Origin of the sequence: Sphingomonas aerolata, assembly GCF_003046295.1 — a bacterium.
GTDB lineage: Bacteria > Pseudomonadota > Alphaproteobacteria > Sphingomonadales > Sphingomonadaceae > Sphingomonas > Sphingomonas aerolata.
The window spans coordinates 927,397-1,037,973 of record NZ_PZZN01000001.1 but is presented as its reverse complement, the minus strand read 5'-3'; the positions used below and the strand labels follow the sequence as shown (position 1 = coordinate 1,037,973).

Below are 110,577 nucleotides of genomic sequence, written 5' to 3'. Positions count from 1 at the left end.
CGCGGCGAACGCGCTGATCGCGCTGCTCCACCTGGCGCTGATCGCCGGCGTGCTGGTCGCGCTCGGGCGGCTGAGGGCGGCGGCACAGCCCGATCCCGAGAAGCCCGCCCGCAACAGCCTGCTCGCGATCGTCGCGCTGGTCGTGTGGCTGGCGGTGCTGGTCGCGTTCGTCGCGACGCTGACCGGATACGTCAATTTCGCGCTGAAGACCGCGCAGTGGATGGTGTGGGGGGCGATCGTCGGCGCGACTTTGTACCTGATGATGACCTTCACCGACGACGCCTGCCGCGCCGCGCTCTCGAGCAGCAACCGGATCGGCCGCAGCGCGAACAGCGGGTTCGGCGTCGGCAACCGGACGGTCGACCAGATCGGCGTGCTGCTGTCGGCGGTGCTGCGGCTGATGCTGATCATGCTGGCGTTCGGCGCGGTGATGGCGCCGTTCGGGGCGGGCGTGACGTCGGTGTTCGAGCTGTTCGGGACGCTTGCGGGCGGGATCACGGTCGGCGAGATCACGATATCGCCGGGCGCGGTGCTGCGCTCGATCGCGGTGCTGTTCGTCGCGCTGGCGATCATGCGCGGGCTGCAGCACTGGCTGGTCAACAGCTATCTGCCGACGACCGCGATGGATGCGGGCGCGCAAAATTCGGTGACGATGGTCGCGCGCTATGCGGGGATCATCGCCGCGGTGCTGTGGGCGCTCGCCGCGCTCGGGATCGGCATGGAGAAGCTGGCGGTGGTGCTCGGTGCGCTGTCGGTGGGCATCGGCTTCGGCCTGCAGGCGATCACGCAGAATTTCGTGTCGGGGCTGATCCTGCTCGCCGAGCGGCCGGTCAAGATCGGCGACTGGGTGCGGATCGGCAATCAGGAGGGCGATGTGAAACGGATCAACGTGCGGTCGACCGAGATCCAGGTCGCCGACCGATCGACGCTGATCGTCCCCAATTCGGAGCTGATCACCAAGACGATCCAGAACATGACGCTGGCCGCGCCGATCGGGCGGATCCAGCTGCAATTCTCGGTGCCGATCGAGAGCGATCTCGACGCGGTGCGGACGATGCTGTTCACCGCCTTTGCCGACCAGAGCGAGGTGCTCGACGATCCCGAGGTGAAGGTGTTCATCGATTCGGTTGATGGCGGCCGCGCGAAGCTCAACTGCTTTGCCTATGTCGCGAGCCCGCGCGATGCCTATCCGGTGCGCAGCGCGCTGCTGTTCACGCTGTTGCGCCAGTTCCGCGAGGCGGGGATCGACCTAGGCGCGACGACGACGCGGATGGAGCTGATCGGGACGCCGCCCGCCGTCGGGGCCGCCGGAATCATGGCCGGACCGACCGACGCGGCGCGGTGAAGCGGCATAATCCTGCGACAATTGGCCCCTAGGTGCCGGGGTCAGGTCGATGGGATGTCAGGGTTATGCGTACACTGGGTTTGATGCTGGCGGTGAGCCTGCCGGCGATGGCGGCGGCGCAACAGGCGCCTGCGCCGGTACCGGCGACAGAGGGCGCGCAGACGGACGGTGCCGCAGCCGAGCCGGAGGATAGCGTCGAGGGCGAGGAGATCGTCGTCACCGGATCGCGCAAGCTGCCCGGATCGGTGGTCGGCGACATTCCGCCCGACCAGACGCTCGGCCAGGCGGACATCCGTTCCTACGGCGTCAGTTCGGTGTCCGACCTGCTCGCCGAACTCAGCCCGCAGACGACGAGCGGGCGCGGCAGCGGGGGCGCGCCGGTGGTACTGCTCAACGGGCGGCGCATCTCGAGCTTTTCGGAAATCCGCGACATCCCGACCGAGGCGATCCAGCGCGTCGAGATCCTGCCCGAGGAGGTCGCGCTGAAATATGGCTATCGCGCGGACCAGAAGGTCGTGAACTTCGTGCTGCGCCGCCGCTTTCGCGCGGTGACCGCGGAGGCGATCGACCGGATGCCGACCGAGGGGGGGACGAACACGCCGCAGGCCAAGCTCGATCTGCTGACGATCGCGCGCGACCGGCGGGTCAACCTGCATGCCGAATATACGACGAGTTCGGCGCTGACCGAGGCGGAGCGGGACATCGTGCCGATTGCGGGGGGCAACGGCAGCGGGGCGGTGGGAGCGGGCGGCACGGTCGTCGATCCGACGCCGTTCCGCACGCTGCAGGGCCAGACGAGCACCTTCACCGCGAACAGCGTCTATGCGCGCAACATCTTCGGCAATGTCGGCGCGACGATCAACGGACGGCTCGAATCGACCGACAGCCGCAGCCTGAACGGCCTGCCCGTCGCGGCGCTGACGCTGGCGGACGGCAGCGTGATCAACCGTGCGCTCGACGATCCGGGCTTCCTGCCGCTGGCGCAGCGCGCGTCGTCGATCGCGGCGCATCTGGGCACGACGCTGAACGGCGATGCCGGCACGTGGCGCTGGACGGTGACGGGCAATTACGATCGCAGCGATACGCAGACCTTCACCGATACGGGCGTCGATGCGGGCGCGTTCAATGCGCGGCTGGCGGCGGGCGATCCGACCGCGGTGCCGCTGGGCGCGCTGACCGCGGCGGATATCGGCGCGGCGGCGGGCAATCGCGCCTATGCGACGCAGAGCATCGGCGGGATCGACGCGGTCGCCAATGGCCGGCTGTTCGCGCTGCCCGCGGGCGACGTGTCGACGACGCTCAAGCTGGGGGCGGAGACCGCCGATTTCGACAGCCGGTCGGATCGCGGCGGGTTCGCGCAGCGCGGGCAGGTGGCGCGCGACACGGTCAACGGCCAGGTCAATGTCGACCTGCCGATCGCGAGCCGGTCGAAGGACGTGCTGCCGTTCCTTGGCACGCTGTCGGCGAACTTCAACCTGGCGCAGGATCATTTGTCGGATTTCGGCACGCTGACCACGCTCGGCTATGGCGCGAACTGGGCGCCGATCCCGGCGGTGCGGCTGATCGCGTCGGTGACCGACACCGATCAGGCGCCGACCGCGCAGCAGCTGGGCAATCCGTCGATCACGACGCCCAATGTCCGCGTGTTCGATTATGTCCAGGGCACGACCGCGACCGTCACCACGATCAGCGGCGGCAATCCCGGGCTGAGCGCGGACAATAACCGCGTGACCAAGCTGGGGCTGACGGTGAAGCCCTGGGCGGGGCGCGAGGTGACGCTGACCGCCAATTATGTCGACAGCCGGACCGACAATCCGATCGCCGCCTTCCCGGCCGCGACCGCGGCGATCGAGGCGGCGTTTCCCGACCGGTTCGTCCGCGATGCGACGGGCGCACTGTTGCAGGTCGACCGGCGGCCGATCAATTTCGCGCGCAGCGAACGCTCCGAACTGCGCTGGGGGATCAATTTCTCCGCGCCGCTGAAGTCGAAGATCCAGCGCGAGCTCGAGGCGTTTCGCGCGGGGACGGGGCCCAATCCGTTTGCCGGGATGCAGCCGCCGGGCGGTGGGCGGCCGCGGGGTGAAGGGGCAGGCGGGCGCGGCGAGGGTGCCGGGCCTGGTGAGGGACGTGGCGGCGGTGGTCCGGGCGGCGGGGGCGGCGGCTTCGGGCGTGGCGGGCGCGGGCAGGGCGGCGGGCGTGTCCAGTTCGCGCTGTATCACACCTGGCGCTTTACCGACCGCGTGCTGGTCGCGGAGGGCGGGCCGAGCCTGAACCTGCTCGACGGCGATGCGATCGGCAATAATGGCGGGTCGGCGCGGCACAGCCTCGAGGCGCAGGCGGGCTATAGCAACAATGGCCTCGGCGCGCGGCTGTCGGCGAATTACGCGGCGGGCACCCGGGTCGATGGCGGGACCGCGGCGGCGCCCGAGACGCTCAATTTCGGCGGGCTGGCGACCGCAAACGTGCGGCTGTTCGCGGATCTGGGGCAGCGGCTCGAATGGGTGAAGGCGCGGCCGTGGCTGCGCGGGATGCGCGTCACGCTGTCGGTCGACAATGTGTTCAACACGCGTCAGCGGGTGACGGATGCGAGCGGGGCGGTGCCGAATACCTATCAGCCGGATTATCTGGATCCGCTGGGGCGGACGGTGCGGCTGAGCGTGCGGAAGCTGTTTTTCTGAGGCTCGCGTCATCCTGACGGAAGTCAGGATCCAGGGTAACGGAGCGCTGTTCTGCTTGGCTCTGGATCCTGACTTTCGTCAGGATGACGGAAGGCCGATCTTGCTGGCGAGCCAGCGGGCGGCGGCTTCGGGGGTCTGTTTGTCGGTGTCGCGGTCGACCTGGTAGTTGGCGGTGCGCATCGCCTCGACCGGGACGCGGCCGACGAGCGGGCGGAGCGCTGCGGTGAAGCGGGCGTCGTTCGCGCGCGCGGGGGCGACCATCAGGATCGCGTCATAGCCGGGGATCGCGTGGCGCGGGTCGGTGAGCACGGTCAGCTTGTCTGCGGCGATCCGGCCGTCCGAGGAAAAGGCCGAGATGACGTCCGCCTTCCCGCTCTGCAACGCGCGGTACATGAAGGTCGGGCTGTACGGCGTGGTGCGCGCGAAGCGGAGCGGATAGGCGCGTTTCACCGCCGCCCATTCGGGGCGTTCGAGGAATTCGAGGTCGCTGCCGAGCGTCAGGCCGGGCGCGGCCTTCACCAGATCGTCGAGGCTCGCGATACGCTGGCGGCGCGCCACGTCCGCCTTCATCGCAAAGGCATAGGCGTTCTCGAACCCGAGCGTGCCGACCAGGCCGACGCCGTGCGTGCTCTTTGCCCAAGCGCCGATATCGGCGACCATCTTCGTGCGCTCGGGCACGTCGCTGCGCTTCATCTCGTTGGCCCAGATCGTGCCGGCATAATCGACATAGACGTCGATATCGCCGCCTGAGAGCGCACCGAAGACGAGAGCCGAGCCGAGCCCGTCGCGATAGGTGACGGTGTAGCCGGCGCGCGTCAGCCGGTCGCCGATCAGCCGCGCGAGGATATATTGCTCGGAGAAATTCTTCGCGCCGACGACGACCGTCCGGTCGCCGCCGCCGCCGCGGGGCCAGAGCGGCGCGGTGGCGAGCGCGGTCCCTGTGACCAGCATCGCGGCGCTCGCGATCCAGAGCCAGCGACGGCGTGCGCGGATGCCCTGTTCGATCCCGCCGATCAGCGCGTCGACGATAAGCGCGAGCGCCGCCGCGCTGACGCAGCCGGCGAGGACCAGCGCCCAGTTCTGCGTCTGGAGCCCGGCGAAGATCAGGTCGCCCAGACTCGGCTGGCCGACCGTGGTCGACAGCGTCGCCGCGCCGATCGTCCAGACTGCGGCGGTGCGGATGCCGGCGACGACGACGGGCGCGGCGAGCGGGGCCTCGACGAGGCGGAGCTTCTGCGCGGGGGTCATGCCGACCGCGTCGGCGGCCTGCGACACCGCGGGATCGAGCCCCTGCAGCCCCGCGACCGCGTTGCGCAGGATCGGCAGCAGCGCATAGAGCGTGAGCGCGATCAGCGAGGGGAGGAAGCCCAAGGCCGGGATCCCGCCGCCGACGAGCGCGGACAGGCTGAGCAGCAGCGGATAGAAGAGTGCGAGCAGCGCGAGGCTGGGGACCGTCTGGACGAGGCTGGCGAAACCCAATGCGACGCGCGCGACCGCGGCGTTGCGCGCGGACCAGATGGCGAGCGGCAGGCTGATCGCGATGCCGAGCAGCAGCGCCGCCGCGGAGAGCAGCACGTGGCTGGCGAGCAGCGGTGGCACGCGGGTCAGCGCGTCGAGGAACGCACTCATGCGACGAGCGCCCGGAGGCGGTCGGCCTGCGCGCGGGGGACCTGGACCAGAGCCTGCGCGTCGTCGCCGCCCTCACCCGCGACGAGCGCGGCAGGGGTCGCATCGGCGACGATCCGCCCGGCCTTCATGACGAGCACGCGGTCGGCGAGCAGCAACGCCTCCGCCATGTCGTGCGTGACGAGGATGGTGGTGAGGCCCAGCCGGTCGTGCAGCTCGCGGATGCGCGTGCCGAGCGCGTCGCGGGTGACGGGATCGAGCGCGCCGAACGCCTCGTCGAGGAGCAGGAGCTTTGCCCCGGGTGCGAGCGCCCGGGCGATGCCGACGCGCTGGCGCTGGCCGCCCGACAGCGCGTCGGGCAGGCGCCCGGCGATGCCGCGCGGCAGGTCGACGAGATCGAGCAGCGCACCGACATCGGCCTCGTCGCCGCGGCCGGCGATGCGCAGCCCGATCGCGATATTCTCGGCGATCGTCATGTGCGGGAACAGACCGATATTCTGGAAGACATAGCCGACCCGGCGACGCAGTGCGGGCGCGGGACCGTGCGTGACGTCGGTGCCGTCGAGCAGGACGCGGCCATCGCTGGGCTCGACGAGGCGGTTGATCGTCTTGAGGAGGGTCGACTTGCCCGATCCAGACGTGCCGACGAGCGCGACGAAGCTGCCGCCCGCGATCTCGAGCGAGACCGCATCGACCGCGATCGTAGCGCCGTAAGCCTTGGTGACGCGTTCGAAAGCGAGCGCTGGAGATTGATCTGGCATCTGGGCGCAGGATGCGGGAAACATACCGCAAAATCAAACGGAGAGGATCGGCCATGAGCCAGCAGAGCATATTCATCACCGGCGGCGGATCGGGGATCGGCCGCGCGACCGCTTTGCTGTTCGCGCGCAAGGGCTGGCGGATCGGGCTGGCGGACGTCAGCGCCGCGGGGCTGGCCGAGACCGCGGCGCTGCTGCCCGAGGGGGCGTCGACCTATGTCATGGACGTACGCGACCGCGACGCGTGGGTGGCGTCGCTCGATGCGTTCACGGCCGTGACGGGCGGGCGGCTCGACGTGCTGTTCAACAATGCCGGGATCGGGTCTGGCGGACCGCTCGCGACGACCGACTTCGCCGAGATCGACCGGGTGGTCGGGGTCAATCTGGTCGGCGTGCTGAACGGCGCGAAGATCGGTCATGGCTATCTGAAGCGGACGCCGGGATCGTGCCTGCTCAACACCGCATCGGCGTCGGCGATCTATGGCTCGTCGGGGCTGGCGCCCTATTCGGCGACCAAGTTCGGGGTGCGCGCGATCACCGAGGCGCTCGACGGCGAATGGGCGGGCGACGGGATCAAGGTGCGCGCGATCGTGCCGAGCTTCATCGACACGCCGCTGCTGAACACGACCGCGGGGGGATCGAACCGGTCGATCCGCGAGACGGTGACGGGCGCGGGGCTCGAGCTGACCGGGGTCGAGGCGGTCGCCGACGCGGCCTGGGCGGCGGTGCACGGCAACGCGGTTCACACCTATGTCGGCAAGACCGCGCACCGTATGGCGTTCGCCGCGCGCTGGATGCCGGGGTCGCTGCGCAAGCGGATGCGGCGGAGCGTGAAGCGGTAGGGGGGCTTCCGTCATCCCGGGTTTGATCCGGGACCCAGAGTCACGGGCGTTGCCGTTTGTGGCTCTGGGTCCTGACTTTCGTCAGGATGACGGGAGGGGCGTCAGGATGACGGGAGGATCGTCAGGAGTCGCCGACGATGGCGTCGATGGCTTCGGCCATTTCGATGTCGCGGGGGGAGAGGCCGCCGGCGTCATGGGTGGTCAGCAGGATCTCGACGCGGTTCCAGACATTCTTCCATTCGGGATGATGGTTGGCGCGCTCGGCGATCAGTGCGACCTGGGTCATGAAGCCGAATGCCTCGACGAAATCGGCGAACACGATCGTCCGCGTGATCGCGTCGCGACCATCGTCATAATCCCACTCGTCGAGCCCATCGAGCGCCTCGGCCCGCTCGGTCTCGTTCAGTGCCTCGATCATTCGCGTACCCTTGCAGCTATGGATCGCCAACGCGTATGGCTGGAGCCATGAGCGGGCAAGCGACAATCCATGGTGATACGCAGGGGCTCGCGCCCGATGCGGCTGCGATCGAGGCGATCGGGCGCGCGACGATCGCGCGGCTGCCCGCCGAATTCCGCGTGCATCTGGGCGACGTCGTCTTCGCTATCGAGGAATTCGCGGACGAGGAGACGCTGGCAGAGCTCGGCATCGAGCATCCGCTCGACCTGTCGGGGGTGTATCAGGGGCGGCCGCTGGGCGAGAAATCGTCGATGGATAGTGGCGCGATGCCCGACCGCATCACGCTGTACAGGCGTGCGATCCTCGAGGAATGGATCGAGACGGGGGTGCGGCTCGACGATCTGGTCGCGCATGTCACGATCCACGAGATCGGGCATCATTTCGGGCTGAGCGACGACGACATGCATGCGCTGGAAGACGCCGCGGCGTGAGCCTGGCGTTTCGCCGTGTCGCCTGCGACCGCGGCGGACGGCGGCTGTTCGACGACGTGTCGTTCGCGCTGGCGGCGGGTGAGGCGGCGGTCGTCGCGGGGCCGAACGGCGTCGGCAAATCGAGTCTGATCCGGATTGCCGCGGGGTTGCTGCCGCCCGCCGAGGGCGAGGTGACCGCGACCGAGCGCATCGCGCTGCTCGCCGAGGCGGCGGCGCTGGATGCGGAGCGCACGGTGCGCGAGGGGCTGGCGTTCTGGGCGGCGCTCGACGGGGCGGACGGGGTGACGGTCGCGCAGGCGCTCGACGCTGTCGGGCTCGCGGCGCTGGCGGGGGTGCCGGTGCGGATGCTGTCGACCGGGCAGCGGCGGCGGGTGGCGATGGCGCGCGTGGTCGCGTCGGGCGCGCCGATCTGGCTGCTCGACGAGCCGGGCAACGGGCTCGATTCAGCGTCGGTCGGGCGGCTCGAGGCGCTGATCGCGCGGCACCGGGATGGGGGCGGGATCGTGCTGGCCGCGACGCATCTGCCGCTCGCGATTCCGGGGGCGCAGACGATCGTCCTGTCGGGTGAGGAGGCGGCGTGATGCTGGCGCTGACCTTGCGCGACGTGCGGCGCGGCTATGCGGGGGGCGGGGCGGCGCTGGTCGTCGCGTTCTTCCTGCTGGTCGCGGTGCTGTTTCCGTTCGCGATCGGGCCCGATGCGGCGGTGCTCGCGCGGGTCGGGGGCGGGGTGATCTGGGCGGCGGCGCTGCTCGCGGCTTTGCTGCCGGTCGAGCGGCTGGTGGGGCCCGACCTGGAGAGCGGGGTGCTCGACCAGTTGCGCGTGCGCGGGGTGTCGCTGGCGCTGGTCGCGGCCTGCAAGGTCGTTGCGCACTGGGTGGCGTTCGCGCCGCCGCTGATGCTGGCGGCGGTGATCGCGGCGGGGTTGCTCGACCTGTCGGGGGCGACGTTGCTGCGGGTCGAGATCGGGCTGGCGATCGGGACGCCGGGGCTCGCGGCGCTCGCGGTCGCGACGGGCGCGCTGGTCGCGGGGTTGCGCGGCGGGAGCGCGGTGGCGGGGCTGGTGATGCTGCCGCTCGCGGTGCCGTTGCTGATCTTTGGCGCGGGCGCGCTCGACCCGGTCGGCGGGGCGGGGGCGTTCAAGCTGCTCGGCGCGGTGAGCCTGGTGCTGGTGGCGGGGGCGCCGTTCGTGGCGGGGGCGGCGATGCGGGCGGGGATGGAGTAGGCGGGGGCTGTCGCAGGTGCTTCGACTTCGCTCAGCACGAACGGTTTGGGGGTGGTCCCGCTTCAGTCGCGGGACCAGCGGGCCCAGATGGCGGTGGGGAGGGTGAGGCCGCGGGTTTCCTCGCGGACGCCGAGTTCGCCGGCCTCGACCGTGCCCGGCAGGTCGGCGAAGACCTGGTTGAGCAGTTCGCCGATCGCGAGCGCGGACATGCGGACTGCGTAGACGGTGAGAAACAGGAAGCGCGAATTCTCGTCGAGCAGCTTGCGGCAATCGGCGATGAGGCGGGGGAGATCCTCCTCGAGCCGCCAGACCTCGCCCTCGGGACCGCGGCCATATTTGGGGGGATCGAGCAGGATGCCGTCATAGCGACGGCCGCGGCGCACTTCGCGCGCGACGAACTTGGCGGCGTCGTCGGTCATCCAGCGGATCGGCGCATCGGCCATGCCCGACAGCCGCGCATTGGCCTTGGCCGCCTCGACCGATTTCTTCGACGCATCGACATGGACCATGCGGACGCCCTTGGTCGCCATGGCGAGCGTGCCGACGCCGGTATAGCCGAACAGGTTCATGCATTCCGGACTGTCGAGCCCGGCGACGCGCTCACGCATCCAGCTCCACACCGGCGCCATGTCGGGGAAGAAGCCGAGATGGCGGAAGGGGGTGGTCTGCGCGGTGTAGGACACCTCGTTCCATTTGAGCGTCCAGCCTTCGCGGGGCACGGGTTCCGAGAATTCCCAGCGGCCGCCGCCATCCTCGTCCGAGCCGGGGACGAACTCGCCCTGCGCTTTCCAGTCGGTCGAGGCGGGGGCCCACATCGCCTGCGGTTCGGGGCGGATGAAGCGGAAGCGGCCATAGCGTTCGAGCTTCTTGCCGTGCCCCGAATCGATCAGGCCGTAATCCGCCCAGGGTTCGCCGATGAGGGTGTCGAGCGTCTTCATGCCGACGGCTTTGCGCGGTCGGCGATATACGCGGTGATCGCGTCGAAGGTCGCAGGGAGCGTGACGTAACGCTCCTCGCGCTGGAACAGGTCGCCGACACGCGCGGGGAGCGACGGCCGGACGCCGGTCGCGCGCTCGACCGCGTCGCGGAACTTGGCGGGATGCGCGGTAGCGAGCGTGACGACGGGCGTGCCGGGCGGCACCTCGGTACGCAGCGCGGCGGCGAGGCCGATCGCGGTGTGCGGGTCGATCACCTGCCCGGCATGCTCGTGCGCCCAGCGCATCGCGAGCGTCATGTCGTCGAGATCGACGCGGTCGCTCTGGAACAAGGCCGCCGCCCCTTGCGACTGCGCGTTGGTCAGCCGCATCGCGCCCGAGGATTCGAAGCCTGCCATCTGCGCGGCGAGCGCCGTGCCGTCGCGGCTCCCGAGGTCGAACAACAGGCGTTCGAAGTTCGAGCTGACCTGGATGTCCATCGACGGGGTCGGGGTCTGTTCGACGCCGGTCTTCGAATAGTCGCCGCTGCTGAGCGCGCGGTGGAGGATGTCGTTGACGTTGGTCGCGACGATCAGCCGCGCAACGGGAAGGCCCATGCGGGCGGCGACATAGCCCGCGAAGACGTCGCCGAAATTGCCCGTGGGCACGGAGAAGGCGACCTCGCGATCGGGCGCGCCGAGGCGGACCGCGGCGTAGAAGAAGTACACGACCTGCGCCATCAGCCGGGCCCAGTTGATCGAGTTCACCGCGGACAGCGCGAACCGGTCGGAGAAGCCGGGGTCGTTGAACATCGCCTTCACGAGCGCCTGCGCGTCGTCGAAGCTGCCTTCGATGGCGATGTTGTAGACATTGGGGCTGAGCACCGTCGTCATCTGGCGGCGCTGCACGTCCGAGATGCGGCCCGCGGGGTGGAGCATGAAGATGTCGATGCCCTCGCGCCCCGCCACCGCGTCGATCGCGGCCGAGCCGGTGTCGCCGCTGGTCGCGCCGACGATCGTCAGGCGCTTGGTGGTGCCGGCGAGGAAGCGTTCGAAGAAGAGGCCGAGCAGCTGGAGCGCGACGTCCTTGAAGGCGAGCGTCGGGCCGTGGAAGAGTTCGAGCAGCCACTGGTCATGGTCGAGCTGGACCAGCGGGACGACGGCGGCGTGCGAGAAGCGGCCATAGGCCTGATCGCAGAGCGCCTTCAGCTCGTCGCGGGTCATCGCGTCGCCGACGAACGGCGCCATGACGGCGACCGCGGTGTCGACATAGGAGAGGCCGGCGAGCGCGGCGATCTCGTCGCGGGTCATCGTCGGCCATGTCTCGGGAAGATAGAGGCCGCCATCGGATGCGAGACCGGCGAGCGTCGCCGCTTCGAAATCGAGGACGGGGGCCGAGCCGCGGGTGCTGATGTAACGCATGGCCAAGCCGGTTAGCGGGACGCAGCTTTCGACACAACCTTGCCGCGCCTGCCCAGTGCCAGGACATAAATGATCGCGGCGATGGCGGCGAAGAAGAACCACTGGCCGGCATAAGCGAGATGGTTGTTCGGGACCGAGGCGATGTCGGGCTTGCCGTTGGGGGCGAGGCCGGCGGGCGGCGTGTCGGCGACGAGCATCAATCGCGCCGGGGTCGGGTCGAACAGCGAACCGATCAGCGAGCGGCCGTCGGGGGCGTGGGTGATATAGCCCGAGACCGCGCCGCCCGGCCATTGGGACTCGAGCTTCGGATCGCGCGTGGTGCCGAGCTGGACGATCATGCCGGGGCCCTCGGCGCCCGTCCGGCAGTCGGCGATGACGCGAAAGCCCGCCTTGCCCGCGCCGGCGAGGCGGATCGCGGTCGGCTCGAGGCAGACGCCCGTCGCGCGGCGGAAGAGCAGTGTCTCGTCGGGGAGGCTCGGGAACGCCATGGGCGGGCGCGCGGGATTGGCGGCGAGCTGCGCGAGGAACGCCTCCTTTTTGGGGAGGCGGTCGAGCAGCTGCCACAGACCGAGCGCGATCATCGCCGCGACCGCGAGCGCGACGAGCAGCGTCGGGAGAACGGGGAAACGTCGGGTGGTCGTCACGGCTGGCTGCGACCCTCACGCGCGGCGTTGCGATATTCGGCGGACATGAGCGCACCCTTGGCGGCGCGGAGCGACAGGATGACGCCCGCGGCGGTGAACGGGATCCAGACCAGCATGTGCACCCAGAGCGGCGGGTGCAGCGTCAGCTCGAGCGTGATCGCGAGCGCGACGACGATCGCGCCGAGGATCAGCGTCAGGAACGCGGCGGGGCCGTCACCGACGTTGAACTTGCTGAAATCGAGGCCGCAGTTCGTGCAACGGTCGGCGAATTCGGCCCATCTGGCGAAGAGGGTGGGCTTGCCGCAGCGCGGGCACAGGCCCTTGAGCGCGACCTGGGCGATCGGGGGGGCTGAGGCTAGGGGGTCGGGGTCGGGGGTCATGCGGTCAGCGGGTCCGTCCGTGTTTCCCCGCAAAGGCGGGGATCCAGACTGGGCTCCCGCCTTCGCGGGAGAACAGATTGGGGAGGGCGGGCGGTTCGCCGATCGTTACCACCCCGGCGGAGGCCGGGGCCCAGTTGGGGGGCGTTGCTGACTGAGGGCAGCACTTCGTTACTGCGGCCTTGCCAACTGGGCCCCGGCCTTCGCCGGGGTGGAGGGCAGGGATGGAGCGGGCGGTGCTCAACCGCCGTGGACGGGGGCGCCCCAGCCGCCCCAGACATAGACGGTGACGAACAGGAACAGCCAGACGACGTCGACGAAGTGCCAGTACCAGGCGGCGGCTTCGAAGCCGAAATGCTGGCGCGGGGTGAAGTCGCCCTTATAGGCGCGGACGAGGCAGACGATCAGGAAGATCGTGCCGATGAGGACGTGGAAGCCGTGGAACCCGGTCGCCATGAAGAACGCGGCGCCATAGTTGATCCCCTTGAACGGGAACGGCGCGTGCATGTACTCATAGGCCTGGATCGCGCTGAACAGCGCGCCGAGGATGACGGTCAGCCACAGGCCCTTGAGCACGCCGTCGCGGTTGCCGACGCCGATCATGCCCCACAGCCCGGTCTTCTCGCCACCGCGCTGGTTGTGGATCAGCGCATGGTGCGCCCAGGTGACGGTGGTGCCCGACGTCAGCAGGATCAGCGTGTTGAGCAGCGGAAGCTCGAACGGGTTGATGACGGTGAGGCCCTTGGGCGGCCACTGCGCGGCGACCGCGGCCGCACCTTCGGCGGCGCGTTCGACCTGGCCGTCGACGATGCTCATCGCGGTCGGGAAAAGCGAGAAGTCGAAGAACGCCCAGAACCAGCCGACGAAGAACATGACTTCGGAGGCGATGAACAGGATCATGCCATAGCGGAAATGGAGCTGGACGACGGGGGTGTGATCACCCGCGCGTGCCTCGGCGATGACCTGGGCCCACCAGCTGTAGAAGGTGAAAAGCAGCCCGGCGAGGCCGATGAAGAAGATCCAGCCGCCGCCATTGGGCTTGTCGACATGGCCGCCATGCATCCACATGACGCCGCCAACCGCCATCACGAGTGCGGACATCGACCCGACCAGCGGCCAGACGCTGGGCGGCAGGATGTGATAATCGTGGTTCTTGGCGCCGGCCATGGTACTCCCCTATGTTCTTTACGACTGTCCTAGCTTGCGTTTTTCGCGGAATCCACCGGGTAAAACGTGTAGCTGAGCGTGATCGTCTGGATATCTGCCGCGTCGGGATCCTTCAGGATCTTCGGATCGACGAAGAAGATCACCGGCATCCGCGCGGTCTCGCCGGGCTTGAGCGTCTGCTCGGTGAAGCAGAAGCACTGGATCTTGGTGAAATATTTGCCGGCCTGCGCGGGCGTTACGTTGAACGTCGCGGTGCCGGTGATCGGCCGGTCCGAGGTGTTGGTCGCGGTGAAGAACGCCATGTCGCGCGCGCCGACCGCGATCGTGTCCGACGGGTTTTCGGGCGCGAACTTCCACGGCAGCTTCGGGTTTACATTGGCATCGAAATCGACGCGGATCTGGCGATCGGTCCCGCCCGGGGCGACGAGCCCGCGCTGCGTCGTGCCGTTGAGGCCGGTGACCTGGCAGAACAGGCGGTAGAGCGGCACGCTGGCAAAGGCGAGCCCGGTCATGAAGCAGATGCCGAGCACCGCGAGCAGGGCGGTTCGCGTGGTGCGCTCGACCCGCATCAGTGCGGCATCCCCGCCTGGATCTTGGCGATCGAGATGGCGAAGACGAGGATGACGAACGCGCCGAGCAGCAGCGCCATCACCTTGGCCCGGCCCATCTGGCGGCGGCGGATCAGGTCTTCGCGGGTCTTGTCGTCGTTCATGCCAGCCACCTATCGACGACGAGCGCGCCGAACATCGCAAAGAGATACAGGATCGAATATTTGAACAAGCGCCGCTCGGGCTTCATCGTGTCGTCGACACCGGTCGTGCGCGTCGCGACGACGACCACGAGCCAGGCGAAGATCCCGGTCAGGACGGTCGCGACGACGCCGTAGAACGTCCCGACCAGACCGAGCGGCCAGGGGAGCACCGCGGCGAGCGCCATCGGGATGGTGTAGAGCCCGATCTGGGTCCGGGTAACGCGCTCGCCCGCGACGACGGGGAGCATCGGCACGCCCGCATTGGCGTAATCGGTCTTCACGAACAGCGCGAGGGCCCAGAAATGCGGCGGCGTCCACAGGAAGACGAGCCCGAACAGCAAGAGCGGGAGCAGCGCGACATCGCCGGTCGCCGCCGCCCAGCCGATCAGCGGCGGGAAGGCGCCCGCCGCACCGCCGATGACGATGTTCTGCGGCGTGCGGCGCTTGAGCCAGACGGTGTAGACGAGGACGTAGAACAGGATCGAGACGGTCAGGATCGCGGCCGCGGCGAGGTTGACCGCGAGCCCCATCAGTAGGACCGAGAAGCTGGCGAGCCCGACGCCGAAATGCAGCGCAGCCTGACGGTCCATCCGGCCAGCGGGAAGCGGGCGCTTCTGCGTGCGGCGCATGACCGCGTCGATATCGGATTCATACCATTGGTTGAGCGCCCCCGCCGCACCCGCGCCGAGCGCGATGCACAGGATCGCGGTGAAGCCGATCACGGGATGGATGCCGACGGGCGCGGCAAGCATGCCGCACAGCCCGGTGAACACGACGAGCGTCATCACCCGGGGTTTGGTCAGCGCCAGAAAGTCGCGCCATTCGGCGGGGGGAAGCAGGGGCGTCGCAGTGGTCATGGTTGCGCAGGCCTATACGCGACCCGGCGGTTCGGGGAAAGCCATGGTTCTGCTGGGCTTCTGCTGGAAAAATCGAAATCCGGGTATGCCGATCAGGCGGCGGTGATCGGCTGGCCGAGGTCGAGTCGCTCGCCATCGGTGACGATCACCCGGTCGCCGAGCTTCACCGCGTCGAAGATCCGCTTCGCGAACGCCCTGGGCACGCCGATACAGCCATGCGTGGCATAGCCGTCGCCGACATCGCTGCCATGGATCGAGATGCCGTCATTGGTCAGCCGCAGCATGTACGGCATCGGCGCATTGTAGAGGTTGGAGACGTGATCCGCGTCCTTCTGCGTGATCGGGAAGACGCCGAGCGGGGTCGGCTTCTCGTCCGCGCCGTAGATGATGACCGCGGTGCCGATCTCATAGCCGGCGCGGAAGACCGAGACGGTCTGCGCGGCGAGGTCGACGGTGACGACGACGGGCCCCTGGGGGGCGCCGGTCTCGTCCCAGTAATGGTCGCCCTGACGCATCGGGCCGGGGATCTGGAGGATGCGCTTGACGGTGTAGGCGGCGGGATCCGGGGCGGCCGGTTTCGGCGCGGGGGCCGCTGGGCGGGCCTTCGGCGCGGTGCGGGCTGCGGCGGGGTCCTGGGTGGCGGTCACGGGGCGGGCGCCGGTGAGTGCAATCGCGGTGCCGCCGGCGAGGGTCAGGCCGAGAATCGAGACGGCGAGGTGCTGGAGCGTCGGCATGCGCCGTGTTTGGGGACCCGCGCGGGGTTTGGCTAGCGGGGGATTTCGGGGCGTGCCGGGGTGGGACGGATTTTGGGCTGGCGTCGAGCTGTTGGGCTCTGGGTCCTGACGTTCGTCAGGATGACGGATTAGGGGCGGCGGATATGAAAAACGCCCCGGGTTGCCCCGAGGCGTCTTCTGGCTGGCCCCGACACGGGAGCAAGTCCCGTGTCGTCAGACGCGGCGTTGCCGCGCCGGCCGGGCGGGGGCCTGATGGCCCTTGTCCGCCTTAGTCGATTTTCGGCAGGGTCTCGAACTGGTGATAGGGCGGGGGCGAGGAGATCGTCCATTCGAGCGTCGTGGCGCCTTCGCCCCAGGGATTGTCCGCCGCCTTCTTGCCCGCGATCAGCGACCAGATCAGGTTGACGAAGAAGATCGCCATACCCGCGGCCATGATCATGTAGCCGACCGTCGCGACATAGTTCCAGTGCGCGTAGGCGTCGGGATAGTCCGGGTAACGGCGCGGCATGCCCTGGAGGCCGAGGAAGTGCATCGGGAAGAACATGACGTTCACGCCGATGAAGAACACCCAGAAGTGGAGCTGGCCGAGGAACTCGTTGTACATCTTGCCCGACATTTTCGGGAACCAGTAATAGAAGCCCGCGAACAGCGAGAACACCGCGCCGAGGCTGAGCACGTAGTGGAAATGCGCCACCACGTAATAGGTGTCCTGCATGTAGTCGTCGATGCCGCCATTGGCGAGCACGACGCCGGTCACGCCGCCGACGGTGAACATGAAGATGAAGCCGATCGACCAGACCATCGGCGTCTTGAAGCTCATCGAGCCGCCCCACATCGTCGCGATCCACGAGAAGATCTTGATGCCGGTGGGGACCGCGATGACCATCGTCGCGGCGGTGAAGTACATCTTGGTGTTCACCGACAGGCCGGTGGTGAACATGTGGTGCGCCCAGACGACGAAGCCGACCACGCCAATCGCGACCATGGCATAGGCCATGCCGAGATAGCCGAAGACGGGCTTGCGGCTGAACGTCGAGATGATCTGGCTGACGATGCCGAAGCCCGGCAGGATCATGATGTAGACTTCGGGATGGCCGAAGAACCAGAACAGATGCTGGTAGAGGACGGGATCGCCGCCGCCGGCCGGATCGAAGAAGGTCGTGCCGAAGTTGCGATCGGTCAGCAGCATCGTGATCGCGGCCGCGAGGACCGGGAGCGCGAGCAGCAGCAGAAACGCGGTGACGAGCATCGACCAGACGAACAGCGGCATCTTGTGCAGCGTCATGCCCGGCGCACGCATGTTGAAGATGGTGGTGATGAAGTTGATCGCGCCGAGGATCGACGACGCACCTGCGAGATGGAGCGCGAGGATCGCCATGTCGGTCGACGGCCCGGGCTCGCCGTAGGTCGAGAGCGGGGCGTAGAGCGTCCAGCCGTTACCTGCGCCGCCGAAGAAGGGCGAGGCGAGCAGCAGCGTGAAGGCGGGGATCAGCAGCCAGAACGACACGTTGTTCATGCGCGGGAACGCCATGTCGGGCGCGCCGATCATGATCGGCACGAACCAGTTGCCGAAACCACCGACCATCGCCGGCATGACCATGAAGAACACCATGATCAGGCCGTGCGCGGTGATCAGCACGTTCCAGAGGTGGAGCGATTCGTCGAGGCTGGCGCTGCCGCCATGGAGCATGCCGGCCCAGCCCTGCAGATACTGGATACCGGGCTCGGCGAGCTCGGCGCGCATGAGGCCCGAGACCGAGCCGCCGATGATCCCCGCGACGATCGCGAAGATCAGGTAGAGCGTGCCGATGTCCTTGTGGTTGGTCGACATGAACCAACGCGCGAAGAAACCGGGCTTGTGATCGGCATCGTGATGATGCGCATGCGCATCATGGGCGACGAACGCCGACGGGTTGAGAGCGGTGTCGGTCATCTTACAGTCCCGCGTTGCCGGCGCCGGCCGGGTTGGAGGTGGCGCCCTGCGTCGTCGCGGGCGCTGCGGTGGTCACGTTTTCGACCGGGCCGGTGGCGTTGGCGGTTTCCGCCGCCTCCTCGACCTTGGCCGCGGAGCCGTCGGCGCCGGGCTGCGGAATGACCTTGTCGGACGCCTGGCCCGGGGTCGGCATCGAGCCGCCCTTGGCCCGGACCCACGCCGCGAACTGCGCGGGCGAGACGGCCTGGACCGCGATCGGCATGAACGCGTGACGCGCACCGCATAGCTCGGAGCACTGGCCGAAATAGAGGCCGGGCTTGTCGATCGTGAAGCTCGTCTCGTTCAGGCGGCCGGGGATCGCGTCGAGCTTGATCCAGAAGGCGGGGACCGCCCAACTGTGGATCACGTCGTTCGCGGTCGTGATGAGGCGGATCGGCACGCCGACCGGCAGGACGATGCGGTTGTCGGTCGCGAGCAGGCGCGGGCCGTCGGCATCGGTGCGCGCGCGTTCGCCCGCGCCGACGTCCTTGGCCTCCTTCAGCATGTTCGCGGTGACTTCGAAGCCGCCGTTATCCGGATACTGGTAGGTCCAGTACCACTGGTTGCCGATCGCCTTGATCGTCACCGCGCCCGCGGGCGCCGGCTTGAACTGGGCGGAGAGCAGGCCGATCGACGGGACCGCGATCAGCACGAGGATGATCACCGGGGCGAGCGTCCAGATGATCTCGATCACGGTGTTGTGGCTGGTCTTCGACGGCACCGGATTGGCGGCGCGGCGATAGCGGAACACCACCCAGAAGAGCAAAGCGAGCACCAGCAGCGAGACCGCTGTGATCGTCGGCATCAGGATCGCATTGTGCATCCAGTGCGCGAAGACGCCGTTCTTGGTGACCTGTGGCTGGAGGCCGACGGTGCCGGGGGTGGGCTGACCCACGCCGGGGGTCGGGGCCATCGCATAGCCGCCATCCTCGGCGAGCGCCGGGCTGGACGGATTCGCGGTCGCCGGGGCGGCAGCGCTGGTGGGTGCGGTGTTCGACACGCCGGCCGGGCCGGCCGCGGCCTGTGGTGCAGCGCCCGCGGCGCCGGTGTCAGGCGCGGTCGCGGCGGCCTGCGAAGCCGGTGCAGCCTGCCCGGCGACGCCGCCAAGACTCGCCAGTGCGAGCCCCGCTGCGATCGCCAATCCTCTCATCCCCAGTATGCGCATCGTTTTTCTTGACCCCGGTTTGGTGCGAACCCGTATCACGGACGCGCGGATGTCTGCTTATCATTTTGACATTCGGCTATAGGCGGCGGCGGGGCGAGCCTCAACCCCGGTGCGGGCTTTGTTGAATTTGTTGCACGGGCCGGCAAATTTTTCGGGGCGTATGACGTCCGGCGCGGGGGCGGTGGCGGTTGTCATTGCGTGGACTTTGCCGCGATCGTACAGCGCGACAGATTTCATTGGAGCGATGACCCGCGATGACCGAAGACGACGTGCTCGCCGAATTCCGCGCTGCCGAAGCGCTGCTCGAGGGGCATTTCATCCTGTCCTCGGGCCTGCGCAGCTCGCGCTATCTGCAATGCGCGCGCGTGCTGATGGACCCCAGACGTGGCGCGCGGCTGGCGGAGGCGCTGGTCGCGCGGATCCCGGAGAACCTGCGCGCGTCGATCAGCGCGGTGGTGTCGCCGGCGATGGGCGGGGTGATCTGCGGTCATGAGATGGCGCGCGCGCTGGGCGTCGAGGCGATGTTCCTCGAGCGGCCCGACGGCGTGTTCGAGCTGCGTCGCGGGTTCCGGCTGGCGCCGGGGCAGCGCGTGCTGATGATGGAGGACGTGGTGACCACCGGCTTGTCGTCGAAGGAGGCGATCGCGGCGATCGGGCGCGCGGGCGGCGAGACGGTCGCGGCGGCGGCGCTGGTCGACCGGTCGAACGGCGCGGCGGATCTGGGCGTGCCGTTCTTCCCGCTGATCCGGCTCGACGTGCCGACCTATGCGGCGGATGCGCTGCCCCCCGAACTCGCGGCGATCCCGGCGATCAAGCCCGGCAGCAGGGCGGCGGCATGAGCCCCCCCCCCGGCACCGCGCATCTGCGCCTGGGCGTCAACATCGATCACGTCGCGACGGTGCGCAATGCGCGCGGGGCGGGCTATCCCGATCCGGTCCGCGCGGCGCTGGTCGCGGCGGCGGCGGGGGCGGACGGGATCACGGCGCATCTGCGTGAGGATCGCCGGCACATCACCGACGACGACATCGCGCGGCTGTCGACCGAGCTTGCGATCCCGCTCAACCTGGAGATGGCGGCGACCGACGAGATGCTCGGCATCGCGCTGCGCCACCGGCCGCATGCGGCGTGCATCGTGCCCGAAAAGCGCGAGGAGCTGACCACCGAGGGCGGGCTCGACGTGGCGGGGCATTATGACCGGATGGCACGGCTGGTCGACGCGCTGGCGGGGGCGGGGATCCGCGTGTCGCTGTTCATCGAGCCCGACGCGCGGCAGATCGAGGCGGCGGTGCGGCTGAAGGTGCCGGTCGTCGAGCTGCACACGGGTCGCTATGCCGAGCTGTCGGGCGATGCGCGCAGCGTCGAGCTGCGGCGGCTTGAGGATGCGGCGGCGCTGGCGGCGAAGAACGGCATCGAGGTGCATGCCGGGCACGGACTCACCTATGACAATGTCGCGCCGATCGCGGCGATCCGGCAGGTGCGCGAGCTGAACATCGGGCATTTCCTGGTGGGCGAGGCGTTGTTTGTCGGGCTTGGCGAGGCGGTGCGGCGGATGCGCGAGGCTATGGATGCGGCGCGGTAGTTTTAAGAAGGTTTTGTTCGCGCGGAGGCGCGGAGGCGCGGAGCAGAAGAGGGGTGTCGGGCACGGTCCCGGGTGCTTTTCCATCCTGCCGCACTTGCGGCCTTCAAATTCTCCGCGCCTCCGCGCCTCCGCGCGAACAGACTCTTCAGTCTTCCGACTCCAAGCGTCGCGATGATCATCGGGCTGGGGTCGGACCTGTGCAATATCGAGCGGATTCAGGCGTCGGTCGAGCGGTTCGGCGAGCGGTTCGAGCAGCGGGTGTTTACCGAGGTGGAGCTGGCGAAGGCGGCGCGGCGGCCGTTCACCAAGGCGGGGACGCTCGCCAAGCGGTTCGCGGCGAAGGAGGCGTTTTCGAAGGCGGTCGGCACCGGGTTTCGCGCGGGCGTGTTCATGAAGGACATCGGCGTGATCAACGCCGCGAGCGGTGCGCCGACGCTTGCCCTGACCGGCGGGGCCAAGGCGAGGCTTGACGCGTTGACCCCCGAAGGCCACGCCGCGCGCGTACACCTGACCATGACGGACGATCATCCCTGGGCGCAGGCCTTTGTGATAATCGAAGCGATACCCCTGTTATCCGCGGATAAAGATCGATGAAGGAAGCGGCGTTGGACGGCAAAGAGTCGCTCGAGAATCCGGCAGCATCGCGGGTCGGCGCCACACCCGTCCCGCCTCCGGGCAACGACGGTTCCCCTCCCACCACGACGACGGCACCCGTGCGCCGCGGGACCGACTGGTGGGGCGAGGTGAAGGGCATATTCTGGCTGGTTCTGGTGGTGCTCGGCTTCCACAGCTTCATCGCCAAGCCCTTCTACATCCCGAGCGAATCGATGCTGCCGGGGCTGCGGATCGGCGACCGGCTGGTCGTCACGAAGTTCGCCTATGGCTGGTCGTTCGTGTCGCCGACGATCCCGAACCCGGTCGCGATCTTCAAGAGCGTCGTGCTCCGCCAGCAGGAAGACAGCTGGAGCGTGCAGATCCCCTTCATCAAGGGGCGGCTGTTCGGATCGCTGCCGACGCGCGGCGACGTGGTGATCGTGACGCCGCCGGGAACACAGAACGATTATATCAAGCGCGTGATCGGCCTGCCGGGCGACCGGCTGGAAGTGCGCGGCGGGACGGTGATCCTGAACGGCGTGCCGGTGAAGCGCGGCCCCGTCCACGACACGCTGATCCCGGTCGACACCAACAGCCCGTGCAGCGAGGACGAATATCCCGGCGCGCGCGAGACGCGGGCCGACGGCGCGATGATCTGTCGCCTGCCGACGATCACCGAGACGCTGCCCAATGGCCGGCGGTTCGACACGATCGAGATGGGCTGGAGCCCGGGCGACGATTACGGGCCGATCACGATCCCGGCGGCTCATGTCTTCCTGATGGGCGACAATCGCGACCGGTCCGCCGACAGCCGCTTTGCGCTGACGCAGCTCGGCCTTGGCGGGCCGGTGCCGTACGAGAATCTGGGCGGGCGCGCGGAGTTCATCACCTTCAGCCTCGACGGCGATGCGACCTACAACCCGCTGACCTGGTGGGGATCGCTCCGGTCGGATCGCGCGGGTACGTCGCTCCACCCTGCAACGGCGAACTGAGATGGCCGACGATAGCGGCGCGACCAAGCGCGTCGACGAGGCCAGCCCGGTCGAGATGCGCGACCCGGCCCTGCGTAAGGAAATCCGGCGCGCGACGATCTGGCTGGGGCTCGCCTGCCTGATCGCGCTGGCGATCGTGCTGGTCCAGCCGTTGCTGCTGATCTTCGCCGCGGTGGTGTTCGCGTCGCTGCTCGACGGCGGCGTCCGGTTGCTCGGGCGCGTGCTGCCGATCAGCCGCGGATGGCGGCTGCTGATCGTCGTGGTGCTGGTGCTGGTGTTCATGATCGGCACGTTCGTGCTGACCGGGGTGCAGGTGACCGAACAGGTGACGCAGCTGCGCTCGACGCTCGAGCTGCAGGCGAACCGGTTTACGGGCTATTTGGCGTCGCAGGGGCTGATGCCGGGCGTGTCGGACGTGAGCGGGATCGCCAAGCAGGCGCTGGGGTCGGTCGGGCGTGTGACATCCTGGGTCGGCACCGCGATCGGCGCGCTGACCAGCCTGTTCATGATCCTCGTGCTCGGGCTGTTCATCGCGATGGACCCGGGCACCTATGCGCGCGGCGTCCAGTGGATGGTGCCGACCGACCTGCGCGACGAATTCGCCCGGACGATGGTAACGATGGGCGAGACGATGCGGCGGCTGCTCGCCGGGCGGTTGCTCGGCATGGCGGTCGAGGGGGTCGCGACGGGGATCGCGCTGGCGATCGGCGGCGTGCCGATGGCGATGCTGCTCGGGATCATCGCAGGCATCCTCGCCTTCATCCCCAATATCGGTGCGATCGTCACCGGCGTGCTGATGGTCGCGGTCGGCTTCAGCGCGGGCGTCGACACCGGATATTGGGCGATCGGCACCTATTTCGTGGTGCAGACGATCGACGGCTATGTGATCGTGCCGATGGTCGCCAAGCGCACCGTCGACCTGCCGCCCGCGCTGACGCTGGGCGCGCAGATCCTCGCGAGCGCGCTGTTCGGGATCCTCGGTCTCGCGCTTGCCGATCCGATGACCGCGATGCTCAAGACCGCGCTCGAGCGTCGGTCGGACCGCGAGGACGAGAAGGCCGCGGACTGACGAGCGTGTCGAACAGCGCGAGATAGCGCTGCGCCGAGTCGCTGCCGGGTTGCGGGACAGGTGCGGGCCGCGAAATGCCGGGTGTGAGCCAGGCGTCGAGTGCGGCGACGAGTGCGGGGCCGTCGTCGCGCGCGACGATCGTGCCGCGTGCGGGGGTGTCGATGATCTCGACAATCGCGCGGCTCGAATCGGTCGCGACGACGGGCGTGCCGACCGACAGCGCCTCGCGCAGAACCCCCGGCACGCCTTCGAAATCGGAGGTCAGCGCGACGACCTGTGCGCGGGCCATTGCCGGGAGCGGATCGGCGACATGGCCGGGCAGATGGACGCGGGCGGCGAGGCCTAGTGCGGTCGCCTGCGCCGCGAGTGTGCCGCGGCAATTGCCCTCGCCGAGGATGACGAGCGCGATGTCACGATCGCCGAGTGCTGCGACCGCGGCGAGCAGCCGGTCCCAGCGCTTCTGCGGTTCGAGCCGGCCGACGCCGAGGATGAACCGCGACGGCAGCACGGGGAGCGTCGCGCCCGGCGCGGCGAGTGCCGGCGGGTTGGGGATGACGCTGACCCGGCCCGGCATGCGCGTCGCGGCGGCGGCCTGGACCGCGGTGGCGGGGGTCATCGCGACGAGATGATCGAGGAACCGGCCGTGACGCGCGAGCCAGACGCGGTGCGCGGCGTGGAGCAGGCGGCCATGGTCGCCGCGGTCGGGCGCGTTCGACATCTTGGCGACGATCGGCGGACAGGCGCGGCCGAGCCTAAGCCGGATCCAGGCGGCGATCCCGGTATAATGATTGCCGGGGCAGAAGACGATGTCGGGGGCCATGCGGCGGACGAGGCCGGGCAGCGTGCGCGCGGAGCCGGGGACGACCTCGAGCCCATCGGGCAGCTCGGCGGCGAGCGGGCCGGTCGGGTCGCCGATCACCAGCGTGACGCGCCGCCCCGCGGCGAGCCAGCCGCGCGCGAGCCGCAACTGCGCGCGCTCGACGCCGCCGCCCGACAGGTCGTCTGCATAGGTGAGGATTTGGTCAGCGCCGGGCATCGCGCACAGATGGCGCGGTCGGGGCGCGATGGCGAGAGGGTAACCGGCGGCGAACCGCGCGGGTTCGGGGACGGATGACTCGATCTTCACGTGCAAGCCGGCGGCGGGGCGGCTATTGGCGCGGCGTGATGGCATGCCCGGAAAGGCCGGGTGCGCGGTACAGGACGAGGATCGTTCGATGCGTACGCGTATGACGGGCTCCGCGCTGACGGCCGGGAACCCGCCGGGTCGTTCCGCGGCCGGGGTGGTGCAGGCGGGGGTGGTGCAGGCGGGAGCCGATATCGTCGGGCTCGAACCGCTCAAGACCTTCCGCAGCCGGTGGCCGGCGATCATCGGCGCGGTGCTGACGCTGGCGATGATCGCGGGGCTCGCGCGCGAACTGTTCGCGCACGGGCTGGCCGGACTCTCGCGGTCGGTGCCGTCCGATCCGCGATTCTATCTGTGTTTCGCGCTGCTCTACATGTCGCCGCCGACGGGGGATTACGTGATCTTCCGCCGGTTGTGGGGGATCCCGGTCGCGGGGCTGGTCGCCCTGATCAAGAAGCGGATCGCGAACGAAGTGGTGTTCGGCTATTCGGGCGACGCCTATTTCTATGCCTGGGCGCGGGCGCGGGCGCGGATGGTGGCGTCGCCGTTCGGTGCGGTGAAGGACGTGACGATCCTGTCGGCGATCGCGGGCAACGCGATCACGCTGGCGATGGTCGCGATCGCGCTGCCGCTGAGCCGCGACCTGTTGCCGCCCGACCTGTTCAAGACGGTGCTGGGGTCGGCGGCGATCACCTTTGCGATCTCGCTGCCGTTCCTGATCTTCTCGCGGAGGGTCTTTTCGCTGCCACGCGCGACCTTGTGGTGGGTGTTCATGATCCACTGCATCCGGCTGATGTGCGGATCGCTGCTGATCGCGCTCGCCTGGCATTTCGCGCTGCCCGGCGTGTCGATCGCGATGTGGCTGTTTCTGGCGGCGGGGCGGCTGCTCGTGTCGCGGCTGCCGCTGGTGCCGAACAAGGACCTGCTGTTCGCCAATTTCGCGATCCTGCTGATCGGCCAGGACCAGGCGCTGTCCGAGCTCGTCGCGTTCACCGCGGCGCTGACGTTGCTCGTCCACGTCATTCTGATTGTCATATTCAGCGGGCATGCGATCGCGATGAGGACGCGTGCGTGAACCGATATCTTGGGGCGGTACTGATGCTGGCGGGGCTGGTCGCGGGCGCCGCCCCGGCATGGGCCGGCGGCCGGGCGGCGATCCAGGAGCCAATGCTCGGCAGCGACGCGCAGGCGTGCGAGCGCGACGAGGGGCCGGCGATCGCGGCGACGATCGTCGGACTGAAGGATCGCAAGGGCAATCTGAAGCTCGAACTCTATCCGCCCGACGAGGCCGATTTCCTGCGCGGCGACCGCGAGCTGATCGCGGCGGGCAAGACGTTTCGCCGCATCAGCGTGTCAGCCCCCGCGACCGGTCCGACCGCCTTGTGCATCCGCGTGCCGCATCCGGGCCGCTACGCGCTGCTGTTCACGCATGACCGTGACGGCCGGGCCAAGTTCAGTGTCTGGTCGGATGGCGCGGGGTTCGTGAAGGGCGACCGGCTCGGCCGATCGCGACCCAAGGTCGACCAGGCGATCATCGAAGTCGGGCCCGGACTCACGCATGTCACGATCCGCGCGCAATATCTGCGCGGGCTGGGCGGGTTCGGCCCATTGGACGGCAAGTGAGGGGGCGGGCGGGCTGAGATGCGGATCGTCGACGTCAACGAATTCTACTCGCCGACCGGCGGTGGCGTGCGCACCTATATCGACCGGAAGATGGGGATCCTTGCCGATCTGGGGCACGAGCTGATCGTCGTCGCGCCGGGCCGCGAGGACCGTGTCGAGGAGCGGCCGGGTGGCGGGCGGGTGATCTACCTCAAGTCGCCGGGTATGCCGTTCGATCGCAATTACGGGCTGTTCTGGGACCGTGCGGCGATTCACCGGGTGTTGGACGAGCTCGATCCGGATGTCGTCGAATGCTGTTCGCCGTGGCGGCCGGCCTGGTTCGTCGGCGAATGGACGGGGCCCGACGGGCAGCAGCGCGCGCTGAAATCCTTCTTCATGCACAACGACAATATCGCCGCCTATGCGCAGCGCTGGTTCGCAGGGTTTGCGAGCCACGACCGGATCGAGCGCGCGTTCGGCTGGTACAGCCGGTACATGAACCGGTTCCTGACGCGGTTCGACACGGTGGTCACCAACGGACCCGCGCTGGAGAAACGGTTGCGCGCGCGCGGGGTGCGGATCGATGCGGCGATGCCGCTGGGGATCGAGCGCGGCCATTTCTCGCCGCGGCTGCGCGACGAGGCGCTGCGGGGGCGGCTGTTGCAGCAATGCGGGTTGCCGGCGGACGCGATGCTGCTGATCGGGCTGGGCCGGCATCACGGCGAGAAGCGCTGGCCGCTGGTCGTCGACGCGGTCGCGCGCGCGGGCACCGACCTGCCGATCGGGCTGATCCTGTTCGGCACGGGCAGCCAGAGCAAGGCGATCGCACGGCGGATCGGCGGATCGCCGCATATCCGGATGTTCGCGCCGGTCTATGACCGCGAGCGGCTGGCCGCGATCATGGCGAGCTGCGACGCGCTGATCCACGGGTCGGAGGCCGAGCCGTTCGGGCTGGTCGCGTCGGAGGCGATGGCGTCGGGGCTGCCGCTGATCGTGCCCGATACGGGCGGGTGCGCCGAGATTGCGGACCGGCATGCCAGCGAGCTCTATACGGCGCGCGATGCGACCGCGGCGGCGGCGGCGATCGCGCGGCTGTTCGCGCGCGACCGCGGGATGCTCAGGCGCGCGGCGGTCGTGGCGTCGGCGCAGGTCCGCTCGGATCATGCGCATGCGGTGGAACTGGTGGACTATTATGCCGGGCTGATCGCGGCGCGACGGGGGCGGCTGGCGGCGTGACCGACAGCCGGAAGCGGGTGCCGGGGACGGCGACCGCTCCGGATGCCGCCTTTTCGAGCGCGGCGTCGAGTTGCGAATCGCCCGCGGTCGCGGCGGATTCGCCACCAGTGAGGATGACGGTGCCGGGGGCGAGGCGCAGGCGATCGCGCGCGACGAGGTGGAGGCGGGCCTCTGCCGCAGGGTCGAGCAGGGTGCAGCTGCGGAAGTAGAAGGGGCCGGCGGCGAAGCGGGGATCGGGCAGGCGGCCGGTGGCGGGCAGGATCTGCGGCGACAGCGTGACGATCGGGCCGGCGATCCCTCGCGCGTCGAGCGTCCGTCTCAGCGTGGCGGCTTCGCGCATGGCGGTGACGAGCGGGAGGCGGCCGGGCTCGGCGAGTGCTGTGAGTGTCGGCGCGAGGCCGAGCAGCGCGAAGACGGCCATGATCCGGGTGGTTGCGCGGGTCGGCGGCTGTGCGGTCCAGACGGCGGCGAGCGCGACGAACAGCGGGGGGAGCATCGGCAGCAGATATTGCCGCCAGGTCGGCACCGGGAGCAGCGCGGCGACCAGCCCGGCGAGGACGAGCAGGTCGGGCAGGGTGACGCGACGACGACGGATCGCGGCGCGCGCGACGAGGACGAGGGCGGGCAGCGCGGCACCGAGCGCGAGGAACTTCAGCGTATCGAGCGCCTTGGCGGCAAGCGACAGCTTCCAGGGCCGTGCCGCGTAATATTCCGCGGGCGCCTGGGCGGGAAAGTGCAGCGTGCCGAACAGGAAGCCTTCGGGCGACAGCGCGAAGGTCCAGCCGACGAACGCGACGACCGGGAGCGCGCCGAGCGCGACCAGCCAGACGCGGTGGCGGGGATGGACCAGCGCGTAGAGGCCGTAGGCGGCGGCGGGGAAGGCATAGGAGATTTTTGCGGCGACCGCGGCGGCGAGCAGAAGGCCGATTGTTAGCGCGCCGGCGCGGGTCCGGTCTTCGCGGACGATCAGCCAGAGCGCGGCGGCGAGGCAGGCGGCGGGGAGCGCGTCGTTGCGCGCGGTGCCGATGCTGAAGAGCAGGATGTCGGTGGTCGCGAACAAGGCGGCGCAGAGGCGCGCGGTGGCGGGGCTGGCACCGGTGCGGCGCGCGGCGGCGTGGACGAACGCTACGCTCGCGAGGCCGAGCAGCGCGTTGGCGAGGCGGAGGGCGGGCCAGGTCCAGGCGCCGGTCAGGACGGCGATGGGTGCGAGGAGGAAGGGCTGGAGCGGGGTCTGGAGATAGGCGAAGTCGCGATAGGGGAGCAGGCCGTGCGCGGTGAGGACGGCCGCAGCGACATACTGGCTTTCGTCGTGGTCGACGGGGCGGAGGAGGGCGAGCGCGATGTAGAGCGCGGCTAAACCCCCTAGAAGAAGGATGTTCACCCGCGAAGGCGGGTGGCCAGTCTGGGCACCCGCCTTCGCGGGTGAACAAGGGTGGGGCGGGCTATGCTCCATTATTTGGTCCCACCCCGGCAGTCTTCGGTTCCACCCCGGCAGTCTTTGGTTCCACCCCGGCGGAGGCCGGGGCCCAGTTGGGGGACGGTCATGGCTGAGGGTCGCGTTCCGTTACTCAGGCTTTCCCAACTGGGCCCCGGCGTTCGCCGGGGTGGTAGCGCCTGCTGAGATGGTAGCGCCCGCCGGGGTGGTTTTGCCGACTGGGTTGGTGGTGCCCGCCGGGGTGGTGCCGGGCGGGGCAAGGGTCAGGCTTTTACCGCGGTCAGGAAATAGTCGAGGCTGGTCGAATCGCTGAGCGCGAAGCCGGTCGCCGGCGAGAAGCCGAGGCCTTGCGTGTGGACGACGTGGAGACCGGCGTCGCGCAGCAGCGCGGTCAGTTCTTCGGGGGTGAGGAACTTGTTCCAGTCGTGCGTGCCGCGCGGGATGCGGCCGGTGCCTTCGGCGATCGTGATCATCGCAAGCCGCGACAGCGGCGTGCGGTTGGGGGTCGACAGGATCAGCAGGCCATTGTCGGCCAGCACGCGCGCGAGGCCGCGGACGAAGCCTGCAGGGTCGCTGACATGCTCGATCACCTCGAGGCTGGTGACGAGGTCGAACTGGCCGTCGAGCCCCTCGACGCCGCCAGCGCGATAGTCGATTGCGAGCCCGCTCTGCGCCGCATGTATTTCTGCCGCGGCGATATTTTCGGGCGCGGCGTCGATCCCGGTTACGCTGGCGCCGAGCCGCGCGAGCGGTTCGCAGAGCAGCCCCGCGCCGCAGCCCACGTCGAGCGCGGTCCGGCCGGCGAGCGGGGTGAAGCCCGTGCCGTCGCCGTGCCAGTGCGTGTCGACCCGGTCGCGGATGTAGCGCAGGCGAGGCGGATTGAGCTGGTGGAGCGGCGCGGACGAGCCCTTGGGGTTCCACCAGTCGGCCGCCATCGTGCCGAAATGCGCGGCCTCCCGGGGATCGATTGTTGCGCTTTCGTTGCGGTCACTTGCCAGTATCATGCGCGCTACCTATCAGGGCCGCCGCTTCGACCCAAAGGGATTTACGCTGCCCATGGCCCGTATCGTGATGAAATTCGGCGGGACGTCGATGGCCGGGATCGAACGTATCCGCAACGTCGCGGCGCGCGTGAAGCGCGAGGTCGATGCGGGCAACGAGGTCGCGGTCGTCGTCTCCGCAATGGCGGGCGAGACCGACCGGCTGGTCGGCTTCTGCCGCGAGGCGTCGTCGCTGTACGATGCGAAGGAATATGACGTCGTCGTCTCGGCGGGCGAGCAGATCACGAGCGGGCTGCTCGCGATCGCGCTGCAGGCCGCGGGCTGCAAGGCGCGCAGCTGGCTCGGGTGGCAGCTGCCGATCAACACGTCGGACGCGCATGGCTCGGCCCGGATCGGCGAGATCGACACGGTCGCGCTCGATGCGAGCCTGGCGGACGGTGTCGTCGCGGTGATCCCGGGGTTCCAGGGCGTGGCAGACGGCCAGCGCGTCACCACGCTGGGGCGCGGCGGATCGGACACGTCGGCGGTCGCGATGGCGGCGGCGATGAAGGCCGATCGCTGTGACATCTATACCGATGTCGACGGCGTCTACACGACCGATCCGAGGATCGTGCCGCGGGCGCGCAAGCTCGGCAAGGTGACGTATGAGGAGATGCTGGAACTCGCCAGCGTCGGCGCCAAGGTGTTGCAGACACGGTCTGTCGGCCTGGCGATGAAAGAGAATGTGCGCGTGCGCGTGCTGTCCTCGTTCGAGGATGGCGATACCAGTGACGGACACCGCGGCACGCTGATCGTGGGCGAAGAGGAAATCGACGATATGGAACGCCAGCTCATCACCGGCATCGCGCATGACAAGAACGAGGCGAAGATAACGCTGACGCAGGTCAGCGATCGCCCGGGATCGGTCGCGGCGATCTTCGCGCCGCTCGCCGATGCGGGGATCAACGTCGACATGATCGTCCAGAACGTCGCGCATTCGACCGGGTCGACCGACGTGACGTTCACCGTGCCCTCGGCGGATCTGGCGCGGACGCTCGACGTGCTCGACAAGGCAAAGGACGCGATCGGCTTTGCGAGCCTGGTCCACGACACGCGCGTCGCCAAGGTTTCGGTGGTCGGCGTCGGGATGCGCAGCCATGCGGGCGTCGCCTCGACGATGTTCACGACGCTCGGCGAGCGCGGGATCAACATCCAGGCGATCGCGACGTCGGAGATCAAGGTCAGCGTGCTGATCGAAGAGGATTATACCGAGCTGGCGGTGCGCGTGCTGCATACCGCTTACGGGCTCGATGCCGAGGATGCGGCTTGACGGACACCGTCCGTTCGTTTCGAGCATTGTCGGGAAATATGTCACGGATACTGCGCGGGGTTTCTCGACTTCGCTCGACACGAACGGGAGTTTTGTAATGACCATCGGCAGCGACCGGCTTCAGCGCCGCATGGCGCGCGGCGCCGCATTCCTCGGGTCCGAGGTCGCGATCCTTGGCGGGGCGATGTCGTGGGTGAGCGAGCGCAATCTCGTTTCCGCGATTTCGAATGCGGGCGGGTTCGGGGTGATCGCGTGCGGGGCGATGACGCCCGCGTTGCTCGACGCCGAGATCGCCGCGACCCAGGCGATGACCGACAAGCCGTTCGGCGTGAACCTGATCACCATGCATCCCGACCTGGTCGAGCTGATCGCGGTGTGCACGCGGCACAAGGTCGGCCATGTCGTGCTGGCGGGCGGATTGCCGCCCAAGGGCAGCCTCGAGGCGATCAAGGCGGGGGGCGCCAAGGTCATCTGCTTCGCGCCGACGCTGGCGCTGGCCAAGAAGCTGATCCGCAGCGGCGTCGACGCGCTGGTGATCGAGGGCATGGAGGCCGGCGGGCATATCGGGCCGGTGTCGACGAGCGTGCTGGCGCAGGAGATGCTGCCCGAGATCGCCGAGCTGGTGCCGGTGTTCGTGGCGGGCGGGATCGGCCGCGGCGAGGCGATCGCGGGCTATCTCGACATGGGCGCGGCGGGCGTCCAGCTCGGCACGCGGTTCGTCTGCGGGACCGAATCGATCGCGCATGCCAATTTCAAGAAGGCGTTCATCCGCGCGTCGGCGCGCGATGCGATCGCCAGCGTCCAGCTCGACGCGCGGCTGCCGGTTATCCCGGTGCGCGCGCTGAAGAATGCGGCGGGCGAGCTGTTCTCGGCCAAGCAGCGCGAGGTTGCGGGGCATCTCGACGAGGGGCGCGTGGCGATGGGCGAGGCGCAGTTGCAGATCGAGCATTACTGGGCGGGTGCGCTGCGCCGCGCGGTGGTCGACGGCGATGTCGAGCATGGGTCGGTGATGGCGGGCCAGTCGGTCGGCATGGTCACGAAGGAAGAGCCGGTCGCGGACATCATCGCCGAGCTGATGGCACAGGCCGCGGCGGCGCTCGAGGCACGCGCGGCCTGATCCTTCGCCGGCCTAACACGCTGCGATCGTGCCGTTCGTCGCATTAGGGTTGCAGTCGCGTACGCGTTTTATACCCTGTTAACCTTATCGCGGCAGGTCTGTCTCGGTCGGGGGACAGCGAGGACTTGAGTCGATGAAGCGTCAGTTTGCGATGATTGCGGTGACCGCAGCCCTGCTCGCCGGGTGCGCGCGGAAGCCGGTCGAGGTCGCGGCGCCCGCACCGGCGCCGGTCGCGCCGGTGCCGGTCGCGGCCCCGCTGCCCAAGGGCGCGTTTCCGGGGATGAAGATCCCCGCGGTGCTGGCCGACGGCACCTATCCGACGCCGAACCGCAACCTGACCGAATCCGCGAAGATCTGGCACCTGCGCGCTGCGCTGAACGTCGCGGCGCTGGCGTGCCGCGGACCGGACGAGGCGGTGATCGTCGCGGGGTATAACGCGATGCTCGCCGCGCAGAAGCCGGTGCTGGCCAAGGCCGAGGCGACCTATTCGGCGGAATATCGCGCGGGCGGCGGCGACTGGCAGGATCGCTACGACGATTCGATGACGCGGCTGTACAATTTCTTCTCGCAGTCGCAGTCGCGCGATGCGTTCTGCGAAGCGGCAGGGCGTGTGCTGGCGGAGGGCACAAGCGTGCCGGGGCCGATGCTGGCGAGTTTTGCCGCGACGCGGCTGCCGATGCTGGAGCAGCCCTTTACCGATTTCTACCGTGCGTTCGACGCCTGGCGCGGCACCGCGGTGCAGCCGCTCCCGGCACAGCGCGTGATCTTTGCAAGCAACGGTGCGGTTCCGGTCGGCGGTTCCGGCGTGGCACCGCTGCCGTCCGCCGCGCCCGCCGCGCCGGGGTTGCAGGCGCAGCTCCGGCCCGTCACGCAGCCGCCGCTTCCCGCCGCGCCGCGTCCCCAGCTGCAGGTTGATCCGGGCGCCCTGCAATAAGACGAGTCGTATCCGCCTGCGCGGGTGCGAAACCGCAGGCAGGGCGACGCGAATGCTTTCTTCGCGGCGATGCTTGGGTTAACAGCCCCCGGAATGGCTGACGCAGAGCAGGATCAACCGGCGGGAGGGCGCTTTGCGGGGCGCGAGCATCGGTTCGCGCTGCGCGTGTATTTCGAGGACACCGACCTGTCGGGCGTCGTCTATCATGCCAATTACCTGCGCTACATGGAGCGCGCGCGGTCGGACATGCTGCGCGTCGGCGGAATCGACCAGCGCGTCGCGTTCGAGGCGGGCGAGGGCTCCTATGCGATCGCAAGCCTCGCCATCCGCTATGCCGCGCCCGCGCGGCTCGACGATGCGCTGGTGATCGTCTCACGGATCACGCAGGTCCGCGCGGCCAGCGTCGCCATTCATCAACGAGTCATGTGCGGCGGGCTTGTCTTGGCCGAGGCGGACGTGGTGGCGGCGCTGATCGCCCCCAACGGCCGGCCGCGTCGCCAGCCGCGCGCATGGACTGACATCTACGAACGCCTTGTCTGGCAGGGGGAAGCATGAATCCGGTTCTGACTATGGATAGCGCGACGTTGTCGCCGATCCACTTGTTCCTACAGGCCGATCTGGTCGTGAAGGGCGTGATGATCGGGCTGCTGCTCGCCAGCGTCTGGACCTGGGCGCTGATCGTCGCGTTCTGGCGGCGGCTGGGCAAGACGCGCAAGGGTCTGGCGCGGTTCGAGCGCGACTTCTGGAAGGCCGAGGACATCGACGTGTTCTACAAGGCCGAGAGCGAGACCGACCTGCCATCGGCGCGCGTGTTCGCGGCCGGGGTGACCGAGTGGCGGCGATCGACCGCGGGCGGCACGATCGACAAGGCCGGGACGCGCGAGCGGCTCGCCACGACGATGGGCGCGGCGGTCGCGCACGAAATCGACACGCTGTCGGACCGGCTGAACGTGCTGGCGACGGTCGGATCGGTGGCGCCGTTCGTCGGGCTGTTCGGCACCGTCTGGGGCATCATGCGCAGCTTCACGAGCATCGCGGCGGCGCAGAACACCTCGCTCGCCGTCGTCGCGCCGGGGATCGCGGAAGCGCTGTTCGCGACCGCGATCGGCCTGTTCGCGGCCATCCCGGCGGTGATCGCGTACAACCGCTTCAGCCACGGCATCAACCGGATCGAGGCAAGCCTCAACCGCTTCGCCGACGGCTTCCACGCGACGCTGTCGCGGCAGCTGGACGGCGCGCGATGAGCGGCCGGCCGGTGCTGTGCACGGGAGGCGCGTAGATGGCGATGAACCTTCCTTCGGGTCGCGGTCGCGGACGGCGCGCGCCGATGGCGGACATCAACGTCACGCCGATGGTCGACGTGATGCTGGTGCTGCTGATCATCTTCATGGTGACTGCGCCGCTGATGACCGCGGGCGTGCCGGTGAACCTGCCCGATGCACGCGCCAAGGCGCTGGACCAAGAGCAGAAACCCGTCGAGATCTCGATGGATGCGACGGGCGCGGTGTTTATCGACCAGGACCAGATCGGCGAGGACGCGCTGCCGGTGCGGCTCGCGTCGATCGCGGCGAGCCGGGCAGTCGGCAACGAGCCGCAGGTGCTGCTGCGCGCGGACCGCAAGCTCGACTACGGCCGGGTGATGCGCGTGATGGGCGAGCTCAACCGCGCCGGGCTGAACCGCGTCGCGCTGGTGACGGTCGAGGGCACACCCAACTGATGTCGCGGCGGTGATGGGCCCTTGGTGATGGATCGCTCCGAAAAGATCGGGTTCGGCGTCGCGCTGGTCGGGCATGTCGTGCTGTTCGCGCTGTTGTCGGTCGGGTTTCTCGACACGCCCGAGCCGCCCAAGATTGTCCAGCAGCCGATCGACATCAGCCTGGTGCCCGACGTGGCGCTCGAGGCGATCGCGCCGCAATCGGCGGAGACGCCCGCCGAATCGGTCGCGCCCGACGAGGGCACGCCCGAGGATGCGGCACCGCCCGCGCCGCAGGAGGCCGAGCCCGAGCCGCAGCCGGATCCGGTGCCGCCTGCGCCGCAGCCGGCGCCCCCCAAGCCTGCGCCCAAACCTGCGCCGCCCAAACCGGCGCCCAAGCCCGAGCCGAAGCCCGAGCCCAAGCCGGTGGCCAAGCCCAGGCCCGCGCCGCCGAAGCCGGTGGCGAAGCCTGCGCCCGTTCCCAAGCCGGTGGCCAAGCCTGCGCCGGCCAAGCCGAGCCCGGCGAAATCCAAGCCTGCGCCCGCGAAACCGGCGGCCAAGCCATCGCCCGCCAAGGCGGCACCGGCGAAGAGCGCGGCCAAGTCGAACGCGGCACCCGCCAAGAGTGCGGCGTCTTCGGCAAAGCCCGCCAAGCCTTCGGCGACCAAGGGCAGCGGATCGACCGCGGACGCGAAGGCGGCGCGGCCGCGCGGGTCACGGCTGGGCGACAACTTCCTGAAGGGCCTGTCGGCGGATCCGTCGCCTAGCAAGTCGGAAGCGCCCAAGGCGGCCAAGCTCGGCGCGCAGGCGGCGGCCAATATCGGCTCGGCGATCCTGCGGCAGGTGCAGCCCTGCGCGAACCGGCAGGTGACGCCGGGGCCGGGCGCGGAGCGGATCCGCGTGACGATCAACCTGAAGCTCAACCGCGACGGGACGCTGAAGTCGCGGCCGACGATCACCGGGCATGCCGGCGTCGACGACGAGAACAGGCGCTATGTCGACCGCGTCGACGATCTCGCGATCGCGACCTTCACGGGCTGTTCGCCGCTGCGCGGTTTGCCCGACGACCTGTATGACGTGCAGAATGGCTGGAGCAATTTCAGCCTGCGTTACAAGCTTCCCGGATGAGGATGTCCGTTATGTTCCGATCGCTATCCCCCCGCCGGCCTGCCATGATCTCCAGCCTCCTCCCCGGCGAAGGCCGGGGCCCAGGTGGAGAGGTCTTCGTGACGGCGCGCACCGTGCTTGCAGCAGCGTCCCCCAACTGGGCCCCGGCCTTCGCCGGGGTGGGGTCTGGGGTGAGGGCGGTGCTCGCTTCGGTGGGCGTGTTGGCGCTCGTTGCCGGCGGTGCGGCCAGTGCGCAGACCGCACCTACGCCGGTTCCGCAGGCCGGGGCGCCCGCCGCAGCGGACGATCAGTCCGGCGGGCTGGTGGTCGACGTGACGGGCGGGATCTCCGCGCCGATGCCGATCGCGGTGCCGGTGATGCCGACGTCCGCGGTCGTGTCGACGCCGGCGGGGTCGACCGACGTGCTCGGCCGGCAGCTGGCCGATATCGTCACCAACGACCTGCGCAATTCGGGGCTGTTCACGCCGCTCGCCCCCGGCCAGCTGCGCGCGATCGGCTTTCCCGAGGTTACCGCACCAGGGTTCGATTACTGGGGCAGCACGGGTGCGCAGGCGCTGGTGCAGGGCTTCATCCGCGCGAATGGCGACGGGAACCTGACGGTCGGCTGCTATCTGTACGACGTGTCGTCGCGCGCCGAGCTGACCCGACAGGGGTTCGTCGTGCCGCCGTCGGACTGGCGGCGTGCCGGGCATAAATGCGCGGACATGGTCTATACGCGACTGACCGGCGAGGGCGCCTATTTCGACAGTCGCGTCGTCTATGTCTCGGAAACCGGACCCAAAAACCGCCGCATCAAACGGCTGGCGATCATGGACCAGGACGGCGCCAACCACCGCTTCCTGACGAACGGCCAGTCGATCGTGCTGACGCCGCGCTTTGCGCCGAACCAGCAGTCGATCGTGTATATGAGCTATGTGAACAACCGGCCGGCGATCTATGTCTATGACATCGGCACCGGGCGGCAGCGGCTGGTGGTGCAGAATGCCAGCCTGACCTTCGCGCCGCGCTTCTCGCCCGATGGCCGCAACATCCTGTTCTCGATGGCGCAGGGCGGCAATACCGACGTGTACCGCGTGTCGAGCCAGGGCGGCGCGCCGCAGCGGCTGACCAATTCGCCGGGGATCGACACGGGCGGGAGCTATTCGCCCGACGGCTCCAGAATCGTGTTCGAGAGCGACCGGTCGGGCGGGCAGCAGATCTATGTCATGAACGCCGACGGATCGAACCAGCAGCGGATCAGCTTTGGCGGCGGGCGCTATGCGACGCCGGTGTGGAGCCCGCGCGGCGACCTGATCGCGTTCACCAAGCTCGGCGGGGGGTTCCGGATCGGGATCATGAGCCCGAGCGGCGGGGGCGAGAAGCTGCTGACCAACGATTGGCAGGACGAGGGGCCGAGCTGGTCGCCGAACGGCCGCGTGATCAACTTCTTCCGCTCGGGACGCGGCGGCGGCGGCAAGGCGGACCTGTGGTCCGTCGACCTGACGGGCGTCAACGAGCGCAAGATTCCGACTCCGCTCGACGGGTCGGATCCAGCCTGGGGCCCGCTGCGGCCCTAGACCGATTATGTAATCTATGTTGGAATATGTTCCGACCACGGGAGAAGATGTGATGGCCAAGTTTACGACAACGCTGCTGTGCGCGACCGCGCTGATCGCCGTCGCGGGCTGCGCCAAGAAGCGGCCCGAGACCCTGCCGCCCGCCCCCGTCGATTCGTCGGCGGGCGTCGATCCGAGCGGCGGGCTGGCCAATGGCGGCGCGAACGGCGCGATCGTGCCCGGGTCGGACGCCGATTTCCGTCGCTCGGTGCAGAGCAACACGGTCAATTTCGCGCTCGACATGTACGATATCGATCCGACCGCGCGCGCGATCCTCGACAGCCAGGCCGAGTGGCTGGCGCGCAACCCCAATGTCCGGATCACGATCGAGGGGCATTGCGACGAGCGCGGCACGCGCGAGTATAACCTGGCGCTGGGCGACCGGCGGGCCAATTCGGCGAAGAACTATCTGGCGGCACGCGGCGTGTCGGCGTCGCGGATGACGACGATCAGCTATGGGTCGGAGCGGCCCGTGGCGCAGGGGTCGGACGATGCGGCCTGGGCGGAGAATCGCCGGGCGGTTACGATCGTGCTGAACTGAGGACTGGGGGCGGGCCCTTCGGGGGCCTTTCCTGCCGTCATCCCCGCGGAGGCGGGGATCCAGACTGGCTGACCGTCGGGCATGGTCGCGAGGGTAGCCGGTCTGGGTTCCCGCCTTCGCGGGAATGACTTTGGGCTGGGGGCGTCTTGAGCCTCGTGCCCTCACCCTCCCATGCGCAAGGGCGCATGGCCCCCTCCCTCTCCCCCGAGGGGAGAGGGGTTTTTTAGGTCAGGGCCTTGTCTAGGAGTTTTGCCAGGCGGAGGCCGCCTTTGCGGACTTCTTCGCGGGAGACGGGGGCGATGCGGGCGATCGTGGCTTCGTCGAGTTTTACGCGCGGGGGGACGGGGGCGCAGGCGTCGCCGCCCAGCGCCGAGGCATAGGTGACGTCGTGCGCGACCTGCCAGCTTTCGCGGCTCCAGTCGGCGACGGTGCCCGCTGCGATGCGCGCGCGTTCGGCGGCGGGGTAGCGGCGGACGAGCGAGGGCGGCGCGGAGATTGCGCGCTCGGCGAGCGTGCCGTCCCAGACCGAGTGGAGATTGAGCCGGGCGGGGGCGTAGATGCCGTAATCGGTCTTCACGTCGTTGCCGCCCTTGTCGTGGCGATCGCCCGCGTGGAGCGGCTGGTGGAGGTCGCCGACGAAGTGGATGAGGAAGGCGAGCGCCTGGACGCGGTCGTGCGACGAGGTCTTGCGGTCGCGGAGCAGGGTCACGTCGCGATCGATCTGCGCGGAAACGCAGTCGCCGTCTTTACAGGCAGGCGTCAGGTCGAATGGCCCACAGACATCGACATTCTGGTAATGCCAGCTGTACGCAAAGCCGAAGCGCGACTTGCCGTCGGCGGTCTTGAGCGGCTTTATGCAATCTGCCCAGACACTTGCCTCTTCGATCGTGCCGGCGGGGCATTCGGGGGTGTCGAGCAGCGCCTGCTGCGCGAGGATGCGGCGGATCGCGACCTGCGTGCGCGGCGCGACATTGGCATAGGCGATCTGCGCGACCGTCTCATGCCCATATTCCCAATAGGCGGTGGCGGGGGCGGCGGTCAGCGCGGTCGCGGCGAGCAGGCCGAGCGCGGTCAGGGGCTTGCGAATCATGCCTGCTCACTAGCGTAGATGGCGACGCTGCGCGCGCCCTTTGCGGACGCGGTGCCGCGGTACATGCCGGGCGTGGTGAACGACCAGGCCATGCTGCCATCGGGGGCGACGACGATCGCGCCGCCGGTGCCGCCCAGCGCGCGGACCTCGGCGAGGACCGCCTCGGTCGCGGTCTGGAGCGGTTCGCCGGTCAGGCGGACGCGCGCGGCGATCTCATGCCCGACGCCGACGCGCAGGAAGAACTCGCCCGAGCCGGTGCACGACACCGCACAGGCGCGGTCGTCGGCGAAGGTGCCAGCACCAATGACGGGCGAATCGCCGATCCGGCCCCAGCGCTTGCCGGTGACGCCGCCGGTCGAGGTGGCGGCGGCGACATGGCCGTTCGTGTCGCAGGCGACCGCGCCGACGGTGCCGTATTTCATGTCGACGTCGAACATGTCGCCGCTCGCCTGGAGCTCGGCGAACTGGCGGCGGCGCTCGTTGGTGGCGAACCAGTCCTGATCCGCCTGTTCGAGGCCGTGTTCGCGCGAAAACGCGTTGGCGCCGGTACTTGCGAGGAAGACGTGGCGGCCGTCGTCGAGGATCGCGCGGGCGAGGCCGACCGGGCTGCGAGTCGCGGTGGCGGCGGCGACGGCGCCTGCGGCGCGCGTGCGGCCGTCCATGATCGCGGCGTCGAGCTCGATCCCGCCGTCATGCGTGAAGACCGCGCCGCGGCCCGAATTGAAGTGCGGATCATCCTCGAGCACGCGGACCGCGGACTCGACCGCGTCGAGCGCGGTGCCGCCGCCCGAAAGCACCGCGGAGCCGGCGTCGAGTGCGCGCGACAGGCCGGCGCGCGCGCCCGAATCCTGATCGGCAGAGAGCATTTCGCGGTCGAGCTTGCCCGCGCCGCCGTGGATGACGAGGGTCCAGTTGGGTTGGGGCATGGGGGCTTTCACAAGGTTGGCGGGGTGGGACGAAGGTGGAGACGCAGCCCGATCAGCGGGCGCAAGGGGGCGACCCTGCGGCCGATCCGGTAGAAGGCGAAACAGCCGATCAGCGTCGAGGCGAGCAGCACCAGGAACTCCGCCCAGCCGGGAAGGCCGGCGGGGAGCAGCGCGTACATGACGAGGACGATGATCGTCTGGTGGATCAGGTAGAAAGGGAACACCGCCTCGGTCAGCATCGGCCGCCAGCGATGGTCGCGGTTGAGATGGCGTTCGGCGAGCCCGATCAGCGCGACGATTCCGCCCCATTGTTCAAGGGCATGCGCGATGCCGTAGGCGGTATAGAGCCAGTGCGGCTTCGCAACCCCGGCGGGCCAGCCGAGCTCTATGCCGAGGATCGTCGCATAGCCGAGCAGCGCGAGCCCGGCGCCGATCTTCCACAGCTGCGCGATCGCGGCGATCGCGGGTTCGGAGCGCGCGAGCCCGAAGCCGAACAGGAAGGCGGGGAAATAGGTGATGTGCGCGATCCAGTCGCCGAGCAGCGCCTGACTCTCGGCCGCCATCTGGAACCACCAGCCATGGACGAAGATGAGCCAGGCGAGCGGCAGGAGCAGCACCAACCAGCCGCCGAAGACGCGGTCGAAGAGCCGCTGCGCGCCGCGGCTGCGGACATTCTGGTGGCTGCGCAGGCTGCGTGGGCCCCGGACTAGCGCGACGCCGAGCGTCAGGACTGTCGTGTAGACAAAGAGATAGACGACGAACCAGAGGTGGTTCCAGGCGGGCAGCCACAGGCCGTCGAGCGGGGCGAAGCGGAAGGCGTCGTGCGTCCAGAAGGTCCAGTAGCTGCCCGCATAGCCATGCCGGGTGACGAGCTCGACCCAGGGTTGCGGGGGGACGATGACGAGGATGCCGAAGGCGAGCGGTACGAGCAGCCGGTAGCAGCGCGTCGCGAAGAAGCGGACCGGGCCGCTCGACCGGCGCAGCAGCGCGCGGCTGGCATAGCCCGAGACGACGAACAGCAACGTCAGCCGCCACGCATTGGTGGCGAGCATCGGCAACCGGACCCAGTCCTCGACATGCAGCGACTTCACATGGAAGTTCCACGGCACGAAGACCATCGCGATATGGTAAAGGATCAGCAGGGCGAAGGCGCCGATCCGCAGCCAGTCCATGCCGTAATGCCGGGTCATCGCAGCGCCCTAGGCGGCGGGTGACGGGGCTGCAAGCACGCGCTGCCCCGTCACGCCGGCGCGGGCCCGCCCGGCCCGGCCCGGTCAGGCGGCCATGCGGGGGACGCCGAGGAAGTCGCGTTTGCCGAGCGGGACGCCCTGCGCGCGCAGGATCGCGTAGGCGATGCTGGCGTGGAAGTAGAAATTGGGCTGCGAGAAGGACAGCAGGAAGTTGGCGCCGGTGAAGGGCATGACATAGCTGCCGAATTCGAACTTCGTCGCGGCGGTGGCGAGCGTATCGAACTCGGCCGGGTCATAGCCCTCGAGCGTCGCGATCGCGCCCTGTACCGCGGCGTGGAGCCCGGCGAAATCGGTCGGCCAGGCGCTGCGATCGGGGGAGAAGACGCCGTCGCGGACGCCCTGCACGCCGCCCGCCGAATGCGCGACGCACGACTTCACCTGATAGCCGAAGGGGAGCATATCGTCGGCGAGCCTTGCGTCGATCAGCGTGGCGGGGTCGATCCCGCGCTCGGCGGCGAAGCCTTCCGCCTTGTCGAGCAGCGCGTCGAGCGCGCGCAGGACCTGGAGGTTGGAGGGGATCGTCGCATCGTAGAGGGACAGGGTCATCGATCGGGCTCCGGGGTGAGGCGGCAACCTATGGCCGTGCGGTGGCATGTGCCAGCGTTGTTTCGCTCGCCGCGTCCAGCCGCTATATACGGCGGTGAACCCACGAGGAATCTTCATGTCCCTTCGTCCCTGGCGCGATATCACCCGCCGTACGAGCCGCCAGATCATGGTTGGCAACGTCCCCGTCGGCGGCGATGCGCCCGTCACCGTGCAGACGATGACCAACACGCCGACCGACGACATCAAGGCGACGGTCGACCAGATCCGCCGCTGCGAAGAGGCGGGCGTCGACATCATCCGCGTCAGCTGTCCCGACGTCGAATCGACCAGCGCGCTGAAGCAGATCGTCCGCGCGAGCCGCGTGCCGATCGTCGCGGATATCCATTTCCACTATAAGCGCGCGCTCGAGGCGGCGGATGCGGGGGCGGCGTGCCTGCGGATCAACCCGGGCAATATCGGCTCGGCGAGCCGCGTGAAGGAGGTCGTCGACGCGGCGAAATCCAATGGCTGCGCGATCCGGATCGGCGTGAACGGCGGGAGCCTCGAGCGGCATCTGCTCGAGAAATATGGCGAGCCGTGCCCCGATGCGCTGGTCGAATCGGCGCTTGATCACATCAAGTTGCTGCAGGACCATGACTTTCACGAGTTCAAGGTCGCAGTGAAGGCCTCCGACCTGTTCCTCGCGGTCGCGGCCTATCAGCAGCTGGCCGAACAGGTCGACTGCCCGCTGCACCTCGGCATCACCGAGGCGGGCGGGTTCGTCGGCGGCACGGTCAAGTCGGCGATCGGGATGGGCAGCCTGCTCTGGTACGGGATCGGCGACACGATCCGCGTGTCGCTCTCGGCCGAGCCCGAGGAGGAAGTGCGCGTCGGGTTCGAGATTTTGAAGGCGCTCGGCATCCGCAACCGCGGCGTGCGCGTCGTGTCGTGCCCGTCCTGCGCGCGGCAGGGGTTCGACGTGATCCGTACCGTCCAGGCGCTCGAGGAGCGGTTGCAGCATATCCGCACGCCGATGTCGCTCAGCGTGCTCGGCTGCGTCGTGAACGGGCCGGGCGAGGCGCGCGAGACCGATATCGGGATCACCGGCGGCGGCAACGGCAAGCACATGGTGTATCTGTCGGGGGTCACCGACCATCATGTCCAGGACGCGGACATGGTGAACCACATCGTCAAGCTGGTCGAGGCCAAGGCGGCGGAGATCGAGGCGGCGGATGCGGCGGTCGCGGCGCTGGTGCCGGAGATGGCGGCGGAATAAGCGGGGTCTTATTGGGCGGTTGGCGGAGCCGGGCGTCGCCCTCACCTTCCGTCATCCTGACGCAAGTCAGGATCCAGGGCGGCGGGGGTGGTGCTGCTTGGCTCTGGATCCTGACTTTCGTCAGGATGACGGGGTGGGCTGACGGACGTTTCGGGTTTTGGCAGTGCTTCGACTTCGCTCAGCACGAGCGGGAGGGGCGTGGCGGTGCTTGGCTCTGGGCCCCCGCTTTTGCGGGCGAACTGCCGCCCCCGACGATGATGGCGCCGGTGGGGGATGCCGGTTAAGCGGGGGGATGGGTATCGTAATCTTCTCGGCGGCGGGGCGGGCGGCGTGAGGGGGCGCAGCGTTTCGCCTGCGCTGGCCTTTGCTGTCGCCGCGCTCGGGATCGGGTTGTTCTCGGTGATGGACGCGGTGATGAAGTCGCTGGTGCTGGGGATCGGGGTGTATAACGCGCTGCTCTGGCGGCAGATGGCGAGTGTCGGGCTGGGGGCGGTCGCCTGGAAGCTCGGGCGGAGCGGGCGGCCGAGCGGGCGGGCGCTGAAACTCCATTTGGCCAGGGGGTTGGTGACCGCGGCGATGGCGCTGCTGTTCTTCTGGGGGCTGGCGCGCGTGCCGATGGCGCAGGCGATTTCGCTGACCTACATCTCGCCGATCCTCGCGCTGCTGCTCGCCGCCGTCACGCTCGGCGAGCGGGTCGGGCGCCGGGTCGTGGTCGCGTCGATCCTGGCGCTGGGCGGGGTCGGGATCGTGATGATCGGGCATGGCCGCGAGGGTGCGGCGGGGGCGGCGAGCCTGACGGGGGTCGCGGCGGTGCTCGGATCGGCGCTGCTCTATGCGGTCAATCTGGTGATCGCGCGGGTGCAGGCGCAGGCGGCGCGGCCGGGCGAGATCGCGTTCTTCCAGGCGCTGGTGGTGACCGCGACGCTCGCGCTCGCGGCGCCGTGGCTGGCGGTGGTGCCCGATGCGGCGACATGGCCGCGGCTGTTGCTGGCGGCGGGGCTGGCGACCGCGTCGCTGTGGCTGCTCGGCTGGGCCTATGCGCACGGCGACACGGGATTTCTCGCGACGACCGAATATAGCTCGTTCGTCTATGCCGCGGGACTCGGCTATCTGGTGTTCGGGGAGCGGGTGTCGGCGTTTACCGCGTGCGGCGCGGGTGTCATCGTCGTCGCATGCCTGTATGCGGCGCGGCGGCGCGATATCGCGCAGACGTCGATGGAGGCCGCCGCATGACCCAGATCCGTTCCGCCACCCGCGCCGATACCGGCACGATCCTGCGCTTCGTGCGCGAACTCGCGGCGTTCGAGCGCGAGCCCGATGCGGTCGAGGCGACCGAGGCGACGCTGGGCGAGGCGCTGTTCGGGGATGCCCCCGCGGCGGAGGCGGTGATCGCGGACGGGCCGCAGGGACCGGTCGGTTTCGCGGTGTTCTTCCACAATTTTTCGACCTGGACGGGGAAGCGCGGGGTCTATCTGGAGGATCTGTACGTGACCCCCGAGGCGCGCGGGCAGGGGGTCGGCGGTGCGCTGCTGGCGCATCTGGCGGGGATCGCGATCGACCGCGGGTGCGCGCGGTTCGAATGGTCGGTGCTCGACTGGAATGCGGATGCGATCGCGGTCTATCGCAAGCTGGGTGCGGTGGGGATGGAGGACTGGACGATCCAGCGGTTGACGGGGGATGCGCTGGTGCGACTGGCGGGGCGGTAGGCCTGTCGTCAGCCTGAGCCACGCAGTCCGGCGCTAAGTCACTCTGGATCCTGACTTTCGTCAGGATGACGAAAGAAGAAGGGGCGTCAGTTGCGGGCGACTGTGGTGCGCCAGATGACGGGCCAGGTGATCGCGCCGCGGCATTCGCCCATCATGCGCATTTCGGCGAGGCGGAAGCGGGTGCCGTCCCAGACATAGTCCTGGCCGACGCCGCAATCGCCGACGCCGCGGCCCTTGGCGTAGGAGCTGAGCAGCCCGGTCTTCGGGTCGTAGCCCGCGTTGACGAGGGCGGGTTTCGCGCCGGGTTCGCCGAATTGCGGGGGCAGGTCGAACGGCGCTTCGCTGGCCTTGCCGTCGCGGATGATCAGCGCGCGGGTGATGACATTATACGCGCCGGATCCGCAGGATAGCAGGACGAGATCGGTCGTCGCGTCGAGTGCATAAGTCTCGTTGGTGACGGGGCCGAACTGGTCCGCGGCGCAGCCGGTGCGCTGGCGCATCTGTGCGACGAGCGGGGCTGCGGGGGCCTGCGCGCGGCGGTCGGTGAGCGGGGCGGCGAGGATCGTCGGAAGTGCGGGCGGGGTGGTCGCGGGCGTCGTGTCGCCGGTCGCGACGAGCGCGGTGGCGGTGTCCGCGCGGCCCTGCTGCGCGTCGGCATAGCGCAGCGCGGCGGCGGCGCCGGTGATGACGACGGGGATCGTCCGGCCGTCGAGTCGCGCGGTCATCGCGGTGCCGGTGGCGAGGCGGCGGGCGAGCGTCATCGCGACCGGGCCGGTGACGGTGAAGCGCCGGTCGTCGCCGGGATTGCCGCTGGCGAGCGGGGTGCCGTCGATCGCGACGACGACGCGGCGGAGCGCGCTGCCCGGCGTGCCGATCGTCACCGATACGGGCGCGTCGGCGGCGGGGCCGCGCTCGACCACGATCGAGAGTTCGGCGATGCTCGAATCGTCGGGCGCCATCGAGACCGCGGTGCAATAGGCACCGTTGTCGCAGGCAATTCCCCAGGCGCCGAAGGTCTTTACGCTGGTCGGGCGGGGGCGTGCCTTTGAGTCGACGGCGGGCTCCGCGGGGGCCTGCGGGGCGGCGCCGCGCACGATCGGGCGCGGTTTGGGGCGGGCGGGGGTTTCGAGCGGGACGGTGGCGTCGTTGGGCGCGCCGGTGTTGCCGCTGGGGCTGCAGGCCGTCGCGGCCACCAGAACCGAAACGGGCAGAAGCGAAACGAGAACTGGATAGCGCATGCGACCTCCTGACCGGTCTGGCGGCGACGGTCCCGCTTCGATAGGGGCGAGGCCATAGTCGAACAACCGTCAATGGTAAGGGCGGCAATCAAGATGGAGAGTGCGATGCAGACGATCGGCGTAATCGGCGCGGGACAGATGGGCGCGGGGATCGCGCAGGTCGCCGCGCAGGCGGGCTACCGCGTGCTGCTGGCGGATATGGGCCTGCCCCAGGCCGAGGCGGGCAAGGCGGGGATCGGCAAGGCGATGGCGCGGCTGGTCGAGAAGGAGAAGATCACCGCCGACTTCCGCGAGACGACGTTGGCGAACATCGAACCGGTCGCGAGCGTCGCCGAGATGGGCGACTGTTTCATCGTCGTCGAGGCCGCGACCGAGCGCGAGGCGATCAAGCGGACGATCTTTGCCGAGGTCGGCAAGGTGTTGAAAGCGGACGCGATCCTGGCGTCGAACACCTCGTCGATCCCGATCACGCGGCTGGCGCAGGCGGCGCCCGATCCGGCACGGTTCATGGGGGTGCATTTCTTCAATCCCGTCCCCGTCATGCGGCCGATCGAGCTGATCCGCGGGCTCGCCACGTCGGACGAAACGGTCGCCGCGGTCGAGGCGTTCGCCGAAAAGCTCGGCAAGCAGGTCGTGCATGCGAACGACGCGCCGGGGTTCATCGTCAACCGCGTGCTGATGCCGATGATCAACGAGGCGTGCTTTGCGCTGGGCGAAGGCGTGGCGGGGGTGCGCGACATCGATCTGGCGTGCCAGCTGGGGCTCAATCACCCGATGGGGCCTTTGACTTTGGCCGATTTCATCGGGCTCGACACCTGCCTGGAGATCACCCGCGTGCTGTTCGAAGGGACCGGCGATCCGAAGTTCCGGCCCGCGCCGCTGCTGGTCAAATATGTCGAGGCGGGGTGGTTCGGCCGCAAGACCAAGCGCGGCTTCTACGACTATTCGGGGGCGGAGCCGGTGCCGACGCGGTAACCAGATCGGTTATTCACCCTTGACATCGTCACGCTGTTCTGGCACATAACGGGAACGATGACGAATTGCGAGTCGGGCCGGACGCGGTCGGGGTGATCCCCCGGCGGCGGACCGGCCCGATCCATTTGGGGGATGGCGCATGGCGGCGGGTGGGGGCGGGAAAGCGGGGCGGTTGCAGGTGCGCAAGGCCGCCAGGGGCGGCTGGACGCCGGCCAAGCGCGCGGCGTTTCTCGAGCATCTGGCGGCGACGTGCAACATCGCGGCGTCGGCGCGCGCGGTCGGGATGGCGCCGCGCGGGGCGCATGCGCTGAAGGCGCGCGACGCGGCGTTCGCGGCCGACTGGGCGGGGGCGATCGAGGCGGCGTACGAGACGCTCGAGGCGCGGTTGCTGGCCTATGCTCTGGGGGACGCCGAGGGGGAATCTGAGGTGGAGTCTGAGGCTGAAGCTGACGGGGATGCGGAGGCGGAGTCGCGCGGTGCGCATTTCGATCCGCGGGTCGCGGTGCAGGCGCTGGGGTTTCGCAAGCGTGGGGGCGCTGCCGGCGGAACGGGGGCGGGGACGCTGTGCAAGCGCGTGTCGCTGGCCGAGCTGGAGGCGGTGCTGGTCGCGCGGCTCGATGCGCTCGACGCGCAGGCGGCGTCCGTCACGGGGGATGCGTGATGGCGGCCACCGAAGGCGCGACGTTCGATCCTGCGGTGCTCGCGCGGTTGCGGGGGCTGCCGCGGGGGCAGCTGGTGACGCTGTTGCGCGGGTTGTCCGAGGCGGAACTGCGGACGCTGCACGAGAGCTGGGCGATCTGGGCGTTGCCGGGGCAGCGCGAACCCGCGGGCGACTGGCAGGTCTGGCTGATCCGCGCGGGCCGCGGCTTCGGCAAGACGCGCGCGGGCGCCGAATGGGTGAGCGCGCTGGCGCGGGCGATGCCCGGCGCGCGGATCGCGATGGTCGGCGGCACGATGGACGACGTCCGCAAGGTGATGGTCGAGGGCGAGAGCGGGCTGATCGCGGTGGCGCAGGCGGGCGAGACCTATCGCTGGCGGCGCGACGCGGGCGAGTTCGTGTTCGACAGCGGCGCGCGCGCGTTCGTCTATTCGGCCGAAGCCCCTGAGAAACTGCGCGGGCCCGAGCATCATGCGGCGTGGTGCGACGAGCTGGCCAAGTGGCGCTATGGCGATGCGACCTGGGACAATCTGATGATGGGGCTGCGGATCGGCGACCGGCCGCGGGTGCTGGTGACGACGACGCCGCGGCCGGTGCCGCTGATGCGGCGGCTGCTCGCGCTGCCGGGGCTGTTTGAATCGCGCGGGGGGACGGGGGAGAATCCGTTTTTGCCGGCGTCGTTCGTCGCGGCGATGACCCAGACCTATGCGGGGACGCGGCTGGGGCGGCAGGAGCTGGACGGCGAGCTGATCGACGATGTCGAGGGCGCGCTGTGGACGCGCGACCTGCTCGAGCGGCAGCGCGGCGCGGCGGTGCCGGCGCTGGTGCGCGTGGTCGTGGGGGTCGATCCGCCGGCGGGGACGGGGGGCGATGCGTGCGGGATCGTCTGCGTCGCGATGGGCGATGACGGGCTCGCCTATGTGCTCGAGGATGCGAGCGTCGCGGGCCTGTCGCCCGAGGGCTGGGCGCGCGCGGTGGCGGACTGTGCGGCGCGGCACGGCGCGGACCGGGTGGTCGCGGAGTGCAACCAGGGCGGGGAGATGGTGCGCAGCGTGCTGATGGCGGCGGACTGCGCGCTGCCGGTGCGGCTGGTCCATGCGAGCCGCGGGAAGGTCGCGCGGGCGGAGCCGGTGGCGACCTTGTACGAGGGCGGGCGGGTCTTTCATGTCGGGGCATTTCCGGCGCTGGAGGACGAGCTCTGCGGGCTGGTGAGCGGGGGGTATGTCGGGCCGGGGCGCTCGCCGGATCGGGCGGACGCGCTGGTGTGGGCGCTGACGGAGTTGTGCTTGCGGCGGCGGGTTAAGGTGGGGGTGCGGGTGGTTTGAGGGGGGGTGTGGGCTCCGCACCCGCCCGTTCGGTTTTCCTTTTTCCCTTTCCCTTTCGTGGTTCCCCCGTCCGTTCGTGCTGAGCGTAGTCGAAGCACTTTTGTCGGGCCGGCCCTTCGACTTCGCTCAGGGCGAACGGAGGGGTTGGGGGTGGGGTTCGAGCCTCACTTGCCCTCACCCTCCCACGCTTCGCGCGGGCCCCTCCCTCTCCCCCGGGGGGAGAGGGGTTTTTAGGTCCCTCTCCGCTTGGGGGAGAGGGGTTTTTGTTACGGTTTTCGGGAGGGTTTTATGGGGTTGTTCGGGTGGAAGTCCGGGCGGGAGGGCGCGCGGCCGGCTTTGTCGGGGGCGGGGAGTCTTGGCTGGGCGGGGGCCGGCGGTGTCGCGGGGGCGCGGGGGTATGAGGCGCAGGTGCGCGAGGCGTATCTGGGGAATGCGGTGGCGCAGCGGGCGGTGAAGCTGGTCGTCGAAGGCGTCGGGTCGGCGCCGCTCGACGGGTCGGATCCCGCGCTGGTCGCGCTCGTCACCGCGCGGTCGGGGGGGCAGACGCTGATCGAGACGGTGGCGGCGCAGCTGCTGCTCCACGGCAATGCCTATGTCCAGGTGCTGCGCGATGCCGACGGGGGCGCGGCCGAGCTGTACGCGCTGCGGCCCGAGCGGGTGAGCGTCGAGGCGGATGCGGGCGGGTGGCCGGCGGCGTATCGCTATGCGGTCGGCGCGCGGGTGACGCGGCTGTCGGCGGATCCGGTACGACCGCAGGTGATCCACCTGAAGGCGTTTCATCCGGTCGACGATCATTACGGGCTGGGGTGCCTGGGCGCCGCCGCCGCCGCGGTCGGGATCCACAATGCGGCGGCGCGGTGGAACACGGCGCTGCTCGACAATGCGGCGCGGCCCTCGGGGGCCTTGGTCTATGATCCGGGGGACGGGTCGGCCTTGTCGGCGGACCAGTTCGCGCGGCTGAAGCGCGAGCTCGAGGCGTCGTTTGCGGGGAGCGGGAATGCGGGGCGGCCGATGCTGCTCGAGGGTGGGCTGAAATGGCAGGCGCTGAGCCTGACGCCCGCCGACATGGACTTTGCCGGCACGCGGTCGGCGGCGGCGCGGGAGATCGCGCTGGCGTTCGGGGTGCCGCCGATGCTGCTCGGGCTGCCGGGGGACAATAGCTACGCCAATTACCGCGAGGCGAACCGGGCGCTGTGGCGGCTGGCGATCCTGCCGCTGGCGACGAGCGTGCTGACGGGGATCGCGCAAGGACTGTCGGGCTGGTTCGAGGGGGCGGCGTTGCGCGTCGATCTCGACCGGGTGCCGGCGCTGGTCGAGGACCGCGAGCGGCTGTGGGGGATGGTCAGCGCGGCGACGTTCCTGAGCGATGCGGAGAAGCGCGCGATGCTCGATGTGAAGGAGGGGGCGTGATGGGCACGACGATGGACGGGCAGGTCCTGGCGCAGCTGATAGCGCAGGGGGCGGAGCGGGGCGCGGACCTGGTCACGCTGCGCGCGATCGCGGAGGAGGCGGGCGAGCTGGGCGCGACGCGCGCGCTGGCGCGGCTGGGGCTGAGCGACGAGCGCGCGCGGGGTGACGTGGCGGAGCTGCGCGAGCTGCTGGCGGCGTGGCGCGATGCGAAACGGTCGGTGTGGAAGGCGGTGGCGGGGTGGATCGCGCGGCTGTTCGTGGCGCTGATGCTGGCGGGGCTGGCGGTGAAGCTGGGGTTCGCGGCGTGGCTGAAGTGATCCCTCGATACGCCGTCTCGACAGGCTCGACAGCTACTCGGGACGAACGGGGCGGGGTGGCGTTTGCGGGCTATGCGGCGGTGTTCGACGTGGTCGATCGCGCAGGGGACGTGATGCGGCGGGGGGCGTTTGCCGGGGCCGGGGTGGTGCCGCTTCTGTGGCAGCATCGCGGGGGGCCGGTCGGGGTGCTCGCGTCGGTTGCGGAGGATGCGCGGGGGTTGCGCGTCGAGGGGGTGGTCGAGGATCCGGTGCTTGCGGGGCTGGTGCGGTCTGGGGCGGTGGCCGGGTTGTCGGTCGGGTATCGGGCGGTGCGGGTCGTGCAGGGGGCTCGGCGGGTGCTCGAGGCGGTGGAGCTGGTCGAGGTGAGTCTGGTGGGGGTGCCTATGCAGGGACTGGCTCGGGTGGAGGTGGTGGGGTGAGGTTTGGAGCCTCACGTGCCCTCACCCTCCCACGCTTCGCGCGGGCCCCTCCCTCTCCCCCAAGGGGAGAGGGGTTTTAGGGTCCCTCTCCCCTTGGGGGAGAGGGAAGGAGGAGCCGTCAGGCGACGGGAGGGTGAGGGGTGGTTGGGACGGGGGTGTTGGCCTCGCATGCTCCGCACCCACACACGGTGTTTCGGGCGTCCTTCGGGGCGCCTTTTTTTGTTTCTTGGCAGGGAGATGGACATGACGGTGATGGATCGGCCGATGCTGGAGGGGGCGGCGCCTTCGGGGGCGTTTGCGGGGTTCGTGCGGAGTGGCGCGACGATCGAGATGAAGGCGTTTACCGGGGTCTCGGGCGATGCGGGCGGCTATGCGGTGCCGCGCGAGGTGGATGCGCAGATCGATGCGGTGCTGAAAGGGATCTCGCCGATCCGGGGGATCGCCAATGTCGTGAAGGTGGGTTCGGCGGGGTATCGCAAGCTCGTCACGACGGGCGGCACGCCGTCCGGCTGGGCGGCGGAGAATGCGGCGCGGCCCGAGACGGCGACGCCGGTGTTCGTCGAGATCGTGCCGCCGACCGGCGAGCTCTATGCCAATCCGGCGGCGAGCCAGGCGATGCTCGACGATGCGGCGTTCGATGTCGAGGCGTGGCTGGCGGGCGAGATCGCGATGGAATTCGCCAAGGCCGAGGGCGCGGCGTTCGTCGGCGGATCGGGCAGCGGGCGGCCCAAGGGGTTCCTGACGCAGCCGACTGCGGCGACCGCGGACGGGGTGCGGGCGTTCGGCACGCTGCAATATCTGGCCTCCGGCACCGCGGGGGATTTCTCGGCGAGCCCGCAGGAGCGGCTGATCGACCTCGTCCAGGCGCTGCGCGCGCCGTATCGGCAGGGGGCGAGCTTTGTCATGAATGCGGCGACGCTGGCGCGGATCAGGAAGTTCAAGACGAGCGACGGGGCGTTCGTGTGGGCGCCGAGCCTGGCGGCGGGGCAGCCGGCGACGTTGCTCGGCTATCCGGTGATCGAGGCGGAGGACATGCCGGATATCGCGGCGAATGCGCTGGGAATCGCGTTCGGGAATTTCAGGGCGGGGTATCTGATCGCCGAGCGCGCGGAGACGGTGATCCTGCGGGATCCCTACTCGAACAAGCCGTTCGTCAATTTCTACGCGACCAAGCGGGTCGGTGGGTGCGTGACGAATTCGGAGGCGATCAAGCTGATGAGATTTTCGGTGAGCTGAGTGGGGTGTGAGGGGGTGGGGTTTTCGAGCCTTGCTTGCCCTCACCCTCCCACGCGCAAGGGCGCGTGGGCCCCTCCCTCTCCCCCGGGGGGAGAGGGGTTTTTCTGGGAGAATCCTATGGGTGAGCAGGGGGTGCCGGTGGGGGTGATCGCGGAGGCGGTTGCGGCCACCAGGGAGGTGTTGCGGCTGGAGGGGAGTGCGGAGGCGGCGTTGCTGGGGCGGGTCTGTGCGGCGGCGATCCTGGTCTGCGAGGCGTTCGTCGGCGGGGCGATCGTCGCGCGGGTGGCGGGCGACGGCGCGGCGGAAAGCTGGGACGCGGTGCCGGCGCCGGTGGCGCAGGGCGTGGCGATGCTGGCGGCGCATCTGTTCGATCACCGCGAGAGCGATGCGGTGCCGCCCGCGGCGGTGGCGGCTTTGTGGCGACCCTATCGGCGGCTGCGGTTGAGCCCGGACGTGGCGGCGTGAGCGCGCGGGGGGTGCTGCAGGCGGGCGTGGTCGCGCGGCTGCAGGCGGTGCTGGAGGGCGGGGTCTATGACGCGCCGCCGGTGCGCAGCGCGCTGCCCTATGCGGTGGTCGACGAGCCGGTGCTGAGCGACTGGAGCACGACGACGTGGCGCGGGCGCGAGGGGCGCGTCGTCGTGACGCTGCACGATGGCGGCGAGCGGCCGGTGCGGCTGCGCGCGGCGCTGGCGGCGGCGGAGGAGGCGGTCGAGGCGCTCGACGCGGATCTGGGCGAAGGGTGGCGGCTGGTGCGCGTGCAGATGCTGCGCTCGCGCGTGCTGCGCGTCGGCGAGCGGTGGCGGGGCACGAGCGAGTTTCTGGTGCGGATGTACCGCGAGAGCTGAAGGGGGAGACGGACATGGCGGTGGAGAAGGGGAGCGCGTTCCTGCTGAAGGTCGGGAACGGCGCGGCGACGCCCGTCTATGCGACGGTGGCGGGGCTGCGGACGACGCAGATGTCGGTGAACGGCGAGGCGATCGTGGTGACGACGAAGGATTCGGGCGGCTGGCGGCAATTGCTGTCGGGGGCGGGGGTGCGCAGCGTCTCGGTATCGGGGGGGGGGGTGTTCACGGGGTCGGCGGCGGAGCTGCGGATCAAGGCGAGTGCGCTGTCGGGGGTGCTCGACGATTACCGGCTGGCATTCGAGGGGGGTGACACGATGACCGGGCGGTTCCTCGTGTCGCGGCTGGATTATGCCGGGGATTTCAATGGGGAGCGATCCTACACGCTGAGTCTGGAGAGTTCGGGGGCGGTGGTGGCGGGGTGAGGGTTTCCCTGTTTGCGTGGTGCTGAGTCACCTTCGTCCTGACCCATTTCCGTCATCCTGACGAAAGTCAGGATCCAGGGTCACGAGCGTCGTCCTGTGCGGCTCTGGATCCTGACTTTCGTCAGGATGACGGGGCGCGCGCGGGGTCGCGGTTCTTAGCCTCACTTGCCCTCACCCTCCCACGCTTTGCGTGGGCCCCTCCCTCTCCCCCGGGGGGAGAGGGGTTTTGGAGAAATTTCATGAGCGATGTGGCGAATTCTGTGCGGGGCGAAGGTGCGCTTCGGGTCTCCGGGGAGACGCTTGTGGTGCGGCCGAGTTTTGCGGCGCTGGTGGCGGCGGAGGAGGAGCTGGGGCCTTTGTTCGCGCTCGTCGAGCGGGCGGCGGAGGGGAAGCTGGGGGTTGGCGAGATGGTGGCGCTGTTCTGGCATTGCCTGCGCGATTGCCCCGAGGGGCTGACGCGCGAGCGGCTGGGGGAGGCGGTGGTCGAGGCGGGGCTTGCCGTCGCGACGCCGGTGCTGCGCGGACTGCTGCGGCAGATCCTGGCGGGGCGGTGATGCGGACGTTCGCGGACGCCGCGGGGCGGCTCGCGGGGTTTGCCGGCGCGGTGCTGGGGTGGAGCCCCGACGCGTTCTGGCGCGCGACGCCCGCCGAACTGGGCGCGGTGGTCGCCGCGATGACGGGGGACATGCCGACGCCGCCCGATGCGGCGGCGATCGCGCGGTTGCAGGAGGCTTTTCCCGATGGATGACGATCTGGAGCCCGTGCTGGTGCGGGTGCGCGGCGACAGCGCGGCGTTTGCGCGCGACGTCGCGGCGATGCGCGGCGAGCTGGACGACGTGCTGGGCGTGGGGGCGGAGCGTGCGGCGCTGCGGCTCGAGACGGCGCTGCTGCGCGCGGTGAAGACGGGGACGTTCGGGTTCGAGGAGCTGAAGGGGGTCGCGCTGTCCGCGCTCGATGCGATTGCGGGCGCGGCGTTGAAGGCGGGGATGGGGTCGCTGTTCGGCGGGAGCGGGAGCGGGCTCGGGGAGGCGCTGGCGGGGCTGGTCGGCGGGCTGCCGGGGCGGGCGACCGGGGGACCGGTGTCGCCGGGGCGGGCCTATGTGGTGGGCGAGCGGGGGCCCGAGCTGTTCGTGCCCTCCAGTAGCGGGCGGGTCGAGGTGGGCGGCGGCTCGGCTGGCGTGCGCGAGGTGCGGGTGGCGATTACCGTCAATGCGGCGGCGGGGGCGGCGCCGGGGGTGCTCGCGCAGTCGGGGCGGCAGGTGGCGCGGGCGGTTCGGGCGGCGCTGGCGGTGGAGTGAGGGGGCGCGGTGGAGTGAGGGGCGCGAGCCTCACGTGCCCTCACCCTCCCACGCTTCGCGTGGGCCCCTCCCTCTCCCCCGAGGGGAGAGGGGTTTTGGTCGCTCTCCCTTCGAATTGGAGATGGTTCATGGCGCAGTGGGTGTGTTCGGGGCGGACGGGGCAAATGGAGGGGACCGTGTCGCGGTTTGATCCGCGGTTCTGGACGGTGGATTTTCCGCGGCCGATGATGGCGTCGGTCGTGACCACGGGGCCGGATGCGCTGCGCGTCGATGCGGTGTTCTACAGGGCGGATGATCTGGCGGGGCTGATCTGGGCGGCGGAGGATCGCTATGATCATCCGTTGCTGCGGTATGAGACCGCGCGGGATTTTCGGGCGTGTCGGCTGCGGTTCCGGTGGCGGTCGGGGGGTGTGATGCCGCTCGATGCGATCAATGGCCCGACGCTGACGATCGAGGGGCGTGATGCCGCGGGGGTCGCGCGGGCCTGGTATGTGCGGTTTTGGAATTATGCGGTGGGTACGCCGGAGGATGCGCTGGTGTCGCTCGATTTCGCGGCGCTGGTCGGCGGGTTCGACCTGCCCGAGGACAGCTATCCCGTCTGGGCGGGGGATATCGACCGGATGTTCGTGTCGCTGGTGCCGCCCGACTATCGCGGCGTCGACGCGCCGCTCGCGGGGATGCGCGAGGGCTGGGTCGAGCTGACCGAGATGGCGTGCGAGGGGCCGGGATCGGTGCTCGCGATCGGCGAGGCGGTGGTGCCCGAGCATGGGCTGCGGATCGCGAGCGGCTATGACGACAGCTATAATCTGACGCCCGCGCGGCTGCTGCGCAACGCGCTCCACCTGGGGTACCGTGGGAGCATCGTCCATTATGTGGGCATGAGCCATTATTTCCGGCTCGAGCCGGCGGGCGGTGGATTTTACGTGTCGCTGGCGGGGGGCGTGCTGAACGCGGCGTGCAGCGTGTGGCACCGGGATTTCGCGGGACGCGCAAAGGCGCTGGGCTACGGCGTGATCTGGTCGCTGAGCTACGAGCTGTTCGATGCGCATTGCTGGAACGACTGGAAACAGCGTGCGGCGGACGGCGCGCCCGCGCTGACCGGGTGGGAGCCGCCCTCGACCTTGCTGTCGCCGGCGCATGGCGGGGCGATGGCGTATCTGCAGGCGGTGGCGCGCGCGTTTATGGGCCTCGCGGCGGCGGCGGGACTGCCGGCGCAGTTCCAGGTTGGCGAGCCCTGGTGGTGGGTGATGCCCGACGGGCGGCCGTGCCTCTATGATGCGAGCGCGGTGGCGGCGTTCGCGCCGGTGGCGATGGCGAGCATCCGCGGGGCCAAGAGCGCAGACCAGGTCGCGACGCTGGAGGCGGCGGGGGCGTGTCTGGCGGCGTCGACTGCGGCTTTGGTCGCGGCGGTGAAGGGGGAAGCGGGCGGGTGCGTGACGCATCTGCTGACCTATCTGCCGACCGTGCTCGATGCGGGAGCGCCCGAGGCGAAGCGCGCGAACATGCCGGTCGGCTGGGCGTCGCCGGCGTTCGATGTGCTCCAGCTGGAGGATTATGACTGGGTGACCGCGGGCGATGTCGCGTCGTCGGCGGATGCGGTCGCGCTGGTCGAGGGCCGGCTGGGCTATCCCGCCCTGCGGCAACACTATCTGTCGGGGTTCGTGACCGTGCCCGAGCGCGCAGGCGACTGGGCGCGGATCGAGGCGGCGGCGGTGGCGGCGCGCGCGCGCGGCGTCGGCGAGACGTTCGTCTGGGCGCTGCCGCAGGTGATGCGCGACGGGTTCGTGCATTTCGAGACTGAGGAAGGAGACGGGGCCGTGAACGCGCATGACGACGTGCTGTTTCCGCTCGCGCTGGGGCGCGAGGCGGAGGTGATACCGGGGTTTTCGACCGCGATCCTGACCAGCGCGGGGGGCGCGGAGCAGCGCAACGCGGCCTGGGCGGAGGCGCGGACCAGCTATGACGTCGGGCCGGGGCTGCGGAGCGAGGCGGATATCGGTGTGCTGCTCGCGTTCTTCCGCGCGCGGATGGGGCCGGCGCGCAGCTTCCGGTTGCGCGATCCGTTCGATGCCGAGGCGGTCGGGGAGGTGCTGGGGGTCGGCGACGGGATCGCGCGGCGGTTCGCGCTGGTGAAACACTATGACGCGGCGACGCGGCGGATCACGCGGCCGGTGGCGGGGAGCGTGTCGGTCGCGGTCGATGGCGTCGCGACGTCGGGCTTCTCGGTGGTGGCCGGGGGGTGGGTGGTGCTCGACGCGGCGCCGGCGGCGGGTGCGGTGGTGAGCGCGGGGTTCGCGTTCGACGTGCCGGTGCGGTTTGCGGAGGACCGGCTGAGTGTCGCGCGGGCGACGTTTCTGGCGGGGGTCGCGGCTTCGGTGCCGCTGGTGGAGGTGCGGGAGGGGTAGGCTTCACGCCGTTCGTGCTGAGCGTCGTCGAAGCACTGGCGCGCGGGGCCTGCCCTTCGACTTCGCTCAGGGCGAACGGAGGGCGAACGGAGGGTGGGCGGGGCGTTGGGCGTCGGGCCCGAGCCTCACGTGCCCTCACCCTCCCACGCTTCGCGCGGGCCCCTCCCTCTCCCCCGGGGGGAGAGGGGTTTTTGCGTTCGTCATCCTGACGGAAGTCAGGATCCAGGGCCAAGCAGCGGGGGCGTTTTTGATCCTGGGTCCTGACTTTCGTCAGGATGACGAGGGGGCGTCGGGCCTGTGCCTCACGTGCCCTCACCCTCCCACGCTTTGCGTGGGCCCCTCCCTCTCCCCCGGGGGGAGAGGGTTTTTGGAGATTTGCGATGGTGAACGGGGAGCTGACGACGGTGGCGTTGTGCTGGCGGGTGGAGCGGCGGGATGGGGTGGCGGTGGGGTTGACGGGGCATGACCGGGATCTGCTGGTCGACGGGCTGGTCCACCGCGCGGCGCCGGGGATGACGCCGTCGGGAATCGCGCGGTCGGGGGTGCTCGAGCCGGGGGCGGAGGCGGATACGATGGATGTGGCGGGCGCGCTGAGCTCGGCGGCGATCGGCGAGCGCGATCTGCTGAGCGGGCGGTGGGACGGGGCGCGGGTGCGCGTGTTCGCGGTCGACTGGACCGATCCGCGCGCGCCCCTGACGCTGGGCGAGGGGGTGATCGGCGCGGTCGAGCTGGGCGAGGACGCGTTCACCGCCGAGCTGCGCGGCGCGAGCGCGGCGTTCGACCGGCCGGTGGTCGAGGAGACGTCGCCCGAATGTCGCGCGACGCTGGGCGACCGGCGGTGCCGCGTGGCGATGGCGGCGCGGCGGCGGTTCGCGCGGGTGACCGCGTGCGAGGGGGCGGTGGTGACGCTCGACCTGGCGGCGGCGGGAGCGGGTGATCTCTATGCGGGCGGGCTGCTGCGGTGGTTCGGAGGGGCGAACAGCGGGCTGGAGAGCGCGGTCGCGGCGTCGGAACCGGGGGCGGCGGGGAGGACCCGCGTGACGCTGGCGCGGGCGCCGATGCTGGCGGTGGTGCCGGGCGTGCTCGTCGAGCTGAGCGAGGGGTGCGACAGGAGTCTGGCGACCTGTGCGACGCGGTTCGGCAATGCGGTGAATTTTCGCGGCGAGCCCTATCTGCCGGGGATCGACCTGCTGACGCGGTATCCCGGGGCATGAGCGGCGCCGGAAACGTCGAGGCGGCGGCGCTGGCGGCGGTGGGGAGCCGGTTCCGGGTGCATGGCCGGGTGGCGGCGACGGGGCTGGATTGCGTCGGGCTGGTCGCGTTGGCGCTTAGGGCGGGCGGGTGCGGGGTCGAGGTGCCGACCGGCTATGCGCTGCGGGGTGGCGATCCGGTGCGGGTGGCGGCGTGGCTCGATCGCGTGCTGGTGAGGGTGGACGAGGCGGAAGCGGGCGACGTGCTGATGCTGCGGACGGGGCCGGGGCAGCTGCATTTCGCGGTCAGGACGACGCGGGGACTTGTCCATGCCGATGCTGCGCTTCGCCGCGTGGTCGAGCGGCCGGGGCCGGTCGAGGCGCCGGTGCTGGGGTGCTGGCGGATCGGCGAAGGCAACAGCGGGGAGGTGGAGCCGTGGCGACATTGATCTTGAACGCGGTCGGGCGGGTGATTGGCCGGCCGCTGGGCGGGAGCACGCTGGGCGGGACGATCGGCGCGCTGGTCGGGCGGACGATCGACGGCACGCTGTTGCGCCCGGCGCGGCGCGAGGGGCCGCGGCTGACCGAGCTGGCGGTGCAGACCTCGAGCTATGGCAGCCAGGTGCCCAAGCTGTTCGGGACGATGCGCGTCGCGGGGACGGTGATCTGGGCGACCGACCTGATCGAGAGCCGGGCGACGAGCGGCGGCGGCAAGGGGCAGCCGAGCGTGTCGACCTACAGCTATGCGGCGTCGTTCGCGGTGCTGCTGTCGGCGCGGCCGGTGCTGGGGATCGGGCGGATCTGGGCGGAGGGGAAGTTGCTGCGCGGCGCGGGCGGCGACTTCAAGACCGCGACCGGGTTCCGGCTGCACACAGGCGGCGAGGACCAGGCGGTCGATCCGCTGATCGCGGCGGCGGAGGGCGGCGGGATGACGCCCGCGCATCGCGGCTGCGCCTATGCCGTGTTCGAGGGGATGGCGCTGGCGGATTACGGCAACCGGATCCCGTCGCTGACCTTCGAGGTGATCGCCGATCCGGGGCCGGTGCCGGTCGCGGCGATTGCGCAAGACGTGTCGGACGGGGGCGTGTCGGGGGCGGTGGCGCTGGCGCTCGACGGGTTCGCGGCGGCGGGGGGAAGCGTCGGCGCGGTGCTGGCGGCGCTGGCCGAGGCGAGCGGCGCGTGGTTCGTGTCCGCGGGGGACGGCGATGCGCTGGTGATGCGCGATGCGGCGGGGCCGGTTGCGAGCGTTGCGGATGCGGGGGTGGTCGAGGGCCAGGGGGAAGCGGGCTCGCGGCGGGTGCGCACGGTGGCGGCGATCGAGACGGTGCCGCGGACGATGACGCTGGGCTATTATGATGCCGCGCGCGATTACCAGGCGGGGCTGCAGCGGGTGGCGCGGCCGGGCGCGGGGGTGCGCGACGCGCGGATCGACGTGGCGGCGGTGATCGATGCAGGGGCCGCCAAGACGATCGCGACCGGGTTGCTCGCGCGCGCCGAGACCGCGCGGGTGCGGCGGACGGTGCGGCTGGGGCTGTCGGGGCTGGCGTTGCTGCCCGGTGGCTGCGTCGAGATCGCGGGGGAGGCGGGCGTCTGGCGGATCGTCGAAACTCGGGTCGAGGCGATGGTGACGAGCCTGGTGCTGACCCCGCTTACGCCCGCGCCGCTGCCGGTGCGCGGCAGCAGCGGGCGGATCGTCGGCGCGGCGGATGCGCTGATCGGCACGACGCGGATCGCGGCGTTCGAAACGCCGGGGCTCGAGGATGCGCCGCTCGCCGCGCCGCGGCTGTCGGTGGCGGCGACGGGCACGGGGGCGGGGTGGCGGCATGCGGCCTTGCTCTATTCGCTCGACGACGGCGCGAGCTGGATCGCGGCGGGGGCGAGCGCGGCGCCGGCGACGATCGGGACGATCGCGGTCGTCGCAGAGGCGGCGCCGGCGACGCTGAGCGACCGGGCGGGCGCCTTCGAGGTGGTGCTGGTGCGCGGCGACCTGGCACTCGCGGACGCGGATGCGGCGGCGCTCGATGCGGGGGCCAATCTGGCGATGGCGGGGGGCGAGCTGATCCAGTTCGGTCGTGCGGTGCCGCTCGGCGGCGGGCGGTGGCGGCTGACGCAGCTACTGCGCGGGCGGCGCGGGACCGAGGCGGCGATCGGCACGCAGGCGCCGGGCGACGGCTTCGTGCTGATCAGCGCGGATTCGGTGCGGACGATCGACCTGCCGGTCGCGGCGATCGGCGGGACGGTGCGCGTGATGGCGTCGGGGGTGGGCGATGCGGTGCCGGTCGAGACGCGGCTGGTGCTGGCGGGCGCGTCGGTGCTGCCGCCGTCGCCAGTCGGCTTGCGCGCGACGATCGCGGCGGATGGCGGCGCGACGCTCGGCTGGACGCGGCGGAGCCGGGCGGGGTGGCGCTGGATCGATGGCGGCGACGTGCCGCTGGGCGAGGGGGGCAAAGCCTATGCGGTGAGGATCGTGACGGGCGCGGGGGTGACGCGGCTCGTCGAGACCGCGACGCCGGTCGTGATGCTGTCCGCGGCGGAGCGCGCAGCGGGGGCGGTGCGGGTCGAGGTGCGCCAGCGCGGCGACTTCGGCGTGTCGCTGCCCGCGGTGCTGATGGTGTGACGAGGGGGAGAGTGGTGATGACGGACGAGACGAGCGTGCGAACGGGGTTGCCGCTGCTGCAGCCGGGGCAGGCGCAGAAGGAGATCGTGCATAACGAGGCGCTCGCGCTGATCGATCTGCTGATCCAGCCGAGCGTGGTCACGGTCGGGCTGAACGTGCCGCCGGCCACGCCCGCGACCGGGGCGTGCTGGATCGTCGGGGCCGCGCCGACCGGGGACTGGGGCCCCCACGCGCAGGCGCTGGCGGGCTGGACGCCGGGGGGCTGGCGGTTCGCCGCGCCGCGGGCCGGCATGACGGTGTGGCGCGAGGATCTGGCGACGCTGATCCGCCATGACGGGGCGGGCTGGACAGCCGCCGATATCACCGGCGGGCGAGTCGTGATCGGTGGTAACAAGGTGGTCGGCGCGCAAGGCGCGGCAATTGCCGATCCGGTCGGTGGAGCCGTGGTCGATACGTCCGCCCGGGCTACACTTTCCGCCGTTCTGGTGCTATTGAGGAGCCACGGATTGATCGCCGCCTAAACACTCTAAAAACTGTGGCGTTCCAGCAACACCTCGAACTTTTGTGCGCTTGCGTGGAAACAAGCCGAAGGATAGGGAGTTTGCGATGTCCGTGTGACACTCATGAAAGGGGATTTATATGCGGAAGCTTGCCGTCGTTCTGGCACTCGCCTCCACCGCACTCGCCACTCCTGCCCTCGCCCGCGACAAGTCGTGGTACGTTGGCATCGAAGGCGGTGCGATGATCGTTGAAGACATCGATTACGACATCGGTGCTCTGAACAATGCCGGTTCGGTCGACCATGACTATGGTTATGACGTCGACGCAGTCATGGGCTACGATTTCGGTGGCTTCCGCCTCGAAACCGAAGTCGGTTACCGCAAGGCTACTGTGGACGGCTATTCGTCGACCACGACCACGCCAGCTTTCACGGGTGCAGGCGCACTCGTCAACGCACCGGCCAACAACTATGACTATGCTGGCGGTTCTTCGTCGGCACTCAGCTTCATGCTGAACGGCCTGCTGGACTTCGGTCCGGATGACGGCATCCAGGGCTTTGTCGGCGGTGGTGTCGGTGTTGCTCGCGTCAAGGCGAACTACGCCCTCAACAACAACGGTTCGTTCCTGAACGATTCGGACACCGTGTTCGCCTATCAGGGCCTCGCCGGTATCCGTGCACCGCTGACCGACCACATCGACGCGACGCTGAAGTATCGTTTCTTCAACGCCGAGAACGTCAAGCTGGTCGACAACACCAACCGCTTGTTCGACGGTCGTTACCGTTCGCACAGCATCCTTGGTGGTGTGACGTACAACTTCGGCGCCCCTGCCGAGCCGATGGCACCTCCTCCCCCGCCGCCGGCACCCGAGCCGATGGCTCCCCCGCCGCCGCCGGCGCCGGTCGAGGTCGTTTGCTCGCCTGGTCCGTTCATCGTGTTCTTCGAGTGGGACAAGTCGGACATCACGCCTGAGGCTGCGTCGATCCTCGACAACGCCGTCACGCAGTATCAGTCGTGCGGCAACGCACAGGTCATGCTGGCAGGCCACGCCGATAAGTCGGGTTCGGCGTCGTACAACGTCGGTCTCTCGCAGCGTCGTGCAGACGGCGTCCGCGCCTATCTGTCGTCGCATGCGATCCCGGATGGCGTGATCTCGACCGAAGCGTTCGGTGAGAGCCGTCCGCGCGTCGACACCGCCGATGGCGTGCGCGAAGTGCAGAACCGTCGCGTGGAAGTCACCTACGGTCCGGGTTCGGGCCAGTAAGACTTCTGCCTTCCGGTCCTTCGGGGTCGGATGCGGGAAAAAGATCGGGGAGGTCGGCGCGAGCCGGCCTCCCTTTTCTTTTGTCTGCTGTTCGTTGGGGCGGGAAGAAGTTTGGTTCGCGCGGAGGCGCGGAGGCGCGGAGCCTCTTGGGATGGGCGGCGTGGAGGATGCGGCGGGATTGTTGTTGCGCTGCGCGCGGGGGGTGCTGTCGTGCGTGCGTCAGGACCCGGAGCCGAGCGGCACCTCCCCCTCTCGTCATCCTGACGAAAGTCAGGATTCAGAGCCATGCAGCGCCAGCATTCGTGACCCTGGGTCCTGACGTTCGTCGGGATGACGGGTGTGGGGTGAGGGTGGTTTGCCTCAGCCGGTGGGGTCGTCTTCCGCCAGCGCCGGGGCGAGCCAGGTGGGGATGAGGGCGTCGCCGAGGGCGTCGGTGCGGCGGTGGTCGATCATCAGGGCGAGGTCGGGATAGGTGACGCGGGTGCGGCTGCTCGGTTCGGTGAAGGGCGCGACGACGAGGCGGCGGTTGACCTTCGAACGGTGGTGCATCCGCGCGGTGTTCTCCTGGCCGACATAGCAGCCCTTGGTGAAGCTGACGCCGTTCAGCTCGCGCGCGTTGCATTCGAGCCAGAGCGTCTCGCCATTGCCGAGCTCGGCGACGCCTTCGGTCACGCCGAGCGACAACCGGTGCGCGTGCCAGGCGGGCGCGGCATCGCCTGCCGCTGCGTCCGCGGGGGCGAGCCAGCGGTGGCCGAGCGCGGGAAGCCGCGGGTCGGGGCTGCCCTCAGTCCCCGTCGGCGACCAGTGGACGTGCAGCGGGTCGGGGGCGATCGTGATCGCGCGGCGCAGGCGGTAGAGCGTCAGCCGCTTCGCCAATGCCTCGGCCTGCGACGCCTCGACATCGACCAGCACGTCGGCACCATCCGCCCAGAGGAGGAAGTCGAACAGCACCTTGCCCTGCGGCGACAGCAAAGCGGCCCAGGCGGGCGCGCCGGGCGCGAGCAACGCGGTGTCGGCGGTCACCAGCCCCTGCAGGAAGCCGCGGACGTCCTCGCCCGCGATGCGCAGCACCGCGCGGTCGGCGAGAAGGGTTGCGCTGTCGGTCTGGGTCATCTCCTTCACCTAGTGCGCGCCCGGCGATTTCCAAGGCGCGCAACCGTCTGGCGTCGCCCGGCGCGCGTCGGTAGGAGGGCGCATGACCGACAGCATCACGATCCGCCGCCCCGACGACTGGCATCTCCATCTGCGCGACGGCGCGATGCTGGACGCGGTCGCGCCGCACAGTGCGCGGCAGTTCGCGCGCGCGATCATCATGCCCAACCTCACCCCGCCGGTGACGACGATCGCGGCCGCAAGCGCCTATCGCGAGCGGATCCTCGCGGCGGTCGGGGGTGCCGATTTCACGCCGCTGATGACCTGCTATCTGACCGACGGCACCGATCCCGCCGAGATCGCGCGCGGCCATGCCGAGGGCGTGTTCACCGCGTGCAAGCTCTACCCCGCGCATGCGACGACCAATTCGGCGCACGGCGTCACCGATATCCGCGCGCTGACCGGCGTGCTCGAGACGCTGCAGCGGATCGGCATGCCGCTGCTGATCCATGGCGAGGTGACCGACAAGTCGATCGACATCTTCGACCGCGAGGCGGTGTTCGTTGAACGCATCCTGACGCCGCTGACGCGCGACTATCCGGGGCTGAAGATCGTGCTCGAGCACATCACCACCGCCGAGGCCGCGGCGTTCGTGACCGAGGCGGACCATCCGATCGCCGCGACGATCACCCCGCAGCATCTGCTGATCAACCGCAACGCGCTGTTCGACGGCGGGCTTCGGCCGCACGCCTATTGCCTGCCCGTGCTCAAGCGCGAGACCCACCGGCTGGCGGTGCGGAAGGCCGCGGTGTCGGGATCCCCGCGCTTCTTCCTCGGCACTGACAGCGCGCCGCATGTCGTGGGCGCGAAGGAATCGGGCTGCGGCTGTGCGGGGATCTTCAACGCGCCGTTCGCGCTCGAGGCGTATCTCGGCGTGTTCGACGCGGAGGGCGCGATCGACCGGTTCGAGGGGTTCGCGTCGGAGAACGGCGCGCGCTTCTACGGGCTGCCGCTGAACGAGGGGACGGTGACTTTGGTGCGCGAGAGCGTGATGGTGCCCGAGCGGGTCGGGGAGGGGGATACGTCGGTCGTGCCGTTCCTGGCGGGGACTGATGCTGGGTGGCGGTTCGCGGGGTAAGGCACGCCGTCCGTTTCCCTTCTCCCGTCATCCTGACGAAAGTCAGGATCCAGGGTTACATGCGTTGTCCTGCCTGGCTCTGGATCCTGACGTTCGTCAGGATGACGGTGGGGGTCAGTTCGCCGGATCCTCCTGTGCGAGTCGGTCGAGCCAGAGCCGCGCCTCTTTCTGCTCGCCGGGCGCACTCGCGCTGACCGGCCCGCGTGCGGCGAAGAAGTCGCGGTGGAGCGCGAACGGATCGAGCATCAGCCGGTCGCGCATCGCGTCGATCTCGGTGCCCATCTCGGTCAGCGCGGCGATCGTCGGGGCGATCGCGGTGCGGACGCGGCGGTCGCTGCTGCGGTCGAACAGCCCGAGCGCGCCGTTCGCGGTCTTCTCCAGCGCGGCGATCAGCGTCGCGCGATACTCGGTTTCGAGATCCTCGCGCTGGGCGTCGAGACGGGCGAGGCGGTCGGGTTTGGCCATTCGCGTGGCGTTAGGCGATTGTGGGGGTGGGCGCTACCGGGGGCTGTTCTCCCGTGGTTTGGCGCCGCGCCGCGGGCAAAGCCCGCGTCGTCGGACGGCGCTACGCGCCGCCGGCCGGGCTTGCGCGAGTCGAGCGGGCGTTGCCGCTCGCCGCGCTGCGCCTTAAAACGGCAGCCACCTGCTTTTGTGGGTGATGTTCATGTACCCGACGTTCACGCCCGCGCGCCAGCCGACGCCGAGCCGGATCGGGATCAGGACGACGTTGCCGCGGCGGAGATAGGTCGCGGCGAATCCGCCGACGAGATAGAGCCGGCCCTCGACCGCGGGGAAGCGCTTGTAGAGCTCCTCGGTGTCGTAGAGGTTGTAGACCAGCACGAACACCTTGTTCGCGTCGCCGCCGACGTCGAAGCCGACCGACGGCCCGGTCCAGTAGACCGGCTTCTCGCCTTCGACCTTGTGGTTCATCAACCCCGAGCCATAACGCACGCCGAGGATGAACGCGCCCGACGCCTCGCGGCCGGCGATATAGGCATTGGGCTGGCCCTGGTCCTTCAGGATGTTCTCGAGGATGCCGCCGAGCCCGGCCGCGCCCTTGCCGAAGACGCCTTCGCCCGCGGCGAGCAGGTCGTCGCGCTCATAGGTGTCGGCGGCGCTCATCGTCGCCTCCGCGCGCGTCGTCGCACCGGGGCCAGCCGCGGGCGGGGGCGGCGCGGCGGGCTGGACCGGCTCGACCGGCGCGGGCTCCGGATAGCGCTGGTCGGGGACCTGCTGCCCCCGCGATGGGGTGGTGCTGGTCTGGGGCGCGAGATCCCCGTCGATCGCCTGGTTGGGATCGATCGTGCGGACCTGTGCGGGCGCGCTGCTCGCGATCGACGCTGCGAAGGCGCCGAGGCCAAGCCAGAAACTGCGCATGATGCTATCTTCCCCAATGCCGAGTGCGCGTGAGTTAACAAACCCCCGCCTGACCCCGCAATGAATGAAACGGCGGGAAGAGTCGAATTCGCGTCCGGTACCCGCGTAACGACGGTTGCCCCCGCCGCAGACCCTCGCTATAGCCCCGCATCTGCTGCAGCCGGAGACGTGGGTGAGTGGCTGAAACCAGCGGTTTGCTAAACCGCCGTACCGGGTTTACTGGTACCGAGGGTTCGAATCCCTCCGTCTCCGCCATTTTCGTCACCGCAGCGTATTGGTGATGTGCCTCCCATTGTAGCGTGCCGATGCGGGATAGCGGGCCGCTTGCGCGGTGGGCCAGGCGCGACTTTGACGTCCGGCGTCTTCGATCATCGCCGCGCTTCGATATCCCACTTAACGGATCGGCGTTGAATATCGGCTGTTGTCGTGTATGCGTGTGGCACCACTAAGAGGGTTGATCATGAAGAAGATTTTCGCTGTCGCCGTCGCTGCCGGCCTGTTCTCGCTCGCAGCTTGCAACACCAGCCCGCGCGAGCAGGCAGCCGACAACATCGAGTCGAACACCGAGGCGGTCGCTGACAACCTCGAGGACGCTGCCGACCTCACGGGCAACGAAGCAGCGGAAGAAAGCCTCGAGAACAAGGCTGACGCGGTGCGTGCGACCGGCCAGAACCAGGCTGAAGACATGCGCACCAACGACGCGGATACCAATCTGTCGAACGGTATCTGAGCCACAACGCTCAGGGGCGCGGGCCAAGCTGCCTGCGACCCCGAGCGACGTGCAGAGAAGGGCATCCGGGGCGACCCGGATGCCCTTTTTGCGTTCGGGGACTGTGAGCCGGGCGCCGCTGGCGTCGCCTATCGCACTGCGGGCCGGTCAGGCCGCATCGGCCCGCCGGGCGGCGCGGGCGTGTTCGCGCGTGAAATCGCCGACGCCGCGATCGGTGTGGCACAGCCGGTCCCAGTGCCGGAAATACAGGCCGTAATTGCAGCCATAGAGTTCGTGATGGCGCTGATGATGGCTTGCGGTGATCAGCCATCCACCCAAGGGGCCGCTCCACATGAAGCGCGGGAAGATCTCCCACCCCATGTGGTTGGTCACGCCCATCACCGTCATGATCGTCAGCACGACCCCCAGCCCGTAGATGTGGATCGGCACGAAGAAGACGAGCAGCGGAATGACGATCGCGCCGCTCAGCGCCTCGATCGGGTGGAACGCCATCGCCGCCCATGCCGTCGGCGGACGGCTGGCGTGATGGAGCGCGTGCGCGAGCTTGAACGGGGCGGGGCGATGCATCCAGCGATGCGTCCAGTAGAACCAGGCATCGTGGAGAAGCAGATAGGCGAACACCGAGACCGGGAGATACCAGAGCGGATAGGCGTGGACATCGGCATAGACCTCAGTCCAGCCGCGATGCTGCCAGCCCCAGGCGACGACGCCGGCGGGGATGCCGTAGAGCGCGGCGGAGGCGAGGCTCCAGATGATCTCGCGCCGGACCTGCGGATCGAGCCCAAGATACAGCCCCGGATGCTTGCGCGTCGTGATCCACGCGAACGCGCCCGACACGAGCAGATAGCGGACCCCGACGATGACGGTCATCGCAATGGCGGAGAGGATGATGGCAAGCGTCATGCGGGGTCCTCTACACCGCGGCGGTCGGCGGCGCGAACCGCAAGCGCACGCCGCCGTGCGGGCAGCCCCCACCACGGCGTGCCCGGCGAGAGATGATGTTCGTGATGATAGCCGCCGAAGTGGAAGCAGGTCATCAGCGACAGCGCGGGTCCGATGTCGAGGCTGTGCGCGCGGTGGGTATCTGCGAAGGGCAGGTCGCGCTCGCGGTGCGGCAGCCAGGTGCCGAAGACGAACAGCTGCGCGACCGCGCCGAGCGCGGGCAGCGCCCAGAAGATCACGATGTTGCCGAGCGGGGCGCCGAGCAGCAACGTATAGACCAGCGCCACCAATGTGATGCGGATGATCTGGCCGTGCGAATAATAGGTCTTGAAGAACTGCAGGAACCAGCGGGTCAGCCGCGGGTCGCCGCCATGGAAATCGGGATCGCCGGCGCGTCCGGTCTGCTTGTGGTGGAGATGATGCTGCGGGAGCAGCGACGCATAGGACAGGCAGGCATAGAGCGAGAGACAGGTCGCGCCGATCGCCCGGTTCAGCCTTGGATGCTCGGGCGCGAGCGCCCCATGCATCGAATCATGCGCGACGATGAACAGCCCGGTGGAGAGCCAGGTCTGGACGAGGACCATCAGGATCGCGATCGGCAGCGTCGCGAGGCTCCACTGCCAGAAGAAGATGCCGGTGATGTGGATGGCGAGCCACGCGACCATGATCGCGGCGGACAGCGACACGCCGATCCGCATCTGGCGCTTCATCGCGTCCGACGGGTGGGCGGCGGTGATGCTCACCCGCGCTGGTCTGCCGGACTGGTGTTCGGGGTCCGCGCGGGACGGGCCGAACGACGCTGCGCATCGGCATTGGCGCGCAACTGCGCCTTCAGCACCGCGGGCTTGCGCGCGAACAGGAAGCCGTGGCTGACGGTGCCGTCCTTGCCCTCGACCGCGTGATGCAGGCGATGCGCCTGGAGCAGCCGTTTGAAATAGCCCTGTTTGGGGACCCAGCGGAAGCCGCCGCGCTGATGCACGAGCATGTCATGGACGAAGGCGTAGATGCCGCCATAGACGGTGATGCCGAGCGCCGCCCACCACAGCGCCGGGTACCAGAGCCCGACGACGAACAGCACGATCGGGACGATCGCGAAGACGATCGCATAAAGGTCGTTCTTCTCGAACCAGCCCTCATGCTCCTCGTGATGCGACTTGTGCCAGCCCCAGCCCCAGCCGTGCATCACATAGCGGTGCGTCGCCCAGGCGAAGCACTCCATGAACAGGACCATGCCGACGACGATCGCCAGTTTCTCGACCCAGGTCACGACGCGCGATCGGGCAAATCGGCGCTGACCAGAAGCAGTGCATTCAACATGGCGTATATATAACCGTTCGGGGCGGACGATGCGAGGGCGCGCCGCCATAAAAGCACGCGCGGCACCGCGTCGGCGGCCGCGGGCCGGCGGTGGCATACACAGGTAAATCATATGGATGCGATCGATCGCGGCACCGCAGGGCGGGACGCTGCGTTCGACCCCGATGCCCGCTTCGAATTTCCGTGCCGACCACCGCGACACCCCGTCCTGGTTGCTGGTCGCAGCCATGATGCTCAGTTTCCTCGTCGCGCAGCAGGATGACCGGTTCACGGTCGATCCGCTGCGGGCGGTGCCGGCGATCCTGTCGCTGCTCGCGCTGGGCGGCGCGCTGGCGATCGGCCGGTATAGCGCGCGACCGCGGCTTGCCGCGGGGGCGAGGGCGTTTCTGCAGATGACGCTGTTCACGCTGTTCGGCGTGGTCCTCGCCTATGCGCTGGCCGCGAAGTCCGGCACCTTGTGGGATGCCCGGCTGGCGGCGGCGGATCGTGCGGTCGGCTTCGACTGGCCGGTCGTGCTCGCGTTGCTCGACCAATGTCCGCCGCTGATCTGGCTACTGGGCCTCGCCTATCACAGCCTGACGGTGCAGATGATCGTGGTCATCGTCGCGCTGAGCGGGATGGGGAAGTTCGACACGCTGCGGACGATGGTGTGCGCCGCGATCCTGTCGGGGTTCGTCACGATCCTCATCTCGGGTCTGACGCCCGCGATGGGAAACCTGTTCGACCCGGCGCGCTACGTGCATCTCTGGCCGTCGATCGCGTGGATGGAGCAGGGGTTGATCTCAGGGCTGCGCGACGGATCGCTGCGCGTGCTCGATCTCACCATGCTGATGGGGATCGTCAGCTTTCCCAGTTTCCATGCGACGCTCGCCGCGATCTTCATCTGGGCCTTCGGTGCGATGCCGCGGCTTGCCGGACCGGGCCGCGCTTGGGCGATCCTGACGATCGTCGCGACACCGGTGTTCGGCGGTCACTACGGGGTCGACGTGCTGATGGGGCTGCTACTCGCGCCGCCCGCGATCGTCGCGGCGCAGCGCCTCACGCAGCGCAGGCAGCCCTGTCCTCAGCCAGGTCCAGGCCTGCCGGCGTAACGATCGCGTCGTCGCGCAGCGCCGTCTCGACGCACGCGGCCGCGTCGGCGGCGCCCCCCGCCATCGCCATCTCCGCCGCGAGCAGGCCGGCCGCGCGGCGATAGCCCGGATCGGTCAGGACATGGCGCAGCGCGGGTTCGAGCCCGCCTCTGGCGGCGTCGGCGGCGGCCACGATGCGCGCCGCGCCGATCCGCTTCAGCCGCGCCGCGGTCGCCGGCTGTTCGAACGCCAGCGGCACGGTGACGATCGGCACGCCCGCCGCGAGCGCGTCGAGCACGGTGTTGAAGCCGCCGTGGAGGATGGCTGCCGAACAGTGCGGCAGGATACGCGTCTGCGACCAGAAGGCGCGGATCAGCGGGTCGCCGGGCAGCGAGGCCGCGTCGCCGTCGCTCAGGCCGCCACCATGCGCGACCACCGCGCGCGCGCCGACCGCAGCACAGGCGGCGGTCATCGCGGCGAACAGCGACCGGCGCGCGCCCTGGAGCGAGCCGAGCGAGCAATATATCAGCGGTCGGCCGTCGCTTTCGGGGATGTCGTCCACGGGTTCGTCGAGGCGCCACGGCGCGCCGTACCGGAAGCTGGGTGGCAGGGCGGTGCGCGGAAAGTCGAGCCCTGCCGGGCATTGCGCGATCTGCAGGCGGTCGGACCATTGCTGCTGCGGGTCGGGATCGAGCCCCCAAAGCTGCGCATAGGTCGTCACGATGCGGGTCACCGGGCGCATCAGCAGGTCGCTGACCGCATAGCCGCCATTGTTGCGATTCCGCCCGAGCGCATCGGCCCGGTAGGCCCAGCCGAGAAAGGGCGGGGGGATCATCGGCTCGCGGAGCAGCGGGAGCCCGGTGATCGCGGTCACGAACGGCAGGCCGAGATGCCGTGCCACCAGCGCCCCCGCCGGCTCGACCGAATCCGCCACGACCGCATCGACGCCGAGCCGCGTGAGGGTGGCCGGCAGCGCCGCGAGCAGGAGCTCGGTCATCGCCGCGGTGCTGCGGATCATGCGCGGCAGTCCGACCGGCCCCGATGGCTGGGCGAGCTTGCGATAATGTTCGGCCAGCAGGCCCTGGCGATCGGCGGGATGGTCGAGCGGCGCGAACGCGACGTCGCCGCGAGGCAGCATCGCCGCGACGTCGGCCATATGCACCAGCGTCACCCGGTGCCCCGCGGCGACGAGCGATGTGCCCAGCGCGACCAGAGGATTGAGGTGCCCGGCGGTCGGCGGCGCGATGATGGCGATATGCCGCCCTGCAACAGTCAATTCAGGAGCTTTCCGACGCCGTCTGGTAGGGCCGCCACTATCAGCATGGATGCGACGCGCGATAGTCGCAATACGGTGATCGAGTATAACTTGGTAACGATCTACCCCTGCGATCGATCTCGCCGCATGGTCGCGCCTGCCAAGACCCGCGCGGCTGCGCGGTGTCATCCCGGCTTCACGATGGACGCATAAGACGCCCCGAATCGCAAGCGGGGGGCGTGGTGAACAGGGACGCGGGGGTTTTCAGGGGCGTCGGCGAGCACCGGCCGGTGACGCCGGCGCTGGCGATGCAATGCCCGGACGCGGCGCTGTCACGCGCGCTGCGTGCGTTCGTGCACGGGCGGCTGGGGCATCACGCCGACGGCGACGACGTCGTGCAGGAAACCTATCTGCGGCTGTTCACCTATCAGGCGAGCGCGCGGGTCGAGGACGTCAAGGCACTCTGCTTCGCGATCGCGCGCAATCTGCTGCGCGATCATCACCGCGTCGCCCGGCGCGGTGCGCATGTCGAGCTGGACGAGGCGATGGTCTGTCCGCTGCCGGCGGCGGATCGGGTGGTGGCGTTCCGCCGCGCGGTCGCGCTGATGGCGGGCGCGCTCGAACGCATGCCGCCGCTGCGCCGCGAGATATTCCTGCGCCGACGGCTGGACGGGCTCACCACCGCGGCGATCGCCGATCGGCTCGACATGAGCACCGCCGCGGTCGAGAAACACGTCGTCCGGGCCTTTGCCGACCTTCGCACCGCGCTGGCGCGGCGGGGTTTCACGATGGAGGCGGGGGCGTGACCGCGGGCAGCAGCAGCAGCAGCAGCAGCAGCGGGGGCGGGGGCGCGGCCGTGACCGATGCCGCGCTGACCGATGCGCTGCGGACTGCCGCCCTGCACTGTGGCCGGCTGTCGGACGAGCAGGTCCGCGCGCTCAGGCGGCGGCGGTCCGTCGTCGTCGCGGCCACGACCGCGCCGGTCGTCGCCGTACTGCTCGCCCTCGGCCTCCGCATGGCCCCGCCGCCCGCCGCGGTGGCACCGTCGCCGCAGCTGTTCGCGACGCGGGCCGGCGAGCGCGCGACCGCGACGCTGGCGGACGGCACCACCGTCCGGCTGAACGGTGCGACGCGACTGCAGGTCGTCTACACGACCGCCGGGCGCAGTGCCCGGCTGCTGGCGGGCCAGGCGTTCTTCGACGTGCGCCACGATGCCGCGCGCCCCTTCGTCGTGCGTGCGGGGGCCAGCCGGACGCGCGTGTTCGGCACCGCGTTCGACCTGGATCTGACGCGGCGGCAGGTCGCGCTGGCGGTCTATCGCGGCGCGGTCGGGTTCGACCCGCTCGACCCCGCGTCAGCAGGCGCGCGGCGCGGCGTCGTGGTCCGCGCGGGCTATCGCAGCAGCATCCGCGGCGGCGTGACCGCGGTACCCGAGCGCTTCGATCCGGGGCTGCCCGACTGGCGTCAGGGCTGGATCGACACCGCGGGCATGCGGCTCGACGATCTGGTCGAGATCCTCGACCGGCAGGGCGGCGTCCGGATCGCGCGCCCTGCCGAGCCGCTCGCCTCGACGACGGTGTTCGGCCGTTTCCGGACCGATCATCCGCGCCAGCTCCTGGCGGCGATCGGCGGAGGGTTCGGGTTCGCGGTGGTCGAGCGGGACGGGGGGCTCGCGCTCGAAACCGCACGCTGAAATAAACACTGTCCGGATCCGTCGGGCTGCGCCGTCTTCCTCCCGAATGGCGCGTGGGGGCGCCATGACGGGGGATTATCATGACGCGGTTTTACGGAACGTCGGCACTCGCTCTGGCGGTATGCGTGCTTATGGCGCCAGCGGCGGCACACGCCCGGCCGGCGGGCACGCAGTCGGCGGGGGCACGCGCGTTCGCCATTCCCGCAGGCGACCTCGCGGCGGCGCTGTCGGCCTATTCGAGCGCGACGGGGATGCAGGTGATCGCGGCGCCCGCGCTGATCCAGGGACAGCGGACCAAGGGGGTGAGCGGGCGGCTGACCGCGCCGGCGGCCCTCGCCGTGCTGTTGCGCGGCACGGGCCTTCACCCGGTCGAGAGCAACGGCGTGCTGGTCCTGCGGCGCGCGCCGCCGCGCCCGGGCCTGCGCACCGTCAGCGCACCCGCGCCGGTAGCCACGCCGGCGGTTGCGGGGGCCGTCGCGGGGGGCGTGTCGGCGCTGGCAGCCGACCCGGTCGCGGTCGCCGACGACATCGTCGTCAACGGCTATCGCCGCAGCCTGCTCGCCGCGCAGGAGCTCAAGCGCCGCGCGGTCGGGACCGAGGACAATATCGTCGCGTCCGACATCGCCGCCTTTCCCGACCTCAATCTCGCCGAAGCGCTGCAACGCGTCCCCGGCGTCGCGATCACCCGCGACACCGGCGAAGGCCGCCAGATCGCGCTGCGCGGGCTCGGCCCCGATTTCACGCGCACCCAGCTGAACGGCATGGAGGTGCTCGGCAATACCGCGTCGGGGATGGACAATCGCGGCAACGTCAGCCGCAGCCGCGGCTTCGACTTCAGCCTGTTCGCGTCCGAGCTGTTCAACCGCGTCAGCGTGCAGAAGAGCTATGCCGCCAATCAGGACGAGGGCGGCATTGCCGGGACGGTCCAGCTCTTCACCGCCAAGCCGTTCGACTATGACGGCCAGAAGATCGTGCTGTCGGCCAAGGGCCAGACCAACGACCAGACCAGCGGCATCACCCCGCGGCTCGTCGGGCTGTTCTCGCAGCGCCAGGGCGATTTCGGCGCGCTCGTCTCGGTCGCCTATTCGAAGATCCGCAACAACGAATATGGCTATCGCAACTGGAACTGGGGCAAGGTCACCTACGGCGCGAACAATATCGGGCCCGAGATCGATGCGGCGACGCGCGCGCTGCTGCGCGGCGGCACGATCTTCGCACCGCAGGCGCAGTCGCCCTCGACCTGGTACACCGACCGCGAGCGGATCGGCGTCACCAGCGCGCTGCAATATCATCCGGGCGATCGGTTCAAGCTGGATGTCGACCTGCTCTACGGACACCTTGCCGACAAGCGTGACGACTGGGCGATCGCGGCGGGCGGCTATAACGCGCTGACCGGCAATGTCAGCGGGACGCAGGTCATCCGCTCCGCGACGATCCAGGGCAATTCGCTCGTCGCCGCCAGCTATACCGGGATCGACCAGCGGACCGAGCATCACCGGGTCGAGAACCAGACCGATTTCTATCAGGCGGTGGCCAATGCCGAATGGAAGGTCGGCGATCGCCTGACGCTGACCGCGCTCGCCGGCTATCAGAAGTCGGCGTTCGCGCAGCCGACGTTCGACAAGATCTTCCTGCAGGCGCGCAACACCGCGTTCAGTTTCGACATGCAGCCGACGATCCCGGTCAACACCTATGGCTTCGACCTGACCAAGCCGGCGAACTGGAACGTCCAGCGGCTGGTGACGCAGGAAAACACGATCGACAACGCCTATCGCAACGGCCAGCTCCAGGCGGTCTATACGGTGTCGCCGATCCTGAAGCTCGAGCTCGGCGGCGAGTATAAGCGCTTCACCAACAGCGGGTACCAGTATCTCACCAACATCTTCTACGGGACGCAGGCGACCAGCGACCGCGCGGTACCCGACGCGCTGAAATACGTGATCAACCGCGACAGCCTGATTCCCTATATCGGCGGCGACGTCGCAGGCATCTACGCGCTGCTCGGCAACAACCGGAACCTGACCGCGGCGAACCTGACCGCGGGCAGCGACTTCCGTATCCGCGAGACGAGCTGGGCGGGCTTCACGCAGCTCGATCTGGATACCGAACTCGGCTCGATGCGGCTGCGCGGCAATGCGGGCGTGCGCTATTATCATACCGCGCTGGTCTCCAGCGGGTCGCTCGCCACCGCGACCAACGGCGTCACGGTGCTCCAGCCCGTGACGGTCAAGACCAGCAACGACGACTGGCTGCCCGCGCTCAACATCGCGCTCGACCTCACGCCCAAGCTGATCGCGCGCGCGTCGGCGAGCCGCAACGTCAACCGTCCCGGCCTGCCGCAGCTTGCCGCCGCGGGCACGCTGACGGTCGCGCCGTTCGGCGGTACGGTGTCGGTCGGCAACCCCAACCTCCAGCCGTTCCGCTCGACATCCGTGGAAGGCGGGCTCGAATATTATATGGATCGCAACGGCTTCGCATCGGTCGGCGTGTTCTGGAAGGATCTGGCGAGCTTCATCACCTCGGAGACGTCGCAGGTGCCCTACAGCGCCACCGGCTTCCCGGTCTCGCTGCTGCTGCCGGGGCAGGACGGCACCACGCCGTACAACTATACGCGGCCCGTCAATGGCGACGGCGCCAGCATCCGCGGGGTCGAGGCCGCGGTCCAGCACGACTTCACCTTCCTGCCCGCGCCGTTCGACCATTTCGGCGTGGTCGCCAACGGCACCTGGATCGATGGCGACCAGAAGGCGATCTACAATGGCGTCGCCCAGACCATCCCGCTGTTCAACCTGTCGAAATGGGCCGCCAACGCGACGCTGTATTTCGAGACCGAGCGGTTCGGCGCGCGCGTGTCGACCGCCTATCGCAGCCGCTACATCACCGGCGCGGGCAGCAACGCCAATGTCGGCGACGGCATCCGGCCGACCAACAACGTCGATTTCCAGATCCGCTACAGCCCGGTCGAGAATCTGCGCTTCGTGATCGAGGGCATCAACGTCACCAACCGGCCGATCGAGCAGTTCGCCGATCTCAGCGCCGACCGGACGCTCGTCTACACGCGCAGCGGCCGCATCTTCACCTTCGGCGTGACCACCAGCTTCTGACCTTCGCGTCCGCGGCGATCCCCGCCGCGGACGCGGGCGTACGGCGTATCTCCACACAGCTGCCACGGGAGTTTGCATGAAAAGCCAAGCTACATTGTTGTCCGCCGTCGGCCTGGCCGCCGACAACCTGTTCCACATTCGCGCATCGGTGACGCCGCGATAACCCGATTGCGCCGTGTCAGGCGCGGACGAGGTGGATGTTCGGGTGGTCGGCGATGATGGTCAGGATGGTGTCGAAATATGTCTCGCCGCGGCCCTGTTCGAGCGCGTCGAGCTGGGCGGTGATGCGTGCGGCGTCGAAGGCCGTGTTCTGGAGCTTGGCGCGGAGATGGGCTCTGGTGGCGTCGATGCCGAGCGCGGCGCGGCTCGTCTCGATATCCTGCCAGACGAGGACGACCGGCGCCTTGCCCGCCAGCGCGCCGTAGCTGCCGTAGAACAGGTCGTCGAGCGCATCGAGGCTGGGGCCGAGCGACCAGTCCTCGCCCGCCATGAAGACGCGGTTGATCTCGTCGTAGAAGCTCGCAATGTCGCGGATCGCATGGCCGGCGATGGTGAGGGTTGTGGCCTTGGGGTCGTCGATCATCCGCGCGCTGGTCCGTCTGCTAGCTGGCGCCGGCTTCGATCCGGCAGTGCGACACATCGGGGACAGCGCCCGCGGCGTGCGCGAGTTCCGTGCGCGCGGCGTCGATGTCGCGGCGGAAGTCGGGGGCGGTGTGCAACGTGGCGTTGAGAAGCGGCTTTACCTGGCGGATCCTTCGAGGTCGCCGCATTGCTTGGCGATGCGGACGGGATTGCAGCGCGCGACATGGCCGTCGGGGAGCGCGACGCGGTAGCCGCCGGCGAAGCGCGGATCGGGCCAGAGATAGTCGGTCGAGACATAATGCGCGCCGCCCGCGAGCGCGGTGTCGCGCGGCACGCCGTCATTGGCGCGGGCCTCGCGTGTGTTGGCGTCGGCGCGGGTGCGGACGAGGAAGCCCGCGCGCACGTCGCGGCGGATGCGTTCGGCGTCGCGGACCGGGTCGTTGAGCGTCAGATAGGCGGCGGCGGGCGACGCCTCGTCGGTGTTGATGAAGAACACCCGGCCTTCGAGCGAGCGGCGCGTGCCGCGATAGACCGCGACCTTGGCGGGCGGCTCGTCGAGCGCGAACAGGAATTTGCCGCGTGACGCCTCGAGCAGCGGCCAGTTGCCGGCGAGGACGGCGTCACGGAGCGTCGGATAGCGCCCCTGCACGTCGTCGGGCACGATCAGCTTGCCCGGCGCGAGCACCGACCGGATCTCCGCATCGAGCGCGTCATAGGCGGCCGCGTCGAACGGCAGCGCGTCGATGCCGCCGCGCGCGGCGTTCTGTTCGTCCTTGGCGTTGAACATCAGCAGGATCGGGACGTGGCGCGGATGGCGGGCCGACCAGTCGCGGACAATTGTCAGGCATTCGGTGAGCAGGACGCAGCTCGATGCATTGTCGATGCCGGGGATGTGCAGCACCTTGAAGCCCGGCCGCTGCAGCTTCGGATCCGACGATCCGCGCGCATAATGCCCGCCCTGCGGATCATAGTTCACGTCGATCTCGAGCTGGCGCGCGCCCGTGTCGAGCTGGTCGACGAGGCTGCGATGCGCATAGTCGAGCGCGTCGGCCATCGCGGGTTCGGCCGCGCGCACCTTCGCCATCGTCGCGGCGGGCATCGGCTGCTTGTAGCTGTTGTGCGTGCCGATGACGGCGATGTCGTTGATCCGCAGCGGCGCGGCATCCTTCGCGGTCGCGGTGCCTGCGAACAGGGCGAGGGGGAGAACCGCCGCGGTCGCCCGCAGCATCGTCGAGATACGCATGATTGTCCTGCCCTGTTGGCGCCCGGCCGGCGTCGTCCGCGGGCTATGGCCGCGCCAGATGACGCGCAGAGGACCGTTCTGTTACGCGACCGTCTTAATTGGGCGCGCGGCGGCCCGCGCGATGGGGCCGCAGATTGTGTATCGCGGTCTCTAAGCCATTAACTAATTGGACAATATCGGGTGATACTCGCTGTCCCCTCAGGTGGGGGACAGCGTGTTTAGACCTTGGATATGGATGTGCGGCGTGGCCGCGCTGGGCAGCGCGACGCCGTTGTCCGCGGAACTGAACGTGCCGATCGCGGCGCGGGTCGTGTCGTTCCTTCAGCCCGGTCCGGCGGGGACGGTCGCCGCGGCGATCGTGTTCGAGCCGGGCAATGCGGCATCGGAGGCCGAGGCGGCGGCGATCGAGCGGGCGATCGGATCGGGGCTGGCCGCCGGACGCAGTGCGATCCGCGCGCGCCGCGTGCCGGTCGGCGCGATCGGGTCGCTGGCCGGATTCCGGCTCGCCTTCGTCACGACGGGATTGCGCCCGGAGCATGCCGGCATCGCCGCCGCGGCCGCCAGATCGTCGGTCCTGACGATCTCGTCGGACCCCGCCTGCGTGCAGACCGCGCGATGCGTGGTCGGCATCACCTCGGGTCCCAAGACCCAGATCATCGTCAATCGCGCCGCGGCGCGGGCTGCCAATATCAGATTCGGGTCGGCATTCCTGATGCTGATCAAGGAAATTTAACGATGACCGTTTCGACTTTCGCCACCGGATTGCGCGCCATGCTGACGGCCGGTGCAGTGCTGTGCCCGGCCGTCGCAGGTGCGCAGGCCGTCGATTACCAGGCGTTGCAGGAGACGATCGGCGAGCCGGTGACGACCAGCGTCACGGGCAAGCCACAGCGCGCGTCCGAACTGCCCGCCTCCGCGATCATCATCACGCGCGAGGATATCGCCCGGTCGCCCGCCCGCGACGTGCCCGGGCTGCTGAAGACGCATGCCGGCATCGACGTGAACCGCTGGACCGCGGGGCAGAGCGACGTGTCGGTGCGCGGCGGCGTGCAGACCTATAATGCGCGGCTGCTCGTGCTGGTCGACGGACGCCAGGTCTATCTCGATCACTACGGGATGACCGACTGGAATCTCCTGGGCGTCCAGCTCGAGGAGATCCAGCAGATCGAGCTGGTGCGCGGGCCGGCGAACGCGCTGTTCGGGTTCAACGCCGCCAGCGGCGTCGTCAACATCATCACCCGGCGCGTCGGCCAGACGCCGACCGTCACCGCGACCGCCGAGCTCGGCAATCACGACATCAGCCGGCTCGCCGGGTCGGTGACGCTGCCCGTCACCCCGGCGATCGGCATCCGCCTGGCCGGGGTCCGCGCGCGCGAGGACGAACGCCGCATCCCGGCGACGCTGCTGCGCCCGGCGATGGTCAGCGACGTCGCGAGCGACCAGGTGTCGGGCGACATCACCGGTTCGTTCGACGGACTGGAGACGGTGCTGGGCGGCGGCCATTCGACCAATCGGCAGGCCGAGTATCTGCCGAGCCAGCTGCTGTCGAACCAGCGCTATCGCAGCGACAACGTCCATGCCTCGGCCACGCGCGACACGGGCTGGGGCGGTGTGACGCTGGGCGGCTATGTCAACTGGCTCGATGTGCAATATGGCGTCGGCGCTACGGCGGATGCGACCGAGCCGCTGGGGTTCAAGAACCGGATCATCGTCACCCAGGCGTCGACGCTGGTCCGGCTGGGCAAGACCGATACGCTGCGGCTCGGCGGCGAATATCGCAACAACCGGCTGCGCTCGGCCTATCAGTTCGCCGAGCGGATCTCCTATGACGTCGGATCGGCCAATGCGATGCTCGACCTGCATCCGGACGAGGCGATTTCGATCACCGCGGCGGCGCGGATCGACCGGCTCTGGCTGCACCAGGCGGGCGCGATCGCGCAGCCGAGCTATGACGTGGCGAGCGATTTCGACCGCGCCTTCACGCGGTTCAGCTTCAACGTCGCGCTGCTCGTCCAGACCGATGCGCGCGGCCAGCTGCGGATCAATGGCGGTCGCGGCTACCAGCTGCCGTCGCTGGTGAATTACGGGATCCGCCTGCCGATCATCACCCCGGCACCGGTGCCGATCTTCGTGGCAGGGTCGCCGCGGATCGATCCGGTCGGCGTGTGGAGCGGCGAGGTCGGCTATGCGCGGACGATCGGCGGCACGCAGATCGAGGCGAACGCGTTCGTGACGAAGACGGACAATGCGATCGCGTCGCCGGGCGACGGCCTGCAGACCGAGCTGTTCCTGACCCCGCTGCCCTCGCTCGTCGCGCGGTTCACGGCGATCGGCGACTATACCACCTATGGCACCGAGGTGTCGGCGTCGGGCGCGGTCGGTGCGCTCACATGGCGCGCCAATTACACCTGGACGCACACCGACGAGCAGCTGGCGTCGCTGACGCTGCCGATCCCCTATGCGCTGTCGCCCAAGTCGACGACGCCGGTCCACAAGGCCAATCTGGCGCTCGGCTATGACATCGGGCGACTGTCGCTGTCGGGGGTCGCGCGCTACACCTCGTCGACGCGGCAATTCGCCTTCTCGTCGACGCCGCAGCTGCTGCTCTACCGGGTCGACGACGCGGTGGCGCTCGATGCGCGGGTGGGGCTGCGGCTGACCTCCGCGCTCGAAGTCTATGTGGCGGGCGAGAATCTGGCGCTGGCGGACGGCGCCGCGGTATCGCCGATCCCGGCGGATCGTCGCGTGCGCGCAGGGGTGCGACTTGCGCTTTAACGCGTTCTTCCGGCTGTCGGACCGGCTCGACCGCAGGCTGGCGCTCGCCGACCGGCCGATCGCGGTCAAGGTCGCGGCGACGCCGGTCATCATGCTGGTGCTGTTCGTGGTGATGGCGCTGGCCAGCACCGCGGCGCTGCTGATCACCGGGCGCAGCGTCGACGACATCGTCAACCGCGACATGCGCGATATCAAGCAGCTGAACGCGATCACGCAGCGGTTCGATATCGCCAACGCGAACGTCTATCACCTGCTGGTGACGAAGGCGGCGACGCCGACGATCGCGGTCGACGGGCAGGTGGCGGCGATCCACCGCGATCTGGCCCGGGTCCGTACGGCGCTGGTCGGCTACCGGCGCAGCCATGCCGGGCAGCGCGCCCAGCTGGGCCCGGTGCTCGCCGATCTCGACCGATATACCGCGACCGTCGACGTGCTGACGTCAATGCTCGAGGTCGACTTTGCCAGCACCGCGGCGATGGTCGACCCGTTCCGCGCCAATGCGCAGCAGATCGATACGCGGATCCGGCGCGTGACCGCCGCGGGGATCGGCCGCGCCGGGCAGGCGGCATCGGGGGCGCTGCTGGTCACGCATGTCACGATCGCGATCCTGCTGCTCGTCCTGCTCGTCGGCACGGGCGGCAGCCTGGTGATGGCCTATGTGATCGGGCGATCGATCATCGGCTCGATCACCGACATTGCCGCGGCGACGGATGCGGTGATGCACGAGGCCGCGATCGATCTGTCGACGCTCAAGCGGCATGACGAGCTGGGGCTGGTCGTCACCGCGCTGACGACGTTCCAGACGCAGCGCGAGGATGCGAAACGCCTCGCAGATCAGGCCGAGCTGCTGCGCCGCCATGCCGAGGAGGAAAAGGCGCGCCAGGCCAGCGCGATCGCCGAGGTCGAGGCGCAGGCGCGGCGCGAGCGCGAGGTCACGCTGGCCGCGCTGGCCGAGGCGTTCGAACGCCAGGTCGGCGGCATCATCCGCGAGGCGCAGGAGGCGATGGCGCTGCTCGAGGCGAATGCGATCAGCCTGCACGAGACGATCGAGGGCAATCGCCGGCTGGCCCAGGAGCTCGACGCGATCGCGCAGCTGTTCGCGACCGAGATGCTCGAGGCGGGCAAGGAGACGCATCTGCTGGCGCACACCTTCGAGGAGATCGACCGGGAGGTGGCGGGGACCAGCCTGGCCGCAAGATCGATCAGCGACCATGCGCGCAGTGCCAACGATACCGTCGCGCTGTCGCAGGAACAGGCCAGCAGCATCGAGCAGATCGTCGACGTGATCAGCGCGATCACCAAGCAGACCAACCTGCTCGCGCTCAACGCGACGATCGAGGCGGCGCGCGCGGGGCCTGCGGGCGCGGGCTTTTCGGTGGTGGCGGCCGAGATCAAGTCGCTGGCGACGCGGACGGGCGCGAGCGCGGGCGATGTGCGCTCGAAGATCGAGGCGGTGCAGGACCAAATCCGGTCGGTGGTGGCGAGCACGGGCAGTCTGGGGGCGCTGATCAACGGCATGGACGACGGCGCGGGCCGGGTGGCGGCGATGTCGCGTGCGCAGGCGCAGGCGATCGAACAGCTCAACGGGCGGATCGAGGCGGTCGAGGACCGCAGCCAGATGCTCACCGAGGCGAGCCAGCAGATCGCATCGTCGGTCGATCGCAACCTCGCTTCGGTCGACGAGGTCCAGCGGACCGGCGCGATGCTCAAGCGGACGCTGCAGTCACTGGCCGACGACGCGCATGCCTTTACCCGCCATTTCCTCGGCGATGATTCGGGGTCCGAGCGACAGCAACGGCAGGTGGCGTGATCTTGCCGGACTGACGCGCCGCGAGACCTGGGCTGCGCTCAGCCGCGCTGGCGGAGTTGCGCGTGACGTTCGGCCCTGGCGAGCAGCGCGTGGAGATCGTCGCGGGCGATGTCGAAGCTTTCGTGCATGTCCTCGAGCGCGGCGTCGATGTCGTCGGGGTGAAATCCCGCCGCGCGCCGGTCGGCCGCGATCGCCGCGGGGGGCAGCGCGCTGTGATGCGGATAGGGGTGCCGCGTCACGCGGTAGAAGAGGACGGCGACCAGCACGAGCACGACCGAATTGAGCGCGACGGGGACGAGCGCAAAGGCATAGCCCGCCGCATGGATGCCGGGCCCGCCGATCACTGCGGTCAGCGCCGCCGCGCCGCCGGGCGGGTGCAGGCAGCGAAGCAGCGACATCGCCAGGATCGCAGCCCCGACCGCCACACCCGCGGCCAGCGTGGCGTCGGGAATGAGTTGAAACGCGGCGACGCCGATCGCCGCCGATACCGTGTTGCCGCCAATCACCGGCCAGGGCTGTGCCAGCGGGCTCGACCGGACCGCAAAGACGAGCACCGCCGACGCCCCCAGCGGCGCGACGATCTGGGGAACGTCGCTGGCGGGGAGCAGCGCGACGCAGACGAGCATCGTCAGCGCGATGCCGATACAGGCGCCGACGCCCCCGAGCAGACGGTCGGCGGGAAAGGCCTTCGCCCAGAAGGCTTTGGCGTGGGGCAGGGGCATGAGCGATCGTCCGTGTGGCTGAGCGTGCCGCCCCTACGCTGCGCCCGTGCATTTCGCTATGTCGCGCGTCACCGGGATCGCTAGAGGACGGTGACGATGGATGATGGGCAGTCATGATGCTGGGGGATGTGACCAGGCGGCGTATCGGCTGCGAGGCGGAGCCGCTGGTGATCATCGACGGCTTTGCCGAGGATCCGGACGGATTGCGCAAGGCCGCAGCGGACGCGGTGTTCGGATCCGCGGGCGAGCATTATCCCGGTCTCCGCGCGGCGCTGCCCGAACGGTATCTGGCCGACCAGCTTCCGCGGATCGCCCGCGCGCTGGGCCGCGATTTCGGGCCGTGCCGCCGCATCCATGTCGTCGATGCGCAATTCTCGATCGTCACGGTGACGCCCGACGCGCTCGAGATCCGGCAACGGCTGCCGCATGTCGATGCCTATGCGCGCGACCGGATCGCGCTGATCCATTATCTGTCGCCGACGAACCGCGACGGGACCGCCTTCTTCCGCCATCGCGGCACCGGGTTCGAGACGGTCGACGAGACGCGCGCGCCAGACTTCTTCGAACGGCTCGGCCGCGAGGTCGCGGCGATGCCGCCGCACGGCTATATCGCCGACGATACCGCGCTGTTCGAGCGGACCGCGCTGGTCGACGCCGCCTATAACCGGGCGCTGCTGTACCGCAGCTATGTGCTGCACAGCGGCGCGATCGCGCGCAATGCGGTGTTGTCGGCGGATCCGGCGGCGGGGCGGCTGACGATCACCGCGTTCCTCGCGATCGAATGAGGCTATGGCCGGCCCGCCCAGCGGATCGCGTTGACGAGCACGCGCCGATAGGTCGGGTCGTCATAGGCCTCTGGTAAATGGCCGAGCGCCGAATAGACCACCCGGCCCTTGGTGCGCGGGTTGGTCCAGATGACGGGGTGCGTCCCCATCGCGAGCTTGGCGCCCGGACGGTAGCTCGCCTCGTCGAGCGTCGCGAGCACGGTCATGCCGCGGGCGGCCGGATTGGCGTTGAACGAATACCATTCGTCGACCGCGGTCCAGGGCAGGCGCACCCCCGCCATGACCGGATGGTCGGGGCGATCGACGACGAGCCGCGCGCGTTGGAACTGATCCTCGCCGCCCGGATGGCCGATGAACTTCGTGCCGATCACCGTGTCGCTGTACCAGGCGTCGGTGTGGCTGTCGTCGCCCGCGGCATGCAGCGCCACGACGCCGCCACCGCGCGCGACGAAGCGGGCGAAGGCCGCGCGCTGGTCTGGCGTCAGGAAGGCGCCGCTGGCGCTGTTGAGCACGACGACGGAGAAGTGGCGTAGCTGGTCGTCGTTGAAGACCGCCGCATTCTCGGTCGCGTAGCTCGTGCGACCCAGCCCCTGCACGATGTCGGCAAGCACGCGGTTCGAACGCGGGATATGTTCGATATGCCGCCAGCCATTGGTCTTCGACACGATCAGCACCGCGTGATCGAGCCCCTTGGGCAGCACGGGGGCGACGGTGTCGGTCGTGGCCTTCGGCAAATGCGGATCGGGCGCGGCCTGCGCCGTGGTGAGCAGGGCGGCCAGCGCCAACATCTTGAGCATCGTGCAATCTCCCGCCCGGTCCTAGCGCGCGGGACCACCGGAGTTCAACTGGTAGCGATAACGCGCTATGCTAAGCCATAAATATGATGGGGGAGTTGAGGGCGAATGTCTGGAAGATCCAAGCGCGCGCTGGTCGCGCTGATGCTGGTGTCCGCGCCTGCGACCGCGCAGACGTCACAGGACCGGGCGCGGGCGATTGCGGGCGAGCCCGCCGCGGCGCCGCAGCAGCTCAGGTTGACCGACATCCCCGTGCCGACGGGCAAGTCGACCACGCTGTTCGACGGGCGCAGCCTCACGGGCTGGACCGCGTGGCTCGGCTATCCCGACCCGTCGATCACCTATCAGGCAAAGCCGGGTACGCCGCCGATCGGCACGAGCCGGGACACCAAGGGCGACTTCGCGGTGCGCAGCGTCGACGGGGCGCCGGCGATCTGGGTGAAGGGCGAGACCTGGGGCAGCCTGGTCCACCAGGCAGACCTTCGTGACTATCACCTGCGGCTGCAGTTCAAATGGGGCGCCAGGACCTGGGCACCGCGCGCGACGCAGCCGCGCAACAACGGCCTGCTCTATCATACGCATGGCGCGCCGGGCGAGGTGTTCGGGACGTGGCGGCCGTCGGTCGAGTTCGAGATCATGACCGGATCGACCGGGATGATCGTCGCGGTCGGCAGCAAGCTGCGCGGCCGTACCGGGGTGACGTTCGACCCGTCGCTGGTCGAACCGCATCTCCGCTTCCGTGCCGGGGGGCGCGAGATCGACATCGTCAACGGCACGCCGACCTGGAATGTCGAGGCGGCGACCGATGCCGAACGGCCGGTCGGCGCGTGGAACACGCTCGACCTCTATGTCGTCGGCGACCGCGCGGTGCATGTCGTCAACGGCGTACCGGTCGGCGAAGTGCATGATCTGGCGACGATCGGCCCCGATGGCCGACGGCCGCTGACGCATGGCCGGATCCAGCTGCAATCCGAAGGCGCCGAGACCTGGTTCCGCGCGATCACGGTCGAACCGATCACGACCCTGCCGAAGATCGTCGTGGGGCAGTAGGGGGCGGGGCAGTAGGGGGCGGGACAGTAGAAGGCGGGGCGTCCGCGGCTGCGGGCTGGTCGCGCCAGATCCAGCGCAGCATGTCGGGCAGGATCGCGCCGCCGTCCGCGTCCGAATGGCCACCGCGCGTCCACGCCGTCCTGACGTCGTAGCGCGGGCCCGGGCGGTGCTCTGCATCAGCCTGCGCATTGGCCCATGCGAGGCTTTTCGCCATCTGCTGGTTGGCGAGAAACCAGTTGCCATGTTCGTTGTCGAGATCGGCGGCCCCGTCCTGCAGGACGATGCGCAAGGGGCGGATCGGGCTCTTGCGGATGAGCCCGGGATAGAGGTCGCCGCCGAGCGTGCGCGGTGCGCCGTCCGGGCCGAGCGTGAGGCCGATCGACGTATAGCTGCCGATGAAGCTGATCACGTTGCCGAACGCTTCCGGATGCCGCCACGCGATCGTCCAGGAAGCGATCGCGCCGCTCGACGTGCCGCCGATCGCGCGGCGCTTCGGATCGTCGGCGAACCGCCAGCGTGCCGCGACCGCGGGGAGCAGTTCGTTCAGCGTCATCCAGCCATAATCGTCGGACAGCGCGTCATATTCCTCCACCCGGTGATCCGGGTTGGCCATGCCGAGCGTATCGGGATAGTGCGCCGCGCGGTGACCGGGGGTCACGAAGATGCCGAGCGTCGGCGGAATCGCGTGCTGCAGGATCAGCGTGTCGAGGACCGCGGGCACCCTGAGCGACCCTGCCGGATTCGTCGCGCGCTGCCCGTCCTGGAACAGCAGCAGATTGGGCGGGCGGCGTGGATCATAGCCTGACGGGACATAGACCCAGTAGCGCCGGACCGTACCGGGAAAGCGCTGCGACCGGAGTTCGAACGGGCCGGCCAGCGTACCCCGGAGTGCCGGCGCGGGGGCCGGTGGGGGTGTGGTCCGCGCTGGGGTCTGCGCAGCTGTTGCCGACACGGTCAACGCGGCGCCCAGCAGGGCCGCCGCCGTCAGGATCTCGCGCATCTCCGCCCCCCGCATAGTGTCGGGTCAGCCTAGCACAGCGCGGGCACGGTGCGAATCGATGCGGCGGGTCGGGATTATCTCCCGGCGCGGGGAGATTGTCGGCATCCGGATCGTTCAATCCCCGTCCGATCGGCCCGTGCGTCCGATGTCACACGGGGGAGACGAGACGATGCGTATGACGGTGCTCGGCGACGCAAGGGGCTAGGCGAGGATGAGCCGGCCCGGGATCAGGCGCATCGTCGTCATCGCCGTCGTGCTGCTGGGTCTGTGCGGGATCGCGTTCGCCGCAATCGCATACCGGCCCGCCATCGCCCGCGTGACGCGCCCCGATCCCCGGCAGTTCGATCCCGCGCTGGTCGCGCGCGGCGCCAATCTGGCGCGACTGGGCAATTGCGTCAGCTGCCATCAGGCGGCGGGCGGGCGTCCCTATGTGGGCGGCTATCCGATCAAGACGCCGTTCGGGACGATCTACGGCAGCAACATCACGCCCGACTCCGCGACCGGGATCGGATCATGGTCGCCCGCCGCGTTTCGCCGGGCGATGCGCGAGGGCGTCGGGCGCGACGGCAGCCATCTCTATCCGGCCTTTCCCTATACGCATTATGCAGGTGTGGCGGACGGCGATGTGGACGCTCTCTATGCGTTCCTGATGACCCGGCCGGCGGTGCGCGCGGTGCCGCCCGCGAACCGGATGATTCCGCCGCTCGGCTTCCGGCCGCTGCTGGCGGGCTGGAAACTGCTGTTCTTCGATCCGCAGCCGGTCGTCGCCGATCCGCGCCAGTCGGCCGCGTGGAACCGGGGGCGCTATATCGGCGAGACGCTGGCGCATTGTACCGCCTGTCACAGTCCGCGCGGCCTGTTGCAGCAGGAGAAGCGCGGCGACCGGGCCTATGATGGTGGCTGGTCGGGCGGCTGGTATGCGCCGCCGATCAACGCACGCTCGCCCGCGGTCCGTGCCTGGACGGTGGAGCGGCTCGACGCCTATTTCCGCACCGGGCTCAGCACCGCGCACGCAGCGGCCGCGGGGCCGATGGGGCCGGTCACCTATAATCTCGCGCGCGCCGAGCCGGCCGATGTCCGCGCGATGGCGACCTATTATGCGTGGCAGATGCGCGCTGCGCCTGCCGCGCGGGCCGAGCCGCGGCTGCCCGATCGTCGCGCGCTCGCGGGCCAGCGGCATCCCGAGGGCGCGCGGCTGTATGACGGCGCGTGCGCGGTCTGCCACGAGCCGGGAGCGGCGATGATGGTCGCCGGTCGTCCCGCGCTGCCGCTCGGCACGCCGCTGCACGAGGCGAACCCGCGTGATACGATCCAGGTGATCCTCAAAGGGCTGAAACCGCCGGTCGCGCCGCGCGGGCCGTATATGCCCGCCTTTGCCGATGCGCTGGACGACCGGCAGGTGGCGGAGATCGTCGCCTATCTGCAGGCCCGGCACGGGACGGGGCCGGCTTGGCCGGACCTCGAGACAGACGTCGCTGCGGCGCGCAAGGAGGGTGAATGATCGACCTGACCGTCAACGGGGCGACCGCGCGCGTCGATGTCGATCCCGCCACCCCGCTGCTCTATGTCCTGCGCGACGATTTGCGGCTGCATGCGGCCAAGTTCGGGTGCGGGCTGGGGCAATGCGGGGCGTGCACCGTGCTGGTCGACGACCGGCCGGTCTTTGCCTGCCTGCTGCCCGTCGGTGCGGTCGGTGCGCGCACGGTCACGACGGTCGAGGGGCTGGGCAGCGCCGCGGCGCCGGGCGACGTCCAGCGCGCGTTCCTGCACGAGCAGGCGGCGCAGTGCGGCTATTGCATCCCCGGGATGATCGCGCGTGCCGAGGGCCTGTTGCGTAAGACCGTCACGCCGACCGAAACCGAGTTGCGCAGCGCGATGGCGCCGTCGCTCTGCCGGTGCGGGACGCATATGCGGATCCTGCGCGCGGTACGGCGCGCGGCGGTGATGCGTGGCGGCGGGGTGGTCGAGCCTGCGGAGCCGGTGACGTGAGCGGACAGGCGTCGCGGCGCGACATACTCGGCGGGCTGCTGGTCGCCTTCGCGCTCGCGCCGACGGCCGCGCTCGCACAGACCGGCGGCGGCGAGGGCAGCGGCGGACCGCCGACGGTCGCGCCCGATTTGCCGGGGACGCTCGCCAAATTCCCTGATCTCGACGCGTGGATCCGCATCGGTGCCGATGGCCGGGTCACGGTGTTCACGGGCAAGGTCGAACTGGGGACCGGCGTGAAGACCGCGATGGCGCAGCTGGCCGCGGACGAGCTCGATGTCGCGATCGGGCGGGTCGATTTGATCACCGCGGATACCGCGCTGACCCCGAACGAGGGCGTGACCGCGGGCAGCCAGACGCTCGAGCAGAGCGGGACCGCGATCGCCAATGCCGCCGCCTGTGTCCGGCTGCTGCTCGCCGAGACCGCGGCGGCGCGCTGGGGGGTGGCGGCGACGACGCTGTTCACGCGCGACGGCGTCGTGCTCGACGGGCAGGGACGGCGTGCGAGTTATGCCGAGCTTGCCGCGTCGACGTCGCTGGCGGTGCGCGCGCGCGCCGACGTGCCGCGCAAGCCCGTGGCGGCGCGGCGGCTGATCGGACGACCGGTGCCGCGCGTCGACCTCCCCGCCAAGCTGACCGGCCTGCCAAGCTATGTGCAGGACATGCGGCTGCCGGACATGGTGCATGCGCGCGTCCTGCGCGGGCCGTCCTCGGGGACGCGGCTGACCCCCGATCTTGCCGCGCTGCGACGGCAGCCGGGCGTCGCGCGGGTCGTTGAGGTCGGGCGGTTCGCGGCGATCGTCGGTCCACGCGAATGGCCGCTCGAACAGGCACTGCGCGTCGCCAATCAGGGCGCATGGACGCGCGACGCGGGCGTGCCCGCGCTGCCGCCGATGCCCGCGGGACTGCTGGAGATGCGGCGCGAGAGCAGTGTGATCGACACGCGTCGCGACGCGTCCGCGGCGCCGGGCGTGCGGCGGCTGTCGGCGCGGTACGACCGGCCCTATCTGATGCACGGTGCGATCGGGCCGTCCTGCGCGGTGGCGCTGATGGCCGAGGGGCAATTGACGGTGTGGACGCACAGCCAAGGCGTCGAGCCGCTGCGCACCGCGATCGCCGAGCTGGTCGCGATGCCCGCCGACCGCGTCCGCTGCGTCCACCGCGAGGGGGCGGGCTGTTACGGGCATAATGGGGCGGACGACGTCGCGGGCGATGCCGCGCTGATCGCATGTGCGATGCCCGGCGTTCCGGTCCGGCTGCAATGGAGCCGCGAGCAGGAGCATGGCTGGGAACCGCTCGGGCCGGCGATGCTCGCGCAGATCGACGCGACGCTGGATGCGTCGGGGCGGATCGTCGACTGGCGGCATCAGGTGTGGAGCAACACGCACAGCACGCGGCCCGTCGCGGCGGGCGACCTTCTCGCGGGCGTGGAGGTGGTGCCGCCGTTCGCGCCGACGCCGCCCAAGCCGATCCCGCAGCCCAATGGCGGCGGCGATCGCAACGCCATCCCGCTCTATCGCTTCGCCAATCAGAGCATCGTCAGCCATTTCCTGCCCGACATGCCGGTCCGTGTCTCGGCACTGCGCGGGCTGGGCGCGCATCTGAACATCTTCGCGCTCGAAAGCGCGATGGACGAGCTGGCGGCGGCGGCGGGGCGCGACCCGGTCGCGTTCCGGCTCGCGCATCTCGACGATCCGCGCGCTGCAGACGTGATCCGGCGCGCGGCGGCGCGGTTCGGGTGGAGCCGCTACCGGCCCCGGCCCAATCGCGGGCGGGGCATCGCCTTTGCGCGCTACAAGAATCACGGCGCCTATTGCGCGGTCGCGCTCGATGTCGAGCGGATCCCCGACGAGGGGCGGCTGGTCGTCCACCGCGCGGTCGTCGCGGTCGACAGCGGCGAGGCGGTCAATCCCGACGGCATCCGCAACCAGGTCGAGGGCGGGGTGCTCCAGTCGCTGAGCTGGACCGCATATGAGTCCGCGGGCCACGACGGTGCGCGCCGGACCGATTATGACTGGAGCGGCTATCCGATCCTGCGGTTCGCAGACGTGCCGCACAGCGTCGTCGTCGAGGTCATCGACCGTCCGGGTACGCCCTTTCTCGGCACGGGCGAGTGTGCGCAGGGGCCCACCGCCGCCGCGCTCGCCAATGCGCTGGCGGCGGCGACGGGGGTCAGGATCAGGAGCATGCCGCTGGCGGGGGGGCTGGCCGCGCACTCCTGATCACCGGCGGTCGTGGGACGACCGCCGTATCGGTCGGCTCAGGCGCCGCCGGCGACCGGGGCGAGCGTCTGCTGGTGCTGGACCACGCGCCATTCCTCATGCTCGAGCCGGCGCATCGTGGTGGTGCAATAGGCGGTATAGCCGGTTGCGCCCTCGCGGCTCGCCTCGGCCTTGTAGGCGATCGCGATCAGGCCTTCCTGCGGGCGCATGATCTGCTGTTCGCTGAACGTGACTTCAGACCAGCGCGGCGTATCCGCGACCGCCTCGATCGCCTGCGCGCCGGTCATCACGAAGGGCTGCTCGGGGAGCACCATCACGCATTCGTCGTCGATCAGCGTGTGATACTGGTCCGCGTCGCCCGTCCACAGGCTTTCTTCAAATGCCCAGACCCTGGTGTCGTCCATTGCTCGTCTCCTTCTGTCGGGGTCGAGCGCGGGGACGGCCTACTTCGTTCCTCACAATCGGTGAGACGAGGGTCTTTTGGCGATCGGAGCATCCTATGTTTCCGACGCCGGGGGGGCTGCCGACCGACGCGCCGGTCGGCAGCCCTTGTCCTACAGCCCGTAGGAGAGCCGCAGATAGCCGAACCGGCCCGGGATGTCATAGGTCGTCGGGTCGAAGTTGTTCAGGCTGCAGCTGAAGCAGGCGGGGGGATCCTTGTCGAAGACGTTGTTCACGCCGAAGGTCAGCGCGAGTTTCGAATCGAGCCAGGCCGGCCGGAACTGGAGCTGGACGTCGCCGTACAGGCGGCTCTTCAGGGCGTTCTCCGCAGCGATCTCGTCGACATTGTCGATATAGCGTCCGGTGATGCTGGCGGTGACCGGCCCCACCGACCAGTCGATCGTGCCCAGTCCCTTGAAGTGCGGATAGGTCTGATCGGGCGAGCCGCGTTCGGTGCCGACATAGTCGGTCGTGACGAAGCCGTCGGTCGCGGGCGTGCGCTCGCTGTACTTGAGCAGATAGTTGCCCGAGACGTAGAGGCCGAAGCGCCCGGCGCCCGTTTCACCCGAGCGGACCGTCAGCGTCGCGTCGATGCCCTTGGTGCGGATGCCGCCGGTGTTGAGCAGCAGGCCGTTGATCGCGGTGACGATGCCGCTGGGGGCACGCCGCACCGCTGCGCAGCTGAGCGCGTCGCCAGTCTGGGCGCAGCGGCTGAGCAGCACCTGGGCCGGGATCGACGCGATCGAGTCGTCGACCTTGATGTCGTAATAATTGACCTCGAGGCTGAGCGCCGAGAGCGTGCCGCCGCGGGCCCAGCTGGGGCTGTAGACGCCGCCGAACAGCAGCGTCCGGGCGGTTTCAGGGCGCAGCTCGCTGTTGCCGCCGGTGAGCACCGGCAACTGGCCCGAGGGTTCGGCGTAGCTGCCGCTGGCGGGGACGCCGTTGGCGACGCAGTTCGCTCGAACGGTCGGGTTGGACTGGAACAGCCCGCCCGCGGCGCTGGTGCAGGGATCGTCGATCGAGGCGTCGAACCGCGACTGCGCGCCGAACAGTTCGCCGATCGACGGTGCGCGCAGCGATTCGGCATATTGGCCGCGCAGCAGCAGGTCGCTGACGGGTTTCCACAGCGCGCCGCCGCTGAGCGTCGTATTGCCCCCGAAGGTCGAATAGTTCGAATGGCGGACCGCGCCGTTCAGTTCGAGCGAGGCGATGCCGGGAATGTCGCGCAGCAGCGGCAGGCGGATTTCGCCATAGACCTCGTCGACGTTGAACTTGCCGCTGGCCGCCTGTGCCGGGATGTCCGCGCCGAGACCCGCCTGGATGATCGGGTCGGGCGTGAAGCTGCCGAACTGATAGCGATGCTCATAGCCGATCGCGATGCCGACCGGCCCGCCGGGCAGGTCGAACAGCTCGCCGGAGACGTTGGCGGTATAGTCGTTCAGCTTCTGCCGGCTGCGGTCGCGTTCGTCGAAGCCGATATAGCCGAGCATCGCCGGGGTGATCGAGCCGACCCCGCCGAAGAAGTTGAACGGCACGCATTCGCCGGTGCACTGGCTGATCGGGCCGATCGCGCGGGCGAGGCGCGCGGCGTTGATGTTGCCGGTGAACAGCTGCTTGGCATCGTTATAGCCGATGACCGCGCTCGCATCCCAATACCAGTTGTGCCCGAACATCTGGAACTTGCCGTCCAGCGTGCCGGTCAGCGACATGGTGTCGACCTGCTGGCTGTAGGTGCGCTGCCCCGCCTCAACGAGGCGGCGGAAGATCGCGGTGTAGTTCTGCCCGGGGACGAGCGTCACGCCGAACGGGTTGAACGGGTTGGTGGCATCGACCGAGAGCGTGTCGAGCATGTTGCCGTTGCCGACGTCGGGACCGATGCCGAGTGGGAGGAACGCCGCCTGGTTCTGCGAATTGCGGCGGTTATAGACCGCCTTCACGCGCAGGTTGAGCGCCTCCGAAAACTCGGCGCGCGTGTTGACGAAGCCGCCGAACCGCTCGACCGGCGTCAGGAAATAGTTGAGCGGGGCGAAGTTGAACCGATCGGCGGCGGTGAACGCCTTGAAGTCGCCGGTCGCGAGCGTCGGGTCATAGACCGGGCGGCCGCTGGCGACGGGGCCACGCAGCGTGATGTTCTGCCCGTTCACCAGGAACCGGCCGAAGGGCGTGAAGCTGGAGCAGCCGCCGATGGGTTCGGCGCAGCTGGTCTGGCCCGGATTGGGGAATTGCGAGATGTCGCGATCGGCGGCGCTGACAGATTCCTGCTTGGTGTAATAGCCGCCCGCGACGACGTGCACGCCCTGGCTGCCAAAGCCGTAGCTCAGCTGGTAATCCTGCGTCTTGCCGTCATTGTCGCCGAGATACTGGCCATATTGCGCCGATCCCTTGAACCCCTTCTGGTTCTGCTTGGTGATGATGTTGACGACGCCGGCGATCGCGTCGGACCCGTATTGCGTCGAGGCGCCCGATTGCAGCACCTCGATCCGTTCGATCATCGAGGACGGGATCGAGTTGAGATCGACCGTCGCCGGGATGCCGCTGGCCGACGCGCCGTTGACGAAGCGCAGTCCGTCGACGAGCACGAGCGTCCGCTTGGGGCCGAGATAGCGCAGGTCGAGCACCGCGGAGCCGGCACCGACGCCGCCGCCATCGGGCGGGTTGCCGAAATTGCCCGAGCTGTTGAACTTCGAATTGAGGCCGCCCGACGAGGCGGGCAGGCGCTGCAGGATGTCCGCGACGGACGACAGGCCGGTGCGCGCGATCGCGTTCTCATCGACGGTGATGACGGGCGATGGCTGATCGAGCGGGTCGCGGCGGATGCGCGATCCGGTGACGATGATGTCTTCGGTGGGGGCCTCGGTCGCCGCGGGGGCGGTGGGCGTCTGGGGATCGGTCGCCAGTTGCGCCGCGGCGCCATTGGCCGCGATCAGCAGGCCCGCGCCCATCGCCATCCGCGACGAGCGCATCATCCATTTCGTCCAACGCATTTCTGTCCCCCTTGTGACACCCCGTTTTACGGCGGTGCACCATGGTTACGACGAAAATGGTTTTTATGACCATATGTTGCTGCTCCGTTACGATCAGCAATGGTAAATTGCGAAACGGGTGTTGCTTGCGGGATACACCACCAAGGTCCGTTCAGAGGGCGCTGCGCTTGCGCGTGGGGGCGCGGAAGTCGGGGGGCTTGTCGACGATCCAGCGCAGATAGCGGGCGATATCCTCGCGCGCGCGGAGCTGGTCCATCGTCGTGTAACTGGTGGCGAGGTCGCGGTTGGCGACGAAGGCATGGATGGTGCGGTGGCAGATCGGGTGCACCGGCACGGTCAGCGTACCGCCCTCGCTTTTGGGGACGACGTGATGGCGCTCGACACGGTGGCCGAGCGGGCGGCCGCATAGGGCGCAGGGCGGGTCGTCCGATGCCTGCGCGGTCCTTGCCGCCGCCTCGGCCAGTCCGGCCATCCGTTTCACGCGCCCGCCCATTCTTCTGACCTATCGCCGGGGCGCGAGCAGGCTCTCGAGCCCGACCGGCGCATAGTCGTGACCGTCGACATCGACGCCGACGTCGAACTGGCGGAGCATCGGCTTCAGCCGGCCGTGGCTGTGCCCATGGAGGTTGATCGCGCCGCGGTGCTGGCCGTTCCAGCTGCGGAACGGGTAGTGACACAGGACGAGCCGCCGGTCGTCGAGCGTGATTTCCGCATAGTCGGCAACGCTGGTCCAGCCCGGTGCCGCCAGCGTCGCATCGGGATCGTTGTTGCCGCGCAGCAGGTGCTTGGTCCCGTGCAGTCGCGCGAGCAGCCCGGCCACGTCCGCGGGGCGACGGGCGACGTCGCCAAGGTGCCACACCACGTCCTGCGGCCCGACGACCGCGTTCCACCGGTCGATCAGCGCGGCGTCCATCGCGGCGGTGTCGGCGAACGGCCGGCGCACGATGTTGATCGTGCGGTGGTCACCGAAATGCGTGTCGGCGGTGAAGAAGACGCTCACGCGCGCGGCGCCGCGGGCAGGGCGACGGCGGCGAAATGGGTGCGGATATAGGCGAGCTTGGGATCGATGTAGCGGCGGCAGAAGGGCCGGTCGGGATCGGTCCGGTAGTAATTCTGGAAGCGCGCGTCCGAGGGCCGGAAGCCGGTGCACGGCAGGACCAGCGTGCGGGCCGGCTCAGCGCTCTCGGCTGCGAACCGGGCGATCGCGGCTTCGGCGTCGGGGCGCTGGCTCTGCTCGAACACATAGATGGCGCTGCGGTAGCGTCCGGCGGGGGAATAGCCGGATTTCGCCGAATGCGTGCGAAGATGGACCTCGGCCAGTGTCGCCAGGCTGATGGCGGCGGGATCGAACGTCACGATCACACCCTCCGCCCAGGCGTCCGACGGGGCCTCGGACTGGAGGAAACCCTGCTCGACCGCCTGCACGCCGCGGAGCGCCTGAAAGACGCCCTCGGTGCACCAGTGGCACCCGCCGCCGAACCCGATCCGGTGCACGCGCTGTTCCGTCATCCGGCGATCGTGAACACCGAGCCGGAATCGACGCGTATCCCTGCACCGTTGATGAAGCTCGCCCGCTCCGAGCAGAGGAAGGCGACGGCGGCGGCGACCTCCTCGGCCTTGCCGCGGCGCTTGAGCACCATCCCCGGGCGTTCCTCCTCGAGGAAGCTGTCGATCGCCGCGTCGAAGCTTTCGCCGCGCTCCTCGGCACGCTTGCGCATCATCTTGTCGGTCATCGGCGTCGCGATGAATGCGGGCGAGACGGTGTTCACGAGGACATTGTCGCCGCCATAGGCCTTGGACAGCCCTTTCGCGAGCGCGAGGATCCCCGCCTTCGACGCGCAATAGGCGAGTTCGTCGACATAGGGCTGCACCGCGTCTTCGGAGGCGAACAGCACGATCCGGCCCCAGCCGCCCTTGCGCATCGCCGGAATCGCCTCGCGGCACATGCGCACCGCGCCCATGAGGTTGATGTCGAGCGTCTGCTCCCAGCCCGCATCGTCGACATCGAGAAAGTCGCCGGTCGCGCCCGTCACGCCCGCGGCGTTGACATAGATGTCCGGATCGCCGAGCCGCTCGCGTACCTCCGCCCAGATCGCGCGGACATCGTCGAGGTTGGTGACGTCGCCGGTCACCGCGACCACCTCGCCGAGCGGCGACAGTTCGGCGAGCGCCGCGTCGAGCGTGCCGCCCGGCTGGTCGGTGATCGCGACGCGCACGCCGGCCTCGAGGAGCAGTCGCGCGGTTTCCTTGCCCATGCCGGAATCCGCGCCGCTGATCAGCGCGATGCGCCCCTTGATACCCAGATTCATGTGAAACTCCTCAATCGTCGGATGCGAGAAAACGGTCGGCGGTGCGCAGCGACAGCGCCATGATCGTCAGCGCGGGATTGGCCGCCAATGCGCTGGGAAAGATGGAATTGTCGCAGATCCGCAGGTTCGCAATGTCGAAGCTGCGGCCGTCGGAATCAACCACCGCGGTGTCGCCGTCATGCCCCATGCGGCAGGTGCCGATCGTATGCGCCGAGCGATCGACCGCGCAGATGTCCTGCGCGCCCGCCGCCGCCCAGATGTCGCTGAGCGTACGCCGCGCGTGGCGATCGATCGCCTGTTCGTTGGCGTGATAGCTGAAGTCGATCCGCGCCTTGCGGTGGCCAAAGGCGTCGACCTCGTCGGCGAGCGTCAGCCGGTTGTCGGCATGCGGCAGGCATTCGCCGTTGATGCCGATCCCGGCCATCCGGTTATAGCCGCGCAGTAGCGTCTGGAGTCGTTCGCCCCATAGGCCGGCACCGCGGGCGAGCCCGGTGGCGAGGTTGACGGGGAGCACGCCGAGGCTCTGGATCAGATAGCCGCCCGCGCAGCCGGCATCGCCGGGTCGCATCATGTCCTCGCTGATCAGCGACGAGGGATAGCCGCGGTTCATCCGCATCTCGGCGTCGAACCGGCCCCAGATCTGGGTTGCGACATGCGCCATGAAGTTGCGCCCGACCTGACCGCTCGAATTGGCGATGCCGAGGTTGAGCAGCAGCCGCGGCGTCTCGACCCCGCCGGCGCACAGAAAGACCGCGGCGCAAAGCTGGCGATGCTCCTGCCCGTTCTGGCTGTACACGACCGCGCTGATCCGGCCGCGGCCGTCATAGTCGAACGCGACCACGCGGGCGCCGGCGCGGATCTCGGCCCCATGCGCGACCGCGAGGGGCAGATAGGTCGTGTCCATGCTCGTCTTGGCGGCGTTGCGGCAGCCCTGGTGACAGGCACCGCAATTGACGCAGGCCTGGCGCTGTCCCCAGTGCGGCTGGTCGCGATCGCGCGAGACCAGCGCGGCGGGGGCGTCGGTCGCGGTGATGCCGAGCGCCGCGCAGCCCCGCGCCATCGCATCGGCAGCGGCGTTGCGCGCGACCGGGGGATAGGCGTAGCGGCGGGTGGCGTCCCACGGATAGTCGGCCGGGCCCGAAACGCCGGTAAACGCCTCGACCTCCGCGATGTACCGGGTCAGCTCGGCTGAATCGATCGGCCAGTCGGCGCCTTCGCCGGTCAGCGTCCTGAGCCGCAGGTCGCGGGGATCGGGACGCGGGCAGAAGGCGCCCCAGTGCAGCGTCGAGCCGCCGACGCCCATGCCCGAATTGTTCGACCCGAACGCGGTCGGCGTCGATCCGCCGCTCAGCCGTTCCTCCATCCAGTAGATGTCGGCCGCGACCTCGTCGGCGACATGCTCGTCGGGGCGGAAGGCGCGGCCCGCCTCGAGCGCGACCACCGACAGGCCCGCCTGGGCGAGCCGGGCGGTGAGCGGCGCACCGCCCGCGCCGGTGCCGATCACGACCGCATCGACGACGTCATTCGCTCCATGCTGCCTCGTCGTCACGCCCCGCGCTCCTGCGACGGGCGCTGCCACGCTTCGGGATCGTCGGCGCCGGTGCGGGTATAGCCCTGCTTGCGGGGACCATCGCCGCCGACCGCAAAGCCGTCATAGCCGATCGCGGCCATCGTCGCGGGCTGCGCCATCCAGATGCGGACCGTCTCGGCGCGGACATCCTCGAACCAGAGCCGCATCTGCACGGGCGACAGGCGGGACGCGTCCTCCTCGATGCCGACCGTGCCGCCGGCGATGCGATCGAGCCAGCCGTCCTGGTCGGGATCGGCCAGCGCGACGAAACCGCCGGTCGCCGTATCGAGCGTCGCGAGCCCGCGCGACCACGCCGCGCGGTCGTCCGGCAGCTCGGCGAAGCGCCAGCCGTCGCCGACACCCTGCGCGACCGAGGCGAGGATGCGACCCGCCAGCGCACGGTCGGCGCCGCAATCGGGGAGGATCCGGGCCACCAGCGCCGCGACGGTCGCGTGGTCGGCGTCGTCCCATAACGCGGTACCGACGGGCATCGGGTAGATCCGGTCGAGCATCGCGGCGCGCGTCCCGCTGCTGACGCGATCGGAGTCGAGCAGCCGGGCGAAATCTTCGGGCAGCGCAGCCGTTGTCGCCAGTGCCGCATGCTCGCGGATCAGCGCGGCGAGCGCGCGGGGCTGTTCATAGGGGATGAGGTGCGCGGCACCCTGGACGACGCGCATCCGGGCATTGGCATAATGCGGCAGGTTGAGCCGGCGTTGCGCATCCTCGCCGAGATCGCCGTCCTCGGTCCCGGCAATGATCAGCGCGGGGAGCGCGAGCTGTCCGACCGCTGCGGCCCCGTCCTCGCGGCTGCCGCGTTCGAGCCAGCCGAGCCAGGCCGCGCGGTTCGAGCGCCGCACGTCGTCGATCGCCTGGTCGCGCAGGGCCTCCGGGAGCGTCTCGGCGCTGTTGGCATCGACGAAGGTTTCCGCGTCGTCGCGCGAGGCCTGGCCATCGGCGAACCACGCGATCATCTCCGCCCGGCGCGTTTCGTCCATCGGTTCGGGCGAGGGGGGCGAGGCGGCGACGAGCACGACACCGAGGATGTTCGCAAGACCAGGCTCGCCCGCGGCGGCGCGCGCGGCGACGAGCGTTGCGATCTTGCCCCCCATGCTGTGCCCGACGAGCACGCAGGCGGTGAGGTCGCGGGCGCGGATTTCCTGCGCCAGCCAGTCGGTCATCGTCCCGACATCGGCATGCCCCGCATCGGCCGCGTCGCCGAACCCCGGCAGGTCGAGCGCGACGCAATCATGGTCGGACAGGTGATCGGCGACCTGCCGCCACTCGCGCGCGCTGGCGCCGAGGGCGTGTAAAAACAACAAGGTGGGTGGGGTCATGGGGCCTCGCGAAACTGACCCCTACCGGACGATGCAGGCGCGGAACCGTTCCATCGCACCGGCCGTCGTAATTGACATAGATCAATTTGGTGGCGATCTGCGACCACTTTGGGTGCGTCTGTCGCGCCGCGCGGGCCTGGACCGGGCGCGCAAAGACCGGCATCCTCGCGCGATGGACGACAATAGCGGTCAGCGCGCCCCGATGATCGACCGTGCCCGCAGCGTCGCGGCAGGGTTTGCCGATGTCGGGCTCACCCAGGCCGAAGAGCTGCTCCGGCGGCTGTCGCCCGAAGGCCGCGAGCAGGCGCGGCGCGAGCGCGAGGCGCGGGCGCGTCGGCAGAAGCGGCTGATGGTCCGGCTGGTCCTGGCGGCGATCGTGTCGCTGCTCGGCGGCGCGGCGCTCGCCGCGGTCCTGCCGGCGATGCTGGCGCTTGCCGTCGCCGCAGCGCTGATGCTGCTGCTGGTGATCGTGATCGTCGCGCAGGCCGATCCGCGCGCGCCGGGACGCGAGGCGCTGGTGGAAACCGGGCTGCCCGGCCTCGCCGAGCAGGCGGGGATCTGGCTCGCCGCGCAACGCCGCGGGATGCCGCTGCCCGCGCTGCGGCTCGCCGATGCCCTGGGCAGCCGGTTCGAGGCGCTGGCGCCGCGCCTCGCCCAGCTCGATCCGCGCAGCCCGGCCGCGGCGTCGATCCGCAAGCTGGTCGCGGTCGAGCTGCCCGCGCTGGTCGACAGCTGGCGGATGGTCGGCATTTCGGCGCGGCGCGAAATGCAGGCGGATGGCCGGACGCCCGACGATCATCTGATCAACGGTCTGCGCCTGATCGATGCCGAGCTCGCGCGCGCCGGCGAGTGCCTCGGGCGGAGCAGCCTCGACGAGATCGCGATCCAGGGGCGGTATCTCGAACTCAAATATGACGGGGAGGGTGGAGCTCCGTAACGCGGGACACCTCGCCGCAGCCGGTCGTTAGAGGCGGATGATCCGTTTCAAAATCCCCGCCGCGATCGCCGCCATCGCTGCGTTCACCGCCTCCGCCACGCCGGGCCTTGCCCAGACCGTGCCGCTCGGCGCCAATCTCGAGCGTTTTGCCTATCCCGCGTCGCTGCGCTGGTATGACGGATCGTCGCAGGGGCAGGCGGTGCGGATGGCGTATCTCGACCTCGCACCGACCGCGCGCGCAAACGGCACGACAGTCGTGCTGCTGCACGGCAAGAATTTCTGTGCCGCGACCTGGGACGAGACCGCGCGCGGGCTGGCGGGTGCGGGCTACCGCGTGATCGCGCCCGATCAGGTCGGCTTCTGCAAATCGTCCAAGCCCAAGGGCTATCAATACAGCTTCAACGCGATGGCAGAACTGACCCGCGGGCTGCTCGACCGGGCCGGGGCGGGCAGGGTCGTTCTGGTCGGCCATTCGACCGGCGGAATTCTCGCGACGCGGTTCGCGCTGCTCCACCCCGAGCGCGTGTCGCGGCTCGTGCTCGTCAATCCGCTCGGGCTGAACGACACGCTGGCGCAGGGCGTGCCCTATACTGATCTCGGCGCGCTGCGCGCCGAGGAGGCGAAGACCGATGCCGCGTCGATCAAGGCGTATCAGCTGCGCAATTATTATCACGGGGAATGGCGCCCGGCCTATGATCGCTGGGTAGCGATGCTGGCGGGGCAATATGCCGGTCCCGACGGCGATGTGGTGCGCGATGCGCAGGCGCGGCTGTCCGACATGATCCAGACCCAGCCGGTCGCGGCCGAGCTGTCGCGGCTGGCGATGCCCGTGCGGCTGATCATCGGCGACCGCGATCTCACCGCGTTCCGGGCGAACCGCGCCGCACCCGACCGGCGGGCGCAGGTGCAGACCGTGCCGCAGGCGGCGGTGACCGCGGCACGACGCATCCCCGACGCGCGGCTGATCCGCCTCGAGGGGCTGGGTCATGCGCCGCAGGTCGAGGCGCCGGCGCGGTTTCTGCAGACGCTGGAGGCGGCGATCGCGTCGTGAGGCGCGCGGTTACTGCGCCGGCTTGATCCAGCCGTGCATCGCCATCCAGCGCGCGAATTCGTCGAACCAGCCGGTGCTCGTGGTGGTCTTGGGATACATGCCGAAGCCGTGCCCGCCCTGTTCGAACAGGTGAAACTCGACCGGGCGTTTGGCGGTGCGCCAGCTGTCGATCAGCCCGTAGCCGGCATTGCCGAACAGCGGATCGTCCGCCGCCAGCGCGACGAACATCGGCGGCGCGTCGGCGGGCACCGTCATCGCGCCGAGCGGGCCGTAGATGTTGCCGATGAATGCGGGCTTCGCGTCCTGACCTGCCAGTGTCGTCGCCATCGTCAGCATCGCGCCCGCCGAAAAGCCGATCATGCCGATGCGGGCCGGATCGACATGCCATTCGCCCGCCCGCTTGCGGACGAGCGCGAACGCCGCGCGCGCATCGGCGATCTGCGGCGCGAGGCCCGCCATCATCGCCGCGGGATCCCGGCGTGGCGGCATTGCGCCCGGGGGGGCACCCGCGGGGGTGGGACGTGCGAAGGTTTCGAGATCCGCCGGCGTCTGGTTCAGCCGGTATTTGAGCACGAACGCCGCGACGCCCCGCGCGGCGAGCGCGCGTGCCACGTCCCAGCCCTCATTCTCCATCGACAGCGTGCGGAACCCGCCGCCCGGTGCGACGATCACCGCGGTGCCGTTGGCCTTGGCGGGGTCGGGCAGGACCGGGGTCAGCGTCGCGACCGTGACGTTGCGCGCGAACACGCTGCCATATTGACTGTGCCAGGCTTCGGGGGCGGTCGCCCCGGGGAGTTTCCCGGTGCCGAGGTCGATTGCGCCGGGCTGCGCGGGGATGGCGATCGACGCCATGGTGTCGGAGGACTGCGCCAGCGCGGGCGGGGCGACTGCGATCGTCAGGCCGACCAGCCATGCAAGACGATGTCTTGCCCCTCGAACGACTTCGTTGCCGCGACATCCGATGCGCATATCCGCTCTCCCGTTTTTGCCTGTTTTCGGGATGATATCGATAGCGCTATCACCACACAATGGTGGCCGGACGGTTTTTCCTTGCGATCGGCGGTTGTGGGGAAGGTGAAAGGTAGGCGTGATAAATCACCGCTGCAATGCGCACAGACTTTGCTGCGGTGCGGCAATGTCGAAGGGCGTGCAGGCTCAGAATTTTGGCGAACATCATTGTGAGCGATGGCAGGCGTTGCTGGTTCATCTGCCGCATCCGGCCGCCGGGTGAGTCTCGCTGGTCCGGCTGTACTTGCGTAGAGCGTCGGCCGCGATCGTCGCTTCTGTAGAGACAGTGCGGACCGTGCGGCTCGCGGCGTGGCGAACCGTGTCTCCGTGCGGCGTGGGGCGCTGTGTCGGTTTGGGACAAGCCATTGCCCCTTTTGTAAGAATCTGAGCATGGGTCGGACGACGCGACGACAGCAGTGGGGCCGCAGGATGCCGGATTTCGCAAGAGACTGTTTGAAAGCCAGAAATGACGGCCGTATCGCCGCGAGCGATCCGGTCGCCCATCTCGCGCTTTGCCCCTATGACGAGATTCGCGATCCAGTGCTGCGCGCGATGTGGCAGGATGGGTTTGTTGTCACGCGTCTATATGGGTCAGAATCTTAACTCAGATTACCCGGCCGTGACGGCGACCGTGACGGCGGGAATCCGCGATGGCGATGCCGGAATAGTATCCGCAGCCGTGCGACGGCGCCCGGAGGTGCGCAACCTCTCTGGCCGGTTAAGCAGCGTTTTAAGCAGGTTGCGGCCGGAGGCAGGCCATTTATCGTCACGGGACATCGTGAAGAGGAATGAACGGCAGGCCCATGCCAGACCAAGACCCGACCCCCGACTATGAGCGGCTGACGATCGACGCGCTGGCCGCGGCCGCGGCTGCGGAGACCGACGAACAGCGTCACCTGCTCCTCGATCAGGCCGCGATCTACGCCGCGCTCGGCGAGAAGACCCGCGGCTATGCGCTGACTGGGCGCTAGACGCCGGCGGGGCGGCATCAGCCCCAGTCTTCGAGCTTTCCCATGGCCGTGCGCGGCACCGCCGTGCCGAAGCGATAGGCCTTCGGACGCTCGGGATCGGTGAGCCGGTTCGCCGCCAACTGCTCGATCCGCGCGGACAGCCGGGCGGGGTCCTGACCGGGGTGCGGCACGACGAACGCCTTCAACCGGCCATTGCCGTGCAGCCGCACCGCGACGTCCGCGACACCCTCCACCGTCCGCAGCACGCCGGCGACGCGCCCTGGCCAGACATTGTGCCCGGCGACTTGGACCGCCCCGTCGCGCCGGCCGACCGGGCGAATGACGCGCTCGCCGAGACGCGCGACATGGTCGGGCAGATCGTGGTGTCCGCCGTCGCGGTCGACGAGCCGCCAGTCATGTGCGTCAGACGCCGAGAGCTGCCAGCGGGGCAGCAGGTCGTAGTCGAGCGCGGGCAGCGTGCGGATGGCGATACCGCCGGTTTCGGAGGCGCCGTAGATATCGACCAGCCCGGCAAGCCCCGCCGCGAGCAGCACGGCAGCGATGGCGTCGTCGAGCGGCCCGGCGGAACTGATGCCGATGACATCCCCCGGCCAGTGGCGCATCATCCGCGACAGCGCGCGCCACTGATCGGGCACCGCGACGACGAGGTCGCCCGCTTCCAGCGACAGCGGTGTACCGACCGTCCGCACGACGACGGGAACGCCCAGCGCGTCGGGCAGCAGCGCGGTCCAGACCAGCCCGTAGAGGTGATCGGCGGGGACCAGTGCGACGACCCGCCGCCGGTCGGCGAACCGTGTCGCGAAGAAGGCCGCTTCTTCAAGCAGGTCGGGGACGGCGTGGACGCACAGGCGCGGGCTGCCGGTCGAGCCGGACGTCCGCACCGCGATCCGGCCGGACCCTGCGGCGTGCGCACGCAGGATCCAGTCGGTCCAGGCGCCGACCGTCTGCGGCGGACCCTCGCCGAGCGTATCGTCATCGAGGTCGAACGCCTCGGCGAGTGCGCCCAGCGCGCCGAGCTGCTCCATCGAATCGAGCCCGAGGCCCTCGTCGCCGATCGGTGTGGCTTCGGGCCAGTCGCCGCGTGTCGCGGCGGGCGGGGCCGGATCGCGCAGCCGCGCCATCTCGGTCGCGACGACCGCGCAGGCGATGCGGTGCACCGCGGCGCGCGACAGCCCGGGCCGGGTCACGCGGTCGCGGTCTCGCGCGAGCGGACCCGGTTCCGTCCGGCATGCTTGGCGGCGTAGAGGCGATCATCCGCCAGCGCGAGCAGCGCATCGATCGAACCGTCGGTTTCGTTCAGCGTGGCGCAGCCCAGGCTGGCGGTGACGTGCAACCCACCGCGCGGCGTGTCGACCGCGATGCCGGCGATCGCCGCGCGCATCGCTTCGGCGAGCGCCGCCGCCTGATCCTCGTCATAGCGCGGCAGCAGGACGCCGAACTCCTCGCCCCCGAGCCGTGCGAATATCCCGCAGGGCGGGAGCAGCGCGGTACAGACATCGGTAACGCGGCGGAGCAGCGTGTCGCCGACCGGGTGGCCATGCGTGTCGTTGACCGCCTTGAAATGATCGAGGTCGAGAACGATCAGCGACAGCGATTGCCGCAGCTCGCGCCAGTGCCGCTGTTCGCGTTTCAGCACCTCGCCGAAATGCCGTCGGTTGGCGGCGCCCGTCAGGTGATCATGGTTCAACAGCCGGCGCATGTCTTCCGCCGCCTCGCCACGCCGCGGCACGTCGCGCAGGATGACGGAAAAGCCGGAGGCGCGCGGCTCGCCCCGTTCGGATCGCGCGACGACGAGCCGCTGACACCAGTAGCGCTCGCCATCCGCGCGCTGCTGCCATCCCTCCTGGAGATGCCAGCCCTCGCGTGCGGCGATCAGCAGCTGCTCGTCCAGGCGAAGATCGCCGCCGCTCGGCTCGCTCCCGCCAATCTCGGCGAGGTGGCGTCCGATGACGTCGACGGCGGCGTGTCCGGTCTGGCGGGCGAAGCAGGCGTCGGCGGACTGAATCTCGCCGCTGGGCGTGATCGTCAGCGCGGCATAATGGCTGACGCTGTCGAGCAGGGTCGCAAACCAGGTATCCGCCTGGCGCAGCCGCGCTTCCTGGGCGACCTGCTCGCTGATATCGGACAGCGTGGCCATCAGCCGATCGGGGCCGAGCTTGACCAGGGTGCAGGCCAGCACCTTGGGTGTGGTGGTGCGCCGTCGCGCGGCGAGATCGACGAAGATCCGGTGGCCGTCGCAGATCCGTCCCGTCGCCGGCGCATAGGCCGCGACGATGCTGCGCAATTCGGGCGCATGATGTTCAAGCGCGGCGAAGAGATTGCCGGGATCGCGCGGCCCGGCGAGCGGCAGGAGATGCTGCATCGCGTGCGGGTTCATCATCGCGATCGCGCCGCTGCTGTCGCACTCGATCAGGCCGACGGGGCAGGCGTACAGAAACTCGAGAAGCTCTTCCTCGCTCGACCTATCGCTCATCGAAGCGGCTTAGCGTTCGATGAGGATATAGCGGCGCGCAATGCCGGGTGCCGCGAGCAGACGCAGCCGGACCCTGGTCGGGCGCATCCGCAGCGTCAGGACATAGGGGACGATGTCGTCGATCTCGGGCTCGTCCTCGAACCGCTGCGCGACCATGAAATTGTTCATGCACTGCGCCACCGCATCAAAGAACGGCACGCCCATCACGGTCGCGGGATCCAGGCCCGACATCCGCGCCTCGGTCGCGTTATAGACCTGGACGAGCGTGTCGGCATTAAACCCGACCACCCCGAACGGCAGGGTGTCGTGGTCCTCGACGCGCATCGTGTCGAGCTCGGGCAGCGCGACATTATCAAAACTGTATTGTTCCAGTACCATAGCCACGGTCTCCCTGCGACTGCGCTATGGGGCGGCGGGGTTAAGCATAGCCTAAGATCACCTGTTTCTTACAACGGCACGCACGTGACGCGCGCCTCGACAGCGAACCGGACGAGCTGCGCCAGGCTGGTCGCGCCCGTCTTGCGCATCAGATGCTCGCGGTAGGTTTCGACCGTGCGCGGGCTGATATCCAGCCGGGTCGCGATCTGTTTCGCGGTCAGCCCCTCGACGATCTGGCGCAGGACCTGGCGTTCGCGGTGCGAGAGCGAGGCGAGGCGCTGCTCGAGCAGGGTCGACTGCAGGATCCGGTCGCGGACCGCCGCCACCGCGCCGAGCAGCCGCTGCGCCTCGAACGGCTTTTCGAGCAGGTCGGCGGCGCCCGATTTCATCGCCGCTACCGCCATCGGGATATCCGCGTGACCGGTGACGAGGATCACCGGGTCCGACCGGTCGAGCGATGGGAGGGTCTGCAACAGCTCGAGACCGCTGAGGCCGCCCAGCGCGACGTCGCTGAGGATGATCCCGGGCGGAAGACGCGGAAGGTCGCGGATGAACGCCTCGACGCTGGGGAAGGACTGGGTCTCAAAACCCTCCAGCGCGAGGAGCATTTCGAGCGAGCGGCACATCTGGGGCTCGTCATCGATGATGTAGATCGGCCGGTCACGCGGCATGGGCGACCATTTCTCCACCGGACCCGATACCAGGACGTTGCGGCAACGTGACGCGGAAGGTCGCGCCGCCGTTGCTGTTCGTCGCGGCGGTGATCGTCCCCTCATGCGCGTCGACGATCGCGCGGCAGATGGCGAGCCCGACGCCGAGGCCATGGGGCTTGCTGGTCCGGAATGGGGCGAAGATCGCCTGTTCCTGGCCGGGCACGATGCCGGGGCCGGTGTCCGAGACGGTGATCGTGCACTGCCCATCCGGTCCCGAGACGGCGCGCAGATCGATCACGCGGACCGCCGTGTCGGACACCGCATCGGCCGCATTGGCGATCAGGTTGAGCAGGACCTGCTGGATCTGGATCGCATCGATCCACAATTGGGCGAGATCGGGCGCGATACTGACCTTCAGCTCCGCTCCGGCCTGACGGACCGCGAGCATGCCGAGCGTCGCCCCCTCCGCGAGGATGTCGCGCGCATCGACCCATTGCGCCTGCAGCGGGCCGCGCTCGACGAACCGGCGCAGCCTTTTGAGCACGGCGGCCGCACGGAAGATCTCCTGGACCGCGCCGTCGAGCGCCGCGCCGACCTCGCCTACGTCGCGGCCGCGCGCCAGCGCCGCCTGCGCGACGGTGGCGAAATTCGCGGCGGTCGCCAGTGGCTGGTTCAGTTCATGCGCGATCGCCGAGCCGAGCTGGCCGAGCGCCGTGGCGCGTGCGAGCTGGTGGAGCTCCGCCTGCAACAGCGCGAGCCGTTCGGCGGCGGCGACCTGTTCGGTCTCGTCACGGAGATGGAGCGTGCGCAGCCCGGTCGCGGCGAACGGCAGCGGGCCGCTCGACAGCGAGAGCGCGAGACGCGTGCCATCGGCGCGGCACAGCGCGTGCGCGGTCGGGGTGTCGCCGGACAGCTCGGGCAGGCCGGGGAGCAGGTCCGCGAGCCGCAGGCGTCCGGTATCGGGGTCGGCAATCCCCAGGATGCCGCGCGCGCTCCGGTTGATCGCGAGCACGTCGCCCGCCGCGTCGACGATGAGCATCGCTGCGGGGGTGGTGTTGAAGATTGAGTGGAGACAGAGTTCGCGCTGGTGCGACCGGCCCTGCGCGAGGCCGGCGCGCTGGCGCAGCAGCGTCATGCGACCACCGAACAGCGCGAGGATGATCGCAAAACCGGTCACGACCAGCGTGTTCAGCGGCGTCACGAGCGGATGGTGCGCGCTGAACACCAGTGCGGTGGGGATCGTCGTCGCGGCGCCCACGCTCGCGGTCAGCGCACCCCCGAGGACGGCGCCGATCGCGATCGCCGCCAGCGCGAAGGTGAAGGGCAGGTCGATCCCGAACAGGTGGCGACCGACCGCCGTGGCAACCAGCGCGGCGCTGCCGAACCCCACGCCCTGCAGCAGGTTCCAGCGCCAGTCGGACGCGGTCTCCTGCTGGTCGACGATGGCCCATAGCCGCTGCACGATCGCTCCAAATTCGAATCCGCCGGAAAGAACCAAAATGCTACGCTTTCCGCACAGGGGTTTCCAGACACCGGCCGGGGTCTTCGTGCAGTGCAACCGTCTCAAATTGAAGCAAAGCCGGTGTGACGGTCATGGTGTGCCAAGCCTGAACAGACTGTCTGGGGTCCGTATCCGTACGGACTTGCCTAAGACCCGGCGTGGTCGCAGCCTCGGCCAATGGTCTAGGCAGCTTTGGTAAGATTATCGCGTAATATTACAAAAACTTCCAATGGAGGGGCGTCATGAATGAGCAGATCATTCGCAATGATGAATTGGATAGATCCAACGCTATTGTCGCAAGCAATGCCGAAATATTCCGCTACGCCATATCGAGCATTCTCAGCCAGCAGCATCTAGCCGATACGGTTCTGACGACATCGAACTGGAGCAGCGTCCAGGCGCATCTCCTGAGGGCGCACTGCACCAAGCTCGCCGTCATCAATACCGATGTTCTGAACGGCCAGGGTCACGGGATGATGCGCCGGCTGCGCCTGTCTTACCCGCACCTTCGGATCGTCGTCGTCGGGCAGACGCGCGAGCGGATGAAGATCCTGTCGCTGATCAGCGCGGGTGCGCACGCCTATATCCTCGAATCCATGCCGATGGACGAGATCGCCAAGGCGGTGCGGATGGTCGCCGCGGGTCACATCTACCTGCCCGACATGGTCGGCGACCTGTCGATGCCCGAACCGGAGTCGGCACGGCCCGCAGGCGCGCTCACCCGGCGGCAGCAACAGGTGCTGCAACTGCTCGTCGGGGGCGCGTCGAACAAGGAGATCGCGCATGCGCTCAACCTCGCCGAGGGGACGATCAAGGTGCATCTGTCGGGGCTGTTCAAGGCGCTCGGGGTACACAACCGGACCGGTGCGGTGGCGTCGGTGCATGCGCAGGCCTATTGACCCGGCCTGCAGCCATGCCGCGCGGCGACCCGCCCGGGCCCTGCATCGTCCATGGTCTTAGACCGAGCGGCCTACTTGATCCTGCAGCAGCGTCTGGCACCTAAATACCGGGAAATCGGGCAGATATTGCGCTGCGCGAACGTCATGGGGATAGTCGATGGAGCGCCGGGACTTTCTGAA

The 110,577-nt window shown here is 69.5% G+C and carries 113 protein-coding genes and 1 tRNA gene (2 of these 114 cut by a window edge); 65 read left to right on the top strand and 49 right to left on the bottom strand.

From position 1 onward, the window contains the following. Both C8J24_RS04760 and C8J24_RS04755 read left to right on the top strand, forming a co-directional pair. On the top strand, positions 1-1,345 hold the 3' portion of the coding sequence (locus C8J24_RS04760) for a DUF3772 domain-containing protein (RefSeq protein ID WP_107930674.1). It extends 1,055 nt beyond the left edge of the window; only the last 1,345 of its 2,400 coding nucleotides appear in the window; the start codon falls outside the window, past its left edge; its stop codon occupies positions 1,343-1,345. Positions 1,346-1,410: 65 nt separating this feature from the next. Continuing rightward, positions 1,411-4,023 carry a TonB-dependent receptor plug domain-containing protein gene (locus C8J24_RS04755; protein WP_107930672.1) on the top strand — a complete coding sequence of 871 codons (2,613 nt, stop codon included), beginning with the start codon at positions 1,411-1,413 and terminating at the stop codon, positions 4,021-4,023. A 78-nt stretch (positions 4,024-4,101) separates the two neighbouring features. Here the strand turns inward: C8J24_RS04755 and C8J24_RS04750 are convergent, their stop codons facing one another. Both C8J24_RS04750 and C8J24_RS04745 read right to left on the bottom strand, forming a co-directional pair. Continuing rightward, entirely contained in the window at positions 4,102-5,652 is a 1,551-nt protein-coding gene (locus C8J24_RS04750) for an ABC transporter permease/substrate-binding protein (RefSeq protein WP_107930670.1), read from the bottom strand. Further along, positions 5,649-6,410: an ABC transporter ATP-binding protein gene (locus C8J24_RS04745; RefSeq protein WP_107931456.1), complete on the bottom strand. Its 762-nt coding sequence runs from the start codon at positions 6,408-6,410 to the stop codon at positions 5,649-5,651. The genes C8J24_RS04750 and C8J24_RS04745 overlap by 4 nt, the downstream gene beginning before the upstream one ends. Positions 6,411-6,463: 53 nt before the next feature. Here C8J24_RS04745 and C8J24_RS04740 point away from each other — a divergent pair, with 53 nt between their 5' ends. After that, positions 6,464-7,249, top strand: a complete 786-nt coding sequence (locus tag C8J24_RS04740; RefSeq protein WP_031440926.1) for an SDR family oxidoreductase — start codon at positions 6,464-6,466, stop codon at positions 7,247-7,249. A gap of 121 nt (positions 7,250-7,370) precedes the next feature. Here C8J24_RS04740 and C8J24_RS04735 read toward each other — a convergent pair whose 3' ends face one another. Next, entirely contained in the window at positions 7,371-7,667 is a 297-nt protein-coding gene (locus C8J24_RS04735) for a 4a-hydroxytetrahydrobiopterin dehydratase (protein ID WP_031394518.1), read from the bottom strand. 47 nt (positions 7,668-7,714) lie between these two features. Here C8J24_RS04735 and C8J24_RS04730 point away from each other — a divergent pair, with 47 nt between their 5' ends. From C8J24_RS04730 to C8J24_RS04720, 3 genes are read left to right on the top strand one after another with little or no spacing between them, the layout of a single operon-like run. After that, the gene (locus C8J24_RS04730; RefSeq protein ID WP_234387565.1) at positions 7,715-8,137 is read left to right on the top strand and encodes a metallopeptidase family protein; all 423 of its coding nucleotides are present in this window, start codon (positions 7,715-7,717) and stop codon (positions 8,135-8,137) included. Beyond that, the gene (gene ccmA / locus C8J24_RS04725; RefSeq protein WP_167396661.1) at positions 8,134-8,718 is read left to right on the top strand and encodes a heme ABC exporter ATP-binding protein CcmA; all 585 of its coding nucleotides are present in this window, start codon (positions 8,134-8,136) and stop codon (positions 8,716-8,718) included. The genes C8J24_RS04730 and ccmA overlap by 4 nt, the downstream gene beginning before the upstream one ends. Continuing rightward, a complete protein-coding gene (locus C8J24_RS04720) occupies positions 8,718-9,359 on the top strand; it encodes a heme exporter protein CcmB (protein ID WP_107930664.1) in 642 nt (213 codons plus the stop codon). The genes ccmA and C8J24_RS04720 overlap by 1 nt, the downstream gene beginning before the upstream one ends. Before the next feature lie 62 nt (positions 9,360-9,421). Here C8J24_RS04720 and C8J24_RS04715 read toward each other — a convergent pair whose 3' ends face one another. The 11 genes from C8J24_RS04715 to coxB form a co-directional block, all read right to left on the bottom strand. Continuing rightward, complete coding sequence (locus C8J24_RS04715) at positions 9,422-10,297, bottom strand: class I SAM-dependent methyltransferase (RefSeq protein WP_107930662.1); 876 nt, start codon at positions 10,295-10,297, stop codon at positions 9,422-9,424. Further along, the gene (gene thrC / locus C8J24_RS04710; RefSeq protein WP_107930660.1) at positions 10,294-11,694 is read right to left on the bottom strand and encodes a threonine synthase; all 1,401 of its coding nucleotides are present in this window, start codon (positions 11,692-11,694) and stop codon (positions 10,294-10,296) included. The genes C8J24_RS04715 and thrC overlap by 4 nt, the downstream gene beginning before the upstream one ends. A gap of 11 nt (positions 11,695-11,705) precedes the next feature. Then, positions 11,706-12,338 carry an SURF1 family cytochrome oxidase biogenesis protein gene (locus C8J24_RS04705; protein WP_277352401.1) on the bottom strand — a complete coding sequence of 211 codons (633 nt, stop codon included), beginning with the start codon at positions 12,336-12,338 and terminating at the stop codon, positions 11,706-11,708. Then, positions 12,335-12,718 carry a DUF983 domain-containing protein gene (locus C8J24_RS04700; RefSeq protein ID WP_107930658.1) on the bottom strand — a complete coding sequence of 128 codons (384 nt, stop codon included), beginning with the start codon at positions 12,716-12,718 and terminating at the stop codon, positions 12,335-12,337. The genes C8J24_RS04705 and C8J24_RS04700 overlap by 4 nt, the downstream gene beginning before the upstream one ends. 237 nt (positions 12,719-12,955) lie before the next feature. After that, positions 12,956-13,882, bottom strand: coding sequence for a cytochrome c oxidase subunit 3 (locus C8J24_RS04695; protein WP_031441784.1), 927 nt, complete (start codon positions 13,880-13,882; stop codon positions 12,956-12,958). 29 nt (positions 13,883-13,911) lie between these two features. Beyond that, positions 13,912-14,451: a cytochrome c oxidase assembly protein gene (locus tag C8J24_RS04690; protein ID WP_031441785.1), complete on the bottom strand. Its 540-nt coding sequence runs from the start codon at positions 14,449-14,451 to the stop codon at positions 13,912-13,914. After that, on the bottom strand, positions 14,451-14,594 hold the full coding sequence (locus C8J24_RS17515) for a hypothetical protein (RefSeq protein WP_166746380.1): 144 nt from the start codon (positions 14,592-14,594) through the stop codon (positions 14,451-14,453). The genes C8J24_RS04690 and C8J24_RS17515 overlap by 1 nt, the downstream gene beginning before the upstream one ends. Next, complete coding sequence (locus tag C8J24_RS04685; protein ID WP_107930656.1) at positions 14,591-15,490, bottom strand: heme o synthase; 900 nt, start codon at positions 15,488-15,490, stop codon at positions 14,591-14,593. The genes C8J24_RS17515 and C8J24_RS04685 overlap by 4 nt, the downstream gene beginning before the upstream one ends. Positions 15,491-15,582: 92 nt before the next feature. Further along, a complete protein-coding gene (locus C8J24_RS04680; RefSeq protein ID WP_107930653.1) occupies positions 15,583-16,224 on the bottom strand; it encodes a L,D-transpeptidase family protein in 642 nt (213 codons plus the stop codon). 268 nt (positions 16,225-16,492) lie between these two features. After that, on the bottom strand, positions 16,493-18,157 hold the full coding sequence (gene ctaD / locus C8J24_RS04675) for a cytochrome c oxidase subunit I (protein ID WP_031393246.1): 1,665 nt from the start codon (positions 18,155-18,157) through the stop codon (positions 16,493-16,495). A 1-nt stretch (position 18,158) separates the two neighbouring features. Beyond that, positions 18,159-19,346, bottom strand: coding sequence for a cytochrome c oxidase subunit II (coxB, locus tag C8J24_RS04670; protein ID WP_416365769.1), 1,188 nt, complete (start codon positions 19,344-19,346; stop codon positions 18,159-18,161). 269 nt (positions 19,347-19,615) lie between these two features. Here coxB and pyrE point away from each other — a divergent pair, with 269 nt between their 5' ends. The 5 genes from pyrE (at position 19,616) to C8J24_RS04645 (ending at position 23,595) form a co-directional block, all read left to right on the top strand. Continuing rightward, positions 19,616-20,200, top strand: a complete 585-nt coding sequence (gene pyrE, locus C8J24_RS04665) for an orotate phosphoribosyltransferase (RefSeq protein ID WP_107045502.1) — start codon at positions 19,616-19,618, stop codon at positions 20,198-20,200. Then, positions 20,197-20,940 carry a pyridoxine 5'-phosphate synthase gene (locus C8J24_RS04660; protein WP_107930652.1) on the top strand — a complete coding sequence of 248 codons (744 nt, stop codon included), beginning with the start codon at positions 20,197-20,199 and terminating at the stop codon, positions 20,938-20,940. Before pyrE ends, C8J24_RS04660 begins: the two co-directional genes overlap by 4 nt. 171 nt (positions 20,941-21,111) lie before the next feature. Continuing rightward, on the top strand, positions 21,112-21,534 hold the full coding sequence (gene acpS, locus C8J24_RS04655; protein ID WP_107930649.1) for a holo-ACP synthase: 423 nt from the start codon (positions 21,112-21,114) through the stop codon (positions 21,532-21,534). Then, positions 21,531-22,526: a signal peptidase I gene (gene lepB / locus C8J24_RS04650; RefSeq protein ID WP_107930647.1), complete on the top strand. Its 996-nt coding sequence runs from the start codon at positions 21,531-21,533 to the stop codon at positions 22,524-22,526. Before acpS ends, lepB begins: the two co-directional genes overlap by 4 nt. 1 nt (position 22,527) lies before the next feature. Beyond that, positions 22,528-23,595: an AI-2E family transporter gene (locus C8J24_RS04645; RefSeq protein WP_031439338.1), complete on the top strand. Its 1,068-nt coding sequence runs from the start codon at positions 22,528-22,530 to the stop codon at positions 23,593-23,595. On the opposite strand, the gene C8J24_RS04640 is transcribed toward C8J24_RS04645, so the two are convergent. Then, positions 23,540-24,721: a glycosyltransferase gene (locus C8J24_RS04640; RefSeq protein ID WP_338110780.1), complete on the bottom strand. Its 1,182-nt coding sequence runs from the start codon at positions 24,719-24,721 to the stop codon at positions 23,540-23,542. The genes C8J24_RS04645 and C8J24_RS04640 overlap by 56 nt on opposite strands. An 88-nt stretch (positions 24,722-24,809) precedes the next feature. Between C8J24_RS04640 and C8J24_RS04635 the strand changes: the two genes are divergently transcribed. Genes C8J24_RS04635 through C8J24_RS04625 form a run of 3 tightly spaced genes read left to right on the top strand, consistent with a single transcriptional unit; the run spans position 24,810 to position 27,556 of the window. Further along, on the top strand, positions 24,810-25,793 hold the full coding sequence (locus C8J24_RS04635; protein WP_167396700.1) for a hypothetical protein: 984 nt from the start codon (positions 24,810-24,812) through the stop codon (positions 25,791-25,793). A 23-nt stretch (positions 25,794-25,816) separates the two neighbouring features. Next, a complete protein-coding gene (locus C8J24_RS04630) occupies positions 25,817-26,341 on the top strand; it encodes a DUF2141 domain-containing protein (protein WP_107931453.1) in 525 nt (174 codons plus the stop codon). An 18-nt stretch (positions 26,342-26,359) separates the two neighbouring features. Continuing rightward, positions 26,360-27,556, top strand: coding sequence for a glycosyltransferase (locus tag C8J24_RS04625; protein WP_107930643.1), 1,197 nt, complete (start codon positions 26,360-26,362; stop codon positions 27,554-27,556). On the opposite strand, the gene C8J24_RS04620 is transcribed toward C8J24_RS04625, so the two are convergent. Together C8J24_RS04620 and ubiG are read right to left on the bottom strand one after the other, a co-directional pair. Beyond that, on the bottom strand, positions 27,438-28,937 hold the full coding sequence (locus C8J24_RS04620) for a glycosyltransferase family 39 protein (protein ID WP_208620910.1): 1,500 nt from the start codon (positions 28,935-28,937) through the stop codon (positions 27,438-27,440). The genes C8J24_RS04625 and C8J24_RS04620 overlap by 119 nt on opposite strands. A gap of 317 nt (positions 28,938-29,254) precedes the next feature. Next, complete coding sequence (ubiG, locus tag C8J24_RS04615) at positions 29,255-29,995, bottom strand: bifunctional 2-polyprenyl-6-hydroxyphenol methylase/3-demethylubiquinol 3-O-methyltransferase UbiG (RefSeq protein ID WP_107930641.1); 741 nt, start codon at positions 29,993-29,995, stop codon at positions 29,255-29,257. A 52-nt stretch (positions 29,996-30,047) separates the two neighbouring features. On the opposite strand from ubiG, the gene C8J24_RS04610 reads away from it, so the two are divergent. From C8J24_RS04610 to pal, 9 genes are all read left to right on the top strand, one after another. Further along, the gene (locus tag C8J24_RS04610) at positions 30,048-31,301 is read left to right on the top strand and encodes an aspartate kinase (protein WP_107931452.1); all 1,254 of its coding nucleotides are present in this window, start codon (positions 30,048-30,050) and stop codon (positions 31,299-31,301) included. 97 nt (positions 31,302-31,398) lie between these two features. Continuing rightward, a complete protein-coding gene (locus tag C8J24_RS04605) occupies positions 31,399-32,418 on the top strand; it encodes an NAD(P)H-dependent flavin oxidoreductase (protein ID WP_031440024.1) in 1,020 nt (339 codons plus the stop codon). Positions 32,419-32,551: 133 nt separating this feature from the next. After that, the gene (locus C8J24_RS04600) at positions 32,552-33,352 is read left to right on the top strand and encodes a hypothetical protein (protein WP_107930639.1); all 801 of its coding nucleotides are present in this window, start codon (positions 32,552-32,554) and stop codon (positions 33,350-33,352) included. A gap of 93 nt (positions 33,353-33,445) precedes the next feature. Beyond that, entirely contained in the window at positions 33,446-33,907 is a 462-nt protein-coding gene (locus tag C8J24_RS04595) for a YbgC/FadM family acyl-CoA thioesterase (protein WP_107930637.1), read from the top strand. Then, positions 33,904-34,596: a protein TolQ gene (gene tolQ / locus C8J24_RS04590; protein ID WP_107930635.1), complete on the top strand. Its 693-nt coding sequence runs from the start codon at positions 33,904-33,906 to the stop codon at positions 34,594-34,596. Before C8J24_RS04595 ends, tolQ begins: the two co-directional genes overlap by 4 nt. A 35-nt stretch (positions 34,597-34,631) precedes the next feature. Beyond that, on the top strand, positions 34,632-35,069 hold the full coding sequence (gene tolR, locus C8J24_RS04585) for a protein TolR (RefSeq protein WP_037531582.1): 438 nt from the start codon (positions 34,632-34,634) through the stop codon (positions 35,067-35,069). Between the two features lie 27 nt (positions 35,070-35,096). Then, a complete protein-coding gene (locus C8J24_RS04580; RefSeq protein WP_107930633.1) occupies positions 35,097-36,173 on the top strand; it encodes a cell envelope biogenesis protein TolA in 1,077 nt (358 codons plus the stop codon). Positions 36,174-36,343: 170 nt separating this feature from the next. Continuing rightward, entirely contained in the window at positions 36,344-37,729 is a 1,386-nt protein-coding gene (gene tolB, locus C8J24_RS04575; protein WP_107930631.1) for a Tol-Pal system beta propeller repeat protein TolB, read from the top strand. Between the two features lie 52 nt (positions 37,730-37,781). Further along, a complete protein-coding gene (gene pal / locus C8J24_RS04570) occupies positions 37,782-38,309 on the top strand; it encodes a peptidoglycan-associated lipoprotein Pal (protein WP_107930629.1) in 528 nt (175 codons plus the stop codon). A gap of 223 nt (positions 38,310-38,532) precedes the next feature. Here the strand turns inward: pal and C8J24_RS04565 are convergent, their stop codons facing one another. From C8J24_RS04565 to C8J24_RS04550, 4 genes are all read right to left on the bottom strand, one after another. Continuing rightward, positions 38,533-39,399, bottom strand: coding sequence for a S1/P1 nuclease (locus tag C8J24_RS04565; protein WP_107930627.1), 867 nt, complete (start codon positions 39,397-39,399; stop codon positions 38,533-38,535). Beyond that, positions 39,396-40,325: an isoaspartyl peptidase/L-asparaginase family protein gene (locus C8J24_RS04560; RefSeq protein ID WP_107930625.1), complete on the bottom strand. Its 930-nt coding sequence runs from the start codon at positions 40,323-40,325 to the stop codon at positions 39,396-39,398. Before C8J24_RS04560 ends, C8J24_RS04565 begins: the two co-directional genes overlap by 4 nt. Before the next feature lie 8 nt (positions 40,326-40,333). Beyond that, on the bottom strand, positions 40,334-41,515 hold the full coding sequence (locus tag C8J24_RS04555) for an acyltransferase family protein (RefSeq protein WP_107930623.1): 1,182 nt from the start codon (positions 41,513-41,515) through the stop codon (positions 40,334-40,336). Positions 41,516-41,599: 84 nt separating this feature from the next. Continuing rightward, positions 41,600-42,121, bottom strand: a complete 522-nt coding sequence (locus C8J24_RS04550) for a DUF1993 domain-containing protein (protein ID WP_107930621.1) — start codon at positions 42,119-42,121, stop codon at positions 41,600-41,602. 115 nt (positions 42,122-42,236) lie between these two features. On the opposite strand from C8J24_RS04550, the gene ispG reads away from it, so the two are divergent. The 3 genes from ispG to C8J24_RS04530 all read left to right on the top strand — a co-directional run bounded on the left by ispG (position 42,237) and on the right by C8J24_RS04530 (position 45,082). Beyond that, entirely contained in the window at positions 42,237-43,376 is a 1,140-nt protein-coding gene (gene ispG, locus C8J24_RS04545) for a flavodoxin-dependent (E)-4-hydroxy-3-methylbut-2-enyl-diphosphate synthase (protein ID WP_031440350.1), read from the top strand. Positions 43,377-43,706: 330 nt separating this feature from the next. After that, positions 43,707-44,609 (top strand): DMT family transporter, encoded by a 903-nt coding sequence (locus C8J24_RS04535; RefSeq protein WP_244180412.1) that lies wholly within the window; start codon positions 43,707-43,709, stop codon positions 44,607-44,609. Continuing rightward, entirely contained in the window at positions 44,606-45,082 is a 477-nt protein-coding gene (locus C8J24_RS04530) for a GNAT family N-acetyltransferase (protein ID WP_107930615.1), read from the top strand. Before C8J24_RS04535 ends, C8J24_RS04530 begins: the two co-directional genes overlap by 4 nt. Before the next feature lie 86 nt (positions 45,083-45,168). Here C8J24_RS04530 and C8J24_RS04525 read toward each other — a convergent pair whose 3' ends face one another. After that, positions 45,169-46,320 carry a DUF1176 domain-containing protein gene (locus C8J24_RS04525; RefSeq protein ID WP_107930613.1) on the bottom strand — a complete coding sequence of 384 codons (1,152 nt, stop codon included), beginning with the start codon at positions 46,318-46,320 and terminating at the stop codon, positions 45,169-45,171. Positions 46,321-46,425: 105 nt separating this feature from the next. Here C8J24_RS04525 and C8J24_RS04520 point away from each other — a divergent pair, with 105 nt between their 5' ends. The 19 genes from C8J24_RS04520 (at position 46,426) to C8J24_RS04430 (ending at position 63,201) form a co-directional block, all read left to right on the top strand. After that, positions 46,426-47,295, top strand: a complete 870-nt coding sequence (locus C8J24_RS04520; RefSeq protein ID WP_107931451.1) for a 3-hydroxyacyl-CoA dehydrogenase NAD-binding domain-containing protein — start codon at positions 46,426-46,428, stop codon at positions 47,293-47,295. Positions 47,296-47,434: 139 nt separating this feature from the next. Then, the gene (locus C8J24_RS04515) at positions 47,435-47,956 is read left to right on the top strand and encodes a hypothetical protein (protein WP_107930611.1); all 522 of its coding nucleotides are present in this window, start codon (positions 47,435-47,437) and stop codon (positions 47,954-47,956) included. Further along, on the top strand, positions 47,956-49,278 hold the full coding sequence (locus C8J24_RS04510; RefSeq protein WP_107930609.1) for a DNA-packaging protein: 1,323 nt from the start codon (positions 47,956-47,958) through the stop codon (positions 49,276-49,278). Before C8J24_RS04515 ends, C8J24_RS04510 begins: the two co-directional genes overlap by 1 nt. Positions 49,279-49,566: 288 nt before the next feature. Further along, positions 49,567-50,688 carry a phage portal protein gene (locus C8J24_RS04505; RefSeq protein ID WP_107930607.1) on the top strand — a complete coding sequence of 374 codons (1,122 nt, stop codon included), beginning with the start codon at positions 49,567-49,569 and terminating at the stop codon, positions 50,686-50,688. Continuing rightward, positions 50,688-51,005, top strand: coding sequence for a DUF6127 family protein (locus tag C8J24_RS04500; RefSeq protein ID WP_244180525.1), 318 nt, complete (start codon positions 50,688-50,690; stop codon positions 51,003-51,005). The genes C8J24_RS04505 and C8J24_RS04500 overlap by 1 nt, the downstream gene beginning before the upstream one ends. Then, entirely contained in the window at positions 51,002-51,424 is a 423-nt protein-coding gene (locus C8J24_RS04495; protein WP_244180408.1) for an HK97 family phage prohead protease, read from the top strand. Before C8J24_RS04500 ends, C8J24_RS04495 begins: the two co-directional genes overlap by 4 nt. A 243-nt stretch (positions 51,425-51,667) precedes the next feature. Further along, entirely contained in the window at positions 51,668-52,660 is a 993-nt protein-coding gene (locus C8J24_RS04490; protein WP_107931448.1) for a phage major capsid protein, read from the top strand. 117 nt (positions 52,661-52,777) lie between these two features. Then, positions 52,778-53,125: a head-tail connector protein gene (locus tag C8J24_RS04485; protein ID WP_107930605.1), complete on the top strand. Its 348-nt coding sequence runs from the start codon at positions 52,778-52,780 to the stop codon at positions 53,123-53,125. Continuing rightward, positions 53,122-53,505, top strand: coding sequence for a tail completion protein gp17 (gene gp17, locus C8J24_RS04480; RefSeq protein WP_166746353.1), 384 nt, complete (start codon positions 53,122-53,124; stop codon positions 53,503-53,505). Before C8J24_RS04485 ends, gp17 begins: the two co-directional genes overlap by 4 nt. 14 nt (positions 53,506-53,519) lie before the next feature. Next, positions 53,520-53,927 carry a phage major tail protein, TP901-1 family gene (locus tag C8J24_RS04475; protein WP_107930601.1) on the top strand — a complete coding sequence of 136 codons (408 nt, stop codon included), beginning with the start codon at positions 53,520-53,522 and terminating at the stop codon, positions 53,925-53,927. A gap of 239 nt (positions 53,928-54,166) precedes the next feature. Further along, positions 54,167-54,481, top strand: a complete 315-nt coding sequence (locus C8J24_RS04470) for a gene transfer agent family protein (RefSeq protein ID WP_107930599.1) — start codon at positions 54,167-54,169, stop codon at positions 54,479-54,481. Next, a complete protein-coding gene (locus C8J24_RS04465; protein ID WP_107930597.1) occupies positions 54,481-54,675 on the top strand; it encodes a phage tail assembly chaperone in 195 nt (64 codons plus the stop codon). The genes C8J24_RS04470 and C8J24_RS04465 overlap by 1 nt, the downstream gene beginning before the upstream one ends. After that, a complete protein-coding gene (locus C8J24_RS04460) occupies positions 54,668-55,225 on the top strand; it encodes a tail tape measure protein (RefSeq protein WP_107930595.1) in 558 nt (185 codons plus the stop codon). Before C8J24_RS04465 ends, C8J24_RS04460 begins: the two co-directional genes overlap by 8 nt. Before the next feature lie 128 nt (positions 55,226-55,353). Then, positions 55,354-57,630, top strand: coding sequence for a DUF2460 domain-containing protein (locus C8J24_RS04455; protein WP_107930593.1), 2,277 nt, complete (start codon positions 55,354-55,356; stop codon positions 57,628-57,630). Between the two features lie 380 nt (positions 57,631-58,010). Next, a complete protein-coding gene (locus tag C8J24_RS04450) occupies positions 58,011-58,844 on the top strand; it encodes a DUF2163 domain-containing protein (RefSeq protein ID WP_107930591.1) in 834 nt (277 codons plus the stop codon). Further along, positions 58,841-59,269, top strand: coding sequence for a hypothetical protein (locus C8J24_RS04445; protein ID WP_107930589.1), 429 nt, complete (start codon positions 58,841-58,843; stop codon positions 59,267-59,269). The genes C8J24_RS04450 and C8J24_RS04445 overlap by 4 nt, the downstream gene beginning before the upstream one ends. Continuing rightward, positions 59,257-61,437: a phage tail protein gene (locus tag C8J24_RS04440; RefSeq protein ID WP_107930586.1), complete on the top strand. Its 2,181-nt coding sequence runs from the start codon at positions 59,257-59,259 to the stop codon at positions 61,435-61,437. Before C8J24_RS04445 ends, C8J24_RS04440 begins: the two co-directional genes overlap by 13 nt. Positions 61,438-61,454: 17 nt before the next feature. Beyond that, positions 61,455-61,958 carry a DUF2793 domain-containing protein gene (locus C8J24_RS04435; RefSeq protein ID WP_107930584.1) on the top strand — a complete coding sequence of 168 codons (504 nt, stop codon included), beginning with the start codon at positions 61,455-61,457 and terminating at the stop codon, positions 61,956-61,958. A gap of 118 nt (positions 61,959-62,076) precedes the next feature. Next, a complete protein-coding gene (locus tag C8J24_RS04430) occupies positions 62,077-63,201 on the top strand; it encodes an OmpA family protein (RefSeq protein ID WP_031396246.1) in 1,125 nt (374 codons plus the stop codon). 360 nt (positions 63,202-63,561) lie between these two features. Here the strand turns inward: C8J24_RS04430 and ygfZ are convergent, their stop codons facing one another. After that, the gene (gene ygfZ, locus C8J24_RS04425; RefSeq protein WP_107930582.1) at positions 63,562-64,314 is read right to left on the bottom strand and encodes a CAF17-like 4Fe-4S cluster assembly/insertion protein YgfZ; all 753 of its coding nucleotides are present in this window, start codon (positions 64,312-64,314) and stop codon (positions 63,562-63,564) included. A gap of 82 nt (positions 64,315-64,396) precedes the next feature. Between ygfZ and pyrC the strand changes: the two genes are divergently transcribed. Then, positions 64,397-65,431 carry a dihydroorotase gene (gene pyrC, locus C8J24_RS04420; RefSeq protein ID WP_107930579.1) on the top strand — a complete coding sequence of 345 codons (1,035 nt, stop codon included), beginning with the start codon at positions 64,397-64,399 and terminating at the stop codon, positions 65,429-65,431. A gap of 114 nt (positions 65,432-65,545) precedes the next feature. Here the strand turns inward: pyrC and C8J24_RS04415 are convergent, their stop codons facing one another. Further along, the gene (locus tag C8J24_RS04415) at positions 65,546-65,896 is read right to left on the bottom strand and encodes a hypothetical protein (RefSeq protein ID WP_107930577.1); all 351 of its coding nucleotides are present in this window, start codon (positions 65,894-65,896) and stop codon (positions 65,546-65,548) included. A gap of 162 nt (positions 65,897-66,058) precedes the next feature. Further along, complete coding sequence (locus C8J24_RS04410; protein ID WP_107930574.1) at positions 66,059-66,808, bottom strand: DUF1134 domain-containing protein; 750 nt, start codon at positions 66,806-66,808, stop codon at positions 66,059-66,061. Positions 66,809-66,970: 162 nt separating this feature from the next. Between C8J24_RS04410 and C8J24_RS04405 the strand changes: the two genes are divergently transcribed. After that, positions 66,971-67,063 (top strand) — tRNA-Ser (locus tag C8J24_RS04405). Between the two features lie 205 nt (positions 67,064-67,268). Continuing rightward, a complete protein-coding gene (locus tag C8J24_RS04400) occupies positions 67,269-67,538 on the top strand; it encodes a hypothetical protein (protein ID WP_031393429.1) in 270 nt (89 codons plus the stop codon). A gap of 147 nt (positions 67,539-67,685) precedes the next feature. Here the strand turns inward: C8J24_RS04400 and C8J24_RS04395 are convergent, their stop codons facing one another. The 3 genes from C8J24_RS04395 to C8J24_RS04385 are packed head-to-tail and all read right to left on the bottom strand — an operon-like array spanning position 67,686 to position 69,747. Next, on the bottom strand, positions 67,686-68,441 hold the full coding sequence (locus C8J24_RS04395) for a sterol desaturase family protein (RefSeq protein ID WP_107930572.1): 756 nt from the start codon (positions 68,439-68,441) through the stop codon (positions 67,686-67,688). Further along, on the bottom strand, positions 68,438-69,223 hold the full coding sequence (locus C8J24_RS04390) for a fatty acid desaturase (RefSeq protein WP_244180406.1): 786 nt from the start codon (positions 69,221-69,223) through the stop codon (positions 68,438-68,440). The genes C8J24_RS04395 and C8J24_RS04390 overlap by 4 nt, the downstream gene beginning before the upstream one ends. Beyond that, positions 69,220-69,747: a sterol desaturase family protein gene (locus C8J24_RS04385; RefSeq protein ID WP_208620909.1), complete on the bottom strand. Its 528-nt coding sequence runs from the start codon at positions 69,745-69,747 to the stop codon at positions 69,220-69,222. Before C8J24_RS04385 ends, C8J24_RS04390 begins: the two co-directional genes overlap by 4 nt. Before the next feature lie 166 nt (positions 69,748-69,913). Between C8J24_RS04385 and C8J24_RS04380 the strand changes: the two genes are divergently transcribed. Next, positions 69,914-70,888 (top strand): phosphatase PAP2 family protein, encoded by a 975-nt coding sequence (locus C8J24_RS04380; RefSeq protein WP_107930570.1) that lies wholly within the window; start codon positions 69,914-69,916, stop codon positions 70,886-70,888. Here C8J24_RS04380 and C8J24_RS04375 read toward each other — a convergent pair. After that, positions 70,836-72,143: a glycosyltransferase gene (locus C8J24_RS04375; protein WP_244180404.1), complete on the bottom strand. Its 1,308-nt coding sequence runs from the start codon at positions 72,141-72,143 to the stop codon at positions 70,836-70,838. The genes C8J24_RS04380 and C8J24_RS04375 overlap by 53 nt on opposite strands. A gap of 218 nt (positions 72,144-72,361) precedes the next feature. Here C8J24_RS04375 and C8J24_RS04370 point away from each other — a divergent pair, with 218 nt between their 5' ends. The 3 genes from C8J24_RS04370 to C8J24_RS04360 all read left to right on the top strand — a co-directional run bounded on the left by C8J24_RS04370 (position 72,362) and on the right by C8J24_RS04360 (position 76,919). Next, the gene (locus tag C8J24_RS04370; RefSeq protein WP_167396699.1) at positions 72,362-72,928 is read left to right on the top strand and encodes an RNA polymerase sigma factor; all 567 of its coding nucleotides are present in this window, start codon (positions 72,362-72,364) and stop codon (positions 72,926-72,928) included. Beyond that, entirely contained in the window at positions 72,925-73,815 is an 891-nt protein-coding gene (locus C8J24_RS04365; protein WP_107930563.1) for a FecR family protein, read from the top strand. The genes C8J24_RS04370 and C8J24_RS04365 overlap by 4 nt, the downstream gene beginning before the upstream one ends. Before the next feature lie 80 nt (positions 73,816-73,895). Beyond that, complete coding sequence (locus C8J24_RS04360) at positions 73,896-76,919, top strand: TonB-dependent receptor (protein WP_107930561.1); 3,024 nt, start codon at positions 73,896-73,898, stop codon at positions 76,917-76,919. Positions 76,920-77,097: 178 nt separating this feature from the next. On the opposite strand, the gene C8J24_RS04355 is transcribed toward C8J24_RS04360, so the two are convergent. Then, positions 77,098-77,502, bottom strand: coding sequence for a barstar family protein (locus C8J24_RS04355; protein WP_107930559.1), 405 nt, complete (start codon positions 77,500-77,502; stop codon positions 77,098-77,100). A gap of 156 nt (positions 77,503-77,658) precedes the next feature. Next, entirely contained in the window at positions 77,659-78,744 is a 1,086-nt protein-coding gene (locus C8J24_RS04350; RefSeq protein ID WP_244180403.1) for a Ca2+-dependent phosphoinositide-specific phospholipase C, read from the bottom strand. 244 nt (positions 78,745-78,988) lie between these two features. Here C8J24_RS04350 and C8J24_RS04345 point away from each other — a divergent pair, with 244 nt between their 5' ends. The 3 genes from C8J24_RS04345 to C8J24_RS04335 are packed head-to-tail and all read left to right on the top strand — an operon-like array spanning position 78,989 to position 83,329. Beyond that, complete coding sequence (locus tag C8J24_RS04345) at positions 78,989-79,477, top strand: YfiR/HmsC family protein (RefSeq protein WP_167396698.1); 489 nt, start codon at positions 78,989-78,991, stop codon at positions 79,475-79,477. A 2-nt stretch (positions 79,478-79,479) separates the two neighbouring features. Further along, positions 79,480-81,519 carry a TonB-dependent receptor plug domain-containing protein gene (locus C8J24_RS04340; RefSeq protein WP_167396697.1) on the top strand — a complete coding sequence of 680 codons (2,040 nt, stop codon included), beginning with the start codon at positions 79,480-79,482 and terminating at the stop codon, positions 81,517-81,519. Continuing rightward, positions 81,509-83,329 (top strand): methyl-accepting chemotaxis protein, encoded by a 1,821-nt coding sequence (locus C8J24_RS04335; RefSeq protein ID WP_167396696.1) that lies wholly within the window; start codon positions 81,509-81,511, stop codon positions 83,327-83,329. Before C8J24_RS04340 ends, C8J24_RS04335 begins: the two co-directional genes overlap by 11 nt. A gap of 38 nt (positions 83,330-83,367) precedes the next feature. On the opposite strand, the gene C8J24_RS04330 is transcribed toward C8J24_RS04335, so the two are convergent. Continuing rightward, on the bottom strand, positions 83,368-84,051 hold the full coding sequence (locus C8J24_RS04330) for an HPP family protein (protein WP_107930550.1): 684 nt from the start codon (positions 84,049-84,051) through the stop codon (positions 83,368-83,370). A 113-nt stretch (positions 84,052-84,164) separates the two neighbouring features. Between C8J24_RS04330 and C8J24_RS04325 the strand changes: the two genes are divergently transcribed. Next, positions 84,165-84,836 carry a DUF6445 family protein gene (locus C8J24_RS04325; RefSeq protein ID WP_107930547.1) on the top strand — a complete coding sequence of 224 codons (672 nt, stop codon included), beginning with the start codon at positions 84,165-84,167 and terminating at the stop codon, positions 84,834-84,836. Positions 84,837-84,838: 2 nt separating this feature from the next. Here C8J24_RS04325 and C8J24_RS04320 read toward each other — a convergent pair whose 3' ends face one another. After that, positions 84,839-85,633 (bottom strand): ThuA domain-containing protein, encoded by a 795-nt coding sequence (locus C8J24_RS04320; RefSeq protein WP_107930545.1) that lies wholly within the window; start codon positions 85,631-85,633, stop codon positions 84,839-84,841. A 105-nt stretch (positions 85,634-85,738) separates the two neighbouring features. On the opposite strand from C8J24_RS04320, the gene C8J24_RS04315 reads away from it, so the two are divergent. After that, positions 85,739-86,680, top strand: a complete 942-nt coding sequence (locus C8J24_RS04315) for a 3-keto-disaccharide hydrolase (protein WP_107930543.1) — start codon at positions 85,739-85,741, stop codon at positions 86,678-86,680. Here the strand turns inward: C8J24_RS04315 and C8J24_RS04310 are convergent. Continuing rightward, positions 86,646-87,680 (bottom strand): alpha/beta hydrolase, encoded by a 1,035-nt coding sequence (locus C8J24_RS04310; RefSeq protein WP_107930541.1) that lies wholly within the window; start codon positions 87,678-87,680, stop codon positions 86,646-86,648. The two genes, C8J24_RS04315 and C8J24_RS04310, sit on opposite strands and share 35 nt — an antisense overlap. A 211-nt stretch (positions 87,681-87,891) precedes the next feature. Between C8J24_RS04310 and C8J24_RS04305 the strand changes: the two genes are divergently transcribed. Genes C8J24_RS04305 through C8J24_RS04295 form a run of 3 tightly spaced genes read left to right on the top strand, consistent with a single transcriptional unit; the run spans position 87,892 to position 91,888 of the window. Then, the gene (locus C8J24_RS04305) at positions 87,892-89,181 is read left to right on the top strand and encodes a cytochrome c (RefSeq protein ID WP_244180401.1); all 1,290 of its coding nucleotides are present in this window, start codon (positions 87,892-87,894) and stop codon (positions 89,179-89,181) included. Continuing rightward, positions 89,178-89,669: a (2Fe-2S)-binding protein gene (locus tag C8J24_RS04300; RefSeq protein ID WP_037532907.1), complete on the top strand. Its 492-nt coding sequence runs from the start codon at positions 89,178-89,180 to the stop codon at positions 89,667-89,669. The genes C8J24_RS04305 and C8J24_RS04300 overlap by 4 nt, the downstream gene beginning before the upstream one ends. Then, positions 89,666-91,888: a molybdopterin cofactor-binding domain-containing protein gene (locus C8J24_RS04295; protein ID WP_107930539.1), complete on the top strand. Its 2,223-nt coding sequence runs from the start codon at positions 89,666-89,668 to the stop codon at positions 91,886-91,888. Before C8J24_RS04300 ends, C8J24_RS04295 begins: the two co-directional genes overlap by 4 nt. Positions 91,889-91,926: 38 nt before the next feature. On the opposite strand, the gene C8J24_RS04290 is transcribed toward C8J24_RS04295, so the two are convergent. From C8J24_RS04290 to C8J24_RS04255, 8 genes are all read right to left on the bottom strand, one after another. After that, on the bottom strand, positions 91,927-92,292 hold the full coding sequence (locus C8J24_RS04290; RefSeq protein ID WP_107930537.1) for a DUF4440 domain-containing protein: 366 nt from the start codon (positions 92,290-92,292) through the stop codon (positions 91,927-91,929). Positions 92,293-92,442: 150 nt separating this feature from the next. Next, complete coding sequence (locus C8J24_RS04285) at positions 92,443-95,313, bottom strand: TonB-dependent receptor domain-containing protein (protein WP_277352396.1); 2,871 nt, start codon at positions 95,311-95,313, stop codon at positions 92,443-92,445. A 151-nt stretch (positions 95,314-95,464) separates the two neighbouring features. Continuing rightward, a complete protein-coding gene (locus tag C8J24_RS04280) occupies positions 95,465-95,785 on the bottom strand; it encodes an HNH endonuclease (protein ID WP_107930535.1) in 321 nt (106 codons plus the stop codon). A gap of 30 nt (positions 95,786-95,815) precedes the next feature. Beyond that, positions 95,816-96,313 (bottom strand): metallophosphoesterase family protein, encoded by a 498-nt coding sequence (locus tag C8J24_RS04275; protein ID WP_107930532.1) that lies wholly within the window; start codon positions 96,311-96,313, stop codon positions 95,816-95,818. Next, positions 96,310-96,822 (bottom strand): peptide-methionine (S)-S-oxide reductase, encoded by a 513-nt coding sequence (locus tag C8J24_RS04270; RefSeq protein ID WP_107930530.1) that lies wholly within the window; start codon positions 96,820-96,822, stop codon positions 96,310-96,312. The genes C8J24_RS04275 and C8J24_RS04270 overlap by 4 nt, the downstream gene beginning before the upstream one ends. Beyond that, entirely contained in the window at positions 96,819-97,622 is an 804-nt protein-coding gene (locus C8J24_RS04265) for an SDR family NAD(P)-dependent oxidoreductase (protein WP_056407126.1), read from the bottom strand. Before C8J24_RS04265 ends, C8J24_RS04270 begins: the two co-directional genes overlap by 4 nt. A 10-nt stretch (positions 97,623-97,632) precedes the next feature. Further along, complete coding sequence (locus C8J24_RS04260) at positions 97,633-99,171, bottom strand: GMC family oxidoreductase (protein ID WP_107931442.1); 1,539 nt, start codon at positions 99,169-99,171, stop codon at positions 97,633-97,635. Then, positions 99,168-100,526 carry an alpha/beta hydrolase gene (locus tag C8J24_RS04255; protein WP_208620908.1) on the bottom strand — a complete coding sequence of 453 codons (1,359 nt, stop codon included), beginning with the start codon at positions 100,524-100,526 and terminating at the stop codon, positions 99,168-99,170. Before C8J24_RS04255 ends, C8J24_RS04260 begins: the two co-directional genes overlap by 4 nt. 202 nt (positions 100,527-100,728) lie before the next feature. On the opposite strand from C8J24_RS04255, the gene C8J24_RS04250 reads away from it, so the two are divergent. Together C8J24_RS04250 and C8J24_RS04245 are read left to right on the top strand one after the other, a co-directional pair. After that, positions 100,729-101,463, top strand: coding sequence for a hypothetical protein (locus C8J24_RS04250; protein ID WP_167396695.1), 735 nt, complete (start codon positions 100,729-100,731; stop codon positions 101,461-101,463). Positions 101,464-101,500: 37 nt separating this feature from the next. Further along, a complete protein-coding gene (locus C8J24_RS04245; protein WP_107930526.1) occupies positions 101,501-102,514 on the top strand; it encodes an alpha/beta fold hydrolase in 1,014 nt (337 codons plus the stop codon). Positions 102,515-102,523: 9 nt separating this feature from the next. On the opposite strand, the gene C8J24_RS04240 is transcribed toward C8J24_RS04245, so the two are convergent. Continuing rightward, entirely contained in the window at positions 102,524-103,483 is a 960-nt protein-coding gene (locus tag C8J24_RS04240; RefSeq protein WP_107930524.1) for an alpha/beta hydrolase, read from the bottom strand. A 49-nt stretch (positions 103,484-103,532) separates the two neighbouring features. Next, positions 103,533-103,721: a hypothetical protein gene (locus C8J24_RS17275; RefSeq protein WP_146163637.1), complete on the bottom strand. Its 189-nt coding sequence runs from the start codon at positions 103,719-103,721 to the stop codon at positions 103,533-103,535. Between the two features lie 604 nt (positions 103,722-104,325). Here C8J24_RS17275 and C8J24_RS17510 point away from each other — a divergent pair. After that, positions 104,326-104,493, top strand: a complete 168-nt coding sequence (locus tag C8J24_RS17510; protein ID WP_156360373.1) for a hypothetical protein — start codon at positions 104,326-104,328, stop codon at positions 104,491-104,493. Positions 104,494-104,510: 17 nt separating this feature from the next. Here C8J24_RS17510 and C8J24_RS04235 read toward each other — a convergent pair whose 3' ends face one another. From C8J24_RS04235 to C8J24_RS04215, 5 genes are all read right to left on the bottom strand, one after another. Further along, positions 104,511-105,680 carry an AMP-binding protein gene (locus C8J24_RS04235; protein WP_107930522.1) on the bottom strand — a complete coding sequence of 390 codons (1,170 nt, stop codon included), beginning with the start codon at positions 105,678-105,680 and terminating at the stop codon, positions 104,511-104,513. Further along, a complete protein-coding gene (locus C8J24_RS04230; protein WP_107930520.1) occupies positions 105,677-106,966 on the bottom strand; it encodes a sensor domain-containing diguanylate cyclase in 1,290 nt (429 codons plus the stop codon). The genes C8J24_RS04235 and C8J24_RS04230 overlap by 4 nt, the downstream gene beginning before the upstream one ends. A 9-nt stretch (positions 106,967-106,975) precedes the next feature. Further along, positions 106,976-107,344: a phosphonate transporter gene (locus tag C8J24_RS04225; RefSeq protein ID WP_107930518.1), complete on the bottom strand. Its 369-nt coding sequence runs from the start codon at positions 107,342-107,344 to the stop codon at positions 106,976-106,978. A 68-nt stretch (positions 107,345-107,412) separates the two neighbouring features. Next, entirely contained in the window at positions 107,413-108,015 is a 603-nt protein-coding gene (locus tag C8J24_RS04220; protein ID WP_167396694.1) for a response regulator transcription factor, read from the bottom strand. Then, on the bottom strand, positions 108,005-109,459 hold the full coding sequence (locus C8J24_RS04215) for a sensor histidine kinase (protein ID WP_146163635.1): 1,455 nt from the start codon (positions 109,457-109,459) through the stop codon (positions 108,005-108,007). Before C8J24_RS04215 ends, C8J24_RS04220 begins: the two co-directional genes overlap by 11 nt. A 281-nt stretch (positions 109,460-109,740) precedes the next feature. Between C8J24_RS04215 and C8J24_RS04210 the strand changes: the two genes are divergently transcribed. Together C8J24_RS04210 and C8J24_RS04205 are read left to right on the top strand one after the other, a co-directional pair. Beyond that, positions 109,741-110,397 carry a LuxR C-terminal-related transcriptional regulator gene (locus tag C8J24_RS04210; RefSeq protein ID WP_107930512.1) on the top strand — a complete coding sequence of 219 codons (657 nt, stop codon included), beginning with the start codon at positions 109,741-109,743 and terminating at the stop codon, positions 110,395-110,397. Positions 110,398-110,554: 157 nt separating this feature from the next. Beyond that, positions 110,555-110,577 carry the beginning of a cupredoxin domain-containing protein gene (locus C8J24_RS04205; RefSeq protein WP_107930509.1) on the top strand. It continues 1,174 nt past the right edge of the window, so only the first 23 of its 1,197 coding nucleotides appear in the window; its start codon is at positions 110,555-110,557; its stop codon lies off the right edge, out of view.

Coding starts and splice junctions, on each gene's coding strand:
- C8J24_RS04755 (WP_107930672.1), top strand. CDS start 1,411: ATGCGTACACTGGGTTTGATGCTGGCGGTGAGCCTGCCGGCGATGGCG.
- C8J24_RS04750 (WP_107930670.1), bottom strand. CDS start 5,652: ATGAGTGCGTTCCTCGACGCGCTGACCCGCGTGCCACCGCTGCTCGCC.
- C8J24_RS04745 (WP_107931456.1), bottom strand. CDS start 6,410: ATGCCAGATCAATCTCCAGCGCTCGCTTTCGAACGCGTCACCAAGGCT.
- C8J24_RS04740 (WP_031440926.1), top strand. CDS start 6,464: ATGAGCCAGCAGAGCATATTCATCACCGGCGGCGGATCGGGGATCGGC.
- C8J24_RS04735 (WP_031394518.1), bottom strand. CDS start 7,667: ATGATCGAGGCACTGAACGAGACCGAGCGGGCCGAGGCGCTCGATGGG.
- C8J24_RS04730 (WP_234387565.1), top strand. CDS start 7,715: ATGAGCGGGCAAGCGACAATCCATGGTGATACGCAGGGGCTCGCGCCC.
- C8J24_RS04720 (WP_107930664.1), top strand. CDS start 8,718: ATGCTGGCGCTGACCTTGCGCGACGTGCGGCGCGGCTATGCGGGGGGC.
- C8J24_RS04715 (WP_107930662.1), bottom strand. CDS start 10,297: ATGAAGACGCTCGACACCCTCATCGGCGAACCCTGGGCGGATTACGGC.
- thrC (WP_107930660.1), bottom strand. CDS start 11,694: ATGCGTTACATCAGCACCCGCGGCTCGGCCCCCGTCCTCGATTTCGAA.
- C8J24_RS04700 (WP_107930658.1), bottom strand. CDS start 12,718: ATGACCCCCGACCCCGACCCCCTAGCCTCAGCCCCCCCGATCGCCCAG.
- C8J24_RS04695 (WP_031441784.1), bottom strand. CDS start 13,882: ATGGCCGGCGCCAAGAACCACGATTATCACATCCTGCCGCCCAGCGTC.
- C8J24_RS04690 (WP_031441785.1), bottom strand. CDS start 14,451: ATGCGGGTCGAGCGCACCACGCGAACCGCCCTGCTCGCGGTGCTCGGC.
- C8J24_RS17515 (WP_166746380.1), bottom strand. CDS start 14,594: ATGAACGACGACAAGACCCGCGAAGACCTGATCCGCCGCCGCCAGATG.
- C8J24_RS04685 (WP_107930656.1), bottom strand. CDS start 15,490: ATGACCACTGCGACGCCCCTGCTTCCCCCCGCCGAATGGCGCGACTTT.
- C8J24_RS04680 (WP_107930653.1), bottom strand. CDS start 16,224: ATGCCGACGCTCCAGCACCTCGCCGTCTCGATTCTCGGCCTGACCCTC.
- ctaD (WP_031393246.1), bottom strand. CDS start 18,157: ATGACCGACACCGCTCTCAACCCGTCGGCGTTCGTCGCCCATGATGCG.
- coxB (WP_416365769.1), bottom strand. CDS start 19,346: ATGAGAGGATTGGCGATCGCAGCGGGGCTCGCACTGGCGAGTCTTGGC.
- pyrE (WP_107045502.1), top strand. CDS start 19,616: ATGACCGAAGACGACGTGCTCGCCGAATTCCGCGCTGCCGAAGCGCTG.
- C8J24_RS04660 (WP_107930652.1), top strand. CDS start 20,197: ATGAGCCCCCCCCCCGGCACCGCGCATCTGCGCCTGGGCGTCAACATC.
- acpS (WP_107930649.1), top strand. CDS start 21,112: ATGATCATCGGGCTGGGGTCGGACCTGTGCAATATCGAGCGGATTCAG.
- lepB (WP_107930647.1), top strand. CDS start 21,531: ATGAAGGAAGCGGCGTTGGACGGCAAAGAGTCGCTCGAGAATCCGGCA.
- C8J24_RS04645 (WP_031439338.1), top strand. CDS start 22,528: ATGGCCGACGATAGCGGCGCGACCAAGCGCGTCGACGAGGCCAGCCCG.
- C8J24_RS04635 (WP_167396700.1), top strand. CDS start 24,810: ATGCGTACGCGTATGACGGGCTCCGCGCTGACGGCCGGGAACCCGCCG.
- C8J24_RS04630 (WP_107931453.1), top strand. CDS start 25,817: ATGCTGGCGGGGCTGGTCGCGGGCGCCGCCCCGGCATGGGCCGGCGGC.
- C8J24_RS04625 (WP_107930643.1), top strand. CDS start 26,360: ATGCGGATCGTCGACGTCAACGAATTCTACTCGCCGACCGGCGGTGGC.
- ubiG (WP_107930641.1), bottom strand. CDS start 29,995: ATGATACTGGCAAGTGACCGCAACGAAAGCGCAACAATCGATCCCCGG.
- C8J24_RS04610 (WP_107931452.1), top strand. CDS start 30,048: ATGGCCCGTATCGTGATGAAATTCGGCGGGACGTCGATGGCCGGGATC.
- C8J24_RS04605 (WP_031440024.1), top strand. CDS start 31,399: ATGACCATCGGCAGCGACCGGCTTCAGCGCCGCATGGCGCGCGGCGCC.
- C8J24_RS04600 (WP_107930639.1), top strand. CDS start 32,552: ATGAAGCGTCAGTTTGCGATGATTGCGGTGACCGCAGCCCTGCTCGCC.
- C8J24_RS04595 (WP_107930637.1), top strand. CDS start 33,446: ATGGCTGACGCAGAGCAGGATCAACCGGCGGGAGGGCGCTTTGCGGGG.
- tolQ (WP_107930635.1), top strand. CDS start 33,904: ATGAATCCGGTTCTGACTATGGATAGCGCGACGTTGTCGCCGATCCAC.
- tolR (WP_037531582.1), top strand. CDS start 34,632: ATGGCGATGAACCTTCCTTCGGGTCGCGGTCGCGGACGGCGCGCGCCG.
- C8J24_RS04580 (WP_107930633.1), top strand. CDS start 35,097: ATGGATCGCTCCGAAAAGATCGGGTTCGGCGTCGCGCTGGTCGGGCAT.
- pal (WP_107930629.1), top strand. CDS start 37,782: ATGGCCAAGTTTACGACAACGCTGCTGTGCGCGACCGCGCTGATCGCC.
- C8J24_RS04565 (WP_107930627.1), bottom strand. CDS start 39,399: ATGATTCGCAAGCCCCTGACCGCGCTCGGCCTGCTCGCCGCGACCGCG.
- C8J24_RS04560 (WP_107930625.1), bottom strand. CDS start 40,325: ATGCCCCAACCCAACTGGACCCTCGTCATCCACGGCGGCGCGGGCAAG.
- C8J24_RS04555 (WP_107930623.1), bottom strand. CDS start 41,515: ATGACCCGGCATTACGGCATGGACTGGCTGCGGATCGGCGCCTTCGCC.
- C8J24_RS04550 (WP_107930621.1), bottom strand. CDS start 42,121: ATGACCCTGTCCCTCTACGATGCGACGATCCCCTCCAACCTCCAGGTC.
- ispG (WP_031440350.1), top strand. CDS start 42,237: ATGTCCCTTCGTCCCTGGCGCGATATCACCCGCCGTACGAGCCGCCAG.
- C8J24_RS04530 (WP_107930615.1), top strand. CDS start 44,606: ATGACCCAGATCCGTTCCGCCACCCGCGCCGATACCGGCACGATCCTG.
- C8J24_RS04525 (WP_107930613.1), bottom strand. CDS start 46,320: ATGCGCTATCCAGTTCTCGTTTCGCTTCTGCCCGTTTCGGTTCTGGTG.
- C8J24_RS04520 (WP_107931451.1), top strand. CDS start 46,426: ATGCAGACGATCGGCGTAATCGGCGCGGGACAGATGGGCGCGGGGATC.
- C8J24_RS04515 (WP_107930611.1), top strand. CDS start 47,435: ATGGCGGCGGGTGGGGGCGGGAAAGCGGGGCGGTTGCAGGTGCGCAAG.
- C8J24_RS04510 (WP_107930609.1), top strand. CDS start 47,956: ATGGCGGCCACCGAAGGCGCGACGTTCGATCCTGCGGTGCTCGCGCGG.
- C8J24_RS04505 (WP_107930607.1), top strand. CDS start 49,567: ATGGGGTTGTTCGGGTGGAAGTCCGGGCGGGAGGGCGCGCGGCCGGCT.
- C8J24_RS04500 (WP_244180525.1), top strand. CDS start 50,688: ATGGGCACGACGATGGACGGGCAGGTCCTGGCGCAGCTGATAGCGCAG.
- C8J24_RS04490 (WP_107931448.1), top strand. CDS start 51,668: ATGACGGTGATGGATCGGCCGATGCTGGAGGGGGCGGCGCCTTCGGGG.
- C8J24_RS04485 (WP_107930605.1), top strand. CDS start 52,778: ATGGGTGAGCAGGGGGTGCCGGTGGGGGTGATCGCGGAGGCGGTTGCG.
- C8J24_RS04475 (WP_107930601.1), top strand. CDS start 53,520: ATGGCGGTGGAGAAGGGGAGCGCGTTCCTGCTGAAGGTCGGGAACGGC.
- C8J24_RS04470 (WP_107930599.1), top strand. CDS start 54,167: ATGAGCGATGTGGCGAATTCTGTGCGGGGCGAAGGTGCGCTTCGGGTC.
- C8J24_RS04465 (WP_107930597.1), top strand. CDS start 54,481: ATGCGGACGTTCGCGGACGCCGCGGGGCGGCTCGCGGGGTTTGCCGGC.
- C8J24_RS04460 (WP_107930595.1), top strand. CDS start 54,668: ATGGATGACGATCTGGAGCCCGTGCTGGTGCGGGTGCGCGGCGACAGC.
- C8J24_RS04455 (WP_107930593.1), top strand. CDS start 55,354: ATGGCGCAGTGGGTGTGTTCGGGGCGGACGGGGCAAATGGAGGGGACC.
- C8J24_RS04450 (WP_107930591.1), top strand. CDS start 58,011: ATGGTGAACGGGGAGCTGACGACGGTGGCGTTGTGCTGGCGGGTGGAG.
- C8J24_RS04445 (WP_107930589.1), top strand. CDS start 58,841: ATGAGCGGCGCCGGAAACGTCGAGGCGGCGGCGCTGGCGGCGGTGGGG.
- C8J24_RS04435 (WP_107930584.1), top strand. CDS start 61,455: ATGACGGACGAGACGAGCGTGCGAACGGGGTTGCCGCTGCTGCAGCCG.
- C8J24_RS04430 (WP_031396246.1), top strand. CDS start 62,077: ATGCGGAAGCTTGCCGTCGTTCTGGCACTCGCCTCCACCGCACTCGCC.
- ygfZ (WP_107930582.1), bottom strand. CDS start 64,314: ATGACCCAGACCGACAGCGCAACCCTTCTCGCCGACCGCGCGGTGCTG.
- pyrC (WP_107930579.1), top strand. CDS start 64,397: ATGACCGACAGCATCACGATCCGCCGCCCCGACGACTGGCATCTCCAT.
- C8J24_RS04415 (WP_107930577.1), bottom strand. CDS start 65,896: ATGGCCAAACCCGACCGCCTCGCCCGTCTCGACGCCCAGCGCGAGGAT.
- C8J24_RS04410 (WP_107930574.1), bottom strand. CDS start 66,808: ATGCGCAGTTTCTGGCTTGGCCTCGGCGCCTTCGCAGCGTCGATCGCG.
- C8J24_RS04400 (WP_031393429.1), top strand. CDS start 67,269: ATGAAGAAGATTTTCGCTGTCGCCGTCGCTGCCGGCCTGTTCTCGCTC.
- C8J24_RS04395 (WP_107930572.1), bottom strand. CDS start 68,441: ATGACGCTTGCCATCATCCTCTCCGCCATTGCGATGACCGTCATCGTC.
- C8J24_RS04380 (WP_107930570.1), top strand. CDS start 69,914: ATGCGATCGATCGCGGCACCGCAGGGCGGGACGCTGCGTTCGACCCCG.
- C8J24_RS04360 (WP_107930561.1), top strand. CDS start 73,896: ATGACGCGGTTTTACGGAACGTCGGCACTCGCTCTGGCGGTATGCGTG.
- C8J24_RS04355 (WP_107930559.1), bottom strand. CDS start 77,502: ATGATCGACGACCCCAAGGCCACAACCCTCACCATCGCCGGCCATGCG.
- C8J24_RS04350 (WP_244180403.1), bottom strand. CDS start 78,744: ATGCGTATCTCGACGATGCTGCGGGCGACCGCGGCGGTTCTCCCCCTC.
- C8J24_RS04340 (WP_167396697.1), top strand. CDS start 79,480: ATGACCGTTTCGACTTTCGCCACCGGATTGCGCGCCATGCTGACGGCC.
- C8J24_RS04330 (WP_107930550.1), bottom strand. CDS start 84,051: ATGCCCCTGCCCCACGCCAAAGCCTTCTGGGCGAAGGCCTTTCCCGCC.
- C8J24_RS04325 (WP_107930547.1), top strand. CDS start 84,165: ATGATGCTGGGGGATGTGACCAGGCGGCGTATCGGCTGCGAGGCGGAG.
- C8J24_RS04320 (WP_107930545.1), bottom strand. CDS start 85,633: ATGCTCAAGATGTTGGCGCTGGCCGCCCTGCTCACCACGGCGCAGGCC.
- C8J24_RS04315 (WP_107930543.1), top strand. CDS start 85,739: ATGTCTGGAAGATCCAAGCGCGCGCTGGTCGCGCTGATGCTGGTGTCC.
- C8J24_RS04310 (WP_107930541.1), bottom strand. CDS start 87,680: ATGCGCGAGATCCTGACGGCGGCGGCCCTGCTGGGCGCCGCGTTGACC.
- C8J24_RS04305 (WP_244180401.1), top strand. CDS start 87,892: ATGAGCCGGCCCGGGATCAGGCGCATCGTCGTCATCGCCGTCGTGCTG.
- C8J24_RS04300 (WP_037532907.1), top strand. CDS start 89,178: ATGATCGACCTGACCGTCAACGGGGCGACCGCGCGCGTCGATGTCGAT.
- C8J24_RS04290 (WP_107930537.1), bottom strand. CDS start 92,292: ATGGACGACACCAGGGTCTGGGCATTTGAAGAAAGCCTGTGGACGGGC.
- C8J24_RS04285 (WP_277352396.1), bottom strand. CDS start 95,313: ATGCGTTGGACGAAATGGATGATGCGCTCGTCGCGGATGGCGATGGGC.
- C8J24_RS04280 (WP_107930535.1), bottom strand. CDS start 95,785: ATGGCCGGACTGGCCGAGGCGGCGGCAAGGACCGCGCAGGCATCGGAC.
- C8J24_RS04270 (WP_107930530.1), bottom strand. CDS start 96,822: ATGACGGAACAGCGCGTGCACCGGATCGGGTTCGGCGGCGGGTGCCAC.
- C8J24_RS04265 (WP_056407126.1), bottom strand. CDS start 97,622: ATGAATCTGGGTATCAAGGGGCGCATCGCGCTGATCAGCGGCGCGGAT.
- C8J24_RS04255 (WP_208620908.1), bottom strand. CDS start 100,526: ATGACCCCACCCACCTTGTTGTTTTTACACGCCCTCGGCGCCAGCGCG.
- C8J24_RS04250 (WP_167396695.1), top strand. CDS start 100,729: ATGATCGACCGTGCCCGCAGCGTCGCGGCAGGGTTTGCCGATGTCGGG.
- C8J24_RS04245 (WP_107930526.1), top strand. CDS start 101,501: ATGATCCGTTTCAAAATCCCCGCCGCGATCGCCGCCATCGCTGCGTTC.
- C8J24_RS04240 (WP_107930524.1), bottom strand. CDS start 103,483: ATGCGCATCGGATGTCGCGGCAACGAAGTCGTTCGAGGGGCAAGACAT.
- C8J24_RS17275 (WP_146163637.1), bottom strand. CDS start 103,721: ATGAACCAGCAACGCCTGCCATCGCTCACAATGATGTTCGCCAAAATT.
- C8J24_RS17510 (WP_156360373.1), top strand. CDS start 104,326: ATGCCAGACCAAGACCCGACCCCCGACTATGAGCGGCTGACGATCGAC.
- C8J24_RS04230 (WP_107930520.1), bottom strand. CDS start 106,966: ATGAGCGATAGGTCGAGCGAGGAAGAGCTTCTCGAGTTTCTGTACGCC.
- C8J24_RS04225 (WP_107930518.1), bottom strand. CDS start 107,344: ATGGTACTGGAACAATACAGTTTTGATAATGTCGCGCTGCCCGAGCTC.
- C8J24_RS04220 (WP_167396694.1), bottom strand. CDS start 108,015: ATGCCGCGTGACCGGCCGATCTACATCATCGATGACGAGCCCCAGATG.
- C8J24_RS04210 (WP_107930512.1), top strand. CDS start 109,741: ATGAATGAGCAGATCATTCGCAATGATGAATTGGATAGATCCAACGCT.